Origin of the sequence: Paraburkholderia sp. RAU6.4a (assembly GCF_050435625.1) — a bacterium.
Taxonomy (GTDB): Bacteria; Pseudomonadota; Gammaproteobacteria; order Burkholderiales; family Burkholderiaceae; genus Paraburkholderia; species Paraburkholderia tuberum.
In genome coordinates, this window is sequence record NZ_JBNDKQ010000003.1 from 2532447 (window position 1) to 2646378 (window position 113932).

Here is a 113932-nt window from a genome sequence, read left to right on the forward strand (position 1 = left end):
CGTGCGCAGCGAACCGATGGTGTGGGTGGGGGCGTCGGTCGACACGCCGGTGCTGAAGGCCTCGCCGTTGCCGGTGGGGTTGTACGAGCCGGGCTGCGTCGCGCGCCAGCACACGCTGGCTGCGCTGGATGGCGCGCGCATCCGTTATCGCGCGGCGTTCAGCAGCGCGAGCCTGATGGGGCTCGTCGCGACCGTGGATGCCGGTTTGTCGGTGATTGCGCTGACGCGGTGCAGCGTGCCGCCGCGGCTCGCGATACTCGGCGACGCGCAAGGGCTGCCGAGAATCGCGCCGCTCGAAATCGTGGTCGCGCGCAGCGCGAAATCGGATCGGCCGACCTGCGATTATCTGGCGCAGCAGATGGTGCAGGATCTGTCGCTGCGGTAGCCGAGCGTGCCAGCCTTAGCCGTTCAGGTGCGCGAATAGGCGGTCACTTCACCCTCGACCGCGAGCCGCACGCGCTCACCCGGACGCGGGCACAGATAACCGGGCACGCGCGCGCGCACCATCGCCCGCGTCGCGGACTGCAATTGCAGCGCGACGCTTGCGTCCTGCCCCTGGAAGATCACGTCAGTGACGAGCGCGTCGTGCGCGGCGCCTGTGCGCGCGGTTTCATCGGCGCGCAGCAGGCGAATCTGCTCGGGACGCACCATCACGTCGACCGCACCGTGGCCGACGGGCGCGACCAGTGGGAGTTCGCCGAGCTCGCAACTCGCGCGATCCTGTTGCGCGATGCCCGGCAACAAGACCGCCTCGCCAACGAACGACGCAAGCTCGCGCGTCACCGGCCGGCGGTATAGCACTTCGGGCGTCGCGGTCTGGATCAGCCTCCCATTCCATAGCACCGCGACCTCATGCCCGAGCGACAACGCCTCGGACTGATCGTGCGTGACCAGCACGGCAGTCGCGCCGGCCGCGGCCAGCGCACTTGCGACCGCCAGGCGCGTTTCGACGCGCAGCGCGGCGTCGAGCGAGGAGAACGGCTCGTCGAGCATGATCAGCGTCGGCGTGGGTGCGAGCGCACGGGCGAGCGCGACACGTTGCTGTTGACCGCCCGACAGTTGCTGCGGCGCGCGCTCGCCAAAATGCGCGGGCAGGCCGACCAGCTCCAGCAACTCAGCGACGCGATGGCGCGCGCGGCGCTGCGTGCGTGGCAGACCGAACACGATGTTGTCCGCGACCGACAGATGCGGAAACAGCGCGCCTTCCTGCGGCACGTAGCCGATGCGGCGTTGCTCCGACGGTACGTGCAGGTTGTCGCCGACGACGCGCCGGCCATCGATCTCGACGCTGCCGCCGTCCGCGCGCTCGAAGCCGCACAACAGGCGCAGCAGCGTGGTCTTGCCGCTGCCCGAGGGCCCAAGCAGCGCGAGCAGCGTGCCGCGCTCGACCGAGAGATCGAGGCCGTGCAGCACCGGGTGACCGTCGAACGATTTCTGCAGTCCGCGGATACGAAGTTCGCTCATGAAAATCCGAAGTAGTCGAACAAAAGCAGCGATGAAAAAGCCGGCGCGTGTCAGCCGCGCTCGCCGAGCAGCGCCGAGCGGCCGAGCAGCGCGAACAGCAGCCCCGACGCGCACAGCGAGATGCCGGTCAGCAGCGCCGCATACGGCGCGGCGGCGGCGAACGCCATCGTCGACGTGTCGGCCCACACCTGGGTCGCCAGCGTTTGCGTGTCGAGCGGCGACAGCAGCAGCGTCGCGTTCAGTTCGGTGACGACCGAGATGAACACCATCGCCGCGGCAGCGCCGAGCCCGGGGCCCGCGAGCGGCAGCACGACGCGCACGAGCGTCTGCGTCCAGTCAAGGCCGAGCGCGCGCGCGGTTTCCTCGAGGCGCGGCTGCGCCTGCATGAATGCCGCGCGCACGCTGACGAGCGCGACCGGCATGAACAGGATCGCGTAGGCGACGATCAGCAGCGTCGCGCTTTGATAGAGCGGCTGCAGCGCATGCACGGCGAGCGAGACGATCGCGAGCGCAATCACGAGCCCCGGCACGCCCTGCGCGAGAAACACGGTGCGCTCGAACAGCGTCGCGAAACGCGTCGGATAACGCACCAGCAGAAACGCGAGCGGCACCACGAGCAACGTGGTCAGCGCGGCGGCCGCCAGGCCGAAACCCAGCGACGAACACGTCGCGTTCCACAGCAGTTCGGGCGATACTTCGGCGGGTGTCACGGCGGCCGCGCCCGGCTGCGTGAGCCAGAAGCCGATCATGCCGAGCGGTACGCCGAGCGTCGCAAGCGTCAGCAGCGCAAAGCCCACGACGACGAGCCAGCGCCACCCGCCGAGCTCGTAGCGCAACACCGCGCGGCGCGTGCCGCGATCGACGCGCTCATAGCGCGCTGCACCGCGCACGCGAAACTCGAACGCAAGCACGACGAGGCAGATCACGATCAGCAGACACGCGAGCAGCGATGCACCGCCGCCGTCGAAGCTGGTGCGATATTCCGCGTAGATCTGCGTGGTGAACGTATGAAAGCGCAGCAGCGTGAACGCGCCGAATTCCGATAGCACGCCGAGCGCGACGAGCAGCATGCCGCCCAGCAGCGCCGGCCGCAGTTGCGGCAGCACGACGCGCGCGAAACTCGTCCAGCGGTTGCAGCCGAGCGCGCGCGCGCTTTCTTCGAGTGCCGGGTCCATGCCGCGCAGCGCGGCGGCGACCGGCAGATAGACGAGCGGAAAATACGCGCAGGTCAAGACGAGCAGCGCGCCGTTGAAGTCCTGCAAGTCCTCGCTCAACGACACCCACGCATAGCTCGAAATGAAGGCCGGCATCGCGAGCGGCGCGGCGCACAGCACGGCCCACGCGCGCCGTCCGGGAAGGTGCGTGCGCTCGACGAACCACGCGGCCGCGGTGCCGATCACCGCGCAAACGAGGGTAGTCGTGACGGTGATCAACGCCGTATTGACGAGCAGCTCGCCGACGAGCGGCCGCCAGATCAGATCGAGCGCGTCGCCGATGCCGAAGCTCGCCGCGCGCCAGAACGTAAACGCAATCGGCAGCAGCACCAGCAAAGCGCTGAGTGCTGCCGCCGCAAAAAGGCCGCGCGGCGCGCGCGTCCGCCCGCGCGCCGGGGCTGGGGGGACAGCCGGCGGACCGGCTGACAGTGCTTCGCTCATTTACAGCAGGCCTGCCTGACGTAGCAGCTTGCCGGCCTGGCTATCGTCGCCGAGCTGCTGGATCGTCAGCGTGGGCGGAGTCAGTTCGGCAAACGGCTTGAGGATCGGGTCCGGCGCGACACCCGCGTGCAGCGGATATTCGAACATCACGTGGCTGTTGGCCATCAGCTGCTGTGCGCGTTCGCTGACCAGATAGGCGAGAAACTTCTGCGCGCCGTCCGCGTTGTGCGCGGACTTCAGCACGCCCGCGCCCGATACGTTGACGAGCGCACCGGCGTCGCCGTGGCCGAAGTGATAGATCGCGCTGCGGGTTTTCGCATCGCCGATTTCCGCATGCAGACGCGACCAGTAGTAGTTGTTGATCAGACCGGTCGCGACCCCGCCGCGATTGACCGCGGCGACCACGCCTTCGTCATCGTCGAAGATCTGCGAGTTGGCTTTGAGACCCTTCAGCCACGCGAGCGTCTGCTCTTCACCCTTCAGGGCCAGCACCGCGCTCACGAGAGGCAGGAAGTCGGCGTCGCTCGGCGCGATGCCGACCTTGCCTTTCCATTCAGGCTTCGCGAGGTCGAACACCGATTGCGGCAGTTGGGACGGCTGCAGCTTCGTCGTGTTGTATGCGAGCACGCTCTCGCGCGCGGTCACGGCGACCCATACACCGCTCGGCGAATTGAAACGTGCCGGCACCGCGCGGAGCGTCGCTTCGTCGACCTTCGCGAGCAGCCCCTTTTCCTCGAGCAGCATCAGCTCCGGCGAGTTCTCCGTGAAGTACACGTCGGCGGGCGAGGCCGCGCCTTCCGCGACGATCTGCGCGGCGAGCGCCGGGCCTTCGCCGTTGCGCACTTTCACCGAGATGCCCGACTGCTTTTCGAAGTCCTTTGCGAGCAGATTGACGACCTGCTCGTGCTGCGCGTTGTACAGCGTGATCGACGCCGAGTGAGCCGCCGACGGCATCGTCGCGAGCGCGGTGAGCGACAGCGCGGCCATGCTGCCGAGCGCGCGCAGACGGGTGGCAAACCAGGAATGAGCCATGTTGCAGAAGTCCGTTTTGATTGTGTTGAGTGAGCCAGGCGCTGCACGCCCGGCGTGCTTCATTTGCTGCATCACGTCTCGAACAGCCCCGCGCCGACATACGAACCCGGCTTCGCGCCCGGCGGCACGACGAAAATCGCGCTGCCGACGTGGGTCGTGAACTGGTTCATCATGTCGAACTTCGCGAGCCGGTCGTTGATCGGGATGAAGCCGGTGCGCGGGTCGCTCTGGTGCGCGATGAAAATCAGCCCCGCGTCGTACTCGGTTTCCTGGCGCCACGGCGGCCAGCGCTCGATATAGAAGTTCGTGCCTTCGTTGTACGAATACGAGCGGCGCAGAATCTGCGCGCCGTTGTTGCTCGCCGGATTCGACAGACGCACGTGCGAGTTCTCGGGGATCAGCGGGTTACCGTCCTTGTCCTCGGCCTTCAGATCCACCGCGTCGAATTCATGCTTGCTGCCGATCGGCGCGCCGCTGTACTTGTGGCGGCCGAACACCTGTTCCTGGAAACCGAGCTCGGTGTTGTCCCAGTGTTCGAGCGTGATGCGGATGCGGCGCACGACCGTGTAGGTGCCGCCTTCCATCCACGGCGCGTCTTCGGTGGCGCGAGCCCACACGAACTGGTTCATCAGCTCAGGCTGCGCGGTCGCCGGATTGTTGGTGCCGTCCTTGAAGCCCATCAGGTTGCGCGGCGTCTGAGCGCGCGGACCGGACAGGAAACCGGCCTGGCCCCAGCGCATCGCCGCGACGCCGTAGGCACGGCGCGTCAGTTGGCGTACCGCGTGAAACGCAACCTGCGCGTCGTTCGCGCACGCCTGGATGAACAGGTCGCCGCCGGTCTTCTCCTTGATCAGTTGATCGCCGTTGAAGCGCGGCAAATCGACGAGCGCGGCGGGGCGGCGCGACGCGAGCCCGTAGCGGTCCTTGCCGTCCTTCGTGAAGAGGCCGGGGCCGAAGCCGAACGTGATGGTCAGACCGTTCGGGCCGAGGCCCAGCACGTCGCCGGAATCGGGGGCGGCCCGGTCGCCGCCGTCGTCGCCGGCGGGCAGCGCGAAGGCCGTGCCGCCTTGCGTCAGGCGCGCGGCTGCTTCGGTCCACGTGCGCAGCAGGGCGATCACTTCGTCGCGCTTGTCGGTGGTCAGCTCGAGCGCGGCGACGTAGGTGTGGCTCTGCTGCGGCGTGACGATGCCGCCTTGATGCGGACCGTAGAACGGCTCGGCCGCGAACTGCGGATCGGCGTTCTGGGCACTATGCGCGGGCGCCTTCGCGAGCGCGGGCGGCGAGGTCGCGAGGCCCGCGCCGAGACTCGCGCCGGCGGCGACCGCCGCGCCCCCCGCCTTCAGGAAGCCGCGTCGTGACGGCCGTGGGGGGTGATCGTTTGTCATGGTCAGTTCACCTTCCTGAAACCTGGGTGCCGCCTACTTCGCGAGCACCAGTGTGTTCACGTCGTCTTCGACGTAGTAGAAGCCGTCGCCTTCCGGCGTCATCGCGATACCGAACAGGTCGCCGTTGCCGGGGGGCGATTGCGCCTTGTCGGTATCGATCCAGCGTGCGTACAGCTGCTTGCCGGTCGCCGGATCGATCTCGACGACCTGGCCGTTCAACGCGTTGGTCACCAGCAGGTGGCCATTGGGCGCGGTGACCATCGCGAGCGGACGATGCAGCAGGCCGTCGGCGGTCAACTGGCGGCCGACACCCGCGCTGCTGTCGCGCGTGAGCGGATCGTCGATCTCGGTGATGCGGTTGCCGATCGCGTCGGACACGTACAGCAGTTTCTGATCGGCCGACAGCGCTAGGCCGGTCGGCCCGACGAGGAACACGCCCTTGTCGGCCTGCGCGCCGAAGCCGCTGCCGATCACGGTTTCCTGCTTCACGACGGGCGGCTTGCCTGCCGGCACGTCGAGGTCGAGGCGCAGCACGGTGGCTTGCTTGAACACGGGCGGATTGCCTTGCGCGTCGCCGACGCCGAAGCCCGCGTTGCTGACGAACAGCGTTGCGCTCGTGCCGGTGTCGACGACCGCCATGTTGCCCCACGGATCGTTGATGTTCGGCGTCGAGATCGTCGACGCGATCTTGCCTTGCGGGTCGATCACGATCAGGCAGCCAGCGCCCTTGGTGCCGGTCGTGCCGTCGTTGCTCGGCGTGCTGCCGACGATCACCCAGCCCGACTTCAGCATCGTCATCGCGGTCGACAGGCCGATGCCGCCCGGGCATTCCTTCAGATCGCGCGGCACGGTCGCGAACACCGTCATCTGTCTGGTGTCCGGGTGATAGTTGATGATCGTGCTGCCGGTGCCCTGCAGGTTCGTCGAGTTGTTGAAGTTGCCGACCAGCACGTCGCCTTTCTTCACGGTGCCCGCGCTGACCGGCGCGACCACGAGCGCGTACGGATTCTGGTCGCCGTTATCCGGCACGGGTGTTGATCAGCGTCGTGTGATGCTTGATCGTTTCAAGGAAGCCTTGCGGCTCGGCCTGCGCGCTGGCGGCCATCGTGAGAGCGGCGGCGCCGGCCATCGCGGCGAGCAGGGCTCGCGCGGCGCGCGCCGCAAGCTTGCGCGTGAGTTGATTCACGATTGGGCCTCCGTGCGGGTGCGCAAAGCGGGAGTGGCGGCGACGATAGAAAGCATGGGAAGCGCTGGTCCGGTTGCGTGGGGTGGCATGTGCTTGCGAGGATGAAAGCGCGCGGCGGGCGGCGTCAGAAGTTGATATTGGTCCGCATGCCGACGACGAAGGTGTTGCGCAGCGGCTGCGTCGGGTCGTTCGGGTTCTGGCCCGCACCGGCGTTGAACGTGTATTGCGCGTCGGCCTGCAACTGCCACCACGGATTGACCTGGTACTGGTAGGTCGCCTCGAGCGTGGTTTCGCTGGTGCGCACGCCGTAGGGGCTGCCGTTGAATGCCAGGAAGTCCTTGTCGAGTCCGTTCACGTGACTGCCGACCTTGATGTAGGTCAGCGCGAGACCGGCGCTGTCGTTGTCACGGCCCTTGAACGGCGCCTTCAGCACGACGCCGAGGTTGGCCGCGACTTGCACGAGGTTGCGGTCGCCCGGCGCGCCCATCACGCGCGCGAACACGCCGAGACTGCGTGGTTCGTCGGAGTCGGGGCGCCACACCATCTGATCGGCGACCGCATAGAAGCTGTAGTTGCCGCTGTGATTCACCGGAATGCCGGTCGACGCCGGATTCGCGAGCGACAGCCCCATGTTGTCGTAGCGCTGATCGGCGAACTTGTTGGTGTTGTACCAGACGCCGAGCTTGTAGGTGCCCGGCAGACCGCCGCCGCCCGAGCCGACCATTTCGCCTTCGGCCGGCTGGTTGATCGAGTACTGCAACTCGCCGATCCACAACGCGCCGTTATGCAGGTTGAAGTTCGTGCCGCTCATGTTGTCCGGGTCGTTGCCGAGCGGGTCGCCCGAATACACGCCGGCAAGCGCGGTCAACGAAGGGGTGATCTGGCCGCGCACGCGCACGCCGAGACCCGCGAGCGGATAGGCGGGACCGCCCGACGGCATGTCGTACGAGGGCAGCGCGGGCCAGCCGAACATCGTGTTGAGGAACAGGGCCGCATACGTGCTCGTGATGAATTCCTGGTCGAGACTCTGCTGACCGATCTTCACGTCCACGCGTTTGTTCAGGAACGACTGCTGATACCAGAGCTCCCACAGACGCGTCGCGTCGTCGGCCTCGATGCCGCTCGCGGTATTCAACGTGCCGAGCTTGTTCGCGCTCAGGTTCGCGCCGTGAATTTGCAGTGCGCTGACGTTGAAGAGGCCGCCCGGCAGGCCGAACGCCTTTTGCGTATCCATCTGCAAGGTCGCGGTGGTCAGGCCGTCGTAGTCGACGCCGCGCGCGAGACCGCCGCGCAGATTGGCCAGCACTTCGCTGGTTTCGGTCAGCGTGAAGGTCATGCCGTACTTGCCGAGCCACGGACGCAGGCCGCCCATGTCGCCGAGCAATTGCTGGCGGTTCCAGAGGCCCGTCCACTGGTCGGTTTGCGTCGCCTGAATGTTCAGGTCGGCCTCGGGCGCTTCCGGGTTCGCATCGGGATTGGCTTCGGCCAGCGCCGCGTGGCCGGTCAACGAGGCACACGCGAAGGCCGTGCACAGTGCGACGCGCCGCATCGAAGGCAAACGCGTACGATGAGTTGCGCCGGGACCTGCGCAAGCGTCGCAAACCGCACGCGATCCATTGAGTTGGGCGAACTTCATCGAAATCCTTATGAGTGTTGTTTCGATCGATGTGATCAATCTGCGACTGCCTGGCGCGACATCGCGTGTTGTCCCAGGCTGCCAAAGCGGCTGATGGCGTGATCGTACGCAGGCGTATTGCGGCAGTCAACACAAATGAGAACGATTCGCAACAATATTACTGGCATGTAATTCCCGGATTTACGGACTGCGTCTAAACTTTATGAGGACGTAAACAGATATTCATTAGCGCGTAATGAAAACGTATTGATGTAGTCAGGCCGAACGTGCGAAACGGCGAGGTGTCGAAGCGCACGAGTCACCCCGAAAGTCAAAGTAAGGAGGTAGAGATGGGCAAGCGCATTCTGCTGGTTTCGTTGCTGGTGAGTGGTGGTCTGTTGCTGGGCGGCGCAGCGCACGCGCAGTTGAATCTGAAGCAGTTCGGCATCGGCGGGGGCGGCGATAGCGCGGCGGGTGCCGGGGCGTCGTCGGGCGGCGTGTCGCAGTTGCTGCAGAGTTACGTGGGCGCGAACCAGCAGGTGCTGAGCGGACAGTCGAGCCTCGCGTCGGCGATGGGCATGACGAGTGCCGCCGGCCAGGCGCAGCAGGCGGCGGGGCTGCTCAGCGGCGGCACGCCGTCGGTCAGTCAGTTGACGCAGGTCGGCAGCACCCAGCAGTCGCTGTCGCAGAAGCTGACCGATGCGTTCGCGAATCATGCAAGTGGCGGCGCGTCCGCGACGCCGGTCAACAAGGAAGCGTTCACGCAGGGTCTGTCGTCGCTCGGCAAGGGTGTGAGCCAGTATTCGAGCTTGCAGTCGGGGCTCGGCAGCCTCGGTCAGATGAGTCCGTCGTCGCTGCTGCAATCGGGCCTCAATCCGCAGACCGCGCAAAGCGCTTCGTATATCGCGCAATCGGCGCCGGGGCAGTTGCAGTCGCTGATGTCGACGCTGGGCTCGGCCGTGCAGTTCGCATCGAGCCACGACATCACGGTGCCGTCGATCGCGACGTCGGCGTTGAAGGGGTTGTAGGCGCGTTTTCGCTTCGTCCCGCGCGCGGTCGAGTCAGCGCCGAAAGCCGCTATGACCGCGTCGAACCCGCAATCCAACCGGAATTCCGCCGATGTCCCACACCATCAATCTGGAAAACTACTTCGCCCGGATCGGCTATCAGGGCCCGCGCGCCGCCACGCTCGACGTGCTGCGGGCGATTCACCGGCTCCATCCCGCCGCGATCCCGTTCGAGAACCTGAACCCGTTGACGCGCCGGCCCGTCAGGCTCGAGCTCGAAGCCGTGGAACGCAAGCTCGTGACCGAAAAGCGCGGTGGCTACTGCTTCGAGCAGAACATTCTGTTCGCGAACGTGCTGATGCAACTCGGCTTCAGGGTCACGCCGCTGCTTGCGCGCGTCGTGTGGGGCCGCGAGCCCGGCACGATCTCGCCGCGCACGCATATGGTGCTGCGCGTCGATATCGACGGCGACGCATGGATCGCCGACGTCGGCTTCGGCGCCGTGACGCTGACCGCGCCGCTGCGGCTGACCGCCGGCCTCGCGCAGCCGATTCCGCTCGGCACGTTCCGTCTCGCCGACGCGGGGCGCGACACCGTCTATCTCGAGGTGCTGGCGCCGGACGAGAGCTGGACCCGCGTTTATCACGTCGATCTGCGCGCAGTCGAGTGGATCGACTATGAAACCTCGAACTGGTACACGTCGACGTCACCGGATTCGAAGTTCGTTCATAACCTGCTGGCGTGCCGCGTGTTGCCCGAACTGCGACTGGCGCTATTCAACGATCAGTTCGACGAGCGCGACGCACGAGGGCAGATCGTCAACGAACGGCGCCTCGCGAGCGCCGCCGAACTCGCCGACTGTCTGCGTGAGCGTTTCGGCTTGAATCTGGAGGACATCGATATCGCCGACGTGTTCGAGCGCGTGCGCACGCGCGATGAGGCCGCATGAGCCGACCGCTCGAGGGAGCCGCGATGGTCGCACGTCTGATCCTGCAATCGCTGGCGTGGCTGGTTTTCATGGGCGTGCTGCTGTTCGGCGCGGCCGGCACGCTCGCGTGGCCGGCAGCATGGTGGTATCTGTTCGAGCTGGCGGTATTGAGCCTGTGGCTCGGCTTGTGGCTCGCGCGTCATGATCCCGCGCTGCTCGCGGAGCGGCTCGCGCCGTTCGTGCAGGCGCAGCAGAGCCGCTGGGATCGTGTGTTCATGGCCGCGATCGGGGCCGCGTGGTGCGGCTGGCTGATCCTGATGGGTTTCGACGCGATGCGGTTTCGCTGGTCCGCGCCGCTGCCGTCGTGGCTCATGGGCCTCGGCGCGTTGTGCGTGTTCCTGTGCATCTTCACGTGCCGGTTCGTGTTTCGCGCGAACAGCTATGCCGCACCGGTGGTCAAGATTCAGTCGAGCCGCGGGCACAAGGTCGCCGACACCGGGCCCTACGCGTACGTCCGTCATCCGATGTACGCGGCCGCGCTGGTGTTCTTCGTCGGCACGCCGCTGATGCTCGGCTCGTGGTGGGGGCTCGTGGCGCTGCCCGTGATGGGGTACGGGATGGGCTGGCGCGCGGTGCGCGAGGAGCGGCTGCTCGCCGGGCAGCTCGACGGCTACACCCAATACATGGCTCGTGTGCGTTACCGTTTCGTGCCGTATATCTGGTAGCGCGTTCCAGCCGTCTCCCCACCGTCGAACCGGGTAAGATTGGGCCCGGCCGTCGGAGAACCGGCCACGGTGTACCTCATGTACCACCGGCGAACCACCGATGAGGTTTGGAGTGAAAACAACGACACAGGCGCGTATAGCGCCCGCCGCACAGGCCGGGCAGAAACAGCATTCCGCCGAACGCGAACGCGATCGCGACACGCCGGTCAAGGCGATGCCCGCCTACGAGCAGATCAAACGCTACGTGCTTCAGCGCATCAGCGAAGGCGCATGGAAGCCGGGCGGGCTGATCCCTTCCGAAACGGAACTGGTCAAGGAGTTCGGTGTCGCGCGCATGACGGTGTCGCGCGCGCTGCGCGAGCTGACCGCCGAGCGCGTGCTCACGCGCGTGCAAGGCTCGGGCACCTTCGTCGCGCCGCAGCGGTATGAATCGACGGTGCTGGAGATCCGCAATATCGCCGATGAAATCGGCGCGCGCGGTCATCGTCATTCGGCGCGCGTGCTGACGCTCGAACCGAGCGACGACGCCGACGCGCTCGAAGCGCTCGGTCTCGCGAACGGTCCCGCGTTTCATTCGTGCATCGTGCACAGCGAGGAGGGCGAGCCGATCCAGTACGAGGACCGCTTCGTCAATCCGAAGGTGTTCCCTGAATATCTGCAGCAGGACTTCTCGGTCGAAACGCCGAATCACTACATGGTGCGGCTCGCGCCCGTGCAGCGCGCCGAGTTTCGCATCTACGCGCAAAAGCCCGACGCCCATGTGCGGCGTCATCTGATGATGGATATCGGCGAGCCGTGTCTGCTGCTGTGGCGGCGCACGTGGGTCGGCGAGAACGTCGCGACGTCGGTGCGGCTATGGCATCCGGCGTCGCGTTTTCATCTGGCGGGGACCGTCTAGTACGGTTTCTGAAGCGCGCGTTATCCCTGGCGCTGCGAGGTATTCGGCGAAAAGCGGCAGCCGAGCCGGTAGCGCGAACCCGGATGCACGAAACGCGCGAACGTCACGGCGACGCCGCCCGTCCACGTGCGGCGCGTCAGCGTCAGGCACGGTTCTTCGGCGTGAATTTCGAGCAGCTCTGCTTCGGCAGGCGTCGGCAGCGCCGCGTCGACCACGTGTTCGAGATCGTGCATCGGCACGACCGTCAGCAGATACTCGGACGGCTTCAGCGCCGAGAAATCGTGCTGCAGAAAATCCGGCGCGACGGCCGGATTCACATAGCGATCTTCGAGCTGCACCGGCAGACCGTTCTCGCGATGCACGCAGATCACGTGAAACACCGAAGCGCCCGGCGCCAGCCCCAAGGCGTTCGACACCGTGACCGACGCGGTCTCGCGCTGCAACAGCACCATATCGCAGCGATAAGCGTGGCCGCGCGAGCGGATCTCGTCGCCGATATGGGCGATCATCAATAGCGTGGACTGCGGCTTGTTCGGCGCGACGAAAGTACCGACGCCCGATAGGCGCGTGACGAGCCCCGCGTCGGCGAGTTCGCGCAGCGCGCGGTTGACCGTCATGCGCGAGACGCCGAGCGTCGCGACGAGGTCGAGCTCCGAAGGCAGACGGTCGCCCGCCTGGCGTTCGCCCGAGCCGATGATCTGGCGAATGTGCTGTTTGACCTGCTCGTAGCGCGCGGCCGGCGCTTCGTCGCTGCCGCGCGCGATTTTGGCCGCGGCGCTGGCCGCGCTGGCGGACGATTTGCCATGAGGCTTGTTGCGAACGGTGGCGCTCATAGGGGCGGGGTGTCGTCGAGGCCGCGCGTCCAGAACGCATTGCGGTCGAAGTAGTTTTGCAGAAACTGCCGCAGACGCGGCTGCGCGGCATCGTGAAAGACGTCGCGCGGTTTGCCCTGCACGGCGATGCGGCCTTGATCGATGAACACGACCTTGTCGGCGACCTGCGCGGCAAAACCCATTTCGTGCGTGACCACGGCCATCGTCATGCCGTCGCGCGCGAGCTGCTTCATCACCTGCAGCACCTCGCCGACCAGCTCCGGATCGAGCGCCGAGGTCGGTTCGTCGAACAGCATGATGTGCGGCTCCATCGCGAGTGCGCGCGCAATCGCGACGCGTTGCTGTTGACCGCCCGACAGTTTCGCCGGATACGCGTCGCCCTTGTGCGAGAGGCCGACCGTCTCCAGCATCGCGCTCGCGCGGCGGCGCGCTTCGTCATGCGACAGGCGCCGCACGCGCAGCAGTGCTTCCATCACGTTGCCGAGCGCGGTCATGTGCGGCCACAGGTTGAACTGCTGGAACACCATGCCGACGTTGCGGCGCACGCGGTTGATCTCGCCCTGCGAGGCGCGCACGCGTTTGCCGTTGCGCTCGGTATAGCCGAGCAGCTCGCCTTCGATGCACACGTCGCCGTGATCGTAGGTTTCGAGCGCGGCGAGGCAGCGCAGCAGCGTGCTCTTGCCCGAGCCCGACGGCCCGATGACGCAGACCACTTCCGAGCGCGCGATCTCGAGATCGACGCCGCGCAGCACCTCGACATCGCCGAAGCGTTTGCGCAGATCGCGCACCTCGATCAGCGGCGCGACATTCGATGCGTTCGCCGTTGCGCTGGCGGACGGCGCGGAAGATTGCGCGGGGGAGGACATGTCGGCGATGGCGTTCATAGGTGTTCCGGAATCATGCCATGAAGCGTGCGAGGCGGGCTTCGGCCCACATGCCCGCGCGCGAGGTCAGCTCGACTAGAGCGAGATAGCACACGCACAGCACCAGCAGGGTTTCGACGAAAGCGAAGGTGGCCGAGCCGATGCCGGTCAGCACGAACGTCAGTTCGGGCACCGTGACGATCGACAGCACTGCCGTTTCCTTGCTCAACACGATGATCAGATTGGTCAGCGCGGGCACGATCAGCACCAGCATCTGCGGCGCCTGGATGCGCAGGATCGCCTGCCAGCGCGTGAGTCCGAGACACGCCGCCGCTTCGAGATGGCCTTTGGGCACCGACTGGAAGCCGGAGCGGAACGCCTCGGCGAAATACGCGCTGCCGTAGAGACCGAGGCCGACGATGCCGGCCGTCATCGGTTCGAGCGTGATGCCGATGGACGGGCCAGCGTAGTACAGCAGAAACAGCTGCACGAGAAACGGCGTGCCGCGCAGCAACTCGATGTAGACACGCAACGTGGCGCGCAGCCAGCGTCCGCAGAACAGTTGCAGCACCGCGATCAGGAAGCCGATCACGAGACCGATCGCGACGCCCGCGGCCCAGCTGGCGAGCGTCGTCGCGAGGCCGGCGGCGATCGGCTGCAGGTTGTGCGTGATGACGGTCGGGTCGAACGTTTGCATGGCGAGGTTCGCTTAAACGTGAGTCGATTCAGGCGTGCTGCAAACGGTGTTCGGCCGCATGCGCGACCAGCGCGAGCGAACCGCAGATCACGAAGTAGATGAGCCCGGCCGCGACATACGCTTCGAGCGGCCGGTAGGTGCTCGCGGCGATGTTCTGCGCGGTGCGCGTCAACTCGGCGACGCCGACCACCGAGATCAGCGAAGAAGCCTTGATCAGCAGCACCATTTCGTTGACGAGCGACGGCAGCGTCAAACGGAATGCTTGCGGCACCAGAATGCGCCGCAGCGTATCGAGCGGGGAAAGCCCGAGCATGCGCGCGGCTTCGAGATGTCCGGGCGGAATGCTCAGAAAACCGCCGCGCAGAATTTCGGCGATATACGACGCGGAGCACAGCGACACCGTGCTGATCGCGGCGACGATCGGCGACACGTTGATGCCGGCGAACGGCAGCAGGTAGTACACGAGCAGCAACTGCACGAGCATCGGCACGCCGCGAAAGAAGAACACGTAGGCGCCGCCCGCGAGGCGCGCGGCGCGATGCTGCGACAGCCGCGCGGTGCACACGCCGATGCCGACGAAGAATCCGATCACGAGCCCCGTCAGCGAAATGCCGACGGTGGCGAGCGCCGCATGCAGCAGCAGCGGCAGGCCCTGAACGAAGACGGTCGTGTTGAACATGGGTCGCGGCCGATGGAAGGGGAAGGGCGACGCGCGCCGCGCTACGGCGAAACGATTGCACGATGCGGGACGCCCACGTTGAAGACGCTCAGTAGTTCGGCGTGGGCATCGTGGACGGCATCTCCATCGCGACACCGAACCACTTTTTCTGCAGCGCGGCGAGGCGGCCATCCTTCTGCATCTTCACGAGCGCTGCGTTGAACGCGTCGGCGAGCGGTTTGCTGTCGGCGTCCTTACGCAATGCATACGCGAAGTACACCTTCGCGCCGAACGGCGGCTGCACGACCGCGAACATCTCGGGGCGCTGCTTCGCGACATACGCGATGTTGGTCATCGAGTTCGCTGCCGCGGCGATGCGGCCCGCCGCGAGGTCCGCATAAGCCTGATTGTTGTCGACGTACTCGCGGATTTCAGGCTGCTTCGGCAGCGTGGCCGCGTAGCTCTTCAACTGGTCCAGCTGCGCGGTGCCTTTGCCCGCGCCGACCGTCTTGCCCGCGATATCCGACGATTGCTTGATCGACGCATCGTTCGCGCGCTTGAGCAGCGCGTCGGTCGCATCGGCGACGGGCAGCGTGTACGTGTAGCGTTCCATGCGCGCCTTCGTGACCGTCAGCGGGCCGCCGACCATATCGAACTTGCCCGCTTCGAGACCGGGCAGCACACTCGGCCACGGCAGATCGATGAAGCGCACCTTCACGCCGATTTCCTTGCCGATTTCCGCGAACAGTTCCTTGTTGAAGCCGGCTTGCTGACCGTTCTCGAGAAAGTCGAATGGCGCGAACTGCATTTCGGTGCCGACCACCAGTTCGCCGGCTTTCTTCACTTTGGCGAGCTGGTCTTCGGCGTGCGCGGCGACGCTTGCCGCGCACAGCGCCAGCATGACCAGACGACATTTCCAGCCTGCAAGGATACGCATGGGGTTCTCCGGGGGCGAATTGGTGTTGGGTCGCCGGCGTGTCGAAGTGTTCGTTCCAGACCCGCCGCGCCGGCGGCGCGATGCGGGCCTCGCTGGGCAGTATATACCGCGTTTCCGGCGAAAAATAAATGCTCGCTTGAGTAGAGAAAAGCCCTGATATCGACGCGTGCGAAGCAACTTGCGGCGCTGCTTTTGGCGGTATATACCACTGCAATACCGATCCTCGAAGGAGCCGCGCGATGCCCGTGACCCGCATTCCGATCATCGATGTCGCCGGCGTGCGCGCGGGCGATCAGCAGGCGCTCCGACGCGTCGCGAAGGAAATTCATGAAGCCTGTACGACGATCGGTTTTTTCTACATCGTCAATCACGGCGTGCCGCAAGCGAAGATCGATGCCGCCGCGCAGGCCGCGCGCACTTTCTTCGCGTTTCCGGTCGACACGAAACGACGCGCGGCGGTCAATCATCGGCATCGCGGCTTCAATGCGCTTGGCGACGCGACGATGTATCAGGCGAAGCGGCCCGATTACAAGGAGTTCTTCAGCATCGGCCTCGAACTGCCGGAAGACGATCCCGACGTGCTGGCGGGCCAGGCACTACGCGGGCCGAACAATTGGCCGGACTTCATGCCCGGGTTGCGGCCGGTGCTGTATGACTATTACGAAGCGGTCGGCGCGTGCGGGGCCGATCTGCTGCGCGCGGTCGCGGTGAGTCTCGGCATCGAAGAAAATTTCTTCGCGCCGCGCTACACGAAGCGCATGCAGCGCACGCAAATGGTCTACTACCCGCCGCAGCCGCCGCAGTCGGGCGAAGATCAGTTCGGCGTCGCGCCGCACACCGACTACGGCTGCATCACATTGCTGTGGCAGGATCAGGTCGGCGGCCTGCAGGTGCGCGAAATCGCCAACGATACGTGGGTCGAGGCGCCGCCCGTCGAAGGCAGCTTCGTCGTGAACGTCGGCGATCTGCTCGCGCGCTGGACCAACGACCGCTTCCGCTCGACGCTGCATCGCGTGATCAATGCATCGGGGCGCGAGCGCTATTCGATCGCGACGTTCTACGATCCGACCTACGGCGCGCTCGTTGATCCGCGCGAGCTCGGCGCGAGCGACGCGCAAAGCAAATATCAGCCGGTCGCCGCGGGCGACTATATCCTCGGCCGCATCAACGATTCGATGGGCTACCGCAAGAAACTCGCCGCTACCGCACAGTAAGGACCACCTGCATGACAGAACCGAGCATCACCGACGACAAGACGACCCAGACCGCAACCGCAACCGCAACCGCAACCGCACCGCTCGCGACGACGCTCGAGGCCTTGCGCGCCGCGCTCGGCGTCGACGCGGTGCGCGTCGGCGAACAGATCGGCGAACGCGCGCTGACCGACTGGACGCGCCACGAGCCGACGCGTCCGGCGGCGCTGCTGATGCCGCGCACGACCGACGAAGTATCGCGTGCGCTCGCGATCTGCCACGCCGCGCATCAGCCGGTGGTACCGCAAGGCGGTATGACCGGACTCGCGGGCGGCGCGATCGCGCGCGCCGACGATATCGCGTTGTCGCTGGAACGCCTGAGCGGCGTCGAAGAGCTCGACGCGGCGTCGGCCACGCTGACCGTACGTGCCGGCACCACGTTACAGGCCGCGCAGGAAGCCGCCGAAGCCGCGGGCTTCGAACTCGCGCTCGACCTCGGCGCGCGCGGCTCATGCCAGATCGGCGGCAATCTCGCGACCAACGCGGGCGGCAATCGCGTGATCCAGTCCGGCACCGCGCGCGACCAGGTGCTGGGGCTCGAAGTGGTGCTCGCCAATGGCGACGTGCTCAGTTCGCTCGGCAAGATGGTCAAGAACAACACCGGCTATGACCTGAAGCACTGGTTCATCGGTTCGGAGGGCACGCTCGGCGTGATCACGCGCGCGGTGCTGCGGCTGCATCCGCGACGTGCGGCGCGCCATACGGCGCTCGTCGCGCTCGACGATTACGATGCCGCGGTGAGCCTGTTGCGCCGTCTCGCGACGCGCTTCGGCAACGACATCGGCGCGTTCGAGATCATGTGGCCGGACTTCTACGATTTCGGCGTGAAGCTGACCGGCGCGCGCTCGCCGTTCGACGCCGCGCATCCGCTCTATGCGCTGATCGAACACGCGGGCTTCGATGCCGACGACGCGGGCGAACGTTTCGCCCAGGCGCTGACCGATGCGCTGCAAGCGGGCGCGCTGCGCGACGCGGTGATCGCGCAATCGGTCGCCGATGCGCGCGCGCTATGGGCGATCCGCGAGTGCACCGCGGAGTTTCCGATCAAGCTCGATCCGATCAACTTCGACGTGAGTCTGCCGATCGGCGAGATCGGCACGTTCGTCGACCGTTGCCGCGCGGCGCTCGATCAGCGCTGGCCCGGCAACGAAGCGTATTTCTTCGGGCATATCGGTGATTCGAATCTGCATCTGACCGTGGATGGTCATTCGATTCCGGGCGTCGATCATCACGCGGTCTATACGTTCGTCTACGAGATGCTGAGGCCGTTGCGCGGGTCGGTGTCGGCGGAACATGGCATCGGTTCGCTGAAGCGCGAGTTCCTGCCGATTTCGCGCTCGCCGGCCGAGCTTGCCGCGATGGTCGCGATCAAGCGTGCGCTCGATCCGAACGGCATTTTGAATCCGGGCAAGCTGTTCTGAGTTTCGATGAGAAGCAAATCAACGACTTCTGTCTCGCGTGCAAGTCCGCCATATTTTCACGATCAGCACATAAAGAACGATCGCCATAATCAGATCTATGGCCGTCATTGCGGCGATGTAAAGCAGTTCATGATCGGCCACTTCGAGCTTATCGGAGATTTCGATCAATATTTGCTGCTGCTCCAGCGTCATGGGTGATGGGTACGTGTGGACATACCGCACCGATAACAAAAACAAAGCCAAAAAAAGAAACAGCTTGCAAAGTCTACGGGCAAGTGTCGCCAATTGTCGTTACCTCGATCCATCCGTAAGCGTGTAGCCCTGAACTTTGCGCCTCGGCTTTACGAGAGGGTCGATACTAACGTATTAATCGCGCCTCGTGATTTTGAGATAATGGTCGAACGAATCCACGCAATATTGCGACACGCCGGCTTCTATCAAAATCTCTTGTTTTATGCCTGGCTTTATTGTCCGAATGCGTGGCGCATCGGCAATGCAGCCGTGTCAATGCGCATTCAGATAGCCGACGATCAACGGATAAACATCGACCGCCGCGTTCTTGCCGAAGATGCAGTCGATATGCCCATACCCCGGGATCAGATGCCGCTCGTACGGCTGCTCGGGGAAGCGCTTGCGCAGCAGCTCGTAAGTGCGCGCGGTGCTGACCGGCAGATAGGTTTCGTTCTTCTCGCCGTGAATGAAGCCGATCGGCAAACGCATGCCCTCGAGTCCTTTCATGCCGTCCGCGCCGGTCAGATACACGTCGTCGCCGCGCGCATCGACGACCTGGCCCGCGCGCACCATCGTGGCCAGATGCTGGAACACGGCCATGTCGTGAATGCCGAACAGTTCCTGCAGGTTCGCATGCAGCGCCTCGTTCAGCTTGTCGTGCTCGTAGAGCAGGCCATACAGGAACGTCGCGCGATGACAGATCGGATTGCCGCAGCCCTCGCCGTGATCGAGCGGATAGAGACGCAGCGCTTCGTCGAACAGGTTCGCGGGCCACGAATCTTCCTGCGTATAGGCGGTGAGGTCGCGTATGCGCAGATGCTGCATCAGGTCGGGAATATGCAAGCCGGCCTTGATCCGTTGCAACGTGCCCGGCACCGGATGCGCGGACACCTGCGAAATCACCGCCGAGCGCACGCCGTCGAGTCCATGGAGAAGCGACATGCTGAGCGCGAGGCCGCCCAGGCAGTGGCCGAGTACCTGAATGTTCGGCGCGCCGGTCACTTCGCGAATCTTCGCGACGGCGGCGGGAATGTCCTCGCGCGCGACTTTGTCGACGTTGGTCGGCACGAGCACGCTCGGCAGTTCGATGCTGACGCGCAGATCGACGAGCCACACGTCGTAGCCCGACGCGTACAGATATTCGACGAGGTTGGTCGGTATCAGATCGGTCGAGAAGATGCGGCTCGATACGCCCGAGCCGTGGATCAGCAGGATCGGCTTCGCGGCTTTGCCCGCGGCCGGACCGCAGTAGCGCGTGAGCTTGAGCCGCGTGCGGTCGGGGTGTGTCGAAGTACGTGACCTGCGGCGCCGGCGCGCGCAGCGTGCGTTTCGCGCGCGGCGGTATGTACGGATCGTAGAACTGCAGCGGCGCGGCCACGCCGCCGTATTCGGTAAACAGCACGCCCGCGAAGAACTTGCCGAACTTCAGCGTCCATTCGAGGCGCGTCTTCAGGTCGGGCGCGTGTGTGACTTCGAGCGTGCGCTGCTGCTTCAGGAAGTTTTCGGGCGTGATGATCAGCGTCGCGGTGCCGACGATGGGCGCATCGTCCTGCGCCGCGGCGCGAATCTCCGCATACAGCGTGTTGGTCTGCTCCCACAGGTTGATCGGCGACGTGCGCGTGATGATCTTCTTGCCGGTCAGATACCAGGTGTTGCCTTCGACCGCGTCGAGCGTCATCCGGTAGTTCATGTTGCGTTCGTCGAGGTCGGATTCGTCGACGACGAACAGGTTGAACGTGCCGTCGCTGATCGTCAGCGGTTGGGCGGACAGGGCGGGGCAGGTCAGTGTGCCGGCGGTGCGCGCGAGGTGATTCGGGTTGCTCAGCATGTCGGCGAGATCGTCGGACTCGACCGTCAGCGTGAATTCGATCGCGCTCTTCGCGGCTTCGCCCGCCACGCTGGGCGTGTAGGTGCCGACCATCGTCTCGGTGAAGCGCAGGCCGATCTTCTGTGCGGGCGGCGCGGCGGCGGTGCCCTTCGACATGTAGTCGATCGACCAGTCGTGCGCTTTGGCCAGCAGCGCGCAATTGCGCTCTGCGAGCGCGGAGATGGTCAGGAGCGGATTGACGCCGAGCGACATCGGCATCACCGCGCCGTCCATCACGTAGAGGCCGTCGTGCACCGCGATGCCGACCGTGCCGCTGAACACGCGGCCCAGATGATCGACCACGCCATGCGCGGCGTCCTCGCCCATGCCGCAGCCGCCGAGCGGATGCACGGTGACGGTGTGCCGGCCGGCGATCTTCGTCGAAATCGGGTTGCGCAGATATTTGCCGCCGAGCGGTTTGGTCGCCTCGATCAGCACGTTCTCGATGCTCTGGAAAATCGGCTGGCGTCCCGCGTTTTTCCATTCGATGCGCGCACGGCCTTTGTCGCCGACTGTGATGCGGCCGCTTTCGTCGTCGTGCGCCATCACGAGGTAGCTTTGCGTGTGATTCAGCGCACCGTGGTACGGGCCGCGGATCAGGCTTTCGAGCGCACGCGCGTCATAACTCATGCGCTCGAGCAGCGACGGGGCCCCAGCCGCATCCACGCCTTCGAGCGGCGCGACCGCGCCGAGCATGCCGACGAGCGCCTCGCCGACCGCACCGGCCAGCGAGCCTTCCTCGATCACATAGCCATCCCTGACGTTTTTCTCGTCGGCGCGATTGTCGATCAGGCCGGTGATGGTCGGCCCGACCGGCGGAATCTGCCCCGGCTTGTGCTCGCCCCAGCCGACGCCGTTGATCGTGTCCCTGGTGTTGTACGCGAAGGCGAGCACGTCGCCGTTGCCGGTGAAATGCTGGCCGAGCATCTCCGACGTGCTCAAGCCCGCGTCGCGCGAGCGCAGCAGCAGCGCGGTCGAGCCGATCGTGCCCGCCGCGACGATGACGATATCGGCCAGCACGAACAGATCGGGCGCGTCGTAGCTTTCGCGGCCGAGCTTCACGAGCTGGAAGTTGACCTTCCATTGCTGCGTGTCGGGATCGCGCAGCACCGAATGCACGGCCGTGCCGGTGAAAATCTGCGCGCCGTGGGCGACCGCGTCGGGCAGATAGTTCATGTGGGTCGAATTCTTCGCGTCGTAGTTGCAACCGGAGTTGCAATCGCCGCAACCGACGCAGCGCTGCTGCTCGACGCCCGCCGCGTTCGGGCCGTCCTTGAACGTGACCGTGATCGGCGGACGGCTGAAGCGGTCGGCCATGCCGAGCGCCTGCGCCGATTTTTCGAGCGCCTGCAGCTTCGGCAGCGGCGGGAAGTCGTCGGGCACCGGCGACGGTGACAGCATTTTCCAGGCGAGCGCATAGCCGTCGTCGCGTCCGGCTTGGTCGGCGCGCAGCGCGGCCGGCCAGCGCGGGTCGTCCCACAGGCGCGGATCGGCCTCGAGCGCGACGTTCGCATTGATCAGCGACGTCCCGCCGAGCCCACAGCCCACCACCGCGTTGACGTCTTCGTTCACGTGCACTTCGATCAGCGCGACCGGCGAACCGATCTGCGCCTCGGCCGTGTTGTACTGGATCTGCTCGGCGCCCTGCACGGGCGTGCGCGGATACTCGCCGGCCATGAATTCGCGGCCGCGCTCGAGCACGCACACGCGACGGCCCGCGCGCGCCATGCGGCTCGCGGCGATCGCGCCGCCGTAGCCCGAGCCGATCACGACCACCTCGTAATGCCGTTGCAGCGCCGTCGGCGCGCTCGATAAGCGGTTCATCAGGACCACCTCGTCTGTAATCGAATGCGGGGAACGGAAGCTCGACTTCGGAACAAAGACGGCGTGCTGCGGGAGCTTTTTTATCGTAGGCGGAATATCGGCGCAAAAAAAGCGCGCCGTGGAGGGCGCGCCGAAGTCGTAGCGTGCGAGGTTCAGGGCGGCACGCCCGGCCGGCCGTTGCCGGGTGTACCCGGCCGTACGGGCATGCGCACTTATCGCGCTTCTTATGTGGCCTGTTGGTTATCCGAACTATTACGCGGCCACTTCATTGAATTCGCTATCGCTCGATTCCGCCGCGAGCAGATTCAGCGCAACCAGAATCGCCGCGCGATTGTCGACGTCGATCTCGATGCCGAGCGCGTCGGTGAGCCAGCGGCCGAGCTTGGTGTTGGAAAATTCCTCGGCGCCGGCCGTCTTTTTCATGGTGACGCCGAGTTTGACGGCGCGATAGTGATAAGAGGGCACCCGATGCCGAGCCGCGACCGCCGAAAGCCCGCCTTTGCCTTCGGAGCACCAGCCGAGGCTGCCGGCCAGCACGATCCGCTCGGGTTCGTCGAGCCCTTCGATGAACTCGCGCGCCGCGCGCCGCACGCGCTGTTCGTCGAGGCCGTATTGCAGCAGCACGCTTTCCACCGGGTCTTCGAGCGCGTGCGCGTGCAGATCGATTTCCTGCGCGACGCCCTCGGTCTCCATCGACACATTGCGCTGATGGCACGCGCTGCGCAGGCAGTCGATCAGATAGCGGCGGAAATACGCGCATACCGCGTAGCTGTTGGACGGTGCGCTGTCGGCGCGCGCGTTAGTTTCGGTGTGGCCGGGCGCGAGGCGCAACACCTTCGCGTAGATGAACTGAGCGACCAGTTCTTCCTTGTCCTCGCCGAGCGCCTGCAATTCGAGCGGGTGGTAGGTCCGCAACGCGCGCTTGACCAGGTCGACCATCGACACCATTTCGTCCGCTGAGAGCCGGGTGCGCCTGCGCCACAGATCGGGGAGGATCGCGTCGTCGAGTTGGCGGGCGAACTCGTAGCTCGGGACTGCGCCCATGGAAAACCTCCGTCGGTTGGCAGGGAGCGCGGCGAGCCGCGGCGCGTGGGCCGCGAGTCGAGGGAAGGTGGCTGAAATGCCGCGCTGAAACGTGAATGCAGTATGGTTCGCGGCAAGGCCGTCGCCTATATGGATTAAGTGTTAGCCGATGGGTAAACCGCCGGGTAAACCAGCCTGATTTTTAAGCGCGCGCAGAAAACCCTTGGACATCAGGCGCTTACGGCGATAGCTAGTCAGGCGAAGAACCTGAATTTCTCAGTAAATAGCGCTGGAACTGCTGCGCGCCATCGAGCCGCATCTCGACGCGGTTGTGTGTTACGCGAGCACGATGAACGAATACGAGCCAAACCGGATCGTGTACAGAATCCGGGGATTGCTTGCCATGCAACCGGAAACCTGTTCTCACGGCGAGGATTGGGATGACTGCCCTGACTGCCGTCACTGACAACTTAATTGTGATTTTTTGTTAAGTCGAACCGGTCTTGTAGACAAGTAACTTGTTGTAGGGTATTCGCATGAATGTTCGTTGTACGACTCAAATAACAAAAGGAAAGGCTGGCGAGCATGGCTAGACAGGGATGTGAAAACCCGAGATGTCCGATCTGTTACCCCAACTGGAAGGAGGAAGAGGCCGCCGCAAAAAAGCGAGCGGAAGATGACAAGCAGGACTGTATCGACTGCTGGCGCTTCTATCAGAAGCAGGCCGAAGCCATCGTCGCCGTAGACGATCCGATTGCACGCAACCGCCGTATCAACGCCGCCTATGCACAGTTGTGGCTTGATGATCATCGCATCCAGTGGGCCGGGCTTGCTGCGTTCGCGTCGAAGCAGGTAGGTTGCGGGTTGTTGAACGCTGCCGAGTTGATTCACAAGTCCAATCAGCAGCGCAACGCCTATCAACAATGGGAACGGCAAAGCTCGCCTCTGGAAAGGCTGTCGCCATATGGATCGCCGCGCATGCCTGTGCCGGATCAGGCAACCGGCGAAGGCGCGACCAAGGTGTATCAGATGCTCGCCAAGGGCAATACGGCCTTGTTCCTCGACATCTGGCCGCTGCACATGTTCTATAAACGATTTGGGCTCCAGCGGTTCAAGCGGTGTCTCAAGGAGCGCGCGGCGCTGCGTGGCTCGGTCGTATGGCCGATTGCGGATAAAGTGCCTTTCGGCGAGCCGCAACTTGAAACCGTTCAGGCTTTGAGGCAATTGATGCCGGTAACATCACGAAAGGTGTTGAACGGCTGGCATGGCATGAACAGGTCAATATCTTGCAGCCGGCTATGTACAACGATCCGATGTTTGCGATGCTGATGCGGGCTAATCAGTTCGCATGGGCGTTAAACATTCCGACTAGCTCGGCACGCGAGATTCAGTTGACGCTTGCGAACCAGTGCACTGTAACGGGAGCGAACGCCCAAATTGAAATTTTCAGTAAGCAGCCGCTCGCCAACCTTGCCGATCCTGGTCAGCGGATGGCGTTCGTAATGCGCGCAGCCCAGCGGTTTGACGACCTATTGCGCAACCCGACAGAGAAGCACATGGTCGAGAATTCCATCTTTCTAGTTGCGCATCCGAGATAGCTATGTCGCGTAAAAAAATCAGACGGCTCGTGTATCTGGGGTGCTTGGTGATTGGCTGCACTATCGTAGGGGGTATCTACGCGGTGACTAGACCTGCTGATGAAGTTCTACTGACGATCGGGGAGCCTTACGAACAGGTGCGCCAGCAATCGCGCTCGACCCTGCCGGCCGCCGAGCCGGGCGCGAATTGGGGCGGCGTAATCAACCGTCCGGCTAGGCTGCGTTTTACCGATCCTCAGTACGGGTTCTCGACCCCTGTTGCAAAGTTCATGGCTGTGAGCTACGACGAGCACGGTAAGGTCGATTCCGTTCGGATGTCACCACAGGTCACGATCTTGCCGCTCGACGAGACGATGGCGATTGTCTTGGACTTGGAGGAGCAGCTTCGTCGAGGCGGCTGGCGGCAGATTCTGGTTGAAGACTCCCCGCCCCTTGAGGACACGCCGACTGTGCGAGCTAAGGTACGCGGATGCGCGGCCCCTACTGGCTATTGGCAGGCGGGCGACAAATATCAGCTTGGCCTGAACGTCCGTTGTTTCCGGACAGATTCTCATCCGGACTTAGAGCGTTACCTGATTACCTTGGATGTCGCTTCGCCTTGGCTGGAAGCCAATCGGTAACCAGAAATCACAGGGTGTGATCGAGTAGCAGCGTTTCGACGTCGAAGCTATCAACAGGCGTTGACAGTAGTGTGCCGAGGTAGTGCCCCAGGCGTTGCCAGGCATCGCACATTTCGTTGGCGTAGCCGTACTGCTGGTAGACGCGCACCAGTTTCGGATTGACCTCCTGTCGATCCCGCTGTGGCGCGACGTGGTTTAGACACCGCTCGATCACGACAGGGGAGATGCCGAGCGATTGCATGAAAGTTGCGCCGGTGCGTCGCAGATCGTGAGGTGTCCAGCCACCCCCGGAGAGTACGAGCGAATCCCACAGTGGAGATGGTTTGCGATCCATGTTCCGCTTGCGCGTCGATAGATCCATATTGCAGCCTCAGTGTCCTCGCCCAGCGGAGTGTGCCGCACGCGACCCCACGTTTCCCGGTCGGGAGTCTCACGGGTTGCCGCGACCTTCAAATTGAGGTCACGCACTTCGTCTTCGGAGAGGGTCCGTGTCCGCAAGGAGACGTACCCCTTGCCGAACAGGCGGTCCAGATCGATCAGTTCGGTAGGCAGCACATCGATGAGGTCACGCCACGGCTTGCGGCGCTTGCCCCATTTGAACATGTGGTGCAGCTCGCCAAAGTGAGCGAGTGCGGTCGGCTTACGACCCGATGAGATGATCGCTTGCAGCACTTCAAGGAGGATCGAATCACTTACATCGTGTACACGTTTCTCCCCGAGTGACGGCAGGATGTTTTTCTCGAACGTGAGCTTGAGCCGCTTCTTGCATTTCCGGTTGACCCCGTGTTCCAGCCATGCGTCGCAGAGCTGGCGGAAGGTGGACCTCGTAATCTGTTCCTGTTCGACGCGGGCCGTATGCTCTGCAAGCAGCCGTTTTTCCAATGCCCGCTCGAGCGTGATCTGCTGGCGTACTGCTTGTTTTTGGCCGTTGGGATCAGCGCCAAGTGAGACACGAAGCTTGATGGCTTGATGTTTTTCGCGAATGGCGTTCAATGTGTCACGGGGCCAGGCACCCAGCGCCACTTCCTTCTGTTGCCCGTCGAACCGATAGCGATAGCGGAAGTGCACACTGATCGCGCCGGTTGCGGACACGTGAACCTTTCCTGCGACTCCATTGCCATCCCGGAGGACGCGTCCTTGGTCTATCGGCGTGAGTACGGCCAGTAGATTTTTCGGTCAATTCCCCCACAGCATTCCCCCACAGCGAACCGTTATGTCGGGGCAGTGTATAGAAGGCAGGAGTAAAACGGTAAACATGTTATTTGTTTTTAATCAACAGCTTAGTGTCTTTAAAATTGGTGCGACGCGACATAAAAACTCGCGATGGTAAACTGCCGGGTAAACCTTCCGGTGGATTGCTGACGATTCGTCTGAAGAGCGGGCATTCCGCCGTAGAATAGACCGCGCGGGCGGCGCATTCGGTCGCCCGATTCGACCCGCGGTTGCCACGAAGTGCCGGAGCGCCGCCGCTTCGTCAGTGTTTCGTCTCAACGAAGTTGCCATGCCCGCGCGATAAAGCTGCGTGGGATCGGCGTAAGCGCTAAAGCGCTCACGCCGATCGACAGAGGAGACCGCCCCATGCGGGCCGACCCGATCCAGCGTGCCATCGACGAAGACCTCGTGCGCGTGCTCTACGCGCAGGATCCGATCGCGTTCTTTTCGCACTGGTTTTCGATCGCGGTGCTGGTGGCGATCTACTGGCCGCATGTGCCGGCCCCGCCGCTGTTTATCGCGTGCTTCGTTTTTTATGCGCTCGCCAATTGCGCGGGCCTGGCGCTGTGGATTTGCAATCGCCGCTATCCGCAGCTCGTCTCGCCGCGCGACTGGATCTATCTGCACGCGCTGCGCGGCGTGCTCCTCTATAGCGGGCCGGGCTTCGCGGTGTGGTTCGCGTTCCAGAGTCCGCAAACCGATCTGCCGTTATTGCATACCGTACTGCTGGTGACGCTCGCGGCCGGCGTGTTCATGTCGAATGGGTTCGATCTCCTCAATTTTTCGACCTCGATTCCGTTTCTGCTGCTGCCGTCGATCGTGCTGCATTTCGGCTCGCATACGTTCGATCGCACGATTCTCGCGATCGTGCTCGCGTTCTTCTTCTGCGCGATCAACGTCTACGCGATGAGCTATCGCAAGCTGTTTCGCCAGGTCGTGCAGGCGCGTGTCGATCAGCAATACCTCGCGGAATCGCTGGCCGCGCAAAAGCGCGTCGCCGAAGAAGCGAGTCTCGCGAAGACGCGCTTTTTCGCGGCGGCAAGCCACGATCTGCGTCAGCCGCTGCATGCAATCGGCCTGCTTGCGGCATCTCTGAACGATCCGGCGGCGACGCCCGCGCAGCACGCGAAGACGGCCGGGCACATCGTCTATAACGTCGAGGCGCTCAATCAGCTGTTCAACCAGGTGCTCGATCTCGCGCGGCTCGAAAGCGGCGTGACCCAGGTGATCCGGTTGCACTTCCGGCTCTCCGAACTGTTCGAACGGGTCGGTAGCCAGTATCGTCCGCAGGCCGCGGCGAAGGGGCTCGCGCTGCGCATCGCGCCTACGACGATGGTCGTCTACGACGATCCGGTGCTGCTCGAACGCGTGTTGAGCAATCTGCTGTCGAACGCGGTGCGTTATACGGAGCAAGGCGCGATCTGGCTCGGCTTCCGGCGCGCGGGGCGACAGAAGGGCGGCTATATCGAGGTGCGCGATTCGGGCGTCGGCATGGCGCCGCAAGAGCACGAGCGCATTTTCGAGGAGTTTTACCAGGTCGAGAATCCGCAGCGCGACGCGCGTCAGGGGCATGGGCTCGGGCTGCCGACCGTCAGGCGACTCGTCGGCCTGCTCGGCGGCGAGTTGCAGCTGCGCTCGGCGCCGGGGCGCGGCTCGGTGTTCCGCTTTGCGGTGCAGGCGGGTGACGCGAGCGGCATCGTCGCGAGTCTGAACGATTCGGTCGCGGGCGGCCCGGCCGCGCAGGGGCGGCGCGTGCTGTGCATCGACGACGAGCCGTCGATACTCGAAGGCCTCGCGAGTCTGCTCGAGCGCTGGGGCTGCGACGTGCGCGGCGCGCGCGACGAAGCCGGCGCGCTCGCCGCGCTCGCGGACGGCTTCGTGCCCGACGCGGTGCTGTGCGACTACCAGCTCGCCAATCACCGCACCGGCGCGCAGGCGCTGAGCGCGATACGGGGCGTGCTTGCGCGGGAGGGGCACGGCAATGTGGTGACGCTGCTGATCACCGGCGATATGGCCTCCGCGGAGCTGACGGCGCTCGCGTTGCAGGGGATTCCGGTGCTGCACAAGCCGGTGACGCCGGCGCGCTTGCGGCGCACGCTGGAAATGCTGTGGCAGCAGGCGGAGCTCGATCAGGGGCGGCCGGCGGGTGCAGTGGTGTTGGGGGGCGGAGCGCCGGACGACCCACCGCCGTCGCCCGCCGCGGCCGGCTCGCCGCAAGCCGAAGCGGGCTCAGGCGCGCAAAGCGAAACGCAGCCTTAGAGGCTGGAAACCAAGACGGGTTGGGCTTGCGGCGCAGCACAAAGCGCTACAACGTCTTCCCGGCCTCCAGCCATCCATTGATTACGGCGATCGCCGTCGACCGGTTATGCACACCAAGCGCCCGAAAGATCACCGACAGATGCACCTTCACCGTGCCTTCGGCGACGCCGAGATCGCGCGCGATCATCTTGTTGGTCCAGCCGCGATGCACGAGCCGCATGATGTCCTGCTGACGTGGTGACAGGTTCTCCAGCAGATGCTGCTGATGCGGCTGCAGCGACGGTACCTGCGTGACCGGTTCGAGCTGCGGGACGGTGCCGGGGCCCGGCCCGCGGACGGCTTGCGCGGCGGCGCCCGGGGCCGGCACACGTGCCGATCCATCCGCATCGGCCCTCGCCTGCGTCTCGCGCGAGCCGAGCAGACTCAGCGCCTCCATCGGCACATAGGCACCGCCGGACAGCACCAGTTCGATCGCCTTCAGCATCACGCTGGCGGGCTGGCGCTTGGGGACGAAGCCGAGCGCCCCGGCCGCGAGCACCGCGCGCATCTCGTCGGGCGATTCCTCGGCGGACAGCACCACGACCGGCAGCGCCGGATTCGCCTTCAGCAGCGTTTCGAGCGACGTCGCGCCGCTCATGCCCGGCATATGCAGATCGACGATCGCGAGATCGTGATTCGCGTCGGGTCGCGCGGCGGTCGCAAGGGTTTCCCAGCTGTCGGCTTCGTCGAACTGGGCGTCGGGATCGAAGCCGCGCAGCATGCCTTTGACGCCTTGCCGGATCAGTTCATGGTCGTCGGCTACAAGAAACTTCATGATGTCTCCGCGAGTCGAGCCTGTCCGTTGAGGGCTGCCGCCGTTGCGCATGCCGCAGTTGCAGGCTGCGCAGCTGCGACGCGCGTGGCCGGCTGCCGGCATCGTTCGCTGCGCTTCGTGATGTTAAGGCAGGTCTCCCGCGCATAGGTTCCGGCTTGCTACGTAGACGAGCCGCGCGCCCCGTTTTTGAAGCGCTGACGCGCACGATCCGGAAGGTTATGCCCGCCGGATCGACACGGGTTCGCGCGCCGCTATCTGACCGCGAACAGCGTCGCATTCATCAGAAGCCTGAAGGCGAAGCCGAGCGACATCGCCGCGGTCACGCCGAAGCACCATAGCGCGATGAACCAGAGCCAGCCCGGCAGTTTGCGGCTGGGCGTTGCGGCAGTGGCGGTGGGAGCCGACGCACTGGCACCCCGCGTTTCAGTGATAGTGATGTTGGTCGCCATGACGCACCTTGCCTCGAAAGACCCAGTAACCCATCGTCGTATAGGCGACGATGATCGGCAGGATCACCGCCGCGCCGGCCAGCGTGAACGTCTGGCTCGAGCGTGGCGCGGCGGCTTCCCATAGCGTGATGCTCGACGGAATCGCATACGGCCACAGACTCACGAGCAGCCCGAGATAGCCGAGCAGCACGATCGCCAGCGCGAGCACGAACGGCGTGTTGTGATGGCGCGCGCGCACCGCGCGATGCATGAAGAACGCGCAGATCGCGACGAGGAACGGCACCGGCAGCAGACGGTAGAAGATCCCGTCATGGAACCAGCGTTGCGCGATGCCCGCATCCATCAGCGGCGTCCACAGGCTCACGAGCGCGACGAAGCCGAGCAGCACCAGCGTCAGCGGCCAGACCACGCGATGCAGCCGTCGCTGCAGATCGCCCTCGGTCTTCGCGATGAGCCAGCAGCAGCCGAGCAGCGCGTAGGTCGCGACGAGTCCGAGGCCCGTCAGCAGGCTGAACGGCGTGAGCCAGCCGAACGCGTCGCCGGCATAGGCGCCATCGGCGACCGGAATGCCTTGCAGGAACGCGCCGAGCACGATGCCCTGGAAGAACGCCGCGCCCGCCGAGCCGCCGATGAACGCGAGATCCCACAGATGCTTCGTGCGCCGCGACTTCGCGCGGATCTCGAACGACACGCCGCGAAAGATCAGGCACACGAGCATGAACACGAGCGGCAGATAGAGCGCCGACAGCACGGTCGAGTAGACGACCGGAAACACCGCGAACAGCGCGGCGCCGCCGAGCACGAGCCAGGTTTCGTTGCCGTCCCACACCGGCGCGACCGTGTTCATCATCAGGTCGCGTTCCTTTTCGTCGGGGAAGAACGGAAAGACGATGCCGATGCCGAGGTCGAAGCCGTCCAGCACCACGTACATGAAAAGACCCAGCGCGATGATCGCGGCCCATACGACGGTTACGTCCATTTTTTCTTTCTCTCGAAGCGTAGGTTAGACGGCGTCGATCATCCGATCGGCGGCGGACAGCGGGCGGCGCGCGGTCTGCGCGGGCGTCGGCTGCGGCAGGCCGTGGGACATGTCGTGCGACTCGCCGCCAGGCAGCGCGGGACCGGAGCGCATCAGCTTCAGCATGTAGTAGATGCCGGTGCCGAACACGAGGAAGTAGACGGCCACGAACGTCATCAGCGACAGACCGACCTGCTGCGTGGTCAGCGGCGACACCGCCTGCGACGTGCGCATCACGCCGTACACGACCCACGGTTGACGGCCCGCTTCGGTGGTGACCCAGCCGGCCAGCAGCGTGATGAAGCCGCTCGGTCCCATCGCGACGCACAGCCGCTGGAACCACTTCGCTTCGAACAGGCGCCCGCGCCGGCGCAGCACCCAGGCCGCGATCGACATCGCGATCATCAGCACGCCGAGGCCGGCCATGATGCGGAAGCTCCAGAACACGACGGTCGAATCCGGCCGGTCCTGCGGCGGAAATTCCTTCAGACCGCGGATTTCGCCGTCCCAGCTATGCGTGAGGATCAGGCTGCCGAGGTGCGGCACCGACACCGCGTAGCGCGTGGTCTCCGCCTTCATGTCGGGGATGCCGAACAGGTTCAGCGCGGTACCGCCTTTTTCGGTATCCCACAAGCCTTCGATCGCCGCGATCTTCGCCGGCTGATACTTGCGCGTATTGAGGCCGTGCTGATCGCCGACGAATGCCTGGATCGGCGTGAGGATCAACAGCAGCCACAGCGCCATCGAGAACATCTTCTTGACGGCGGGATCGCGCCGGCCGCGCAGCAGATGCCACGCGCCGACCGCCGCGACCACCAGCCCCGCGACGATGAACGCCGCGAGCGCCATATGCGCGAGCCGGTAGGGGAACGACGGATTGAAGATGATCTTGAACCAGTCGAGCGGCACGACATGACCGTCGACGACTTCGAAGCCCTGCGGCGTCTGCATCCAGCTATTGGACGCGAGAATCCAGAAGGTCGAGATCAGCGTGCCGATCGCGACCATCAGCGTTGCGCCGAAGTGCGCGCGCGGACTCACGCGCTGCCAGCCGAACAGCATGATGCCGAGGAAGCCCGCTTCGAGAAAGAATGCGGTCATCACCTCGTACATCAGCAGCGGACCGGTGATCGGCCCGGCGAAACTCGAGAAGCCCGACCAGTTGGTGCCGAACTGATAGCTCATCACGACACCGGAGACGACGCCCATGCCGAAGGCCACCGCGAAGATCTTCGACCAGAACAGACAAAGATCTTTGTAGTAGGCCTTGCCGGTTTTCAGCCAACGCCATTCGAGAACGGCGATGAAACTGGCGAGACCGATGCTGAGCGCGGGGAAAACGATGTGAAAAGAAACGGTGAACGCGAATTGAATGCGCGCGAGATCGAATGCCGATAGTGCGGAGTTCATGATCCTGTTGTGCGTGATGGCCCGCGTGAGCGGACTTACGCGCGTCGACCGATGTCGGTGCGCACTGCGCTGGGCAGATGGCGCAAGAGTAGGGGATCGAAACAAAAAGTGTTGCGATGCGATGTGCGTCAAAAAACCGCCTTGTTTTATGCGAAATACGCTTATCGATGAGGCAAGCCGTTGTTGAATATCAAGTTTCTTTTGGCGGCTGATACGTGGCCGTGTGTGCCTTGGCGCGTGAGCTGCGTCAATCGACCGCGCTGCAGCAATGCGTTTCGCGCAGCCTTGAGCTGCAAGGTCGCGGGCGGTGTCTGTCGCCAGCCGACAATCGATCCATCCAAACCGACTTCGTCGGTGGGCGTGCTGGTCAGGCGATTTTTTTACTTCTACGATGCACGCTGCCGCGTGGCCGTTTCAGCTTTTTCTCTTCAGTATTCGTTGCGCATTATCCGTTCGCCATTCGTTTGGTGTTGATGTTATTTCGCGGCGGAATTCCTCAATAGGTCATGACTCATTGCCGCATTCGCACGGCGTTCTGTCATGCGTCGCGCGCATACTTCGTGAGCAGCTTGCGCTTCATCCACCTGCCGGCGACGGCAGACTTCATCGACAAGGAGTCAGCAGATGAGCACGATCAGGACGAAAGACGGTACCTCGATTTTCTACAAGGACTGGGGCCATGGAGCGCCCGGTCGTGTTTTCGCACGGCTGGCCGCTGACCGCCGATGCGTGGGATGCGCAGATGCTGTTTCTCGGCAGCAAGGGCTTTCGCGTGATCGCGCACGACCGGCGCGGTCACGGCCGCTCGGAGCAGCCGTGGGACGGCAACGAGATGGACACCTACGCCGACGATCTCGCCGCGCTGATCGAACATCTCGATCTGCAGGACGCGACGCTGGTCGGCCATTCGACAGGCGGTGGCGAAGTTGCGCATTACATCGGCCGGCATGGCACGGGGCGCGTCGCGAAGGCTGTGCTGATCGGCGCGGTGCCGCCGCTGATGCTGAAGACCGCCGATAATCCGCTCGGCCTGCCGATCGACGTGTTCGACGGCATCCGCAAGGGCGTCGCGGACGATCGCTCGCAATTCTTCAAGGATCTGGCCGTGCCGTTCTACGGCTACAACCGGGAGGGCGCGAAGGTGTCGCAGGGCGTGATCGATTCATTCTGGCGCCAGGGCATGGCCGGTTCGATCAAGGGGCTATATGACTGCATCGAGCAGTTCTCCGAAGTCGACTACACCGAAGATCTGAAGAAGATCGACGTGCCGACCCTGGTGCTGCACGGTGACGACGACCAGATCGTGCCGATCGACGCAGCCGGCCGACGCACTGCGGAAATCGTCAAGAACGCCACGCTGAAGGTTTATCCGGGCGGCCAGCACGGCATGTGCACGGTGGAGGCCGACAAGGTCAATGCCGATCTGCTCGAATTCATCGGCGCCTGAGCGAAGGTAACGATGTGATCTGTTGAGGGCGCGGGCGGCATACGGACGCCGCTCGCGTCGGACGCCACGCGCCCGCTGGCGTCGGGTAAATCCACTCCTGGAACAAAAAACCACTTTGAGTTATACGATGTCGCACGAACGCGACGTTCCTATGCCTTTGTTTTTTAAAGAGGTACGAAACCGCCGCGCAGTAATTTAGGGTAAATGCGGAGTTGAAATCCGCTTGTCCATCGTCGATAGTACGTTATCGTACAACTTGAGTGTGTTATGCGACGCGCGCAGCGCGATTCGCCGGCCGCTCAGATCCTCTGTCTGTTCTCTGAAGACCTCGCGCGCGGCGCAGTAAAAGGAACCCCTATGAAGAAGATTGCCCTGAGTGGTGCCGGCGGCCAGCTCGGCTCCGTGGTACGTGCTGAATTCGTCGCGCGTGGCGTGCCGTTGCGCTCGGCCGCGGGCTCCAAAGTACTGACGCCGCTCGTCGACGGCGAAGACGTGATGAACGGCGACCTGCGCGATCCGGCGGTGGTCGACCGTCTGCTGAACGGCGTGGACGTGCTGATCCATTTCGCCGGCACGAGCGTCGAGCGTCCGCTGCCCGAGATCATCGAGAACAACCTGCGCGGCCTCGTCGAAGTCTACGAAGGCGCGCGCCGCAACGGCGTGAAGCGCATCGTGTTCGCGAGCTCGAACCACGCGATCGGCATGTATCCGGTCACCGAGCATCTGAGCCTCGACTGCGAACTGCGCCCGGACGGCTTCTACGGCCTGTCGAAGGTGTGGGGCGAAGCGCTCGCGCGCATGTACTGGGACAAGCACGGCATCGAAAGCGTGTGCGTGCGGATCGGCAGCTGCCTCGAGCGTCCGACCGAGCAGCGCCATCTGAGCACCTGGTTCGGCCACAAGGACCTGATGCATTTCCTCGAGCGCTGCATCGAAGCGGAAGACGTCGGCTTCCTGACCATCTGGGGCGTGTCGGCCAATACGCGCAGCTGGTGGGACAACAGCGGCGCCGCGCGCCTTGGCTACGAGCCGAAGCAGAACGCCGAGGACTACGCGCAAGACATCCTGTCGCGCCCGAATCCGCTCGATGAGCTATGCCAGCGCTACCAGGGCGGTAGCTTCGTCGGCATCGACTATTCGCGCAAGGCTTAAGTCCCGTTCGGTTTGACGGGCATTGCAACACGAGGAGTAGCAGCAATGAAGATCAAGGGTATTCGCTGGTGGATGGTCGCGCTGGTCGCGGCCGGCCTGATCATCAATTACCTGGCGCGTAACACGTTGTCGGTTGCGGCTCCGACGATGATGAAGGAGCTGAACATCACGACCGAGCAGTATTCGCACGTGGTCGTGGCGTGGCAGCTCTGCTATGCGTTCATGCAGCCGGTCGCCGGTTTCGTGCTCGACACGATCGGCACCAAGGTCGGCTTCGCGGTGTTCGCGCTGGCGTGGTCGGTGGCGTGCGCGGCGGCGGCATGGGCGACGGGCTGGCGCAGCCTCGCAGTGTTCCGCGGGATCCTGGGTCTCGCCGAATCGGCCGGGATTCCGGCTGGCGTGAAGGCAACCAGCGAGTGGTTCCCGGCGAAAGAGCGGTCGGTTGCGATCGGCTGGTTCAACATTGGCTCGTCGATTGGCGCGGTGCTTGCGCCGCCGCTCGTCGTGTGGGCACTGTTTCACGGCCGCTGGCAACTCGCGTTCGTGATCGTCGGCGCGGCGGGTATCGTATGGAGCGTGCTGTGGATGATCATCTACAAGCATCCGCGCAACCAGAAGCTGCTGGGCAACGCGGAGCGCGACTACATTCTGAGCGGCCAGGAAGCGAAGCATCACGATGACATCAACGCGCCGAAGCGCAACTGGCGCGCGATGCTGGCGAGCCGCGATTTCTGGGCGATCGGTATTCCGCGAATTCTGTCCGAGCCGGCCTGGCAAACGTTCAACGCGTGGATTCCGTTGTACATGATGACCGAGCGTCACATGAACCTGAAGGAAATCGCGATGTTCGCGTGGATGCCGTTCCTCGCCGCCGACATCGGCTGCGTGCTCGGCGGTTATCTGAGCCCGCTGTTCCACAAGTACGCGAAGGTGTCGCTGTTCACGTCGCGCAAGATGGTGTTCGTGGTCGGTGCGTTGTTGATGATCGGGCCGGCGTGCGTCGGTCTCGTCGAGAGCCCGTACATGGCGGTGGCGCTGCTGTGCGTCGGCGGCTTCGCGCACCAGACGTTGTCGGGCGCACTGTACGCGATCACGTCGGACATGTTCGGCAGGCACGAGGTCGCGACCGCGACGGGCATGGGCGGCATGGCTGGATATCTGGGCGCCGCGGCGTTCACCGCGCTGTTCGGTGTGCTCGTCACGCAGATCGGCTATAGCCCGCTGTTCGTCGTGCTGGCGGTGTTCGATCTGATTGCCGCGGTCGTGGTCTGCCTGATGGCCAGGAGTTCGGAAAAGATGCCGGAGCCGAAGTGGGCGTCGGCCGGTGCGGTGACGGCGAAGTAAGGCGAAGTGCGCTCGGCTTTGGTGGGCCGATGTGGTGAAAGAAGCGGCGCCCATGAGTGGGCGCCGTTTTTTTGTCGGTTTTGCGGCCGTTTGCAGGATGGCGCCGTTGCGCCGTGAGCGTTGCAGCCGGCAAGCAGATTAGTCGCCCAGCAGACGTTTTAATTCGTCAAAGAAGGATGCGGTAGTGTATCCCCACAATTTCGGATGGAAATTAAATCCATAATCTTCGTAAAACTTTTGGTCAAGATTTTCGCCTGCTTCTTTTTTATATTTATCTATTTCGCGCAGCGTCTCTGCAATTTCTTCTGTAGAACTGTCTCCCTTGAAGCACGATACAACCTGCTCCAGAGTGTCACCCCAGAGATCGCTGTCTTGGTTGAGATATCCCCCGAACAGGACATAGAACTGGGGATATGATTCTTCGTTCATCATTTCAGTAGATAAGACGTCAAAATGTAATATGGCATTCCATTGTATTTCTCATATTTCAACACAACCTGAACCATACTCATACCCTTTACTTGCCCGGTTTCTCGGTTAATTCCATAACCTACAGTTTTTCCAACGTTATGGAATAGAGTTAACGCATGTCTCGGATTTGATTGAGCCCAACTCCTGATTTTCAGTGTGTTGGATTCCATAACCTTGGAGATCGCCCATTCCGCCGTCGGTAAATCCCGAAACGACGATACTACGTCTCTTTTTGGTTCCAGGCGCAGCCTCTCGCGCAGTTGCGCCTCAGTCCGCCCGACATGCTTTTCGATTGTATGCCCGCCGATCCGGCTACCGTCCTTCGCTTCGTGCTCCATCAGTCTGATCCGGCCCATCACGATCTGCGAAGTCCGTACAGCCTTGATCGAACCAGCAAAGCCAAACGGCACGACCATATCGAGCCACAGACCGATATTGTTCGCCATATCGGGACTGGCATTCATCGCTTCGGCGAGTTTCGTCGTGCCCTGCTGGGTTAGCGTCGCCGTATCTCGCGCCGTCCAGATCTGACGCAAGCCAGCGGCCGCTGTGTCCGAGCCGTGAACGCCGAACACAACGCATCCGGCCTTGCTTGCCATGGTCGGTTCTGGCATCACACACAGCGCGCCGGCCCCGACCATTTCCAGCAGACCGCCGACAAGTTGCAATCCGCCCCATAGCCGGTTGGAAAGCATTTCGCTGTGGCTGATCGATTGGCGGGTCAGCACCGCCGCCAGTTGTGGCGCACTGAGTACGACGCGCACGCCATCCGAATCCTGGTTATATGACACTCCGGACTCCTCTGTCGTTGTTGGGGCCATCAAGCTAACAGCCGGGTACAGAGCGAGGGAATGGGCGAAGGATGATTCTTGTGCCAGCCCGTGCGTCCCGATGGTTCGCTCGATCGGACGTTAGTTGGATTGGATGGCGCAAGGGCATGGGGCGAATGCCATGGCAGCCCGGCCACTACCCACGCCGTACGCTTTGACAGCCGCAAGAGGGGCGCGTAGCTCGCAATAAAATTGCGAAAGCATCGGCCGTTAATGAGGAGACGAAAGGTCGCGAGCCATGCTCACGCGTTGATGGTCATACGCTGGTTAGAAGCGCTGGATCAGGCGGCAATTCAGAGCGATGCCGCGGCGGAAGCCGTTATGGTCGACCGTGAGAAGAGCGTCGCTCTTGATCAGACGACGAATTGCGATCGAGCCGGCCATCGGTCACATGCGGACAGACGGAAAACCCGATCGCAACTGTGAAGTGGCGCCGTGCAACAGCGCGCTTACGCGCTCTTCTGACCGATCTCGTGATTCGCGAGCACTTCGAGCGCGCGCACCATCGCCGAGTGGTCCCACGCCTTGCCGCCGTGCGCGACGCACGCGTTGAACAGCGCCTGGCAGGTGGCGGTGTTCGGCAGCGACACGCCGAGCGCCTGCGCGGTCGACAGCGCGAGGTTCAGGTCCTTCTGGTGCAGTTCGATGCGGAAGCCCGGATCGAACGTGCGCCTGGTCATGCGCTCGCCGTGCACTTCGAGAATGCGCGACGATGCGAAGCCGCCCATCAGCGCCTCACGCACGCGCGCCGCATCGACACCCGCCTTCGACGCGAGCAGCAGCGCTTCGCCGACCGCCTCGATGGTCGCCGCGACGATCACCTGGTTGGCGACCTTGCACACCTGGCCCGCGCCGACCGCGCCGATCAGCGTGACGTTCTTGCCCATCATGTCGAACAGGGGCTTCACGCTGTCGAACGTGGCCTGTTCGCCCCCGACCATGATGGTCAGCGAGCCGGCCTTCGCGCCGACTTCGCCACCGGACACCGGCGCGTCGAGATAATCGGCACCGGATTCGCGCACGCGCGCCGCGAAATCGCGGGTCGCCATCGGCGAGATCGAGCTCATGTCGACGACCGTCTGGCCGGCGCGCAGCGCGCTCGCGAGGCCGTTCTCGCCGAACAGCACGCGTTCGACGTCCGGCGTGTCAGGCACCATGATGAAGATCACGTCCGCGTTGGCGGCGACCGCGGCGGGGTTCTCGCATGCGACGGCGCCGGCCTGCGTGAGCTCGGCGGGCACGCCGCTACGCGTAAAGGCGGCGAGCGACACGCCGTTTTTCAGAAGGTTGGCGGCCATGGGCTTGCCCATGATGCCGAGTCCGATAAAGCCTGCTGTTTGCATGGAATGCTCCGAAGATGTCGTGGCGGCCGCGTTCAAGCCTCGCCCGCCGGTTTCTGCATGAAGTGTTTCTGTGCCGCCTGCGCGGCGCCCTTGAGCAACCCGAGATCCGCGCAGACCGCGACGACGCGCGCGCCCATCGACAGATATCGTTCCGCGTCGGCCTGCAGCGGCGCGAGAATGCCGCTCGACTTGCCGGCCGCCTGCGCGCGGGCGACCACATGCGCGATCGCCTGCTGCACGTCCGGATGGCTCGCATTGCCGAGGTGGCCATACGACGCCGCGAGGTCGGACGGACCGATGAAGACCGCGTCGATGCCGTCCACCGCGAGGATGCTGTCGATATTCTCGACCGCCTTGCGGCTTTCGATCTGCGCGATCACGCAGACGTTGTCGTCGGCGATCGCGAAGTAGTCGGACACGGTGCCGTAGCGATTGCCGCGATGGCCGACCGACACGCCGCGAATGCCCTGCGGCGGATAGCGTGTCGACGCGACCGCGCGGGCGGCGTCGTCGGCGCTGTCGACGAAGGGCACGAGGAAGTTCGAGAAGCCGCTGTCGAGAAAACGTTTGATCACGACGCTGTCGTTGGCCGGTGGTCGGACGACCGGTGCGCTGCCGCTGTCCTTGAGCGCCATCAACTGCGGGATCAGCGTGAGCACGTCGTTGGGCGCGTGTTCGGCGTCCAGCAGCATCCAGTCGAAGCCGACCGTGCCCAGCAGTTCAGTGGCGATCGGGCTGGCGAGCGACGCCCAGCAGCCGATCTGGGTTTTTCCCTCGCGCACCGCGCGCCGGAAGCGGTTGGGCAAGGATTCGTAAGGCGTGACGGCGGGCATGCGGTGTCTCCTCGAACTGCGATGGATCGGGAAAAGCTGCGACAATGCTAAACCGCGAAATGCGAGTTATAAGTCGTCGTACGACCAGCTGTAGATTAGCACCGCACGGCCCGGTTGTAATGGCCGAGTATACCCGTATGCGCCTGTCAGACAAGCGTTTCGGGTTGCATAGGGCCCCCGCGATGTTGTAGGATGACATATATCTTCAGCCTTCATTAAAGGAAAGTCAAAAATGCCTATTACCGGCGAAATGCTGATCGGTCGCAAAGCCGTGCGCGGCGAAGAAAAACCGCTGCGCGCGTTCAATCCTGCCACGGGTTCCGAGATTGCCGAGCCGGTGTTCGGCAGCGGCACCGTCGAGAACGTCGCGCAGGCCTGCGCGCTCGCGCAACAGGCGTTCGACGCCTACCGTCAACTGCCGCTCGCAGTGCGCGCCGAGTTCCTGGACCGTATCGCTGACGGCATCACCGCGCTCGGCGACGAGCTGATCGAGCGTGCGCAGGCTGAATCGGGACTGCCGAAGGCGCGTCTGGAAGGCGAGCGCGGCCGCACCACCGGCCAGTTGAAGCTGTTCGCGCAGACCGTGCGCGCGGGCCAGTGGCTCAACGCTACGCTCGATTCGCCGCTGCCGGAGCGCAAGCCGCTGCCGCGCTCGGATCTGCGCATGCAGAAGATCGCGCTCGGTCCGGTCGCGGTGTTCGGCGCGAGCAACTTCCCGCTCGCGTTCTCGGTAGCGGGTGGCGACACCGCCGCGGCGCTGGCTGCTGGCTGCCCGGTCGTCGTGAAGGCGCATCGCGCTCACCTCGGCACGTCGGAGCTGGTCGGTCGCGTGATCCAGCGCGTCGCGCAGGAAATGGATCTGCCCGAAGGCGTGTTCTCGATGATCGTCGGCGCGGGTAACTCGGTCGGCGAGGCACTGGTTGCGCACCCGGCCATCAAGGCGGTCGGCTTCACCGGTTCGCGCGCGGGCGGCACTTCGCTGATGCGCGTCGCGGCGGCGCGTCCGGAGCCGATCCCGGTGTACGCGGAAATGAGCAGCATCAACCCGGTGTTCCTGCTGCCCAACGCTCTTGCGGCACGCGGCGACAGCATCGCGCGCGGTTTCGTCGACTCGCTCGTGCTCGGCGCGGGCCAGTTCTGCACCAACCCGGGCCTCGCCATCGCGATCGACAGCGACGCGCTGAAGGGCTTCGTCGCGACGGCATCGGAAGCGCTCGCGGCGAAGCCGGCGCAGACCATGCTGACCTCGGGCATTCACGCCGCGTATGAAGACGGCGAAGGCAAGCTGGCCGCGACGAAGGGCGTCGAAGTCGTGGCACGCGGCGTCGCCGCGACCGGCCCGACCCAGGCTTGCGCGGCGCTGTTCGTGACCGACGCGCAGACGTTCCTCGCGAACCCGGCGCTCGAAGACGAAGTATTCGGCCCGGTGTCGACGATCATCCGCTGCAAGGACGAGCAGGAAATGCTGAAGGTCGCCGAACACTTCGCCGGCCAGCTGACCGCGACGCTGCAGATGGACAGCGCCGACGTGGCGGCTGCGAAGAAGCTGGTGCCGATTCTCGAGCGCAAGGCCGGCCGGATTCTGGTCAACGGCTTCCCGACCGGCGTCGAAGTGTGCCACGCGATGGTCCACGGCGGCCCGTTCCCGGCAACGTCGGATAGCCGAGCGACCTCGGTCGGTACCACGTCGATCGACCGCTTCCTGCGCCCGGTCTGCTACCAGGACTTCCCGGCCGAGCTGCTGCCGGAAACGCTGGCTGACGGCAATCCGCTGGAACTGTGGCGTCGTCGCGATGGCGAACTCACGCGCGGTTAATCGCGTGACGCCGTCCTGCACGGATGCGTGCCCGGGCCGGTCGGCCGGGCGCGGACCGAAGGGAAGGGCGGACGCAATCGCAAGATAAAAAAATGGCCGGGAGATTCCCGGCCATTTTTTTCGCCCGCGAGCTTCGTGAGAATCAGCTGTTCGCTTCGCTCACTTCATTCGCGCGACGCAGCCGCTCGCGGCTATTCGACAGATGCATGCGCATCGCCGCGCGTGCGCCTTCGGCGTCGTGCCGGCTGATCGCCTCGAGGATGCTTTCATGCTCGAGGTTCACGAGCGACAGATACGCATCAGGATCGGCGCGCGCGATGCCGGCCGAGTCGAGCCGGTTGCGCGGAATCAGCGCGCTGCCCATTTGCGACAGTATGTCGACGAAATAGCGGTTGCCGGTTGCGCGTGCGACCGAGATGTGGAACTGCAGGTCGGCCTGCACGCTGTCGAGCCCGTTGTGGCGCGTGGCCTCGATCGCGTCGAGCGCGGTGCGCATGCGCGCGAGGTCGTCCGGTTTCGCGCGTTGCGCGGCGAGACCGGCGCATTCGGTTTCGAGGCTGATGCGCAGCTCCAGAATGCACAGCACGTCGCGCAGCGTGGTGGCGGGCACCATGTCGATGCCGAGCTTTTCGCGCTGCGGCTCGAGCACGAAGCTGCCGATGCCGTGCCGCGTCTCAATGACCTTGCCTGCCTGCAGGCGCGAGATCGCCTCGCGAATCACCGTGCGGCTCACGCTGAGTGTGCTCATCAGCTGCGATTCGGTGGGGAGTTTGTCGCCCGGCTTCAGCAAGTTGGCCGCGATCTGCTCGGTGACGTAGTTGACGACGAACTCGGCAAGATTGCGAGCGCGTCGTGGCGGTGCCGCGGATGCTAGTGGTGTAGCCATCGAAAACGCTCCTTGTTTGAAAGATCGCTGGGAATCGTGCATTTTTATTATATCGTCGTCTGACGACTGATTATAGAAGGCCGGATCGTTTCCGGCGCAAATGTCACGTATATCGGCGCAGGCCCGAAGTTTGGCGCCTCGGCGCGGATAGATCGCGCGAGGCGCCGGGTCGGTCGGCCGGAAGTACGATAACCGCGACGATAACCAAGCCTATAACGGGCTCACGCCGGGCGCAACTCGACCCGCCGGATGTCCTTGACGATCACCAGATAGCTGATCACGGTCAGCAGCGCGTTCGCGCCGACGAACACCAGCGCGCCATTGAACGAGCCCGTGCGCGCGACGAGATAACCGATCACGATCGGCGTCACGATGCCGGCGATGTTGCCGAACATGTTGAAGATCCCGCCGGACAAGCCGAGCGCTTCCTTCGGCGACGTATCGGCGACGACCGCCCAGCCGAGCGCGCCGATGCCCTTGCCGAAGAACGCGAGCGACATCAGCGCGACGACGACCCAGTCGGTCGACACGTAGTTGCAGCCGATGATGCAGGTCGACAGCAGCATGCCGCCGACGATCGGCACCTTGCGCGCGACGGTCAGCGAACAGCCACGGCGGATCATTCCGTCCGACAGCACGCCGCCGAGCACCCCGCCGAGAAAGCCGCAGATCGCCGGCAGCGAGGCCACGAGGCCCGCATGCAGGATCGTCATGCCGCGCGCCTGCACGAGGTAGATCGGAAACCACGTCAGGAAGAAGTAGGTCAGCACGTTGATGCAGTACTGCGCGAGATAGACGCCGAGCAGCATGCGGTTGCTGAGCAACTGACGCACGAGCGTCCAGCCGCCGGCCTTCGAAACATCGTCCGGGTGCGTCTTGCGCGCACCGCTGACGAGGCCGCCGCCTTGCTCGATGTACTCGAGCTCGGCGCGCGACACGCGCGGATGGTCGGCGGGATTCTTCATGACCTTCAGCCACGTCAGCGCGAGCAGCAGCCCGGCCACGCCCAGTACGACGTAGACCATTTCCCACCCGAACGCGTGCGTGAGCCACGCCATCAGCGGCGTGAACACGACCGCGGCGAAGTATTGCGCGGCGTTGAAGATCGCCGACGCGGTGCCGCGCTCGTTGGTCGGGAACCAGCTCGCGACGACCTTCGCGTTCGCCGGGAACGCCGGCGACTCGGCCGCGCCCATCACGAAGCGCAGCGCGAACAGGCCGGTAATCGCCGCACCGGCGCTGCCGAGCAGGCCGACCGAGCTCTGCAGCAGCGTGAATAGCGACCACGAGAAGATGCTCGCCGCGTACACGCGGCGCGCGCCGAAACGGTCGAGCAGCCAGCCGGCCGGCAGTTGCGACAGCACGTAAGCCCAGCTGAATGCGGAAAAGATATAGCCCATGCGGATCGCGTCGAGGCTGAACGCGGTGCGCATTGCGGAACCGGTGACGGACAGCGTCGCGCGGTCGGCGTAGTTGAGGGTGGTGATCACAAAGATCAGCAGCAGGATCCCGTAGCGGACCTTGGTGCGTGCCGCGCTAGCAGCGGCGTCGGTGGAACTGGCCGAGCGGCTCAAGTCCATGGTCATCTCCTGTATTGTCGGGCGAGGTGTAGTCTGCACACCGGGCGGCCCGCAGACCACCTGCCTGTCGGGCAAACACACGAACGCCCGGCAACGTTGCTGTGCCGGGCGTTCGCCACGCGGCCGTCTAGGCGGCCCTCATCGATGAGGCTCGCGAGCTACTTCGCTCGAAGCCCTGACGCCGGTGCCTTACTGCGGTCCGAGCTTCTTGATCAGCGCGTCGAGCTGCTCCATTTCTTCCGGCGTCAGATCGGTCAGCGGTGCGCGCACCGGACCTGCGTCGTGGCCGACCAGCTTCGCGCCAGCCTTGACGATGCTGACCGCGTAGCCGGCACGGCGGTTGCGGATCTTCAGGTACGGCAGGAAGAATTCGTCGATCAGCTTGCCGACCGTCGCGTGGTCGTCAGCGGCGATCGCGCGGTAGAAGTCCATCGCGGTCTTCGGAATGAAGTTGAACACCGCCGACGAGTACACCGGCACGCCCAGCGCCTTGTAGGCGGCAGCGTAGACTTCCGCGGTCGGCAGGCCGCCGAGGTACGAGAAGCGCTCGCCGAGGCGGCGGCGGATCGTCACCATGTTTTCGATCTCGCCCACGCCGTCCTTGAAGCCGATCAGGTTCGGGCAACGGTCTGCCAGACGTTCGAGCATGTCGGCGTTGAGCTTCGAGTTCGCGCGGTTGTAGATGATCATGCCCATGCCCGGAACAGCCTTGCAGACCTCTTCGGCGTGCTCGGCGATACCGTCCTGGCTTGCTTCGGTCAGGTAGTGCGGCATCAGCAGGATGCCGTGCGCGCCGAGGCGCTGCGCTTCCTTCGCGTAGGCGATCGCCACGCGGGTCGGGCCGCCGGCGCCGGCGAGGATCGGTACCTTGCCCTTGCAGACCTCGACCGCGGTCTTGACTACTTGCGTGTAGTCGTCTTGCGTCAGCGAGAAGAATTCGCCCGTGCCGCCGGCGACGAACAGCGCCGATGCGCCGTACGGAGCGAGCCATTCGAGACGCTCTGCGTAGGTGTCGGCGCGGAAGTCGCCTTTAGCGTCGAAGTCGGTGACGGGGAAGGACAGGAGGCCTTCCGAAACGATCTGCTTGAGTTCCTGCGGTGTCGTCATGATCAAAGTATCCAGGCGTCGGATTGGGTCGTTGTTGGTTCCAACCAGTACAACGGACGTCGTACTAGTAGAAAATCTTTGGAAATCAGATTTCTTATACGTCATCGTACAACAACAAATCCGGTAACTCAACGGGGTTTTCACGGCATAATTCACGCTATAGGGTAAATACGGAACATCCGGGCGAAACTTCACGTTGTAGGATGACGTATGATTAATGGCGAAGCAGGTCTATAACGCCTCAAGGATCGATCAATGGAACAAACTCCGCTCTACATCCGCGTTCATCCCAATGACAATGTCGCGATCGTCGTCAACGACGGCGGTCTGGGCGAGGGCGCGGTATTTGCCGATGGCCTCAGGCTGCGCGAGCGTGTGCCGCAGGGCCACAAGGTCGCGGTGGCCGATCTCGCCGAGGGCGACGAGGTCATCCGCTATAACGTCGTGATCGGTTATGCGCTGAAGCCGCTGCCGAAGGGCAGCTGGATCAACGAACACGTGATCCGCATGCCGAGCCCGCCGGGACTCGAAGACCTGCCGATCGCCACCACCAAAGCGCCGGACATGCCGCCGCTCGAAGGCTATACGTTCGAGGGCTACCGTAACTCGGACGGCTCGGTGGGCACGCGCAACATCCTCGCGATCACGACCACCGTGCAGTGCGTCGCCGACGTCGTGCAACACGCGGTCACGCGCATCAAGGCCGAGCTGCTGCCGAAATATCCGAATGTCGACGATGTCGTCAGCCTCGGTCACACCTACGGCTGCGGCGTCGCGATCGACGCGCCCGACGCGATGGTGCCGATCCGCACCGTGCGCAACATCGCGCTGAACCCGAACTTCGGCGGCGAAGTGATGATGGTGAGCCTCGGCTGCGAGAAGCTGCAGCCCGAGCGTCTGATGCCGCCGGGAACGATTCCGATCGCGGCGGCGGCGGTCGTCGACGACGTCGCGGACATCGGTGATGTCGCGCTGGAGCAGAACGGCGACGTCGTGGTGTTGCAGGACGAATCGCACGTCGGCTTCCAGTCGATGATCACGTCGATCATGAGGATGGCCGAAGGGCATCTGAAGCGCCTGAACAACCGCCGTCGCGAAACCTGTCCGGCGTCGGATCTGGTGATCGGCGTGCAGTGCGGCGGTAGCGACGCGTTCTCGGGCCTGACCGCGAACCCGGCCGTCGGATTCGCAACCGACCTGCTGGTGCGCGCCGGCGCGACCGTGATGTTCTCGGAAGTCACCGAAGTGCGCGACGGCGTCGATCAACTGACCGCGCGCGCGGCCAATGCGGACGTCGCACAGGCGATCATCCGCGAGATGCAGTGGTACGACGATTACCTGAAGCGCGGCGGCGCGGACCGCAGCGCGAACACGACGCCCGGCAACAAAAAGGGCGGCCTGTCGAACATCGTCGAAAAGGCGATGGGCTCGATCATCAAGTCGGGCAACTCGGCGATCTCCGGCGTGCTGTCGCCGGGTGAGAAGGTCAACCAGAAGGGCCTGATCTACGCGGCCACGCCGGCCAGCGACTTCATCTGCGGCACGCTGCAGGTCGCCTCGGGCATCACGCTGCACGTGTTCACGACCGGCCGCGGCACGCCGTACAGCCTCGCCGAAGTACCGGTCATCAAGGTCGCGACGCGTTCGGACCTCGCGCGTCGCTGGCACGATCTGATGGACATCAACGCCGGCACGATCGCGACCGGCCAGTCCAGCATCGAGGAGGTGGGCTGGGAACTGTTCCGCCTGATGCTCGAAGTCGCGAGCGGCCGCAAGGAAACCTGCGCGGAGAAGCTGGGACTGCACAATGCGTTGACGCTGTTCAACCCGGCGCCGGTGACCTGAGCAGGCACCGTGCCCCGTCAATACTCAGGCGAGCGCCGGTCCAGCCGGCGCTCGCTTTTCCATTCAGAAGACCCGCTCGCAATCACAACATCCAAGAGACATGACCGATTTGAACGTTGACCGCTCCGCGGCAAAGAAACCCTTCCGCCGTCTGCTGCTCACCGGCGCCGCGGGCAACCTCGGCAAGCAACTGCGTCCCGCGCTCGCGCAATGGGCCGACATCGTGCGCGTGTCCGATATCGCTGCGCTCGGCGAAGTCGCCGCGCACGAGGAAGCGGCCGTCGTCAATCTCGCCGATGAAGCAGCCGTGCACGCGCTGCTCGAAGGCGTGGACGCGGTGGTGCATCTCGGCGGCATCTCCGTCGAAGCGCCGTTCGAAGACCTGCTCGAAGCGAACATCCGCGGCCTCTACAACGTGTACTCGTCGGCGCAAAAGCATGGCGCGAAGCGCATCATCTACGCGAGCTCGAATCACGCGGTGGGTTTCCATCCGGTCACGTCGGTTCTCGATACCGAAGTGCCGCTGCGTCCGGACGGCATGTACGGCGTGACGAAGTGTTTCGGCGAATCGCTGTCGCGCTACTACTTCGACCGCTTCGGTCTCGAGACCGTGTGTTTGCGGATCGGCTCGTCGTTCGAGCAGCCGAAGACCGCGCGCATGCTCATCACGTATCTGAGCTACCGCGATTTCATCGAGCTCGTGCGCTGCTCGCTGTTCACGAACCGCGTCGGTCACGCGATCGTCTACGGCGTGTCGAACAACCGCATCTCGTGGGTCGACAACACGAACGCCGCGTTTCTCGGCTACCGTCCGCAAGACAGCTCGGCGCAGTTCGAACACCTGTTCCCGCCGAGCGCCCCCGACACGCGCTTCGACGACCCGACCCAGCTGTACCAGGGCGGCCCGTTCGTGCTAGCCGGTCCGATGGAGCCGAAGCGGGAGCCTAAGCAATGAGCGCGAATCCGCAAGTGGAGCGCTTCGAAGCGGCCGGTCCGTTGCCCGCGGCCACTGGTGAAAGCCCGGTCTGGCGCGCGGCCGAGCAGGCGCTGTACTGGGTCGACATTCCGGCGAAAAAGATCGTGCGCGGTTCGCTCGCGACGGGCCAGCGCACCGAATGGCTGCTGCCGGAGCAGGTTGCCTGCATCGCGTTCGATCACGCCGGCACCGTGCTCGCCGGCTGCGAGACCGGGTTGTTCGCGGTCTCGCTCGCGGACGCGTCGAAAGCGGCGAGCGGCGAGCCGCTGACAGCGTCGCTGCGCAAGCTCGCGGCGCCTGAATTCCCGCACGGCGGAATGCGTTTCAACGACGGCCGCTGCGACCGGCAAGGGCGTTTCTGGGCCGGCACGATGGTGATGGACATGGCCGCGGCGATCCCGGGCGGCGCGCTGTACCGCTTCGACGAGAAGGGCGTGCTGTCAGCGCCGGTCGTCGATTCGCTGATCACGCAGAACGGCCTCGGCTGGTCGCCGGACGGCACGACGATGTATCTGTCCGACTCGCATCCGCTGCGCCGGCTGATCTGGGCGTTCGACTACGACGTCGACAGCGGTGAGCCGCGCAACCGCCGCGTGTTCGCCGACCTGCATCACTATTCGGGCCGTCCGGACGGCGCGGCGGTCGATGCCGACGGCTGCTACTGGATCTGCGCGAACGACGCCGGTCTGCTGCTGCGTTTTACGCCGCAGGGTAAGCTCGACCGGCAGGTTCCGGTGCCGGCCATCAAGCCTGCCATGTGCGCGTTCGGCGGCCGCGATCTCGATACGCTGTTCGTCACCTCGATTCGTCCCGCCAACGGCGCGAGCGAGCACGACGGCCACGTGTTCGCGCTGCGGCCCGGCGTGAGCGGGCTGCCTGAGCCCGAATTCGCAGGGCAACTGTAACGTTGCTTGCATGAAGCATGCGCCGGGACGAAGTTTTTCTCCCGGCGTTTTCATTTTTCAGGACCATTCGTATGGCCCTTTATTTGTCACTCGTCGTACAACGTGTTGTGTGAAGACCACGCCGGCACGTATTTCTTAAGCAAAAATACCACAGCTCCGCAGACTGTACCGATTCCGTCCCCATCCAATGCCGGACGGCGCGGGACCCTGTGGCATGCCACGCCGGTCATCCGTGCCGGCGCTTTTCTTGATGCGGGTAAATACCGTCTGTACAAGATAAAGCCCCTTTTATAGACTTCGTATGTTGTCGTACAACATATAAGTCCAAACAAATGGCTTTCTGTGTTCGTGTGACAGTGCAATTCGGTGGGTTTTCAAGGCATTCGTGCCGCCGCGGTCGATGCGGCATGCATGTCCGAAGCCGGCCGGCGTGATTGAAGTAAGTAGTCGAGTTGTCGACTGGAGTGCTGGGTCAACTGTGCCGGGGAAGTCGCACAGCCAGTACGGCCAACGCCCGCACCTGCGAAGGCAGTGAGCGTGAAGCCGGAGACGCGTCAAAACCATGTCACATCCGCTGTTGCTGGGATGGTCTATTTTTCAAGGAATGTCACGATGAACAAGAAGTTTGCCTCTTCCCATATTTCGATGATCGTCGCGGCCGCGGCGTTGGCGTTCAGCACGATGTCGGCTGAAGCGCGCGTGTTCCGCGTCGCCGATGTGCACGGCGACACCTTCCCGACCAACATGGCCGTGAAGTACATGGGCGAGGAGATCAGCAAGGCGACCGGCGGCAAGGACTCCGTGAAGGTGTTCGGCAACAGCGCGCTCGGTTCGGAAAACGACACGATCGACCAGGTCCGTATCGGCGCGCTCGACATGGCCCGTGCCAACGGTGCTGCGTTCAACGAAATCGTGCCGGAATCGATGATCCCGTCGCTGCCGTTCCTGTTCCGCGACGTCGACCATTTCCGCAAGGTCATGTACGGCCCGGAAGGCCAGAAGATCCTCGACGCCTTCACCGCGAAGGGCATGATCGCACTGACGTTCTACGAGAGCGGCGCACGCTCGATGTACGCGAAGAAGGCGATCAAGTCGCCGGCTGACATGAAGGGGCTGAAGGTCCGCGTGCAGCCGTCCGACCTGATGGTCGACGAAATCAAGGCAATGGGCGGCACGCCGACCCCGATGCCGTTCTCGGAAGTCTATACGGGCCTGAAGACCGGCCTCGTCGACGGCGCCGAAAACAACCTGCCGTCGTACGAAGAAACCAAGCACTTCGAAGTCGCTCAGATCTACTCGGAGACCCAGCATTCGATGACGCCGGAAGTGCTGGTGTTCTCGAAGAAGGTTTGGGACACGCTGTCGCCGCAAGAGCAGCAGATCATCAAGAAGGCCGCGGCTGACTCGGTGCCTTACTACGAGAAGCTGTGGACCGCGCGCGAAGCCGACGCACAGAAGGCCGTCACGAAGGGTGGCGCAACGGTCATCGCGGCTTCGCAGATCGACCGCGCGGCTTTCGTGAAGGTGATGCAGCCTGTGTGGGCGAAGTACGAAAAGACCCCGCAAATGAAGCAGATCGTCGACGAGATCGAAGCAATCAAGTAAGTCACGCGTCCCGGACGCAATCAGCAATAGCAACGCTTGTCGCAACAGCGGCGTGAATGGTCCCGCGAGGAAACTCGCGAGACCTTCCGCCGCGCGATTTCGCGCGCGCGTGCGGATCGTGTCGCATCGGGACGGCTGAATCTCAAGCATAGGTCGGTCGTAAGCAAGGACAGGGTCATGAGTTTCCTGAAACGCCCAAATGATTTTCTTTTTCGCGTGCTGCTGGTCGTGGCGTCGCTTAGCCTCGCCGTGCTTTGCCTGCTCGTGATTTATAGCGTGGTGATGCGCTACGTGTTTAGCGACGCGCCCGATTTCGTTGAGCCCATCGCATTGCTGCTGGTGATCCTGATCGCGATGTTCGGCGCCGCGCTGAAGGTTCGCGAGGGCGGTCACATCGGACTCGACTCGCTCGTCAAGAAATTGCCCGAGAAAGGCCAGGTGATCGCGAAAGGGATTCAGCACCTGTGTCTGGTCGCTTTCGCGGTGGCGGTCTTCGTCGGTTGCCTCGAGATGGCGGAAACCACGATGGGCGACCGCATTCCGATCATCGGCGTGCCGGAAGGCGTGCGCTACTGCATCCCGATCTTCGCGAGTGTGTGCATCGCGTTGTTCTCGATCGAGCATCTGCTCGAGCTCTTCGCGGGGAAACGGGAAGAGCCGGTGCTCGAACTCTCCGCCACGGAATAAAAGTAGAACCATCATGGAACTTGCCCTTCTTACCGCCAGTTTTCTAATCTTCCTCTTCCTCGGGGTTCCGGTTTCATTCGCGTTGGGCCTGTCCTGCGTTCTGACGTACCTGTTCGAAGGCTTGCCGACCGCGACCGCGATGCAGTCGATGATCTCGGGCATGAACGGTTTCTCGTTCCTCGCGGTCCCGTTCTTCATCTTCTCCGGCGAGCTGATGCTCCACGGCGGCATCGCTGACCGCATCCTGCGTTTCGCGCAGGCCTCGGTCGGCCATTTCCGCGGTGGCCTCGGCATGGCCAACGTGGTCGCCTGTACGCTGTTCGGCGGCGTGTCGGGTTCGCCGACCGCGGATACGTCGGCCATGGGCGGCGTCGTGATCCCGCTGATGAAGCGCGAAGGTTATAGCGCCGCATACGCGGTCAACGTGACCACGCACTCGTCGCTCGCCGGCGCGCTGATGCCGACGTCGACCAACATGATCATCTACGCGTTCGCCGCGCAAGGCGTGAGCGGCGTGCTGAACGGCAAGCAGATGAGCGGCGTGTCGATCGGCGATCTGCTGTTCTCGGGTCTGTTGCCGGTGCTGTGGGTGATGGGCCTCGTGCTGATCGCCGCTTACTGGCAGGCTGTCAAGTTCGGCTATCCGCGCCGTCCCGACGGTTCGACCGAACTGCAGCGTTTCCCGGGCTGGATGGCGGTGCTGCGCACGTTCGTCGGCGCGGTGCCGGGTCTGATGGTCATCGCGATCATTCTGTTCTGCGTGGCGCGCGGTATCGCCACCGCGACGGAGGCGGCCGCAATCGCCGTGGGTTATTCGCTGATATTGACCATCGTCGTGTATCGCTCGCTGTCGATGAAGAAGCTCGGCCATGCGCTCGGCAAGGCCGCGAAAACGACCGGCGTGGTGCTGCTGCTGATCGGTGTGTCGAACATGCTGCGCTACCAGATGGCCTATCTGGAGATCCCGGAGGCGATCGAGCGCATGCTCGACGGCGCGACCTCGCTGCCGTGGCTGATGTTGTTGTACATCAACGTGATTCAGGTGTTCCTCGGTACGTTCGTCGACATGGCGGCGCACATCCTGATCACAACCCCGCTGTTCCTGCCGATGGCCATGCACAACGGGGTGGGCCCGGTTCAGTTCGGCATCATGATTCTGCTGAACTGCGCATTGGGTCTCGTGCATCCGCCGATTGGCTCGGTGCAGTTCATTGGTTGCGCAATTGGCAATGTGTCGATAGGGGAAACTACTAAGGTGGCTTGGCCGTATTACCTCGCTATCTTCTCGGCCATCAATATTGTCACCTATGTCCCGTGGTTCTCGACCTGGTTGCCGAGCATCATCAACGGTCACCCGGTGTTCTGATCCAAATAAAACGTCTTACCCACACTCAGCGGCGCTCGCATAGGCCGCATTAGAAAGTTTTTAACAGAGGAGTAACAATGAAAAAGACTCTCTTAGCTTCTGCCTTGGGGTTGGTCGCCCTGGGCGCACATGCGCAAAGCAGCGTGACGCTTTACGGTATCGTCGATACGGGCCTGGGTTGGCAGAACAGTTCGGCGTCGCTGACCACGGCGGCGAAACCGCAGACCGTCGCTGGCAACTCGCAGGTCAAGATGATCAACGGCATCTGGGCAGGCAGCCGTTTCGGTTTGAAGGGCTCGGAAGATCTGGGTGGCGGCACGAAGACGATTTTCCAGTTGGAAGAAGGCTTTAACAGCGCAACTGGCGCGCAAAGTGTGTCGGGTCTGGCATTCAACCGCCAGGCATGGGTCGGTCTGACGAACGCTCAGTTCGGTACGGTGACGGCAGGCCGCGGGTACACCTCGTACTACACGCTGCTCTCGCCGTATAGCCCGACCACGTGGCTGACCGGTGCATACGGTGCGCATCCGGGTGATATCGACTCGCTGGATACGACGTTCCGGGTGAACAACCAACTGGTTTATACGTCGCCGAGCTTTGCCGGTCTGACGGTTAGCGGTTCGTACGCACTGGGCGGCAACGCGGGCAGCTTCGCAGCCGGCCAAACCTGGAGCGTTGCGGCACAGTACCTGAACGGCCCGATCGGTCTCGCGGCAGGTATCCAGCGCATTGACAACGCGGCGACCGTTGGCACCCCCGCGTGGAATTCCACGGCGTCGAACAACGGCTCGCAGCCGTCCGTCTCGGCAATCAACAACGGCTTCCAGACCGCAGCGAAGCAGCAGCGCATTGCCGTGACGGGTGGTTACGCGTTCAACTCGCAGTGGGACGTTTCGTTCGCATACTCGAACGTTCAATACGCTGCGGGCCAGGCTTCGCTGTTCCACGACACGCAGATCTGGAATACCGGTGGCGCAGTGCTGCACTGGAAGCCGATCTCGGTGCTGGACCTGGCCGCTGGCTATAGCTACACCCGTGCAACGTCGTCGAACGGCATTCAGAGCACGGCTAGCTACAGCCAGTTCAACCTGTCGCAGTACTACTCGCTGTCCAAGCGCACCGGCCTGTACGCACTCGAAGCGTATCAGCGCGCTAGCGGCCAGACGCTGTCGGGCAACGGCAAGTCCATCATCAACGCAGTGGCAAGCATCGGTGACGGCCAGAACGGTTCGCCGTCCTCGTCGCGCAGCCAGACCGCGGTTGGCGTGGGTATCATCCACAAGTTCTAAACAGTTACTGAATACGTGGCGGCGCGTTGTTTTGCCGCCACATCGACGTGTTTTTTTCGCGTCGTCAGTCTCGCAAAGCTGCGCACATTACGTGCGCAGCTTTTTTTTCGATGCTTCATTTTGATGCATCGCAGGCGCTGGTCTCGCCAGCGGTGCCAGATCTGGGTTGGGAGTGCCTCGCGCGCGGGCTTTCGCGTTACGATGAGAGCCCGGCGCGCTTTCCTGCGCCGTTTCGCGAGGAGACGCCGATGCGTGAATTACGATGGGCTTCGGAAGAGGGCGATGGCATCGAACATCTGGTATTCGATGCGCGCGACGATGGCTTCGCCGTTGAAAGCGTCGTGGTCGGGCAGCGCTACGGCAAGGCGTACGGGCTGCATTACGCGGTGCGCTGCGACGCGCGCTGGCGCACGCGCTATGCGCGGCTGAAGATCGTCGGCGGTGGCGAGCTGGAGCTGCATGGCGATGGCGACGGCCACTGGCACGACGGGCACGGCCTCGCGCTCAGCGCGATCGAAGGCTGTATCGACATCGATATCGCGGCGACGCCGTACACCAATACGTTGCCGATCCGTCGGCTGCAACTGGCGCAAGGCGAACGTCAGCCGATCGAAGTCGCGTATATCTCGACGCCGGACTTGCAGGTCACGCGCGCCGAGCAGGCCTACACGTGCATCGAGTTGAATGGCGAGTACCGCTACGAAGGCATTTTTCGCGAGTTCACCGCCAATTTGCGCGTGGATAGCGATGGTCTCGTGATCGACTATCCGACCTTGTTCACGCGTTTGCCGCGCGCGCGTTAGGTTGTGCGTTCGGCGTCGCCTGCTGCGTTCGAGTCGTCGTCGGGCCCAGTCGATGCGCCGCGGCCGAGCGGGCGTTGCATCAGCGTCGTGTCGAGCCAGCGGCCGTGCTTGTAGCCGACAGCCTTCAACGTGCCGGTCAGCTCGAAGCCGAGTTGCGCGTGCAACGACAGTGAGCCGCCGCTGCCGCCATCGGCGATCACCGCGATCATCTGACGCCACGGTCCGGTCTCGCAACGTTCGATCAGCGCCTGCAGCAGCACGCGTCCGATGCCGCGTCCGCGATACGCGTCGTTGACGTAGATCGAGTCTTCGATCGTGTTGCGATAGGCGGCGCGCGGGCGATACGGCGTCGCATAGCAATAGCCGGCCACGTCGCCGTCGATCTCCGCGACCATATATGGCAGTCCGTGGCTGCGCACGCTTGCGAGCCGCGCGCGCAGATCGTCGACGGACGGCGGGGTTTCTTCGAACGACGCGACACCGGTCAGCACGTGATGCGCGTAGATCGCCTGGATCGCGGGGAGGTCGGCTTCGCTGGCGTCGCGGATCAGCGGGGCGTCGAGCGCAGGGCGGGGTGAACTCATGCGGGGTCCTGTCGTGGCGGGCGCAGTTTGGCGGAAGTCTTCACTATGCCTGTCGCCGGGGCGGATTTGAAGCGGGTCAAAGATCGAATTGATCGAACTCGCTCTGCAGCTCGCGATTACGCGCCACGCGTTCGTCGATAGCCGGTCCACGCCGTTCGACGACCGCCGAGTTCAGCGAATCGACGTAGGAACCCGACATGCCGTCCGAATAGAACACGCGCGGGCGGATGTATTCGAGATAGCTGTAGAACGCGTTGCTGATGCCACGCGTCGATTGGATGCCGAGGATGTAGACCGCATCGGCGTTCGCCATGCGCTCGGCGACGCGCGCAAAGGCCGGCGAGCGCGCGAGTTCATACACGTGCCGGATCGCGCCGATCTCGAGTTCGAGCGATTGGGCGAGCGCGGCGTCGCGCGGCGAGGAGCCGTCAGCGACGCTCGGTTCATGAAGCTCACCGGTTTGCGCGCAGTCGCTCGGGGCACGACGGAACGCGGCGCGGGGCGCTGGTTGTGCCAATCTGCGAAATGATGACAGATCGATCCACGGTTCGCGCAATTCGATCCTGAAAAAGTCTGTTCGCCGTGCGACGGTCGAGCCGCGTCAGACCGGCCGCCGCACCGGCGCGGCGCGCGAAAAATGCCGTGCGCCAGCCACGCAGGCGACCACGATCACGGTGACGATGATCATCGATGGCGGTACCTGCTCGTGCAGCAGCACGCCGGCGAGCAGCAGCCCGAAAAACGGCTGCAGCAGCTGCAGTTGGCCGACCGCCGCGATGCCGCCGAGCGCGAGCCCGCGATACCAGAACACGAAGCCGATCAGCATGCTGAACAGCGACACGTACGCGAGTCCCCACAGCGCGGCGGCGCCGACACCGTCGAACGACACGGGCCGCGTCCACCATGCGAGCGGCAGCATCAACGGCAACGACAGCACGAGCGCCCACGAAATTACCTGCCAGCCGCCGAGATGACGCGACAACCGCGCGCCTTCCGCGTAGCCCAGCCCGCACACGACGATCGCCGCGAGCATCAGCGCGTCGCCGAGCGGCGAGGCGTCGATGCCGTGACGCAGCGCGAACGCGGCCACCGCCGCGCTGCCGAGCGCCGAGAACAGCCAGAACGCCGGCTGCGGCCGCTCGCCGCCGCGCAACACGCCGAAGATCGCGGTGGCGAGCGGCAGCAGGCCGATGAACACGACCGCATGCGCGGCGCTCACATGACGCAGCGCGAGCGCGGTCAGCAAAGGAAAGCCGACCACGACGCCGAGCGCGACCACGACGAGCGGCAGCAGATCGCGCCGCTCCGGGCGGGTCTCGCGGAACACCAGCAACAGCAGCAGACCAAGGATGCCCGCGATCGTCGCGCGCGCCACGGTCAGAAACACCGGATCGAGGCCCTGCACGGCAAGCCGCGTGGCCGGCAGCGAGCCGCTGAAAATCAGCACGCCCGCGAAACCGCTGAGCCAGCCGTTGGTGGTTTTGTCCATGGCAAACATCCCTGCGCTGAAAGAGTCTCATGGTGCGCGCCGCGGCCGTAAACGTTAAGCTACAGATCAGTACAGTTCGTACAAACTGTACCGAACATGGGAGCAGTACAGATGGCGGAAAACGAGAACAACGAGACGGTGCCGGGCACGCGTGTCGGCCTCGTGATGAACAATCTGCGGGAGCGTATCGCGAGCCGCTCGCTGATGCCGGGCGCCCGCGTGCCGTCGATTCGCGCGATGACCGACACGCTCGGCGTGTCCAAGTCGACCGTGGTGGAAGGCTACGACCGTCTCGTTGCGGAAGGGGTGATCATCGCGCGGCGCGGCTCGGGCTTCTTCGTGTCGGGCCATGCGCCGCCGCTCGCGCTCGCCGATCTCGGGCCGCGGCTCGATCGCGAGGTCGATCCGCTGTGGCTCACGCGGCAGTCGCTGGAGACCGGCTCGAAAGCGCTGAAGCCCGGCTGCGGCTGGATGCCGGCTTCGTGGTTGCCGGAAGATGGCGTGCGGCGCGCGCTGCGCGCGGTTGCCCGTGATCCGCAATCGCTGCTCGCGGATTACGCGAGCCCGGCGGGCTTGCCCGCGCTGCGTCAGCAGCTTGCGTGGCGGCTTTCCGCGCACGGGGTCGATGCGCCGCCCGAGCAGATCCTGCTGACCGACGGCGGCACCCATGCGCTCGATCTCGTGTGCCGCTTCCTGCTCGAACCCGGCGACACGGTGCTGATCGACGATCCTTGCTATTTCAATTTTCAGGCGTTGTTGCGCGCGCATCGCGTGCGGATCGCGAGCGTGCCGTACACGCCGCAGGGACCGGATCTCGCGGCGTTCGAGCGCGTTCTGGTCGAGCAGCGTCCGCGGCTCTACGTGACGAACTCGGCGATCCACAATCCGACCGGCGCGACGCTCGCGCCGGCCGTCGCGCACCGGCTGCTGAAGCTCGCCGGCGAGCACGATCTGCTGATCGTCGAGGACGACATCTTCGCGGACTTCGAAGACGAAGCCGCGCCGCGCCTTGCCGCATTCGACGGCCTCGCGCGCGTCGTGTCGATCGGCAGCTTTTCGAAGACGCTGTCGGCGGCGGTGCGCTGCGGCTATATTGCGGCACGCGCCGAATGGGTCGAGCCGTTGATCGATCTGAAGCTCGCGACATCGTTCGGCAATGGTCAGCTCGCGGCGAGCGTCGTGCATCGGATGCTCGTCGACGGTACCTATCGGCGTCATCTAGAGGCGATGCGCGCGAAGCTGGCCGATGCGATGGGAGAGACCATCAGGCGTCTCGGCTATGCGGGCCTCGATATCTGGACACGGCCGCGCGCGGGCCTGTTCGTGTGGGCGCGCTTGCCCGGGGCGCTCGATGCCGCCGACATCGCCCGTCATGCGCTGACGGCGGGCGTCGTGTTCGCGCCGGGCAACGTGTTCAGCGCGTCGCAAGCGGCGGCGGGCTTTCTGCGTTTCAACGTGTCGCAATGCAATCGCCCGAAGGTGTACGAGGCATTGCAACGGGCGATGCAAGCGTGCACGGTGTCGGCCGGCGCGGGGCGCGAGCGGGTCTGAGACGAACTCAGGCGAAGCAGGCGTTCGCGGTCCCCCGCTACAGCGTTATTTGCACAGCAGAAGCATCCGTTCTTCTTCCGAGCAAGGCGTGTGCGGTTTCGGCGCGGGTTGCGCGGCCGCCGCGCTCATCGCCGCGCTGCGGTTCGCGAGACACGCGCGCAGATGCTTCTCGACCGGACCGTAGTACTTCCACCCACGAACGAGCGTCGGCAATTCGAGCTTCACCTGTTTCCATTTCGGATGGCCATGCTCCTGCAGATTGTCGAAGTTCGCGCACAACGAGTCGGCGAAATGATTCAGATTGCTGACTGTGTCGCGCAAGCCGTAATCGTAGGTGACCAGAAATGCTTTGACGGTCAGACCCGGCACGTCTTCCTTCAACCAGCCTGGGTAGCTGCTTTGGTGGATCGTAGTCGGAAAGTAGGTCTGCTTCGCGCGGTTCGTCTCCGGCGCGTTGGGATCGACGGGCAACAGACGCAACTGTGACAGCAGGTCGGGTTTCATGTCGTTGAACAGCTTTGCCGGCTGCCCGACCACGATGATCGCGACGTCGATCTTCTTCACGATCAGCGCGGCGAGCGCGTCCTCGTTGCTCAGATGCACGACGTTCTGCTCCGGAATCGGCTGGCCGAACATCAGGCGATAGAGCGTCGTCGCCGACTGCGCGGTGCCGCTGCCTAGCAGGCCGACGCTGATGGTCTTATCCTTGATGTCGGCGAGCGTTTTCAGCGGCGAATCCGCCCGTACGACGACGTTAATTTCCTCGTCGTAGAGCGGCATGATTAGTCGCAGCGGCCGGATCGTCGTGCCCGCATCGGGGTTGCCCGAGTTGGCCATGTCGATGAACGCCTGGTACACGTCGGACTGCACGAGCGCGAGCTTCACGCCGGGCTCGAAACGCATGCGCTGCACGTTTTCGGCCGAGCCTTTCGACGCCACCACTTCGAGGTCGATGCCAACCGGCTGGGCCACCCATTTCGACAGGTCATTGCCGATCTGGATATATGTGCCGCGCTCCGGCCCGGTGACGATCTTGTAGTGCGCCGGTTCCGCGCCGGCCAGCGAACATACGACCAGTACCACCAGGCCCAGCCAGCCCGCGAGAAGTCTCTTCAGCATGATCTTTCTACCTATCGGTCAGGTTGATCCCGCTTCACGCGTGGCGCGTGGAAGCACCAGTGATCCGGTTGCCCTGTCATGTTCAAACTGCTGCCAGGGTCGCTCTGTCTGTTTCCGCTCAGAGGACGCACGATAATGTGCGAATCGACACAGACGGCGGCCATTTGATCTGGTATGCGAAGCAATGTTTTTGCGCGACGGCGCAGCAGTTTGCGTCTCCGGGACCAGGTTCGGACCGTCGCGTCGCGCGTGAGCGCTAGTTGCTCCGCGGCGTCGCGGTTCTCACGACGCCGACGTTCGTTGCAGTCACGACCCGTTCGCCGTGCGCTTGCATGCCGACGGGCAGCGGTGCCTGCCCTTGCGCCTGCGCGAGCGGCGCGCCCGGCGCGGCATCCGTCGTCGCCGCATGCGGCGGAGTCAGCGGCGCCCAGCCGGTCTCGCGAATGACGCGCTCGAGGATCACTTTCGCCGCGTCGTTGCCGCTGTCGATCGCGAGCGCCTCGTTCGCGTGCTGGCGCGCGCACGGCCACGACTGCTGCGCGACGCAGGCCTGCGCGGCCTGTAGCGCAGTATCGCGACGCTGGACGAGCGGCCGCATCTGATCGGCCAGACCCTGCGCGTCGCTGTTTCCGGGTTGTAACGTTTGCGCGGCGGCGAGAGCGGCCTGGGCGGCGGACAGATCGTTCGCGCGGAACGCTGTCTTCGCGACCTGCAATGCTTGTCCGGCGTCGTGGAATTGCGGCGCGGGCCGCATGGGCGTCGCGGCCATCGGCGGCGCGGCAGGCGGCGCGGCTGGTGTCGCTGGAATGACAGGAGCCGCGGGCACGACGGGCGCGGGCTTCGCCGCCAGTGCGGTCACGGGCGGTGGCGCAGGCTTGGCCGCGGCCGGCGCGTGCATGGTCTGTGCTTGAGCAATCACCGGGGCGGACACAAGCGGCGCGATCATGCCGGTCGTTGTTCTGGCATCCGGCGTAATCTGCTCCACGCCTTGATCCTCCGATTCGCCGCCGTCGCTGAATAGCGTATAAGCGACATACGTCAGGCCGATTGCGACAACCGCGCCGATCACGTACAGCACGCGCCAGATCGTCTGCGCAGTGTTGGGCGGCGCATACATCGGATCTTCGTAAGGTGGGATAGTGGTGTTGGTCGACACGAGCGCCGTGTGCATGACCGGCTCGGTCTGCAACAGGGGTTCGGACGCCATCGCGGCAGCGGCGATGGCGGGCTCGTCCCGTCTGCCGAGTTCGTCGTCGAAACGGGGCAGGGGCTTGTGCGTGGCGCTCGCACGGCTGCCTGGAATACCGGTGCGGATGTGCGGATCGTCCTGGTCGAACGGATGCGCAGCGCCACAGTAGGGGCAGGCGTCGACTTGTCGGTACAGTGCGCCACCGCAGCGTTTGCAGGGCGTGGGGAAAGTTTGGCCGGTTGCTGTCTGGGTGGACATGCCGTGGACCCACCTTTGGAAAACGATGCCGTAAAGGCATGCTTCGGATCGTGTAGAGGCAGGAGCCTTGTCCGCGGAATCACGATCCACATGCGCCGGAAGTCGTGGAGACGTAGGCAGCGGCTGCGTTTCCACGGGTTCCAATATGTGGCGTTTCACGGGGGACGTCAACGCGGTTGGCCCCTGGATTGTGTGCGCTACCGCTCATTCGGAGGTATGAAGAAATCTTGGCCATACATTCGAAACGAGTGTATGTGTCTGTTGTTTCACGACAAATGGAAGGTACCCGGAAGCATCGCGCTGCATGAAGCGAGCGCGACAAAAAAACAACGAGGCCGACGCGTCGTGCGTGCGGCCTCGTGATCAACCTGCTATCTGGCGCTTGCCGGTACGCGTTTACATCAGCTTCCCGATCAGGCGTCGAAGTACGCTCAGTGCTTGCGCAACGGATGATCCTTCAGCAGCCATGCGAGCACGAAGGCGAGCACCACGACGCATGCGGCCGACAGATACACGGTGTGCAACGCACCCGCGAACGCATGCAGATAGTCGTTGCGCAATGCTTCGGGCAGCTGATGAATCGCTGCGGGACCCAATGCCTGCGGAAGTTCGGTGTCGGGCGGGATCAGCTTTTGGAGGCGTCCGGCGAGGCCGTTCGAGAACACCGCGCCGAAGCCGGCCACGCCGATCGAGCCGCCGATCGAGCGAAACAGCGTGACGCCCGATGTCGCCACACCCATATGCTTGAACTCTACGGTGTTCTGGACCGCGAGGACCAGCACCTGCATCACCATGCCGAGGCCGCAGCCGAGCAGACCCATGTACAGATACATCACATGAATCGGCGTATCGATCTGCAGGCGCGCGAGCAGCAGCATCGCCACGGAGACGAGGAACGTGCCCATGATCGGGAACAGCCGGTACTTGCCGATCTTGCTGATCACGCGGCCCGTCACCATCGACAGGATGAACAGGCCGCCCATCATCGGCAGCATCTGCATGCCGGCTTGCGTCGGCGTGGAGCCCTTCACGACCTGCAGATAGAGCGGAATGAACGTCACGGAGCCGAACAGCGATACGCCGATGATGAAGCTCACGAGGCTGCTGATCAGAAACGTGCGCTGTTTGAACAGTCCGAGCGGCATGATCGGTTCGACCGCGCTGCGTTCTTCGTGAATGAATCCCCAGATCGCTGCGAGGCCCATGCCGAGCGTGAACCACAGTTGCGGCGACGACCACGGCAGGATCGTGCCGCCCTGACTCGTGAACAGGATGATGCAGGTCAGCGCGCCGGCGAGAAACGCGGCACCCATGTAATCGATCGTGTGCTTCACGTGGCGCACGTGCGGCTTGAACACCGCGCCGATCACGATGAGCGACAGGATGCCGAGCGGCAGGTTGATGTAGAAGATCCAGCGCCACGTCAGATGCTCGACCAGAAAGCCGCCGAGCAGCGGACCGATGACGGTGGCAAGACCGAAGATGCCGCCGAATACGCCCTGGTAGCGGCCACGCTCAGCGGGCGGAATCACGTCCGCGATCGCGGCCATCGTCACGACGAGCAGGCCGCCGCCGCCGAGCCCTTGCAGCGCGCGCAGCACGATCAGCTGGCTCATGTTCTGCGCGACGCCACACAGCGCCGAGCCGACGAGAAAGATGACGATCGCCGTCTGCAGCACGATCTTGCGGCCGAACAGGTCGCCGAACTTGCCGTACAGCGGCACGACGATGGTCGAACTGAGCAGGTAGGCGGTCACGACCCACGACAGGTTATTGAGCCCGCCCAGTTCGCCGACGATGGTCGGCAGCGCGGTCGAGACAATCGTCTGGTCCAGGGCGGCGAGCAGCATGACCAGCAGCAGCGCCGGAAACAGCAGCCGGATCGGCGGATGGTCGGCCGCGGGCGCGGGCGCGGGCGCGGGGTTGACTGACAGGGTCGTAGCGGGTTGTTCCATGGCGGCAACGCGTTGAAATTAATTAACTGAGAGATTAATATATGTGACATCGCCTCTCACGTCAAATTCAATGCAATGACAAGGATCTCGCCTGACGACGCCGCGGCGCACAATGCCGTGGCAGATACGGGGCCGCCCGCGCGAATTGCCGCGAAAGAGCGCGACGCGTCGAAGCCCAAACTCACGGCAGCGCCAACGGATATTCATGCCGCGAATATCGGCAGCAGCGCGCCGGCTGGATCGGCCGCCCGCCGCCCCGGCCGGCCGTCGGGCGCCGCGCGCGGTCCCGCGCAGCGTGCGCGCTTGCTCGACGCCGCGCTGACGCTGTTCGCGAGGCAGGGCATCGTCGAGACATCGCTGGGTGAGATCGCCCGCGAGGCCGGCGTCACGCCCGCGATGGTGCACTACTACTTCAAGACGCGCGATCAACTGCTCGATGTGCTGATCGACGAGTGTTTCGTACCGTTGCGCGCGAGCCTCGGGCTGCCGTTTCAGGAGAATCCCGACGATCCGGTCGCGGCAATCACGCAACTCACGGAGCGGCTCGTGCAGATCGCGAGCGACAACCCGTGGTTCGCGTCGCTGTGGGTGCGCGAAGTGATCAGCGACGGCGGGCTGCTGCGCCAGCGCATGCATGAGCGCTTTGGTTTCGCGCATCAGAAGGCGTCGCTGCTGGCGATCGCGCGCTGGCAGAAGGAGGGGCGCCTGAATGCATCGCTCGAACCCGCGCTCGTGTTCGTCACGCTGCTCGGCATGACGATTCTGCCGCTTGCCACCTCGATACTGTGGCGCAACGATCCGTTGCGCCACAGTATCGGCGGTGCGGAGATTGCGCGGCACGCGGTGGCGTTGCTGTTGCAGGGTATCGGGCCCGGCAAGGGCGATTGAACTGGCGCCCGTGTGGCGCACCGGTCGCCGCGTCGTTTGAAAGGGCCCTAGATTTTGCGATTTTTCTTCCACTCGTCGAACGCCGCCTTCGTCTCGTCGTTCGGCGGATAGGTGCCGGGCAGCGCGGCGCCGGCGCGAATCCTTTCGGTGAGAAACGCCTCGAGCTGTTCTTGTCCGGCGGCGGCTTGCGCGACGTCGCTGGCCATCTTCAGCGGAATTACCACAACTCCATCCACATCGCCGACGATCACGTCGCCCGGAAACACCGCGACTCCACCACAGCCGATCGGCACGTTGATATCGACCGCGTGATGGCGGATCAGATTGGGCGGCGCGCTCGCGCCGGCGCAAAACACCGGCATGTCGAGCGCGGCGATCGTCGCGCTGTCGCGCACCGGGCCGTCGGACACCATCCCGGCAACACCGCGCACCTGCAAACGAAGCGACAGAATCGAACCGAACGACGCGCTGCCGCGCTCGCCGCGGCAATCCTGCACGAGCACGTGGCCCGGCGCAATGGTCTCGACGCATTTGCGTTGCGCGTACTCAGGGTCCGCGAATAGCTCCAGTACGTCGATGTCTTCGCGCGATGGGATGTTGCGCAGCGTGAACGCCGGCCCGACCAGATTCGCGCTGCGCCGCGGACCGAGCGGCGCGACGCCCTGCATGAAGGTGTTGCGCAGACCGCGCTTGAATAGCTGCGTGGTCAGCGTGGCGGTGCTGACGTGACGAAGGATGTCGAGCGTCGCGGCGGAAAGCGCGGGCGATGTGGCGGACATGGTGTCGGTTGACCTCGGGTTGAGATGAGGGGGCATCGGTAGGTGCGCGTGCGCGCCCACGATGATAGCGCCGCGACACCACCGGTTAGCAGGCCAGCGCCATTCATCGCGCGACATCGGCAACCGCGACCGAGCCCTTCTTTACGTGACGCGAACCGCTGCAACGAGGCATGCGACGTGCTTGCAGTGTCGTCGGATGCGAGCGACGCAAAACGAACGGCAGCGCCGCGTTGTGCAAACAATACGAAGGGCAGAATCGATACCGGGCGGGGAAGGCCGTACGAACGGGGTTCGTACGAACCGCGCCGGAACATCGGGTGCCGGTGATCGGCGAGCCGCGGAAAAACTGCGGACACTGAGCAGCTAAATCGCGGTGCGCGTCGAGCGCCGTTTTTTCATCGACGTGCAATTTTGGCGCGTTACCGTGCGCAAGCGTTGTACTCGGGAAGATGTTGCGCAATGTTTTACAAGCGCGGACCAGTCTGCAACTCGGCGTGCGAAATCGGGTCGGAATCATGGACAGCAACACCCTGGCCGCGCGAATCGGCGGCAATCAGCAAAGTGAAATACAAAGTGAAACCTCCGCCCCCTCGGACGGCCTAACCGGTTTTTCAGAGCAACAACATACGATGAACGCAGCAATGAGGCTCGATCAGGCCACGATCGTGCTGGTGGAGGACGACCCGGACAGCCGGGAATCGTTGACCTTGTTACTCGAGGCGGAAGGCGCGAAGGTTTGCGCGGTCGCCGATGCGGAAGAGGGCGTCGTGGCGGCGATGCGGCTGCTTCCCGACGCGGTCGTCTGCGACCTCGACTTGCCGGCCATGGATGGCTTCTATCTGATCCAGCGGCTGCGCGACCACGAGATTTGCGGCGGTCATGCCCCTTCGGTGGCGGTGGCCCTCACCGGCCATACCGACGACGCATACCGCCTGCGCAGCATCGGCGAAGGCTTCCAGCATTTCATGACCAAACCTGCGTTACCCGAAGCGCTCGTGACGCTGCTGCACGAGGCGATCGACGCCCGCGCGGCGGGTTGATCGACGCTTCGCAGCGGCTCTCGTGGGAGCTGGTTCTAGACAGGGCAGGCCGGCGCGCGGCGGGGAGATGTCGTTTCTCGAAGCAGCGCACGGCCATCGACGCTTTGCAGCGCGTCACACAGCGTTGCGCACCCAATGTGGCGCGCCGCTATTTCGCCGCGGCCACCTGCGCGGCCGCGCTGGCCGCTTTGGCCGCCTGACAGGCCGCACACAATCCCTTCAATTCGATTTCGTCGCTCGCGAGCCGATAGCCCGCGTCCTCGATCTGCGCGACGAGGGCCTGACGCAGCTTCGGTTGATGCAATTCGGTGACGCTGCCACATTGCTGGCATACGACGAGAATGCCGTGCTGGCATTGCGTCAGATCATGGCAGACAGTGAACGCATTGATCGATTCGATCCGATGCACGAGCCCCACCGACAGTAAAAAATCCAACGCGCGATAGACGGTCGGCGGCGCGGAGCCTGCGTGGATCTGGCGCATTTCGTCGAGCAGCGAATAGGCCTTGGTCGCGCGTCCCGAGTTCAGCAGCAGTTCGAGCACCTTGCGCCGGATCGGCGTGAGTTTTTCGCCGCGTTCGCGGCAATATTCCTCGGCGAGTGCGAGAGCCGCTTCCTGCGACGGGCCATGTGCGTGCGACGACTCGTGCACGTCGTGATGCGCTCGATGATCGTGTGCATCGGCGGCGGGGGCGGCAGGTGTGGGAGCGACCGGACGGCCGGTCGCGGCGGGCTTGGCGGTTTTCATGCGTCGATTATAGAGGCAGGGGGATGCAAGTGCCGCGCCGGTCGAAGCGTCGAGAGAATCGGGATTGCCCAGATTTGGCTTACAACTGACAACAAACGAAAAATAGGGTCTTTACTGGCAAAAAATGCCTATTCTTTGTCAGTCAGTCGCTGAATATGTTTGATGGGATCTCGATGAGACAACTGCTTCACCCATCGCGGGCAGTAGCCTTAGCCTTTCTCTTTGCGATTGCCGCAGGGACGCTCCTTTTGAGGTTGCCCTTGTCGCAGGCCAAAGGTGAGGCAGTGCCGTGGCTGAGCGCTTTTTTTACCGCTACCTCCGCGGTCTGCGTGACCGGACTCGTCGTTGTCGATACGGGCACCTACTGGTCAAGCTTTGGACAGTGGGTCATCCTCGGCCTGTTTCAGATTGGCGGTTTCGGCATGATGACCGCAGCCACCTTGCTGGGACTCATGGTCAACCGGTCCTTGCCGCTGCGAGCGAAGCTGATCACCCAGGTCGAGACGCACACGCTCCGTCTCGGGGACATCGGCAGCGTGGCGCGCCTCGTGCTCGTCGTGACGCTCGTCACTGAACTGACCACGGCACTCTGGCTGACGGTCAGGCTTCATCTCGGGTACAACATCCAATGGGGCGAGGCCGCATGGAGTGGATGGTTCCATGCGGTCTCCGCGTTCAACAACGCGGGCTTTTCAATTCACCCGGACAGTCTGATGCGCTATGCCGCCGACGCGTCGATGCTGGTACCGGTGATGGTCGCGATTGTCGTCGGCGGAATCGGGTTTCCGGTTCTGTACGATCTGCGGGAAAAACTTCGGGGTGCCCGTCGGCTTTCATTGCACACCAGGCTCACTTTAGTGGTCACGGGGGTGCTGCTGCTCGGCGGATTTCTTGCGTTGCTGCTGTTCGAATGGACCAATCCGAAAACCCTGGGTCCGATGCCGTTCGGAGAGAAGCTCCTATCGGCAGCGTTCGCCTCGGTATCCGCGCGCACGGCGGGTTTCAACTCGCTCGACATCGGCGCAATGCGTCATGAAAGCTGGGCCCTGCATTTCTTCCTGATGTTCGTTGGCGGGGGCAGCGCGGGAACGGCAGGGGGTGTCAAGATCGGCACCATCGCCATTCTGGCCTTGCTGGTGATCGCAGAGATCCGCGGGCGTGGCGATATCGAAGCGTTTGGGCGCCGTGTCAGCGCGTCGGCGCAGCGGCAAGCGATTACCGTGGTGGCGCTGGGTGCCGTGATGATCACGGTTGGCACAGTGATCATTTTGCACATCACCGATTTCCCCACCGATCAGGTCATCTTCGAAGTTATTTCGGCGTTCAGTACGGTCGGTCTGTCAACGGGTATCACCGGTGATTTGCCTGCGCCGGCACAGCTCGTGATCATCGCGCTGATGTACGTCGGCCGGGTTGGAACCATTACCTTTGCGACGTCGTTAATGCTGGTCGAGCGGCGTGCGCAATATAGCTACCCCGAGGAGCATCCAATTGTTGGCTGACCTGTTCAAGATTTCGCTCTCTTTTTCGAAAGGCGACAGTGTGGTCGTCATCGGTTTGGGGCGGTTCGGCTGTGCCGTGGCCCAGTCGCTGCTTCGGCTTGGCCATGACGTGATGGGAATCGACCGGGACGAGCAGCAGGTGCAGTTATGGGCGGACCGGTTGACGCATGCCGTCCAGGCCGATTCGACCAACGTGAATACCCTGCGTCAATTGGGCGTTGCCGATTTCCCTCATGCGATCGTGGGCATTGGAAGCGACCTTTCGGCGAGCCTGATGACCCTGATGGCCCTAACGGAACTTCAGATCAAGGACATCTGGCTGAAGGCGGTGACCGCGGAACACGGCCAGATTGCCCAGCGCATCGGCGCGCATCACGTGGTTTATCCGGAAGCGGAAATGGGTGAACGGATCGCTCACCTGATCGCAGGCCGAATCGTGGACTACATTGAATTCGGCGAAGGATTTGCCGTCGCCGCGATTCATGCCCCGGCGCCGACACACAACCGTCCGCTCGCAGATTGCGGCGTTCTGGAGGCGTTCGGTGTGATGGTCATGGCCGTCAGGCGCGCTGGCGAAGAGTTCCAGCACGCGGGGCCTGACACGGTTGTTGTGCCGGGGGATCTGCTGATCGTGTCGGGCCCCGCGAGCAAGGTCGAAGAGTTTGCGGGTCGCGCGAATACCTGAACCGTTTCCGCCGACCCGCGCCATGCTCAGGTCAACGGGAAATCCACATACTTCTTGAACCCGGAACGCGTCGTGAGACGCGAATACCAGCGCTCCAGATTCGGCAGCGGCGGCCGCTGCAAACCGTCGAGGCCGAACCAGCGCTTCGCGTACGCGCCGATCACGATATCGGCGAGCGTAAACTTGTCGCCTTCGAGAAAGAAGCGGCCCTGCAGATGCGTGTCGAGCAGGCGCCACAGGACGGTGACCGCCTTCGCGTCGGCGGCGAGTTTGGCGGCGTCGCGCTCGGCCTCGGGCGTGCGCACGAGGGTCCAGAACACGGGACGTTCCACAGGCTGCAGCGTCGACAGCGACCAGTCCAGCCAGCGGTCGATGCTCGCGCGCAGTTTCGGGCCGGCCGGATACAGCAGGCTCGATTCGCCGTATTGCATCGCCAGATAGCGCAGGATCGAGTTGGATTCCCACAGCACGAAGTCGTCGTCGACCAGCGTCGGGATCTTGCCGGTCGGGTTCATCGCGAGATAGTCGGGTTCGTTGTTGCGGCCGAATTGCAGGCCCGCGTCGATGCGATCGAACGGCAGCACGAGTTCGTCGCAGCACCACAAGACCTTCTGGACGTTGACCGAATTGGCGCGTCCCCAGATCGTAATCATCCGGTAAATCCTTTTCTCTTACGGTTGGCAAGCCGCGCGGCGTGCGCGGCGTTCAGCCTGTAACGATACACGATGCGCGCGCCTTTGCGCGACGGGCCGCCCGGCCGACATTGCGTTGCGTACAATGACCGCACTCCGGATTGCCCGCTGAAAACACGCATCCCAACTCATTGAGGCACCGCATGGCCCGCATTGTTCCCGACGACTGGAAGAGCCTCGAAGCGACCGGCGCGGCGGCGCGCGAACGTGAAACGCTCGCGCTGCTCGAAAAGGCACTGCCCGCCGACTACACCGTCTACCACGGCGTGCATTGGACGCGCCTGAACCAGAACTTCTCCGTGTTCGGCGAGGCCGATTTCGTGATCGTGAGTCCCGCCGGGCGCCTGCTGATCATCGAGCAGAAGACCGGCTTTCTGCGCGAAACGCCGAAGGGGCTCGTCAAGGTGTATCTGCAAACCGAGCGAAACGTCGCGATCGCGCTCGCCCATACGATCGAGAGTCTGCACCGGCGTTTTACCGCGGCGTTCGGCGCGGGCGCCTATTTCATCGAGGAACTGCTGTACTGTCCCGATCACATCGTCAAGGATGCGGCGATCGCCGGCGTGAATCCCGCGCGCATCGTCGACGCTACGCGGCGCGAGCGTCTCGCGGCGATCGTCCGCGAAGCGCTGCCGGCCGATGAACCGCGGCTTCCCTGCGCGGCGAAAATCCACCACTTTCTCGCCGACGAACTCGCGTTGACGCCCGACACGAGCGCGCTCGTCGGGCAGGCGGGCACGCTCGTCACGCGCCTTTCGGGCGGACTTGCGACATGGGCCCGGCGGCTCGAATTCGCGCCGTTCCGTTTGCGCGTGATCGGCACGGCGGGCTCCGGCAAGACGCAACTCGCGGTGCAGGTGATGAAGGACGCGGTCGCGCGCGGCGAGCGGCCGTTGTACGTGTGCTTCAACCGGCCGCTCGCCGATCACATCGCGCGGGTCGCGCCGCCGGAGGCGAAAGTCGCGAACTATCACCAGCTTTGCGACTGGATCGCGCGCGACGCGGGCCGCGCGCCCGATTTCCGGTCGGCGCAGGTGTTCGATCAACTGGAGGCCATATTCGCCGACACGCCGATCGAACCGCGCTGGCAATTCGACGTACTGATCGTCGACGAAGGGCAGGATTTCCAGCAGCCATGGTTTGCCGCGCTCGAGCGGCTGCTGCGGCCGGGCGCCGCGTGGTGGTGGCTCGAAGACCCACTGCAGAATCTGTACATGCGTGAGCCGGTCTCGTTGCCCGGCTGGACCACGCTGAGAGAAACCACCAATTACCGCAGTCCTCGCGACATCCTCGATTATCTGCGCGACGTGCTGGGCGCGTCGGTGCCGCTGGCCGCGGCACTTACGTCGGGCAGTCCGTTCGACGGCTCCGAGGTTTCGGTGTCGGTCTACGACGAAGCGCAGGGCGCCGAAAGCAGTATCGACGCAACCAAGCGCGCCATCACGCAGGCGCTATCGCTCGGTTTTCGCAAGCAGGACATCGCGGTGCTGTCGTTTCGCGGTCGCGAGGGCTCGGCGATGAGCGCGCTCGATCAGCTCGGACCGCATCGGCTGCGCAGTTTCACCGGCAAATACGATCTGTTCGGCAACCCGGAGTATCGTGAAGGTGACGTGCTGTTCGAGTCGATCTACCGCTTCAAGGGGCAGGCGGCGCCGTGCGTGATCTTCACCGAGATCGACTTCGACGCGTTCGACGAACGCAGCGCGCGCAAGCTGTTCGTCGGCGCGACGCGCGCGACGATGAAGCTGATCGTCGTCGCGTCGCAGCGGGCCGCGCGGCATTTGCAGTTGCGCGAGGCGAAGGACGGGTAGCGGCGGCGTTCGGGCGCTGCGCCCACAAGGAACGTTGCGCTCAACTCCACGCCCTTGCGCTCACCAAAATCCCCGTGCGCGTCAGCGCATCCCACCAGATCACGCGCAGCAGCGGCGCTTGCTGCGCGATCAGCAGCGCCTGCACCGGATCGCTTTCGACGAAGTGCGTGACACCCGCGCGCAGCGCCGCGCTCGCCTTGTGCGCGGCCGCGCCGGCGGGGCTGTCGTCGTGCAGGCCGGGCGTGCGCATCGCCAACTGCATGTGAGCGAAGCCGTGTCGCGCGAGCCACGCTTCGGTGCGCGCGCGATCCATCTCCGGGCGGCCCGTGATGATCGTGCGCACCTGCTGCAGGTCGAGGCCGGGCAGCACCTCGAACGGCAGCAGCGCGTCGCGCTCGGCGAGCGCGGCGGCGAGGTCCTCGTCGTAGCGCGCGAGCGGTACGTCGGGCAGCAGGATGCCGTCGAGGTCGATCGCGTAGGCCGCGTACTCGTGGTCGTTGGCCATCGCGGGCGCGGCGCCGGCTTCGACGCGCGCCCAGTCGTCGCGGTAGCGCTCGGTGTATGCCTGGCGCTCCCATGGAAAGAGGGCGAAGTAGCCGCGCGCATCGATCGCGTAGTCGGGCTGCGCGCGGCTCAGATCATCGACCGCGGCGGTCAGGGTTTTGACTTCGAGCGCGTGCGCCTGCAGAAACGCGATGCAATCGACGAGCGTAAAACCGCGTCCCGCGATGTCCTCGCACAACAGCACTTTCGATCCCGCGGGCGGGATCGGCAGCGTCGAATCCCATGCGACCGCGCGCGTCTGGCGGTCGTAGCGCAGGAACGCGACCGGCGCGCCAACCGCGTGCGACACCATCAGCGCGAGCGGCGCGCCGCCGCGCAGAATCCCGAGCGCCATCGAGAAACGCTCGGCGAGCAACACGGGTTGCAGCGATTCGATCCAGTGATCGAGCTGTTCGTACGTCAGAGGCAGGACCGGCTTGTTCATGACTATCGAGGCGCCGCGTGGCGCGATGGAAGGCAATGGTCCGCGGGGATGCGCGCGCGGCGCGCGCTGACGCACTGGCGCGACATCGCGGGTCCCCGTTTTTGAGTCAGCGCATTTTGGCGATATTATGCATGCGGGTCAAAGGTCGCGTGTCGGGGTGGCACGCGTTTGACGGCACGGTACGGCGCAACACCTCGCGTGGCATGAGATCGGCTGACCGTGGCGCCGCCCGCGGTCCGGCGAATCAACGAAATCGGATAAAAAAAGCAAATGGCCAATCTGATTGCAACGCTGCGCAACGCAGCCAGCGGAACCGGTGTGCCCTGGCGGATGCGCTGGCTGACGGGGCTGGCGGGACTGATCGTCGGGCTTTCCGTCTGTTGCGCGCATGCGCAGCCGGGCGCGCGGCAGTCGCCGGCGCTGGCGCTCGACGTGCAGGGCAAGATCGCCAATACCAACGACGCCGCGCATCGCACCTATCACTTCAACGAGGCTCAACTGCTCGCGCTGCCCGTGCATACGATCACGACCTCGACCACATGGACGCCGCGCTCGACGTTCACCGGGCCCAGGCTCGCCGACATCCTGAAGGTCGTCGGCGCGCACGGCACCCAGATCGAACTCCACACGTTCGACGACTACACCTACACCGTGCCGGTGTCGGACTGCGAACGCTACGGCGTGATCGTCGCGTACAGCATGAACGGCCGGCGCCTGAAACTCAGCGACTTCGGGCCGCTGTTTCTGATCTATCCGCGCGACGCTTTTCCAGATGAACTGACTGGCGCGGTCGGCGACTCGAAATTCGTATGGCAGATCAAGGCCCTCATCGTCAAATAGCGCGCCGTCCGTGGCGGCGCGTGTTGAACGTGCTGATCTGGCTGATGGCGCTCGCGGCGCCCGCCGGCGCGATCGGCTATCTGCTCTATGCGAACCTGTTGAACCCGCGCGCGACCGAGCAGCTGACCGGTACCTACGACGGTTTCTACTGGGACGCCGCGCAACTGCAGATCGCGTACGCGCGCTTCGAGAACCAGCTGCTGCTGTATCAGTCCGGTGCCGACGACGATTATCAGCAGTTGCAACTGCGCTTCCAGCTGCTGCAATCGAAGCTGCGCGTGATGGCCGGCTCGACGCAGCGGCTCTCCGCGCAGCTCGCTCTGTTGCAACGGCAGCTCGACGAAATCAAGACGCTCGAGACTGTGCTCGACGACATCCAGCCCGAGATCGACGTACTGCAGCGCGACCGTGCGCGTGCCGCGCGGATCGACGCGCAGCTGCGCCAGCACTGGAGCGAGGTCAACGATCTCGCGCTGTCGCGCCGTTTCGCCGATGTCGCCGACCGCGAGGCGATGAACCGCGATTTCATCGACAAGCGCCGCTTTCTGTTCGCGGGCGGTCTGGTGCTGCTATTGCTGTCGGCGGCGGCGACGCTGCTGCTCGTGCTCAACGGCCGGCGCCGCACGCGGCTCATGCGCCAGCAGCGCGCGGCGCTGGAAGCCGAGCATCAGGCGAGCCGCGCGGCGCGCGAGGCGAGCCTCGCGAAGGATGCGTTTCTCGGCATGATCGGCCATGAACTGCGCACGCCGCTGCATGCGATCGTCTCGTCGGTGGAACTGCTCGGCTTCACCTATCACTCGGAGGCCGACCGCAAGGTGATCCAGCGGCTCGAAACCGCGGCGCGCCATCTCGAGGCGCAGATGAAGGACCTGACCGACTACGCGCGCCTTGGCGCCGGCAAGCTCGAACTGCGGCACCAGCATTTCGAGCCGCGCGAGCTGCTGGCGTCGATCGTCGATGAACACACGATGTCCGCCAGGACGCGCGGGCTCGAGCTCGAAAGCGAGGCGAGCGGCGCGAGCGGGCTCGTCGAGTCGGACCCGCACCGCATCCGGCAGATCGTCAACAACCTCGTCACCAACGCGATCCGCTACACCGAGACCGGCACGGTGCGCGTCGAACTGCGGCAAGAGCCGGCGCTGCTGGTTTTCGTCGTCAGCGATACGGGGCCGGGCGTGCCGTCCGAACAGATCCCGCTGATCTTCGAGGAGTTCACGCAGCTCGACGCGTCGCGCACGCGCCGCTTCGAAGGCGCGGGGATGGGGCTCACGATCGTGCAAGGGCTCGTGAAGCTGTTCGGCGGCACGGTGGATGTCGCGAGCACGGTCGGCGAGGGCACCAGCTTCACGGTGACGATCCCGGTCGTGCCGGTCGCAACCGTCGAGCCGGCCGAGGTCGCGGAGCAAGCCGAGCCGGACGGCGCGCAGCCGTGCGTGCTGATCATCGACGATAACCGGCTGATCCGCGAGTCGCTCAGCGAAATGGTCGCGCACATGGGCTACGACTCGCTCGCATTCGGCAATGCCAACGACGCGCTCGCGTGGCTCGACACCCACCGCTGCGAAGTGGTGCTGCTCGATCTGCACATGCCGGAGCGCGATGGCTACACGTTTCTCGAAGACTTCGCGACGCGCGACGGACCGTCGGCGGGCGTGCCGGTGATCGTGGTCAGCGCGTACGCGCCGGAGGTCGTGCGGAATGGCGAAAGTGGCGCGAGTGGTGTGCCGTCGGTGTTCGAGGCGCTGTTAAAGCCAGTCCATTACGAGGATCTGAAGCACGCCCTGCAGCGGGCGCTGGCGGCGCGGCATCAGGCGTGAGCGCGTGAAGGCGGCGCTGCCGCGAACGGGGCGCGCATCGGCGCCCGCGCTTCAGGGGCGGTTCAGCCGCTTCGACAGATCGGCGACGAGGATCGCCATGCGCGCGGGCTTCTCGTAGCACGCGACGTCGAAATCGCGGATCACCTCGCTGATCTCCGATTCGCTGGCCTTGCCGGTCAGCAGTTCGCCGGTCAGCACGAAGATCGGCGCGTCCGGGTTCTCCGACGCGCGCACCGCGCGAATCGCGGCCGCCGAGGTCTGCGAGCCGAACAGCCAGTCGATGATCACGCCGTCGAACACCTGCGTCTGCAACTGCTCGCTGAAGGCCGCGAGCCCATAGATCGCGACCGCCGTGAAGCCGCTGCGCTCCAGATAATCGCGCAGGTTATCGGCGCTTGCACGATCGTCGTCGACCACCGCGATGGCCGGCTTGTCGGTCTCGGCGCGGCGCGGATAGATCTCGATCTTGTGGACTTCGTACGCGCTCTGATACAGCGCGCCATCATGACGCGAGACGCGCCATTGACCGAGCCGCGAATAGGCGACGAATTCCGGGCGGCTACCCGGTTCGAGCGCCGCGCCGACCCACGCGGTGCAGGCGATTTCGGTCGCGCCGATGCAGAACATCGCCTCCTGGGCGATCGCGCCGACGACGCCCGGATCGAGCGACTGCGCGCCGAACAGCTGCGCCGCGGGTTCGTCGAATACCTCGGCGACTTTCTTGATCTGCGACAGCGTCCACGGACTATTGCCGCGCAGTTTGCGGTGCCCCTGAGAAAAACTCAGATCGAGGATGCGGCATAGCTCCGTGGTTTGCTGTCGCTTGCCGATTCCATGCCTGCTCATCAACTCGCGCACGCGCTCGGCAACCGCGATGGAGTCGGGTGAGTGTGTTTCGTTGGCCATGCTGGGTGAAAATCCGCCGGGTTAAAAGGTACATCTGGAGCGCGGTCGGCAGGCGCAAGCCGACCCTGCGCATGCTATGCGCATGAATCGGTCACGCGGGGACAGCAAATGTACCGTAAAAAAAATCACCATTTATGATTTTGTCAGACCGGCCGCCGAATCCGCTGATGCAAGCGACGCCATGGCCGTGCCGGCGACTTTTGATGCATTGAGCATCAAAAGGCATTCTACCGGTGAAACGATGACGAAACCGTAGGGAATCCACGAATGAGTAGTGCGCAAGGCGACGGATCCGGCCGCTTGCCGCAAAGCCCGGCAGGTCCGCCCTTGCGGAAAAGCCAGGCGAGAGGCGCAATGAAAAGTGTGTCCGGAGGGATCGGGTTTGCGCCGGCACGCGCGGTCCGCGTTCAGCTTGCCGGCATCGTGTCGAGCCGGGCCGCCGAATTTTGAAGTCCTTTGAAAATCCGCTCGGCGACCTTGCCCGGAAAGCGCTCGGGCAACTCCGCCGAGACCCGCTCGATCACGCCAGGTGTCTGCTCGATCAGACGCTGGAGCAGCGGCTCGGCGTCGGCGCCGTACGAGCACTTCAACGCCATCGCGTTGAAGTGTCGCCGCTGCACGTCGCGAAACGCATCGTGCTTGCTGCGCGACCATAGACCCATCGCAAGCCGCGCCTTGTACCACGACCACTGGTTCGGGCCGTTGCCCTCGACCGGCCAGATCGACATCACGTCGTAAAGCGGCGTCAGACGGTACTGGCCACCGGCGAGCAGGCGGATGCTGAAGTTCTTCGCGTGGCCGTCCGGCGCGGCCAGCATCCAGAACAGGATCTGGCTCGCGAGCAGGGTCTCGATGTCCTGCCGCGCCTCGACCGATTGCTGCAGAATCCGCGCGAGGTCGAGCACGCCGGGGCCGCCCTCGTTTTCGTACTTGCGATGCGACGGCACGCCGTAGACCTGGCAGAAATCTTCCTGCGGCAGACGCAGCAGCCAGCGGCCGCTCGAATGCATCTGCCGGTCGAAGCGTTCGACGGCGAGCACGCGCTGCTTGCCGAACCTGAGCACCTCGGTGTTCGCGACCGGCAGGCCGAACGCGCGCAGAATCCGCAGACACAGCCACTCGTTTTCGACCGACGTGCTGAGATCGGCGAGCCGGTTGCCGACCAGCCCGAGCGGCAGCTTGAAGATATGCGTGGTCGGCGTCGCGCCGTGCGGCCGTTGCCATTGGCCGTCGTGCCACAGCAGCGCGGTTTTCTCCTGCGCGCCGGCGAGCGAGATGCGGAAATCGTCAAATTCGTCGGGCGCGCCGAGCGTCGGTTTGCCGACCGTCTGCGCGAGCAGCGCCTCGATGTCGTCGTCGGAAAGCGGCGTGCCTTCGATGCGCTGGACCCCGGCCGGCGCGTCGTCTTCGGCGAGCAGCTGGACCGCGCCGACGCAGTCGCGGCCGATGGCCTGCAGCAGGTCGAACGCTTCCAGCGTTTCGGTCCGGTAGCGCTGCGCGATGCGTTTGCGGATGACGTCGCTGTCGGGCAGCAGGTTGTCGAAGTAGTTGAGCACCCGCGGCCCTTTGTGCGTCATGTTGCCGGGCGTGAACGGCAGCGACAGCGACAGCGGACGACCCGCGGGCGACGCGATCCAGGCGGCCTCGTAGGCGAACTCCATCGGGCCGCGCGCGGGCAGCCGCCAGAGCCCGACGCGCTCGCCGTTGGCCCACACCGACAATGCCTTCGAAACGGTTTGCCGGGCCATCTCACCACTCGACGTTCGGTGCCGGCTCGGAGCTCGGCTGATTTTTGTCGCGCAACTGCAGTTGCAGGCCGTAGGCGCCGCACAGCGCGAGCAGTTGGGAGAGCGTGAGCCCGCTCGCATCGGTTTCGAGCGCGGAAATGCGGCTTTGGCTCACGCCGACGCGCGCGGCGGCCTCGGTCTGCGTGAGGCCGGCCTGGCGGCGGCTGGCCGCCAGCAACTGCGCGAGCTGGTCCGACGTGGCGATCAGATGGAGCATGGCGGATTATCTGCGAGACGAATAAACGCAATTTATGCGTGACACGAATATTTGTCAAATATTTGCGTGACGCATAATCGACGAATATTCGTGTGACGGATAATCGGGCATTTCGGCAGGCGCCGGCTGCGACCAGCCGCGGTACCGACGTCGCTCGTCATTGCGGACAATGGCTCCCACTGCGAAGATGACGCCCACATCGCCAATCCGCCCACCCATGACCACGACTTACCCGCTGCACTCGACCTTCACGCCCGCCGACCAACCGTTTCCCAGCCACGCCGACGTCGTGATCGCCGGTGCCGGCATCATGGGCTGCGCGGCCGCTTATTACCTGGCGCGGCGCGGCCTGTCGGTGGCGGTGCTCGACAAGTCGCGGATCGCCGGGCAGCAGTCATCGCGCGCGTGGGGCTTCGTGCGTCAGCAGGGTCGCGAAGCCGCGGAGGTGCCGCTGATGATGGCCAGCATTCCATTGTGGAAAGAACTCGAACGTGAGCTGAATTTCGATCTCGAATGGCGCCAGGGCGGTTGCCTGTATGTCGCCACCCATGACGAAGACTGGACATCGTTTCAGCAATGGACCGAGGTCGCGCGTCAGTATGGCCTCGATACCCGCACGCTCGAGCGCAGGCAGATCGACGCCGTGGTGACCGGCATGCAGGGCCCCGCGCTCGGCGGCCTGTACACGGCAAGCGACGGTCAGGCCGAACCGCGCCGCGTCGCCGCGGCCTTCGCGGCACGGGCGGCCGAAGCCGGCGCGCTGTTTTTCGAGGGCTGCGGCGTGGTCGGCGTCGAACGCGCGGGCGGTGCGATCGCTGGTGTGGTCACCGAGCGCGGCACGATTCGTACCTCGCGTCTGATTTGCGTGGCCGGCGCGGGCAGCTGGCGGCTGCTCGGAACGCTCGGTCTCGAACTGCCGCAGCAGGCCGTGCGCGGTACCTGCATGCGCACCAATCCGTTGCCGCCGATCACGGCGTCGACCTTCTGGGGCCACGGTCTCGGCATCCGGCAGCGCGCGAACGGCGCGATCAATCTCGCCGACGACATGCAGGTCGACGTCGACATGACGCTCGGTCATTTCCGCGCGCTGAAATGGTTTTTGCCCGAACTGTGGACGCAGCGCCAGAAGTTCAGCTTCCATCTGAACGGCGCCTGTTTGCACGATCTGCGCGAACGTCTGCCGGGCGGCGTGCCCGACGCCGAACGCGTGCTCTATCCGCGCGACCCGCATCCGCAGCCGAACGCGCGCCACGCGCCGCGCGCGCTGAAAAAGCTGCGCGCACTGTTTCCGGCGTTGCGCGACGCCCAGGTGGTCGAGGCGTGGGCGGGGCTGATCGACGTGTTGCCCGACGGCATTCCGGTGATCGATGCTCCGCCGCAGGTCCCGGGCCTGACGATCGCGACCGGCTTCTGCGGTCACGGTTTCGCGATGGGGCCGATCGTCGGCAAGCTGCTGGCTGAACTCAACGATGGCGGCGAGGCGTCGCTCGATCTGTCGGCGTTCCGTTTGCAGCGTTTCTTCGACGGCACGATGAAGCGGCCGCGCAGCATGCTGTAACCCCGCGCGACCCGACCCGATACAACCCAACCCGACCGATACCACCGATGACCGAACCCGTTCTCCGCCACGCCGACGTCCCGTACTACACGCAATGGGGCAGCCCCGAGTGGGTGCGCGCCATCGTCGAACAGCAGCGCGACCCGTGCGACGATCCGCACTGGCAGCGCAGCGGTTTCGCCGACCCCGAGCGCTATCGCTTCTGGGCGCAACGCCTGTGCGGGTTGACGTGCCTCGAGTCGGCTCTCGACTACTGGAGCATCGATCACGCGCCGCGCGCCGCACTGCTCGACGACGCGCTGCGGCACGGCGTATACCGGTTGCGCGACGATGGTGGCGTCGACGGTCTGATCTACCGGCCGTTCGCCGACTGGGCGGGCCCGGCGTTCGGCCTCGATATCGAGGTGCTGCCGCAGGCGTCGCTCGAGGAGATCGCGGCGCGGCTCGACGACGATACGCTCGCGATCGTGTCGGTGAGTCCCGAGATCCGCTATCCGGAGCGGACGAACCAGCGGCGGGGCGGTCATCTGATCCTGCTGCACGGGCGGGATCGCGGCGGCGTGTGGTTTCACAACCCGTCGGGCGTCGCGCCGCATCAGTCCGACGTGTACCTGCCGTTCGCGACGATCTCGCGTTTCCATGCAGGGCGGGGGATGACGCTCAGCCGCGGCACGAGGTAGCCGGCGCGCTGGGCATGAAGCGTAGTTCGCGATTCGGCGGGCAGTAGACGTCCACACGACTGGTCAATTTTTTCGCGCTCGGTTACGGTGACGTCATGCCCACTCCATCCCCCATTGGATCGTTCCGCCCATGACCCGCCCGATCACGCAGATCTTCGACGCCGCCGCCACCGCGCGGCTGATGCCTTACGCAGCGCTTGTCGACGCGTTGAGGCGCGCTAGCATCGACTACGCGCAACGACGCATCGTGAGCCCCGAGCGGCTCGTCGTGCCGCTGAACGCCGGTGGCGTCATGCTGTCGATGCCCGCCACCGCGCCCGATCTCGCGATCCACAAGCTCGTCAATGTGTGCGCGAGCAACGGCGCGCGCCATCTGCCGACGATCCACGGTCAGGTCATGGCCTTCGATGCCGATACCGGCGAGACGCTGTTCATCCTCGATGGTCCGACAGTGACGGGGCGCCGGACCGCGGCGATGTCGATGCTCGGCATCGCGACGTTCGCCGCGCGCGCGCCGCGTGAATTCCTGCTGATCGGCACCGGCACGCAGGCGCTCAATCATCTGGAGGCGATCGGCGAACTGTTTGCCGACGCGCGCGTGTGGGTCAAGGGCAGCGCGCCCGCGCGCGCCGAAGCGTTCTGCGCGGCGCAGCGCGGCAAGGTGCGTGAGCTGCGGCCGCTCGCGGATGCGGGCGCGACGATTCCCGCTTCGGTTGACGTCGTGATCGCGTTGACCACGAGCAAACAGCCGGTCTACGACGAGACGGCACGCGCCGAGCGGCTCGTGATCGGCGTCGGCGCTTTCACGCCGCAGATGGTCGAGATCGGCGCGACTACGATCGCGGGCAGCGCGCTGTTCGTCGACGATCAGGCTGGCGCAATGCACGAGGCCGGCGATTTCATCCAGGCCGGTGTCGATTGGGCGCGGGTGGGCGGGATCGCCGCGGTGCTCGAGCAGACGCAGCCCTTGCCGGCGGGGCCGGTGGTGTTCAAGAGCGTCGGCTGCGCGGCGTGGGATCTGGCCGCATGCCGGGTCGCGCGTGACGCGCTGGCGCGCGGATGACCGTCAGCGGCCCAACCGGCAAATAATCGCGCAAAATATCCCGAAAAAATGACTGTCTGGCGCGCAAGGTTGGCAACTTGCGCTAACCTGCGGCAGATGCTGCCGTGCAAACTATCTCAAAACGTTGCACCATAGATGTTTGCCGGAAAAAGCGCCATAGCGGACGTGAGCCGTAGCCCGTCCGCCCGCCGCCGATTCCTGATCGACGCCTTCCCCCTAGACGCTGCGACCGTGCCATGACGACCCAACAAGCTCCTGCCACACCTGACCTGCCGCTCGACATGATCATCTTCGGCGGCACCGGCGACCTGTCGTTCCGCAAGCTGCTGCCCGCGCTTTACATGGCGCATCTGCACTGCAACCTGCCGCCCGACACCCGCATTCTGACGATCGGGCGCAAGCCCTGGTCGCGCGAGGAATACATCAGCGAATTCATGGAGCAGAAGGCCAAGCCCTTCATCGACGAAAAAGCGTTCGACGCGTCGGCGTGGGACAAATTCCTCGCGATTTTCGAATACGTGCGGATGGACGTCGATGCGGCCGAGGACTACCTGCGCCTGAAGGAAGCGTCGCGCGACGGCGTGAACCGCGTGTTCTATCTGGCGACGTCGCCGGATCTGTTCACCCATATCTGCGACAACCTGTCGTCGGCCGGGCTCGTCGATGGCAATTCGCGGGTGGTGCTCGAAAAGCCGCTCGGCCACGATCTCGCGTCCGCTCAGGAGATCAACAACGCGGTCGGCAAGCATTTCGAAGAAGCGCAGATCTACCGGATCGACCACTACCTCGGCAAGGAAACCGTGCAGAACCTGATGGTGCTGCGCTTCGGCAATCCGATTTTCGGGCCGCTGTGGCAGGCGCCGTACATCAAGAGCGTGCAGATCACAGTGGCCGAAACGGTCGGCGTGGGCAGCCGCGCGGGGTTCTACGACAAGACCGGCGCGCTGCGCGACATGGTGCAGAACCACCTGCTGCAACTGCTGTGCATCGTCGCGATGGAGCCGCCGGTGTCGCTCGATCCCGACGCGGTGCGCGACGAAAAGCTGAAGGTGCTGCGCTCGCTGCGGCCGATGACGCCCGAGGACATCGCGCGCGACACGGTGCGCGGCCAGTACACGGCGGGCGCGGTGGATGGCGAGGCGGTCAAGGGCTACCTCGAGGAAGACAACGTGCCGGCGGGCAGCCGCGCCGAAACCTTTGTCGCGTTGCGCGCGCGGATCAACAACTGGCGCTGGGCCAACGTGCCGTTCTTCCTGCGCACCGGCAAGCGGATGCAGAAGAAGCTGTCGGAGATCGTCATCGAATTCTCCGATCTGCCGTTCTCGATCATCCCGAGCGGTGGACGAACCTACGGCAATCGCCTGGTGATCCAGTTGCAACCCGAAGAGTCGATCCAGTTGCAGGTGCTCGCGAAAGAGCCGGGCAGCGGCATGCACATGCTGCCGGTGAGCCTGAACCTCGACCTGCAGCAGGCGTTCACCGAGCGTCGCGCGGAAGCCTATGAGCGGCTTCTGATCGACGTGATCCGCGGACGTCTGACGCACTTCATGCGCCGCGACGAACTCGAAGCGGCATGGGCGTGGGCCGAGCCGATTCTCGAAGGCTGGGCGAAGTCGGGCGAGCGGCCGCGCTCATACTCGGCGGGCACGTTCGGACCGGCGGCATCGACCGCGTTGATGACGCGGGAGAACGCCGTGTGGGCGGAGGAATCGCAGTAATGGGCTTTTGACAGCGCGCTATTCGAAGCGGCTCGCGACGTGGCAGTGGCGTCGCGAGCCGCTTTTGCGTGTGCTGTCGTTGCCGCGCTGATCATTCGTCATTCATGCGGCTTGCGCCTATGATGGTTTCCCTGTCCGCGTCACTCAGCGGCATTCCAAACGGGGCATCGATGGGGCGAATTCTCGTGGCATTGATCTGGGCGGCAAGCGTGGCAATCACACCCGATCTCACGGCTTGCGCCAGCAGCAGTCTCGATGCCCGGAGCGATCCGCCGAAGGTGATCATCGACAGCGACTACAACACGCTCGGCGACGACGGCCAGCTCGGGGTGATGGCCGCGCAATTGCAGGCGCAGGGCTCGCTGAAAGTGCTCGGCATTACCGTGGTGTCGGGCAATCAGTGGCTGAAGCAAGGTGTTGCCGATGCGCTGAAATCTGTCGAACGACTCGGCGTCGAACAACAGATCGGCGTCTATGCGGGCGCCAACTACGCACTGACGCACGACTTCAAAACGATCCAGCGGGAACTGAAGGAATTCCCCGGCGGCGATCGCTATGTTGGCGCATGGAGCAAGCCCGAGCCGAAATCGGCTAGCGACCTCGTCGCGCCGCCGGACGGCTTCGCGACGCACACGAAGGTGCAGAGCCAGAGCGCGATCGACTTCATCGCCGAATCGGTCAAGCGGTACCCGGGCGAGGTGACGATCCTCGCGATCGGCCCGCTGACCAACATCGCGTTGGCCACGCGCGAGCATCCCGAGATCGTGCCGCTGATCAAGCAGATCATTTACATGGGCGGCGCGATCGACGTGCGGGGCAATACCACGCCCACCGCCGAATTCAACTGGTGGTTCGATCCCGCAGCGGCGAAAGCGGTGCTGCGTCTGCCGATCAAACAGACGGTGATTCCGCTCGACGTGACGGATACCGTGAAAATGGACAAGGCACTGTACGATCGCGTCGCGCACGATCCGGCGAAGCAGACCATCATCACGCAACTGTTCAGGACGCTGAACGGCTACGGATACGACGGCAAGAACGGCTTCGAGACCAATCCGAACTACACGACGAACATCTGGGACACGCTGACGCTCGCTTATCTGATGCATCCGTCGTTCGCGACGCAGACCGTCGAGGAGTGGGTGGATGTGGATACGAGCTTCGGCGCCAACGATGGCAAGGCAAGGGGCTATACGAGTTCGCCGCCGCCGGGTTTGCAGAAGATGACGGTCGTCAAACGATTTGATAATCCGGCGTTTTTTAATTTCTATGTCGATCTGTTGACGCGGCCGGTGCCGGTGCGGCCGTTGGACTAGTCAACGCGCGAGCGCCGCGCGCCCGCACCCGCTTCACGCGGGATGCAGGCCGCGCAGCAACTGACGCACGCGCGACAGATCCTGCTCGACGTGCCCGGCTTTCTCGAACAGTTCCGCGAGCCAATCGACGAACGCGCGCACGCGCGGCGACACGCGGCGGTTCTTCACATACGCGACCGAGACCGGCATGGGCACGGGTTTCCATTGCGGCAGCACTTCATGCAGCAAGCCCGAATCGAGGTAAGGCTGTGCGGCGATGCGCGCGGGCTGGATCATGCCGAGGCCTTGCAGTCCGCAGGTCAGGTACGCCTGTTCGTCGCTGACTTGTACGAAGCCGTTGAGCTTGACCTTGCGCGCTTCGCCGCCCACTTCGAAATCGAAGTCGCATTCGCGGCCGCTATGCGGCGACACGCAGTTGACCGCGACGTGCGCGCGCAGATCATCGAGATCGGCGGGCGTGCCGTGGCGGGCCAGGTAGGCCGGACTCGCGCAGGTGACCTGATCGAGCGTGCCGAGTTGCCGCGCAACGAGATTGGAATCGGGCAATTCACCGAGCTGGATGCTGCAGTCGATTGCTTCGGAGACCAGATCGACGGTGCGGTTGCTGACGCCGATCGCGAGGTCGAGGTTCGGGTAACGGGTGTGGAAGTCGTCTAGCGACGGCAGCACGATTGCACTCGCTACCGCGCTGGGCATTTCGATGCGGAGGCGGCCGGTGAGGTTGTCGGTCGAATTACGGAGGCTGGCTTCCATTTCGTCGATGTCGGCCAGGATTTGCGCGCAGCGTTCGTAGTAGGCAGCGCCCTCCGGCGTGATGCTCAGGCGGCGCGTCGTACGGACTAACAGCGCTGTGCCCAGCAGGGCTTCCAGGTTCTGGACGATCGTCGTCGCCGTTGCACGCGGAATGTTTAATGACTCCGCTGCGCGGGTGAAGCTGTTGGTGTCCACAATTCGGATGAATGTGCGCATTGCAGTTATTCTGTCGATCACTGGGATGCTCCAAATGGTTTTCTGTTTTTTTGCCTGCGGCGGATTTGTCTTTGTTCTTGTGGTGTTGGCCTTTCCTTGCTGACTTATCGGTCTATTAGCGTTGCCCCTGTGCGGGGCGGCACCTACTTTCTTTGCTGCTGCAAAGAAAGTAGGCAAAGAAGACAGCTCAAACCGCTAATTCTTAAGCGGGCACCGTGCTTCACGAATGGCAGTGGTGCATCTGGAATCCGTGCCCCCGCACATTCCACGGCAGTGACAAAGCCGTCATCCATCCCACTCCGCACTACGTGCGTCGCGGACGGGTATGCAAGGAAAACCAGACTGTTTTTTTATATTAGTGGGGCCATCGGCTGCGCCTCGGCGATACGCCGAAACGACCAATGGTTTGAGACCGGCGCTTCGGCGCGCGCAGCGCCGCCGGAAGAATGACGGCCTTGTCACTAACGCGGAGTGTGCGGGAACACAGATTCCAGATGCACCACTACCCGCGGCATACAGAGGGACCCGCTTAAGAGTTAGCGGTTTAAAGCTGTCTTCTTTGCCTACTTTCTTTGCAGCAGCAAAGAAAGTAGGTGCCGCCCCGCACAGGGGCAACGCCAATAGACCGACAAGAAATCAAGGAAAGGCCAACGCCCTAAGAACACAGAAAAAAGTGCGAAGGCAAAAAAAACACAACAACAAAACAGAACCCCGCGCCGCAGGCGCAAAAAAACCACCCGCTGCGCGGCCAAAAAAGTTGCTATTACTTCCGCATCGAATCCATATCAACCACAAACCGATACTTCACATCGCTCTTGAGCATGCGCTCATAAGCTTCATTAATCTTCTGCATCGGAATCATTTCAATATCAGAAGTAATGCCATGCTCGCCACAGAAATCGAGCATCTCCTGCGTCTCGGCAATACCGCCAATCAGCGAACCAGCAAGGCGCCGCCGCTTGAAGATCAGATTGAACACCTGCGGCGACGGATGATCGTGCTCCGGCGCACCCACCAACGTCATCGTGGCGTCACGCTTGAGCAGATTCAAAAACGGATTCAGATCATGCTGCGCAGCCACCGTATTGAGAATGAAATCGAAGCTATTCACATGCGCTTCCATCTCCTGCGGATTCTTCGAAACCACGACTTCATGCGCGCCAAGCCGCTTCGCATCCTCGATCTTCGACGGCGAAGTCGTAAACAGCACGACATGCGCGCCCATCGCCCGAGCGAGCTTCACACCCATATGGCCGAGTCCACCGAGGCCGACAATCCCGACCTTCTTGCCCGGGCCCACGCCCCACGTGCGTAGCGGCGAATACGTGGTGATGCCCGCGCACAGCAGCGGCGCGACACCCGCGGCGTCGAGATTCCGCGGCACGCGCAGCGTGAAAGCCTCATCGACGACCAGTTGCGTCGAATAGCCACCGTAAGTGACCTGTCCGTCGACGCGATCGACACCGTTATACGTGCCCACCCAACCGTTCTCGCAATACTGCTCGAGACCTTCCGCGCAGCTCGAACAGGTGCGGCACGAATCGACCAGACAGCCGACCGCGACCAGTTCACCGACCTTGTACTTCGTCACGTTCGGACCAACCGCGGTCACACGGCCTACGATCTCGTGGCCCGGCACGACCGGGTAGATCGTGTTCTTCCATTCGTTGCGCGCCTGATGCAGGTCGGAATGGCACACGCCGCAGTACAGCACTTCCATCTGCACGTCATGGGCGCGGGGTGCGCGGCGCTGGATTTCAAATGGGGCGAGCGGCGCGGTGGCGTCGGTCGCTGCATAGGCATACGTCGTGCTCATGGATAGCTCCAGCAAAGAGGGTGATGGCGCAACATGCGACGCGCCGACGATGCGCAACACTGGGTTGCGGATGCGGCGGGCCGCAGCATGAACCGGGATCGGGGCGCGAGCGTTGGGGGCCGCCATTGGCAAGCAGTCGGCGCATGGCGGTCGATGACCGCGCACGCTGCGCGCGTCGAAAAAGGCGATCCGGCAGGGTTCCCATCTTAGGGACCCGGCGCCGCCCGGGGAATACCTGATCGTCTTGAAGGTTTGCCTAAAACTCTGGAGGGGCAGCGCGACAGGCTGTTTGATGCTAAATTTCAAGCATTATTCTCCTGGCCGTCGCCATATCGTCATGTCCACTCAAGCTGTCGGTTCCATTCCGGAAGACCCCGCGCAACGCCGCTTGCTCGAACTGTTCAACCTGCTCGCGCCGAATGCCGGCATGACGCGCTCGAGCCTCGAAGGCGTCAGCCTGCTGCGCGCGAATCGTCCGATGCCTCGCATGCCGGTCATGTACGAGCCGAGCATCGTGATCGTCTGTCAGGGGCGCAAGCGCGGCTATCTCGGCGATCAGGTGTTCCAGTACGACGCACAGCAGTACCTGGTGCTGTCGGTGCCGTTGCCGTTCGAATGCGAGACCGAGGCAAGCGAACAGGAGCCGTTTCTCGGCATGTCGGTGCGCGTCGATCTGACGATGGTCGCCGAACTGCTGATGGCGCTCAACGAAACCCAGGGCCTCGCGCAATACGAACCGGCCGGCATGTATTCGACGCCGCTCGATGCCGCACTGAGCAGCGCGGTGCAGCGTCTGCTGGAGGCGCTCGCGTCGCCGCTCGACGCGCAAATCCTGGCGCCTGGCATCGTCCGGGAAATCTGTTATCGCGTGTTGACCGGCGAGCAGGGCGGCGCGATTCGCGCGGCGCTCACGCATCAGAATCACTTTGGCCGCATCGCGAAGGCGCTGCGGCGCATTCATGCGGACTACCACGCGTCGCTCGATGTCGATACGCTCGCGGCCGAGGCCGGCATGAGCCTCGCGGTGTTTCATGCGCAATTCAAGGCGGTCACCGCGACCTCGCCGATGCAGTACGTGAAGACCACGCGTCTGCATCACGCGCGTCTGTTGATGGTGCAGGATGGCTTGAATGCGGGCGCGGCCGCCGTGCGGGTCGGTTACGAAAGCGCGTCGCAGTTCAGCCGCGAGTTCAAGCGGCTGTTCGGCCTGAGTCCCGTCGACGTCAAGCGCATGCGCGTCGCTCACGATGCGCCGCCGCCGCGCGCGCAAAAGCCGGTGCCGCGTTATGTGACCGCGGTCTAAAGCCCGCTGAACCAGTTGTAACCCTGATCTTCCCAGTACCCGCCCGGGTTCGTGTTGGTCACGAAGATCGCGGCGATGTGCTTCGGGTTCTTGAAGCCGAGCTTGGTCGGCACGCGCAGCTTCAGCGGATAGCCGTATCTGGCCGGCAGCGGCGCGTTGCGGAAATCGAGCGTCAATTGCGTTTGCGGATGCAGCGCGCTCGCCATGTCGAGGCTCGAGTAATAGCGGTCCGCGCATTTGAAACCGACGTAGCGCGCGCTCAGATCGGCACCGATCAGTTCGAGAAACGTGCGAAACGGCACGCCGCTCCATTGTCCGATCGCGCTCCATCCTTCGATGCACACGTGACGCGTGATCTGCGAGACCTGCGGCAACCTGCGCAGCTGCTCGAGACTCCAGCCGCGTTTATCCGCGACGAGCCCCGATACTTCGAGCCGATAGGTCGAGCCGTCGATATCGGGCGCGTCGAACTCGGGATAGAACGCGTTGAACGGAAACGGATCGGTGATATCGCGCGCCGAATAGGTCGGCGCGAGTTTGTTGCGATTGAACAGCCACGCCTGCACGCGGTCGTTCCAGCGCGACATCGCCCATAGCACCTTGTCGACGGAATCGTTGTCCTGCAGGTTGCAGCCGGACAGCATCGCGAGCGCGCCGATCGATAGCGAGGAGCGCAGAAACAAGCGGCGTTGCAACTGCTCGATCCGCGGCCGGTGCTCGGCAAGCACGATGCGTGAGCGGCGCGCGTCTTCTGTTTGGGCGTGGGTATCGTTCGCCGTGTCGGTTCGTTGCGGGGCGCTCATGCGCGAGTCCTCTGGGAGGCTTGATCGATGCGCTGCGCGCTGCGCCGGGCGCGTCCGGTGAACATCGGCGGCAACGTGCGCGGCACCAGCAGCACCAGCAGCAGATGCACGACGACAAAGCCGACCACGCCGGCCATCGCGACGAAATGCACGCGGCGCGCAAAATCGAAGCCGCCGAACAGCGCGGTTAGCCACGACAATTGCACCGGCTTCCAGATCGACAGTCCCGATGCGACCAGCAGCAAGCCGAGCAGCAGTACCAGCAGATACAACGCGCGCTGCACGGCGTTGTACTTGCCGGTTTCGTGCGGCAGTCTGAGGCGCAACGCCAGCGCCGCATCGCGCGCCAGCTCGCGGGCACGCACCGGCAGCAGCTTGCGACGCAAATGGCCGCTCGCGACGCCATGCGCGAGATACAGCAGGCCATTCGCGCACAGCAGCCACATCGCCGCGAAGTGCCATGCGATCGAGCCGCCGAGCCATCCGCCGACCGTCGCCCACACGGGGAACCGGAACGGAAAGATCGGCGACGCGTTATAAATCGCCCAGCCGCTCATCACCATGCAGACCATCGCGAACGCATTGATCCAGTGCGTCACGCGAACGACGAGGGGATGAACGACCAGAAACGCTTGCGAGTCGGGCATTGGCTTCAAAGACGAGAGGGATGAAGACGAACGACGGGCCGCTTTACATCGGCGGCGTCACGCCATGCTCGCCGGCCGAAATGAAATTCGCCGCCATCGCGCCGTCCGCTTCCTTGTGCGCGAACAGCACGACCTTCGTGCCGGGCGTGAGCAACGCGCGACTGCCCGGCTCCAGACTGACGATGGGCACGTCCTGCGGAATCACGATCTTCTTTTCGCCATCCTTGTACTTGATGGTAATCGTGCGGCCGTTGCTGACCACGAGCGAGCCGACCGTGCCGTTCGTCATCGTGCTGTTCGCGCCGAGATCCCACGGCCGATGACCTTCGCCCGAACCGCGCATGCTCGGCGGGAATACATGCACTTCGAGCGCCTTCAACGTGCCGTCGGGCTGCGGAATCGCGGCGGTGCCGACGTAGCTGTCCGGCTTGATGTCGCTGACGTTGGCGAGCGTGACGCCGCGAATCGGCGTGTCGGCGGCGAGCTTCACGTCGACGTCCTGACCATCGCGCGTGTGGACTTTGAGCAGATCGCCCGACAGCGACGTCACCGTGCCGCGCACGCCGGTCGGCGCGGCGGTCTGGGCCGAAGCCGCGAACGTCGTCGCGAGCAGCACGGCGGCGAGTGCGGGGACGGCGAGGGCGCGCAGCGTTCGTGCGCGGGCGATCTTGATTCGGGTCTTCATGAGGCAACTCCAGGAAGGGATGCAGCGTGGTGGACGGTGCGTTCAGACTAGCCGTCGCATCGGCTCATCAGAGTGACGGGAGGATGACAAAAACGTCATCAAGGGTCGATGGCGGCCACGTAGAATGGCCGCCGGGAGCGCTGCGGTTGTTCTCGAGCGCTGTCATCAGGCTTTTTTGCGCGTGCGAGCGCGGCCTTTACGGTCGCATCGCGCGAGAGGAGCAGCGAGCATCATGAGCATTCTGGTCATCGAAGACGATCCGAAAACCGGCGACTATCTGAAGAAGGGCCTGCGCGAGCATGGCTACGCGGTCGACCTCGCGCGCACCGGCACGGACGGCCTGCATCTGGCGCTCGAGCATGAATACGAACTGGTCGTTCTCGACGTGATGCTGCCCGGCATCGACGGTTGGGAAATCATGCGGGCGTTGCGTGCGCGGCGCGATCTGCGGGTGATTTTCCTGACCGCGCGCGATCAGGTCAGCGACCGCATTCGCGGTCTCGAACTCGGCGCCGATGACTATCTGGTCAAACCGTTTTCGTTTACCGAGCTGGTGCTGCGCGTTCGCACGCTGTTGCGCCGTGGCGTGATCCGCGAGAGCGACGTGTTCGAAGTCGCCGACCTCAAGCTCGACGTATTGCGCCGCCGGGTCACGCGCGAGGGCGTCGACATTGCGCTGACCAACAAGGAGTTCATGCTGCTGCATCTGCTGGTGCGCCGCGAGGGCGAAGCGCTGTCACGCTCGCAGATCGCATCTGAGGTGTGGGACATGAACTTCGATAGCGACACCAACGTGGTCGACGTGGCGATCAAGCGCTTGCGCGCGAAGGTCGATCACCCGTTCGAGCGGAAGCTGATTCACACGGTGCGCAGCATCGGCTACACGTTCGGCGACGGTGCATGAAACGCTGGACCGAACGCTCGCTGATCGCGCGCACCACGTTGCTGTTCGCGCTGATCGCCTGCGCGGTGATCGGCTCGCTCGGCGCGTATTTCTATCATTCCGCCGAAGTCTCGCTGCAACGCCGCGCCGACGTCGTGCTGAGCGGCCGTGTCGAGCATTTCAGCCGCATCGTGCACGACCTTTATTCGGTCAGCGAATTAAAAAAGCGCCCGCTGCTGTTCGAGACGATGCTCGGCGCGGAAGAGGACGTGCTGATCTTCCGGCGGCCGGGCGAAGCGCCGTTCGTCGACGTGAATCCGGGCAGGCTCGCGGTGCCTGATCTACCGGTCGGCCCGGTGGGCAATCCGCCGGGTGCCGCCGACATGCGTCAGACGCGCCTCTCCGACGGCGTGCCGGTGCATTGGGCGATTGCGACCGCGACAGCGCGCGAGGATGGCGCCGAAGTCGAGGTGATCGCAGGCCATCCGATGACGAACGAAATGCGCATGCTGGACGAATACCGCAACCGCATCGTGCTGGCGACGCTGAGCGGCATGCTGGCCGCGACGCTGCTCGCTTACGGCGTGCTGCGCCGCGCGCTGCGACCGGTTCGCGAGATCGCCACGCGGGCCGCGCAAATCAGTCCGACGAACCTGGCGGTCCGGCTCGACGACGAAGCGGCGCCGGTGGAACTGCGTCAACTCACGCACGCGTTCAACGCGATGCTCGATCGTCTCGCCGACGGCTATCAACGCCTGCAGCAGTTTTCCGCCGATCTCGCGCACGAGATTCGCACGCCGGTCGGCGCGCTGGTCGGCCAAACCCAGGTGGCGCTCGCCCAGCCGCGTGAAGCCGACGAATATCAGCAACTGCTCGAATCGAATCTCGAGGAGTTGAATCGCCTGAGCCATATCGCGGAGAACATCCTGTTTCTCGCGCATGCGGATCATGCGGCGTTGTCGATCGAGCGGCAGCCGGTCGATCTGCATGGCGAGCTCATCAGGATCGCCGACTATTTCGAAGGCCTGGCCGACGAACGCGGGATGCGTTTCGAAGTCGACGCGGCGGGCGTCGCGTCTGCCAATCCGATGCTGTGCCGCCGCGCCATCAACAATCTGGTCGTCAACGCGGTGCGTTACGGCGCGGGCGACACGATCGTGCGCCTGCGCGGCGCGCAGGACGAAGCAGGCGCGCTGGTGACGGTCGAAAACGAGGGCGAGCCGATTCCCGCCGTGCAACTCGACCGGCTGTTCGACCGCTTCTATCGCGGCGACGCGGCGCGCAGCGCGCTCACCGAATCGAACGGACTCGGGCTCGCGATCGTGAAGGCGATCATGCATCTGCATGGCGGCAGTGCGCGTGTGGTGTGTCCGCGACCGGGCGTCGTGCGCTTCGAGCTGCGCTTTCCGGGTGCGTGACTTGCTAGCGGGGTAGGTCCGGCGCAGCCTCAGCCGACGCCGCCTATACTTTTCAAAGCGCTTTGAAAGGACCGTTCGCTGCCGAACTCACCAGGAGTCGCATCATGGTCAAGCTCGCTTTGTATGTCCGTCTGGAAGCCAAGCCCGGCAAGGAAAAGGAAGTCGAGGCGTTTTTGCTCGGCGGCCTGCCGCTCGTCGAGCAGGAGCCGGCCACCGCCGCGTGGTTCGGTCTGAAGCTCGGTCCGTCGACGTACGCCATTTTCGACGCGTTCGAAGACGAAGCCGGCCGCGACGCGCATCTGAACGGCAAGGTCGCGGCCGCGTTGATGGAGAAGGCGGGCGAGCTGTTCGCGTCGCCACCGAGCATCGTCAAGCTGGATGTGCTCGCGGCCAAGCTGCCGGGCTGAAGTCGAGCGTTGCGTTGGCGTGAGAACGCCTGACGCCGGCGAGCGTTACTTCGCCGCCGCGTCCGCCCCCGGCTGCGCCCCGTAGTGCGCGCGCTTTTCCTCGTACATCAGCAGGTCGGCGCGCTGCACGCCCGCTTCCAGCCGATCGCCGCGCTGGCAGGTTGCCGCGCCCATCGAGAAGCTCAGCGGCGAGCCCGGATAGAACTGGTTGTTCATCTCGACGAGCTGGCGGATCGCGTCGATCATCGCCGCGCCGCCGCGCTCATCGGTATCGGGCATCAGGACCGCGAACTCGTCGCCGCCGATGCGGGCCGCGTGGAACGGTGATTCCATCGCCTTCGCGAGCACTTCGCCGGCACGCCGCAGCAGCGCGTCGCCGGCCGCGTGACCGAGCTGATCGTTCACGCGCTTCAGGCCGTTCAGGTCGGCCATGATGATCGTCACGGGCCACGGTCCCTTGCGTTCGAGCCGGTTCAGCTCGTCGACGTAGAACGAGCGGTTGCGCAGCTTGGTCAGCACGTCGTGCTTGCCGAGGAATTCGAGGTAGGCCTCGGCCTTCTTGCGCGCGGTGATGTCGGTCAGCGCGACGAGTACGAGGTCCCAGTCCTGTTCGTGGCCTGGCAGCACCGAGAATTGCAGGTGTACGTGCACCTCGTTGCCGTCGAGTGAATAGTTGAGCACCTCGCGCTGCTGGAACAGCTTGTTGTCCCACAGTTCGATCAACTGCTCGCGGAAATGCGGACGCATGTCGTCGCGGAACACGTCGGCGAGGCGCGCGAGCAGCGTTTTCCTTGTCCTTCGCGCCGAACATCCCGAGCGTGTGATGGTTGACGTCGAGCACATGGATTTCAGCCATGCAGCGTTCGACGAACTCAGGATGGACGTCGGTAAACACGCGGAAATCGTTGATGCCGGCCGCGCGCGCGCCGTCGAGCAGGCGTTTGACGGCGCTGAAATCCTCGACCCACAGCGATACCGGCGAATGCTCGAAGAGCCCGCGCGCGTATTCCTCCGCTTGCGCGACGCGGCGCCGCGCGCCTTCGAGCTCGGTGATGTCTTCGGTCGACACCAGCACGCGGTCCCAGCGTTCCTCGTGACCGGGCAGCACCGCGCCTTTCAGCAGTACGTCGAGGCGCCGTCCACCGAGCGTGTAGTTGACCGTGTGGCTCGTGAAGTTCGACTGTCCGGCCCACAGCTGGCACAGCTCTTCGAGGTGCGTTTTCAGCATGTCGTCGCGGAACACCGAGGCGAGATTGCTCGTCAGCGTGTCGAAATCGGCGGCCTCGAATTGCGTGAGCGTCTGGCGATTGACCTTGAGCACGTGGATGCGATGAGCGCATTCGGCGACGCGGCGCGGGTCTTCGGCGAAATGGGCGCGCAGATCGGTCACGCCGGCGGCTCGCCACGCGTCGAACAATGCGCGCACGCCGCTGAAATCTTCGAGCCACAGCGACACGGGCGCGAGTTCGAACATCCCGGAGTCGTCGTTGATGGGCGCGGAGCCGCTCGTGAGGGTATCCAGCATGAGGTTCTCGGGGGCGGAAGTGCGGCTATTTTAGACAGGTTGGCGCCGGCCGAAAATGAAAGACGATTGGCCTGTCGTTTTTGCGCAGATGTGATATGAAGCGCAGGCGGCGACCGAGGTCCGCTATTTCTGATCGTCGCGCGCCGCGCGCGTGCCGATGTACTCGTATTCCTCGGTATTGAGCCGCGAAATGCGCAGTTCGACCGCGCTGCGGCGATACGAGTACGCGATGCGCCGGATCTCGAGCAGCGGCGCGCCGACTTCGACGCCTAGTTGTGTGCTTTCGAGCTCATTGGCGAGCGCAACGCTCACATGCTCATCGGTCTCGACCACGTTGATGCCGAAACCGTCCTGATAGAAGTTGTACAGTGTGTTCGGCCGGTTGCGCAGCTTGCTTTCCGTCAAGCCGGGAAACAGCGCTTCGGGCACGGTGATATGTTCGATCAGCACGGTCTTGCCGTGCAGCGCGAGCCCGTTGACGAACTGCAGAACGCGCGCGCCGGTGTCGATGCCGAGCGCGGCGGCCGCCTCGCGCGAGGCACGCGCCTTCCTGAACCCGATCAGCGTGACGACCGGGTAGGCCTTGTCGCCGTCGCGCCGCACGATGCGAAAGAAGCGGAAGAAGTGCCGGTCGCGCTGATGCATCGCCACGAACGTGCCGAGCCCCTGATGACGGATCAGAATGTTCTCGGCGCACAGTTCGTCGATGGCTTTGCGCAGCGTGCCGATCGACACGCCGAAGCGTTCGGCGAGGCGCTTTTCCGAAGGAATGCATTCGCCGCCTTTCCATTCGCCGGCCGCGAGCGCCGCGAGAATCGCGCTCTTGACCTCCTTGTACCGTGTGCCTCCCACTGCGGGCGCATTGATCGCGAGCGTGCTCATGAAAACCTCTGGGATACGCGAGTCGTGCCGCTCGCCGGGGTTGAACCTGCCCTGATTCTAAACGACCAGGTCATCTAATCCATCTGGATGAATCGTATGTTGTCGGTGAATCGCGACAACAGCCCGGTTCTCGCCCAGTCGTCTAACACATATATATGACCTAGTTGACATTGGGTAAGTCGCCGCCTAATATCGATTCACCGCGGCGCACCTGGCTGCGCTGCCCCGGCGGCACCCTCACCGCATTCAAACTACGAATGGAGACGCTCATGAGCAATCCCACCGCAGACATCAACGACACCGCAGCGGGCGCGTCGGCGCCGCGCAGAACGATCCACATCGTGCTGCACGAGGCGAAAGACACGGTCGGCGTGACGGTGGTCGAGGGCATCAAGGCGGGTACGCTGCTCAACGCATGGATCATGGACGACGACGAAATCGTCACCGTGCCGGCGAAGCAGGACATTCCGATCGGTCACAAGATCGCGCTGAAGGACATGGCCGTTGGCGACACGGTGTTCAAGTACGGCGTCGACATCGGCAAGGTGGTCGCGCCGATCAAGGCCGGCGAGCACGCCCACGTGCACAACATCAAGACGAAGCGCTGGTAGGCCGAGCAGCGCCGCGCGCGCTGAGCGGCGCGAACTTCGGCTACGAAGCGGGCTCGTTCCTGACCGAGGAGGGCGAGCGCTCGCGCATCGGCTACCTGTTCTGGGTGATCGACCCGGGCGCGCTGGCCGGCGACGACGCGTATCTGTCGCGTGTCGAGGCGCTGATCGAGATGATGCTGATGGATGACGACGTGCACCTGCCCGGTTATCGCCGGGAGCAGCTTGCGCAGGCGGCATACGAGGAGGGCGTCGAAATTCCGGATGCGCTGATCGCGCAACTGGAGGGCCGCGCTTAAACGAGCGTCCCAGCGCACCCAACCGATCTCACCCGGCTGGACACGCCGTCGAAAAAAGCGCATAGCTGAAAGCGAAACCGAAACTATCGGTGCGCCAGATAGTTTTGCTCGCAAATCGCGATTTCCCTTGTGAGGCAGGTGCGAATACGATGGTCGGTATCGTATGAGCAGCGCGTATGACGCGCGCTTCGGCCCACCAGAAGCAACGACGGAGATGGCCATGGAGCACCACGCCCGCACGCAGAACGAACGGCTCGATGTCAAGACCACCACCTGCTACATGTGCGCGTGCCGCTGCGGCATCCGGGTGCATCTGCGCGACGGCGAGGTGCGCTATATCGACGGCAATCCGGAGCATCCGCTCAATCAGGGCGTCATCTGCGCGAAGGGTGCCTCCGGCATCATGAAGCAGTACTCGCCCGCGCGCCTTACGCAGCCTTTGATGCGCAAGGCCGGCGCGCAGCGCGGCAGCGCGCAGTTCGAGCCGGTCTCGTGGGACACCGCGTTCGACGTGCTCGAAAAGCGTCTCGCCGCGATTCGCTCGAGCGATCCGAAGAAGTTCGCGCTGTTCACGGGCCGCGACCAGATGCAGGCGCTGACCGGCCTGTTCGCCAAGCAGTTCGGTACGCCTAACTATGCGGCGCACGGCGGCTTTTGCTCGTCGAACATGGCGGCCGGCATGATCTATACGATCGGCGGTTCGTTCTGGGAATTCGGCGGACCGGATCTCGACAGCGCGAAGCTGTTCTTCATGATCGGCACCGCGGAAGATCATCATTCGAATCCGCTGAAGATCGCGATTGCGAAGTTCAAGCGCGCGGGTGGCCGCTTCATCGCGATCAATCCGATCCGCACCGGCTATGCGGCGATCGCCGACGAATGGGTGCCGATCAAGCCTGGCACCGACGGCGCGCTGTTCATGGCGTTCCTGCACGAACTGATCGCCGCCGACGCGTGGGATCACGAGTTCGTGCAGCGCTACACGAACGCGGCGGAGCTGATCGATCTCGACGAAGCGAGCGAAAACTTCGGTTTGTTCGTGCGCGATCTCGAACGGGCCGAAGGCAATCCGCTGTTTCCGCAGAATCATCTGTGGTGGGACCCGGCCACCCAGCGCGCGGTGCCGCATCATGCGAGCGGCGTGAGGCCCGCGCTCGACGGCCGTTACACGCTCGACAACGGCAAGCCGGTAACGCCGTCGTTTGCGTTGCTGCGCGAGCGCGTCGCCGAGTGCACGCCCGAATGGGCGGCGGCGATCACCGGCATCGCGGCCGAGACGATCCGCCGGCTCGCCGGCGAGATGATCGAGACGGGCCGCCGGCACCGCATCACGCTGCCGATCCGCTGGACCGACGCGTGGGGCGAAACGCACGAGACGGTCACGGGCAACCCGGTCGCTTTTCATGCGATGCGCGGGCTCGCCGCGCATTCGAACGGTTTTCAGTCGATCCGCGCGCTCGCCGTGCTGATGTCGCTCCTGGGCACGATCGACCGGCCCGGCGGCTTTCGTCACAAGTCGCCGTTTCCGCGCGCGGTGCCGCCATCGGCGAAACCACCGAACGACCCCGCCGCGGTGAAGCCCAATACACCGCTTGCGACGGGCCCGCTAGGCTGGCCCGCCGCGCCCGAGGATCTGTTCATCGACGAACACGGCGCTCCGGTGCGCATCGACCGGGCGTTCTCGTGGGAATATCCGCTCGCGGTGCACGGCGTCATGCACAGCGTGATCACCAACGCGTGGCGCGGCGATCCGTATCCCATCGACACGCTGATGATTTTCATGGCCAACATGGCGTGGAATTCGTCGATGAACACGATGAAGGTGCGCGAGATGCTCGCCGACAAACACGCGAACGGCGACTACAAGATTCCGTTTCTCGTCGTGTGCGACGCGTTCCAGTCGGAGATGACCGCGTTCGCCGATCTGATCCTGCCGGACACGACTTACCTCGAACGTTACGACGCGATGTCGATGCTCGACCGGCCGATCTCCGAGTTCGACGGCCCCGTCGATTCGGTGCGTGTACCGGTCGTGCCGCCGACCGGCGAATGCAAGCCGTTCCAGGAAGTGCTGATCGAACTGGCGTCGCGCCTGAGGTTTCCGGCGTTCACCAATGCGGATGGCGGCCGGCGCTTTCGCGACTATCCGGACTTCATCGTCAATCACACGACCTCGCCCGGTTCCGGGGTCGGCTTTCTGATCGGCTGGCGCGGCAAGGATGGCGACAAGGCGCTCGTCGGCGAGCCGAATCCGAATCAATGGGAGCAGTACGCGAAGAACAACTGCGTATTCCATTACCGCTTGCCCGAGACCTTGCAGTACATGCGCAACTGCAACGGACCATATCTCGACTGGGCGGTCAAAAATGGTTTCCGCAAATTCAGCGAACCGATTCTGATCCAGCTTTACTCGGACGTGATGCAGAAGTTCAGGCTCGCCGCGCAAGGACGCACGAGCGGCCGGCAGCCGCCCGACCATCTGCGCGCGCGCGTCGACAGGTACTTCGATCCGCTGCCGTTCTGGTACGCACCGCTCGAAAGCGCGGCGACGGATCTCGCGCGATTCCCGCTCGCCGCGGTCACCCAGCGGCCGATGGCGATGTATCACTCGTGGGATTCGCAGAACGCGTGGCTGCGGCAGATTCATGGGGAAAACTACCTTTATGTGAATCCGAAAACGGCGAGCGCGAACGGCATCGCCGACGGCAGCTGGATCTACGTCGAATCGCAATGGGGCCGCGTGCGCTGTATGGCGCGCTACAGCGAGACCGTCGAACCGGGCACCGTATGGACGTGGAACGCGATCGGCAAAGCGGCGGGCGCATGGAATCTCGGTCCGGACGCGAACGAATCGCAGCGCGGCTTCCTGCTCAATCACCTGATCACCGACGAACTGCCGGGCTGCGACGAGGCACCCGCGCGCATGTCGAACTCCGATCCGGTGACGGGCCAGGCCGCCTGGTACGACGTGCGCGTGCGCATCTATCCGGCCGAAGCCGACGCGCGGCACACGCTGCCGCAGTTCGAGGCGATGCCCGAATTGCCCGGCGCGGTTGCACAGAAGAGTGTGGTGTCGCGCATCGTCCAGACCTATTTCGCGGGACGCGGAGAATTCGCGGCTCGCCTGCGCGGGACGTTGCGCCGCGCCGAACATAACGGCGACGACCGCTAAAGCCACGGCAAGGAGCTTGCAATGACCCAGATGGCGCTGGTGATCGATCTGAACGTATGCGTGGGATGCCAGGCGTGCGTGACGAGCTGCAAGGAGTGGAACACGTCAGGCGAATCGGGCAGCCTCGCCGATTTCAATCCGTACGACGCGGACCCGTCCGGCACGTTCTTCAACCGCGTGCAGAGTTTCGAAGCGGGCAGTTTCCCCGATACGGAGATGATCCATTTCCCGAAGTCGTGCCTGCATTGCGAGGACCCGCCGTGCGTGCCGGTGTGTCCCACGGGCGCGAGCTACAAGCGCAAGGAAGACGGTCTCGTGCTGGTCGATTTCGATCGCTGCATCGGCTGCAAGTATTGCGCCTGGGCATGCCCGTACGGCGCGCGCGAACTCGACGAAGCGCGCAAGGAGATGACCAAGTGCACGCTGTGCGTCGATCGCATTCATGACGAGCATCTGTCCGAGCGCGATCGCAAGCCGGCCTGCGTGCTCGCCTGTCCGACATCCGCGCGGCTGTTCGGCGATATCCACGATCCGGAGTCGGTCGTGTCGCAAGCGATCCGCGAGCGCGGCGGCTATCAGTTGATGCCGGAGTGGGGCACGCGCCCCGCGAATCACTATTTGCCGCGCGTGCCGATCGCGTCCGCGAGTTGCGGCGGCGACGGGTGCTCGTGCAAATCGTCAGGAACGACCACCGGCGATGCCACGCACACGTCGGGCTCGCCCGACTCGCAGCTCGAGGGGCAGCTCGCGCATGGCGAAGTGCATCTCGCGTCGATCGCGAAGCGCATTTGAACGACAACGAGGCCACACGATGAATCCGGCTTTTTCCGTAGTCTTTCTGACCACGCTGAGCGGCGCGGCGCAGGGGCTGTTGATCGCGCTCGTCGGCGTCGAAAGTGCGGCGTGCCTGGGCGTCGTTGCGCAACCCGCCGCCACCGCGTTCTACGTGAGCGGCGCGGCGCTCGCGGTGCTGCTGGGCGGTCTTGGTCTGATCGCGTCGTTCTTCCATCTGGGCCATCCGGAACGCGCGTGGCGCGCGATCGCGATGTGGCGCACCTCGTGGCTGTCGCGCGAATGCCTGTGCCTGCCGGCGTTTCTGGCGTGCGCGTTCCTGTATGGCGTCGCGCACTGGCTCGGCTCGCCGTGGTCGCTCGCGCTCGGCTGGCTCGGTGTGCTCGCGAGCGCCGCGCTGTTCGTCTGCTCCGCGATGATCTATGCGTGCCTGCGCTTTCTGCAGGAGTGGGCGACGCCGCTGACGCTGGTGAACTTCGTGCTGCTCGGCTGCGCATCGGGCTTGACGCTCGCGACCGCACTGAGCGCATGGTTCGCGCCCGCGCTGACGGCGGGACTGGCGGTCTGCGCGTGCCTGCTGACGCTCGCCGGATGCGCGAGCCGCTACGCGTCGCTCATGCGCAATGCGCGCTTGCGGCCGAAATCGACGGTGCAGAGCGCGACGGGCATCCGCAATCCGAAGCTCGTGCAGGTGTCACGAGGCTTCACCGCCGGTGCGTTCAATTTGCGCGAGTTCTTTCACGGCAAATCGGCGCGGACGTTGCGTGGCGTCAAATGGGGCTTTCTCGTGGGTGCGTTCGTCGTGCCGGTCGTGTTGATCGTGCTGGGCGCGGGGCTGCGTTCGCCTGGCGGGTCGTTCGGCTTGCTGGCCGCGGCTTGTCTCGTGCAGTATGCGGGGCTCGTGGCGGAGCGCTGGTTTTTCTTCGCGGAGGCGAAGCATCCGCAGAATCTTTACTACGCGAGGGTGGGGTGAGGCATAGCCTTCAACGAGCGCGTTCGGCCTGGGTGCCAGCGCGCTCGTCGCCTCACACTACCCGCACGCCCCCACCTCCCCACACGCAGTACAAAAATCGCAGCCGTCCTTGCGAATCACCGCATTCGCGCCGCACGAAGCGCATTTGCGTCCGAGCATCGTGTGCAGTCCTTGCGTGCCGTTCGGCTGCAGCAAGGTGTCGCCGCTATCCGCTGGATTCGGACGGATGCCGAAATCGGCGGACAGCGCCATGTCGGTTTTCATGTGCCCGCGCGGCAAACGCGCGAGCATCCGCGACGCGACCTGATTGCCCTCGGCGTCGAGAAAGCCGCGTCGATACAGGATTTGCTGGATCGCGAACGCGAGCGCCGCCACTTCGGAATCGTGCCAGCGCGGTGCGCGATGACCGTCGAGACGCTGCACGTCGCCAAGCCGCACCTGTCCGCGATCCCATGACACCTTGCGCATATCCTGCAGATTGCGCGCGACGAAGCCGCCGCGCGCGGCCAGCGACAGCGAACGCATCGTCGCGGTGATCCACTGCTGCGACTCGTCGCGCTGACCGGTCGGAATGAAGAACTCGATCGGCCGCTCGATCGTCACGTCCTCGCCGCCGAGCCGCCCCGTCACCTCGATGAAGGACGCCGCGACGTACAGCGACTTCTTGCCCGCCTGGGTCAGATACTCGACCTTCTCGATGATCGCCGGCAACTCGCCTCTGGGCCGATGATCGATCGCGATACGCAGCGGGTCCTGGTCCATCTCGGCGAGCGTGTCGTCGGCCTGCGCGGGCGTCACGCTCAGCACCGCGCCGAGCGTGTCGTTCGGGCGATAGGTGGCAAGGCCCTTCAGCCCGCTTTTCCATGCATCGAAGTAGAGGCTTTCGAACGCGTCGAACGGATAGTCGGCTGGCACGTTGACGGTCTTCGAGATCGACGTGTCGACGTATGGCTGGACGGCCGCCATCATGTCGAGATGGTCGCGCGCCGACATCTGCAGCGCGCTGACGAAGTAGTCGGGTAGCCGGCTCACGTCGCCGCCGAGTTCGCGATAGAGCCGGTACGCGTAGTCCTCGACGTCGAACGATTCGCGGCCGCCGTCGGCCATCACTTTCACGCGCGTATAAGTCCACGAGAACGCCGGCTCGATGCCGTTCGACGCGTTGTCGGCGAACGCGAGGCTCACGGTGCCGGTCGGCGCGATCGACAGCAGGTGGCTGTTGCGAATGCCGTCGCGGCGGATCGCCTGCTGAATGTCATCGGGCAGGCGCGACGCGAACGTGCCGGCTTCCAGATAGCGCGCGGCGTCGAACAGCTCGAACGCGCCGCGCTCCTTCGCGAGTTCGACCGATGCGCGATACGCCTCGTCACGCATCAGCCGCGCGATGCGCACCGCGAAATCGCGGCCTTCCTGCGAGTTGTAGCGCAGGCCCATCATTACGAGCGTATCGCCGAGGCCGGTGAAGCCGACGCCGATGCGCCGCTTCGCGCGCGATTCGTCGTATTGCTGCGGCAGCGGCCACAGCGTGACGTCGAGCACGTCGTCGAGAAAACGCACCTGCGTGCGGGTGCGCCGCGCGAGGCCGTCCCAGTCGAACGACGGCTGGCGGCCCTGCAACTGCGCAAACGGATCGACGACGAAGCGCGTCAGATTGAGCGGCCCCAGATTGCAGCAGCCGTACGCGGGCAGCGGCTGCTCGCCGCACGGATTGGTGGCGCGGATCGTTTCGACGGCGCGCAGATTGTTGTCCTCGTTCATCCGCGAGATGAACACGATGCCGGGCTCGGCGACGTCGTACGTCGAGCGCATGATGCGGTCCCAGATCGCGCGCGCCGGGTGTTCGCTGTAGACCCACAGGCCGTCTTCGCGCTGCCGCACGTCGCCGGCCGCGCGCAGCGCCGGCGACGGCTCGGCGCGATGGACCAGTTGCCACGGCTCGTCGTTTTCGACCGCGCGCATGAACTCGTCGGTGACGCTGACCGACACGTTGAAGTTGTTCCAGCGTCCCTTCGAATGCTTGGCCTCGATGAATTCGAGCAGGTCAGGGTGGTCGCAGTCGAGCACCGCCATCTGCGCGCCGCGCCGCGAGCCCGCGCTTTCGACGGTACGGCACGACGCGTCGAACACGTCCATGTAGCTGCACGGACCCGAGGCGGCCGAACTCGTGGTGTGAACGCGCGCGCCCTTCGGCCGGATCGCGGAGAAGTTGTAGCCGACGCCGCCGCCGCGCCGCATCGTTTCGGCCGCCTGCAGCAGCGCCACGTAGATGCCGGGCAAGCCCTGTTCATCGACGCCCTGGATCGAATCGCCAACCGGCTGCACGAAGCAGTTGATCAGCGTCGCGGCGATGCCGCTGCCCGCCGCGCTCATGATGCGGCCCGCGCCGAGCGCGCCGTGGCGCATGTTGTCGACGAACTGTTCCTCGACCGACGCGCGCATCTCGGGCGGCTCGGCCTCGGCGACGCCGCGCGCGACGCGGCGATATACATCGTCGGCCGATTGCTCGTCGCCTTTCGCATACTTTTCGAGCAGCACGTCGAGAGAGAACTGCTGCGGCGGGATTAGCAAAGCGGGAGGAGCGGAGGAGGCGGGAGGCGTGGAAGCGGCGTTGGCCGCGCGGGTTTGCGGCGTGTCTTCTGCCATGATCGGCCCTCAAACGGCGTCGCGGCGGGCGCGGCGCGGTGGTGGAAGGCGCGCGGCCGGCACCGGATAGCGAGCCGGCGGTCGGGCGGGCGCAACGAGTCCACCTTAACGCACGAGGCGCGGGGCGGCAACCGGCAGCGGGGCCGGCGCGGCGCCGCATCGTGCGATGCCGCGGCCGCCGGGCACGCGCTCGCTAAGGGCACGTGGGCAGTAGGGAGATCGCCCCCGGAACAACGGGTTGAAAACCGCGCTTAGTGCGCGGGACTCGGGAACGTTCCGTGCGTCAGGCCGCTTCAAGCAGCGGTTCGAGGATTTCCGCGCAGATCATGGCGGACGCATTCGACGGCGCCGGGCGCTCGGCCGGCTTGAACACCGGGTCACCGCGACGGATCTTGCGGCGCGACACCGCGCAGGTGCCGGAAGAATGCGCCGAGCGACGGCGCCAGCGCTGCTCACCGTAGTGGCAGCGGCCCGGCTCGACCCAGCGGATCACCAGCGTCGTGTCGGAGCTCTCGAGAATTTCGATGCGTACGCCATTGCTACCGTCGAGGGGGATGGACTCCAGGGTCATCATCGGCTCCGTGTTGTGGAGTGCCGAATGTAGTCCCGCGCGCGCCGGATAGCTATTGTGTCACCGTTGAAACACCGTTCCGGAATTAGCAATAATCAGACTTGACATTAGCGATTTGCCGAAACCACAGGCGTTGCAAGCATTTTTTATGTGATTTTTTAATAAGGCATATTTTTGCAACGCTGTGTTGCCTGTGGCGCGACGGGGAGGGCGGCCGGGAAAGAGGCGGCAACGCTTCCTTTAAGATGTCGAATGTCGGGCGGCGAACTGAGCCGTCAGTGTAGCGGGTTTGAATTTTTCAGGTCGGCTCGCGCGCACACCGTTCAAAAACACAAGAGTTCACATGATTCCACGCCCTCCCGCCGTCCCCCCCAACTCTCCCGAAGCGTCGTCCGTCGCCGCCGAGCGCCTGAAAAAGCAGAAGGCCGCATCGATCGTGCTCTATATCGGTCTCGCGCTGCTCGCATTGTGGGTGGTGCGCGATTTCATCGTGGTGGTGGCGTGGGCCGGGGTCGTCGCGATCGCGCTGTGGCCGCTGCTGCACAAGGTGGCGGGCAGCCACTGGTTCAAGGGGCGCGCGACCTTGCTCGCGACGGTCTTCACGCTGGTGATCGCCGTGCTCGTGCTGCTGCCGGTCGGGCTCGGCATCGCCCAGGCGCTGCGCGAGGCGCACGATCTGAACGACTGGTTCCGCAGCGTGCAGGAGAACGGCATCGCGCTGCCGGACTTCATCAACCGTCTGCCGTTCGGCGTGCAGCAGATCACTTCCTGGTGGCAGGCCAATCTTGCTCAGCCGCTGCGCGACTCGGCCGCGATGAAAGGCTTGCACAGCAATACGGTGATGACGCTCGGCCGGCATTTCGGCGCGCGCGCCGCGCATGCGGCAATGGTGTTCGCGTTCATGCTGGTCACGCTGTTCGTGATTTTTCAGGCGGGGCCGCGGTTGTCCGGCTCGCTGCTGAAGGCCGCGCGACGCGGTTTCGGCGATAGCGGCGCGGACCTCGTCGCGCATATGGGTACCGCGGTGCGCGGCACTGTGTCGGGGTTGATCGTGGTCGGCGTCGGCGAAGGCCTGTTGCTTGGCGTCGCCTACTTCGTGACCGGGCTGCCGCATGCGGCGCTGCTCGGCTTCGTCACGGCGATCGCCGCGATGCTGCCGTTCTGCGCGCCGATCGTGTTCGGTCTTGCGGCGCTGTGGCTGCTCGTGCAGGGCTCGATGGTCGCGGCGGCCGGGCTGCTGGTATTCGGCGCGGTCGTCGTGTTCGTCGCCGAGCACTTCGTGCGGCCCGTGCTGATCGGCAACTCGACGCGCTTGCCGTTTCTGCTCGTGCTGTTCGGCATTCTCGGCGGCGCGGAGACGTTCGGGCTGCTGGGGATTTTCATCGGCCCCGCGTTGATGACGGTGCTGATGGTGCTGTGGACCGATCTCGTGGAGTAGCGCGGGCGTCGAGGGACGCGGGGCCGGGCGGCCGTGCGCCTCGCGTGCCGCGCCGGCTCAAGGGCGCTGATTCGACGGATGCTCCTGCGCCGGCGGCTTCACGCAGCCGAGCGTGTATTTGAGCGCGGCGGGCAACAGCGCGCTCCACACGTCCCACGTGTGGCCGCCGTCGATGATGCGCAGCGCCGCAGGATTGCCCGCGAGCCGCAGATGCGTGTACAGCAGCGACGCGTCGGCCTGGATGTCGAGGTCGTCGTCGCCGGATGCGATGAACATCGGCAGGCGATACGCCTGGCTCATGTAGCGGTCCCACTGCGCCGGATAGTTGAGCTCGTGCCACACGCGCGGATCGAACTGGCGCTCGCCGAACACGCCGACCCGCCGTGCCGCCGACGCGCGCGGCGGCTCGTTCGCGTAGATCGCCGGACTGAGCAGCAGCGCGCCGCAAAACATCTCGGGCTGCGTCAGCGCGTAGCGCAGCGCGCCGAAGCCGCCCATCGACACACCGCCGATCATCCGGCCTCCGCGCTGCGTCGCGACCGCGTAGTGCGTTTCGATCTCGGGCAGCAGATCGTCGAAGAACGCGCTCTCCATCTTTTCCTTGCGGTCGACGTACCAGTCCGTGCCGCCTTGGGGCATCACGATGACGACCGGGGCAATCTCCTTGCGCTCGATCAGCGTGTCCGCGGCGTTCTGCAAATGACCTTGCGTGAGCCAGTCGTTGGCGTCGCCGTTATTGCCGTGCAGCAGGTAGAGCACCGGCAGGCGCGGACCGTCCGCGCGATAGCCGCCCGGCAGGTAGATCGTGTAGTTCCAGTCGCGGCCGAGCGCATCGGAATGGAAGCTGCGGCTCGCGACCGTGCTCGCGAACGCGGGCGCGCCGACGGCGAAGGCAAGCAGTGCGAGGGCGAAACTGAGGAATCGACGCATGTCAGTAGGGAAGGACGGCGGGCGCGGGACTCGCGCGCGGCCGTCATGCTATCAGCATTGGCGCCAGATTTGAGATGGAAAGTGGCGCAGAGAAGGACGGCGCTTTATGCGCGCAAAGTTCTTCGGGCGCCAAGGGGACGTCAAGTGCCCCGAAAATCGCGACGCGTCAGGGACGCGCTCGAAGGGCGCTCGAAACGTTGCCGAAAAGTTCTTCAGCCCGACGTCCGCAGCCGCCCGTCCACGAGCCGCCCGACGACCCGCTTCAGCGGTTCCACGGCCAACGCGACGGCAAACAGCGCGCCGACCGCGGCCGCATCGGCGAGCAGTCCGAGCGGATAGTTCAGGTAACCATCGGTCGCCGCGTAGAGCACCGAGTCGATCACCAGCGAAATCACCGCGCCGGCAATGAAGCACAGCAAACCCTGACGCCCGATCGCGCCGACCCACGGCAGCCGCCGCGCGACCTTCTTCGCCCAGCCGAGCTCGACCAGATTGGCGACGAGCCACGCGATCGCGAGGAAGTTCCCAGCGCGCAGGTAGGACAGGTTCTGCTTGAGGCTCGCGGCAAGTGGCGCATGCAGCAGAACGAGCTTGTAGTACGCGGCGCCCACGACCACCACGAACGCCAGCACGCTGACGAGCCATCCGGATCGATGCGCGCTGGTGCGCTGATACACCGGCTGGCAGCGCGCGAGCACGCCGAGCACGAACATCAGTTGCCACGCGAACGGGTTGAAGTCCCAGTGCATGTCGGGCGCGGCGGGAAGGTACTGGCTGACCGCCGGTGCGCCGGCCCACAGCGCGACGCTGCCGGCGACCAGCAGCCAAGGCTTGCTGCGCGCGAGCGGCAGGATCGCGGGCACCAGCAGCGCGAAGAACGCGTACATCGGCAGCACGGACGCGAGGTACGGCTGGCGGCGTAGCAGCACGATGTCGCGCAGCGCGGCAAGCGGCGTGTCGATCAGGTCGTCGAGATCGGTCGTGGCGAGATTCGGCCCGTCGATGCTGAATGCGGTTAGCACCGCGCTGACCAGCAACATCAGCCCGGCGGTGACGAGAAACGCGCGATAGATCTCGAACGAGCGGCGCAGGAAGCGGCCGCGCGCGATCGTCTCATTGCGCCGCTCGGCGAGCGTCGCATAGGCGGTGGCGGTCGCGAAGCCGCCGAGGAACACGAATACTTCGGCGGCATCGCACAGCGCGTACGCGTGCAGCGTCACGCGCGACAGAATGCTGCCGCCGATGTGATCGACGACGATGATCAGCAGAACCAGTCCGCGGAAAAAGTCGAGCTCGATCAGGCGGGAAGATGACTTGGCCATTGTTTGCGTCAAAAGCAGCCCCGTGCGACGGCGCGCTGATCCAGCGCGGCGGGCGTCTCACAAGGCTTTTTAATATGGGATTGGGTGCTGCGGCGGTGAGGTGATCCGTGCTGGCGTCGCCTGCGGCCCATCTCGCCACGCTCGACCGGTATCGCAAGGCGGCCGTGTCAGCGGGCTGTGAAGATGACCTTCGCTGTGACGCCGAGTTCCGTTGCATCGCAGCAAGGCGCAGGATTATATTTCTTTTCATGACAATGACGCAGCGAGACGGGCAGCAGCGGCTGCTGTTTACCTGAAGCGACGTTACGAAAAAAGAGGCAGCAACACGCAGTGGAGAATTAGCAACATTCTCGATGCTTGGCGCATCCACTCATGGACGCCCGGACGATGTCATGTGAGGATTTCCGGAAAAGCGCAGCCATTGGAGCAGTCTTCAGAACTGCTGGAAAAGTGACGAGAATAAAGAGCAAAGAGAACAAAGCGGCCGGATCGAGTTGTCCTATCACTCGCGGTGCAGGGAGATCATCATGAACAAGCAAGTGTTCGCGCTGGCTGTCTCCATTGCTGCGTCTGCCGTTCTTGCCGCGCCTGCCGCCGCGCAGACTAGCGTCACGCTGTACGGCGTGATCGACGAAGGCATCAACTACACGAACAATGTCGGCCACGGCCATGTTTATGAACTCGCCAGCGGTCTTGCGCAGGGAAGCCGCTGGGGCCTGAAGGGCTCCGAAGATCTCGGCGGCGGCCTGAAGGCGATCTTCCAGCTCGAGAATGGTTTCGATCTGAATTCCGGGCGGCTCGGGCAGGGCGGCCGCCTGTTCGGCAGGCAGGCTTTCGTCGGACTCAGTTCAGAGGCGTACGGCACGCTGACGTTCGGCCGGCAATACGACTCGGTCGTCGATTATCTCGCGCAGACCACGGCCAACGGCAACTGGGGCGGCGAGCTGTTCTCGCATCCGTACGACAACGACAACACCGACAACACGTTCCGCCTCGACAACACCGTCAAGTACACGACCCCGTCGATCTCGGGCTTCCAGTTCGGCGGCACCTACAGCTTCAGCAACGACACGAACTTCGCCAACAATCGCGCCTACAGCTTCGGCGGCCAGTACACGTATGGTGGGCTGCTGGTCGCGGCCGCCTATCTGCAGGCCGACAATCCGGGCAACGGCTCGAACGGGGCGATCACCGCGAACGACGCCGGCTTCGTCGCGACGCGCCTGCGCGTGTTCGGCGGCGGCATCACCTATACGTTCGGACCGGCGACGGCGGGCTTCGTCTATAGCAACTCGAACTACCTGGAGCCGACCGCAAACGGCTATCTCGGCATCGAGCCGCTGGTGCCGCTCGTGCCCGTCACACCGCCGGGCGTGCTGCTGAATTCGCTCAAGTATCAGAACTTCGAGATCAACGGCAAATATCAGATTTCGCCGGTGCTGTTCGTCGGCGCGCAGTACGTGTACACGATGGAAACCTACGACGCATCGAACGGCGGCGTGAAGCCGCGCATCCATACGTTCGGCCTGATGGCCGACTACAACCTGTCCAAGCGCACCGACCTCTATCTGCAGGGCGCCTATCAACAGGTCACCGGCGATTCCACGCTATCGATCCTCGATTTCGCATTCATCCCCGGCACGCAGTCGCCGTCGTCGACGTCGAAGCAGGTCGTCGTGCGCGCGGCGATCCGGCATAAGTTCTAGTTCGCTGCCCTTCAAACACAGATCGGCCAGCCTCCGGATTTCGAAGGCTGGCCTTTTTTGCGCCCTCCGACGCGACGCATGGCTATTCAAGTTCCCCTCGCGCCTGCCGATAAGTCGAATGTCAACAAGTCTGAACGCGCCGCGGCGAAGCGGTGATGTGTGCGTCGTTGGCGTCCCAATACACGTGCGGTCGTAACGCGGAAATACGGCTCGTAACGTCTGTATCAGAGTGTGTGGGGCAGGGCGTTTTTGTTAAACGACACTTTAGAATTCCGCGAGAAATTTGATTGGCAGGCAGGCAGGAAATGAGCGCCATACGAGGCGGCTTCGCCGTGCCGTCGGGAAGGCCGCGCGGCCGAAGATCGCGCACCTCGTCCGCGGCATCGGGCTATCCGGCTTGCGCATTCATACAGCAGGAGTCGAACAGGATGAGAAAGCGTTTCGACAGAACGTTATTGGCCAGTCTCGCTGGCGCGTGGGTCGCGCTGGCCGTCAGCGGTTGTGCGAACGTCGGGCAGCCCAATGCGCAGAACGGTGCGGCAACCAGCGCCAACGCGGCGTCCGGCGTGCCGGCGGCGAATGCGACGGGAGCGTCCGGCGACCCGGCGGCAGCCGCGCCGCTGTCGATCGACGCCAGCGATAACGCGCCGCTGAAAAAATCGCCGCCGCTCGTGTATCGGGTCAGGCGCGGCGACACGCTCGCGCGGGTTGCGCAGCATCATCACATCAGCGTCAAGCAGTTGCAGGCATGGAACGGGTTGAAGGTGTCGGCGCGGCTGAAGCCGGGGCAGGTGCTGCACGTTGCGTCGCCGGAAACGGTGCGCGCGGTGAAGGCGGCCAATGCGGCGGCCGCCGCGAAGGCGGCGGCGCAATCCGCGGCGCAGCGTGCGTCACAAGCGACAGCGCAAACGTCGGCGCAAGCTTCGACACAGTCCGCCGCGCCGGCTGCGGATGCCACCGCAGTGCGCGAAGTCACGCAGGAAACCCGCCGGCACGCGAGCAGCGTGACGCTCGCATGGCCTGCCGCGGGCGGCGTCGTCGAAGCGTTCCAGCCCGGCGAAACACGCGGCATCGAAATCGGCGGCAACGCGGGCGATCCGGTGCGAGCCGCCGCCGACGGCAAGGTGATGTACGCGGGCACCGGACTGAACAGCTATGGCAGTCTGATCATCGTCCAGCACAACAAGGATTTTCTGACCGCGTATTCGCACAACCGCAAGCTGATGGTCAAGATGGGCGACATCGTCCGCAAGGGACAGCAGATCGCGGAGATGGGCGACGAGAACAACTCGCGTGTGTCGGTGGGGTTCGAAGTGCGGCGCGACGGCAAGCCGGTCGATCCGCTGCCTTATCTACCGCAGGGGCGCGGCTGAGCTTCCACGTTCCCGCAAAAGCTCACCTTGAATTTATTCAGCTAAACCAGGTAATTTGATCGACCGCGCATTCCGGCGGTCGACGAATCGTTGCAAAAGTACCTTCACGTCAGAGCATTCCGCTCGATCTGCGCAAGAATACCGACGATCAACCATGCGGCCTCGACCCGCAGCCGTTTATGAACGGTGAGGCAATGCAGGAGCCGGCAGGCAGCGCACGCGCCGCCGCCGTGCCTGGTGCGAATCGCCGTTACGTCGTTTGCCCTCCGCGCAGCAGTCGCGATACCTCACCGTGGTAATGCAGGATCGCGGGATCGGCCTGCAAGAGCGGCAGATAACGCGGCAGGAAGTGATTGTGCGGTTGATCGGGCGAAAACAGGCCGACCACGGCCTCGGCGGTCGCGAGACGGTCGCCGGCCTCGGCTTCCGCGTCGTCGAGAACTTCGTCGACGCTCGCGATCACCGTCGACAGCGGCGTCAGCCAACGAAACCCCGAGCCGTTGATCAGCACCTGCAGGAATGCCGCCGGCGTTACCGGGCCGAACTCCTTTTCGTACGCGGCGCGTTCGTGATCGAGAATCGCCTTGTGCAGCGCAAGCAATGGTCGGCGAATGTCCGTGAGGAATTGAGTGCATTGCGGGTCGTTCATCGGCGGCTCCAGCGGCTGAGGTGATTCGACGGAATCGTGCGTCGCAACACCACGCAGTGCGATGCAGCGGGTCGCGCGATCACGCTAACGGATCGATCCGTCGATGGTAACGCATCGCTCCAGCCCACACATGCGATCCACCGCGCACAGCATGCGATGTGCCGCCTGACACCGCCAAAGCGAACTTCTTTCGACACGACTACAATCGGCCGGTTTTCTTGCGACACCCGCTCGCTCACAGGCCGCATTTCATGGCTTATTAGCGCGACACGCCGAACAAAACCGGTGCATGTCGGCGATCTGGTGCGGTGTAGCGATCTAAACCGCGTGACCACAACAACATCCCCACCCGGAGCCGCTCATGACAACGCTCAATATCAACGGCGAAACCCATACCGTCGATGCCCCGTCCGACATGCCCCTGCTGTGGGTGCTGCGTGATCTCGTCGGGCTGACCGGCACCAAGTTCGGCTGCGGCATCGCGCAATGCGGCGCATGCACCGTGCATCTCGATGGCGTCGCGGTGCGCTCGTGCGTGTTCCCGGCGGCGGCGGTCGGCGACCGCAAGATCGTCACGATCGAAGCGCTCGGCGCCACGCCCACGGGCCAGAAAGTGCAGCAGGCGTGGCGTGAGCTCGACGTCGTGCAATGCGGCTACTGTCAGTCGGGGCAGGTGATGTCGGCGGCGTCGCTGCTCGCGCGCAATCCCAATCCGAGCGACGCCGACATCGACGCCGCGATGGCGGGCAACATCTGCCGCTGCGGAACCTATCACCGCGTGCGCGCGGCGATCAAGCACGCCGCGAAGGGGGCCTGACATGTCCCAGGGATTGCTCGATGCACAGAACGGCGCGCAGCCGGCTGACACCGACACGCGGCATGCGCGCGGCATCTCGCGGCGCGGCTTCCTCAAATTCGGCGTGACGGTCGGCGCCGCGGCCGGCGGCGGTCTGCTGCTCGGCTTCAGCATGCCGGCCGCGAGCCAGGATCAGAAGGCGGGCAAGAGCGTGATCGGCGGCGATGCGAACGAGGCGCCGCAAAACGGCGTGTTCGCGCCGAACGCGTTCATCCAGATCGACAACGCTGGCAAGGTCACGCTCGTGATACCGAAGGTCGAGATGGGTCAGGGCGTCTATACGTCGATTCCGATGCTGATCGCCGAGGAACTCGAAGTGCCGCTCGGCACGGTCACGCTCGATCATGCGCCGCCCAACGAAAAGCTCTTCATGGACCCGCTGCTCGGCGGCCAGTTGACCGGCGGCTCGACGTCGATCCGCTTCGCGTGGGAGCCGATGCGTCGCGCGGGCGCGACTGCGCGCGTGATGTTGATCAACGCGGCCGCGCAGCAGTGGCAGGTCGATCCGGCGAGTTGTCATGCGCAGGCCGGTCAGGTGATCCACGCGGCCAGTAATCGCAGCGCGAGCTATGGTCAGCTCGCGCAGGCCGCCTCCGCGCTGCCCGCGCCGCAGAACGTGCCGTTGAAAGACCCGAAGGACTTCAAGCTGATCGGCACGCCGGCGAAGCGTCTCGATTCGCCGGAGAAAGTCGACGGTACCGCGCAGTTCGGCCTCGACGTGCGCTTGCCTGAGATGGTTTACGCGGCGATCGCGAACTGTCCGGTGTTCGGCGGCACGCTCGCGAGCGTCGACGATACGCATGCGAAGACGATCCCCGGCGTGCGCGAGGTCATCAAGCTCGACAACGCGGTCGCGGTGATCGGCGCTCACACGTGGGCCGCGAAGCGCGGCCTGCAGGCGCTCGACATCAAGTG

98 protein-coding genes and 6 pseudogenes (2 of these 104 only partly in view) are annotated in these 113932 nt (G+C 64.3%); 52 read left to right on the forward strand and 52 right to left on the reverse strand.

Annotated elements, in window-relative coordinates:
* Window positions 1-385 carry the 3' end of a LysR family transcriptional regulator gene (locus OKW40_RS36265; protein WP_090806141.1) on the forward strand. It extends 473 nt beyond the left edge of the window, so 385 of the gene's 858 nt are visible here — the last part of the coding sequence; the start codon falls outside the window, past its left edge; its stop codon occupies window positions 383-385.
* A gap of 23 nt (window positions 386-408) precedes the next feature.
* On the opposite strand, the gene OKW40_RS36270 is transcribed toward OKW40_RS36265, so the two are convergent.
* From OKW40_RS36270 to OKW40_RS36295, 6 genes and pseudogenes are all read right to left on the reverse strand, one after another.
* Window positions 409-1464 carry an ABC transporter ATP-binding protein gene (locus tag OKW40_RS36270; protein ID WP_429493760.1) on the reverse strand — a complete coding sequence of 352 codons (1056 nt, stop codon included), beginning with the start codon at window positions 1462-1464 and terminating at the stop codon, window positions 409-411.
* A gap of 50 nt (window positions 1465-1514) precedes the next feature.
* Window positions 1515-3119: an ABC transporter permease gene (locus OKW40_RS36275; protein ID WP_429493761.1), complete on the reverse strand. Its 1605-nt coding sequence runs from the start codon at window positions 3117-3119 to the stop codon at window positions 1515-1517.
* Window positions 3120-4151, reverse strand: a complete 1032-nt coding sequence (locus OKW40_RS36280; RefSeq protein ID WP_429493762.1) for an iron ABC transporter substrate-binding protein — start codon at window positions 4149-4151, stop codon at window positions 3120-3122.
* A 71-nt stretch (window positions 4152-4222) separates the two neighbouring features.
* A complete protein-coding gene (gene efeB / locus OKW40_RS36285) occupies window positions 4223-5536 on the reverse strand; it encodes an iron uptake transporter deferrochelatase/peroxidase subunit (RefSeq protein WP_429493763.1) in 1314 nt (437 codons plus the stop codon).
* Between the two features lie 33 nt (window positions 5537-5569).
* Window positions 5570-6665, reverse strand: a pseudogene (locus tag OKW40_RS36290) (hypothetical protein).
* A 181-nt stretch (window positions 6666-6846) separates the two neighbouring features.
* Window positions 6847-8358 carry a carbohydrate porin gene (locus tag OKW40_RS36295; RefSeq protein ID WP_429493764.1) on the reverse strand — a complete coding sequence of 504 codons (1512 nt, stop codon included), beginning with the start codon at window positions 8356-8358 and terminating at the stop codon, window positions 6847-6849.
* 329 nt (window positions 8359-8687) lie between these two features.
* Between OKW40_RS36295 and OKW40_RS36300 the strand changes: the two genes are divergently transcribed.
* The 4 genes from OKW40_RS36300 (at window position 8688) to hutC (OKW40_RS36315) (ending at window position 11895) form a co-directional block, all read left to right on the forward strand.
* Complete coding sequence (locus OKW40_RS36300) at window positions 8688-9365, forward strand: hypothetical protein (RefSeq protein WP_429493765.1); 678 nt, start codon at window positions 8688-8690, stop codon at window positions 9363-9365.
* Between the two features lie 91 nt (window positions 9366-9456).
* Window positions 9457-10293, forward strand: coding sequence for an arylamine N-acetyltransferase family protein (locus OKW40_RS36305; protein WP_429493766.1), 837 nt, complete (start codon window positions 9457-9459; stop codon window positions 10291-10293).
* Between the two features lie 23 nt (window positions 10294-10316).
* Entirely contained in the window at window positions 10317-10997 is a 681-nt protein-coding gene (locus OKW40_RS36310) for a methyltransferase family protein (RefSeq protein WP_429354237.1), read from the forward strand.
* A 112-nt stretch (window positions 10998-11109) separates the two neighbouring features.
* Window positions 11110-11895: a histidine utilization repressor gene (hutC, locus tag OKW40_RS36315; protein WP_429493767.1), complete on the forward strand. Its 786-nt coding sequence runs from the start codon at window positions 11110-11112 to the stop codon at window positions 11893-11895.
* A gap of 20 nt (window positions 11896-11915) precedes the next feature.
* Here hutC (OKW40_RS36315) and hutC (OKW40_RS36320) read toward each other — a convergent pair whose 3' ends face one another.
* From hutC (OKW40_RS36320) to OKW40_RS36340, 5 genes are all read right to left on the reverse strand, one after another.
* Window positions 11916-12728, reverse strand: coding sequence for a histidine utilization repressor (hutC, locus tag OKW40_RS36320; protein ID WP_184038599.1), 813 nt, complete (start codon window positions 12726-12728; stop codon window positions 11916-11918).
* Window positions 12725-13612: an amino acid ABC transporter ATP-binding protein gene (locus OKW40_RS36325; RefSeq protein WP_429493768.1), complete on the reverse strand. Its 888-nt coding sequence runs from the start codon at window positions 13610-13612 to the stop codon at window positions 12725-12727. Before OKW40_RS36325 ends, hutC (OKW40_RS36320) begins: the two co-directional genes overlap by 4 nt.
* Window positions 13613-13625: 13 nt before the next feature.
* Entirely contained in the window at window positions 13626-14288 is a 663-nt protein-coding gene (locus tag OKW40_RS36330; protein WP_429403261.1) for an amino acid ABC transporter permease, read from the reverse strand.
* Between the two features lie 28 nt (window positions 14289-14316).
* A complete protein-coding gene (locus OKW40_RS36335) occupies window positions 14317-14967 on the reverse strand; it encodes an amino acid ABC transporter permease (RefSeq protein WP_018420800.1) in 651 nt (216 codons plus the stop codon).
* 88 nt (window positions 14968-15055) lie between these two features.
* Window positions 15056-15883, reverse strand: a complete 828-nt coding sequence (locus OKW40_RS36340) for a transporter substrate-binding domain-containing protein (protein ID WP_026225860.1) — start codon at window positions 15881-15883, stop codon at window positions 15056-15058.
* Between the two features lie 239 nt (window positions 15884-16122).
* Between OKW40_RS36340 and OKW40_RS36345 the strand changes: the two genes are divergently transcribed.
* Window positions 16123-17097 carry an isopenicillin N synthase family dioxygenase gene (locus OKW40_RS36345; protein WP_429353901.1) on the forward strand — a complete coding sequence of 325 codons (975 nt, stop codon included), beginning with the start codon at window positions 16123-16125 and terminating at the stop codon, window positions 17095-17097.
* 11 nt (window positions 17098-17108) lie between these two features.
* Window positions 17109-18557: an FAD-binding oxidoreductase gene (locus tag OKW40_RS36350; protein WP_429493769.1), complete on the forward strand. Its 1449-nt coding sequence runs from the start codon at window positions 17109-17111 to the stop codon at window positions 18555-18557.
* An 18-nt stretch (window positions 18558-18575) separates the two neighbouring features.
* Here the strand turns inward: OKW40_RS36350 and OKW40_RS36355 are convergent, their stop codons facing one another.
* The 3 genes and pseudogenes from OKW40_RS36355 to OKW40_RS36365 form a co-directional block, all read right to left on the reverse strand.
* The gene (locus tag OKW40_RS36355) at window positions 18576-18749 is read right to left on the reverse strand and encodes a hypothetical protein (protein WP_429493770.1); all 174 of its coding nucleotides are present in this window, start codon (window positions 18747-18749) and stop codon (window positions 18576-18578) included.
* A 312-nt stretch (window positions 18750-19061) separates the two neighbouring features.
* Window positions 19062-22479, reverse strand: a pseudogene (locus OKW40_RS36360) (alpha/beta fold hydrolase).
* A 252-nt stretch (window positions 22480-22731) separates the two neighbouring features.
* Entirely contained in the window at window positions 22732-23523 is a 792-nt protein-coding gene (locus OKW40_RS36365; RefSeq protein ID WP_429403257.1) for a hypothetical protein, read from the reverse strand.
* 564 nt (window positions 23524-24087) lie between these two features.
* Here OKW40_RS36365 and OKW40_RS36370 point away from each other — a divergent pair.
* Genes OKW40_RS36370 through OKW40_RS36380 form a run of 3 tightly spaced genes read left to right on the forward strand, consistent with a single transcriptional unit; the run spans window position 24088 to window position 25720 of the window.
* Complete coding sequence (locus OKW40_RS36370; protein WP_429493771.1) at window positions 24088-24831, forward strand: DUF2515 family protein; 744 nt, start codon at window positions 24088-24090, stop codon at window positions 24829-24831.
* A complete protein-coding gene (locus tag OKW40_RS36375; RefSeq protein ID WP_429494001.1) occupies window positions 24762-25100 on the forward strand; it encodes a DUF2515 family protein in 339 nt (112 codons plus the stop codon). The genes OKW40_RS36370 and OKW40_RS36375 overlap by 70 nt, the downstream gene beginning before the upstream one ends.
* Window positions 25101-25102: 2 nt before the next feature.
* Window positions 25103-25720, forward strand: a complete 618-nt coding sequence (locus tag OKW40_RS36380) for a flagellar biosynthesis sigma factor (RefSeq protein WP_429493772.1) — start codon at window positions 25103-25105, stop codon at window positions 25718-25720.
* 7 nt (window positions 25721-25727) lie between these two features.
* On the opposite strand, the gene OKW40_RS36385 is transcribed toward OKW40_RS36380, so the two are convergent.
* Window positions 25728-25961 carry a hypothetical protein gene (locus tag OKW40_RS36385; protein WP_184066977.1) on the reverse strand — a complete coding sequence of 78 codons (234 nt, stop codon included), beginning with the start codon at window positions 25959-25961 and terminating at the stop codon, window positions 25728-25730.
* On the reverse strand, window positions 25931-26884 hold the full coding sequence (locus tag OKW40_RS36390) for an integrase arm-type DNA-binding domain-containing protein (RefSeq protein WP_429494002.1): 954 nt from the start codon (window positions 26882-26884) through the stop codon (window positions 25931-25933). Before OKW40_RS36390 ends, OKW40_RS36385 begins: the two co-directional genes overlap by 31 nt.
* 414 nt (window positions 26885-27298) lie before the next feature.
* Between OKW40_RS36390 and OKW40_RS36395 the strand changes: the two genes are divergently transcribed.
* Window positions 27299-29191: a hybrid sensor histidine kinase/response regulator gene (locus tag OKW40_RS36395; RefSeq protein WP_429493773.1), complete on the forward strand. Its 1893-nt coding sequence runs from the start codon at window positions 27299-27301 to the stop codon at window positions 29189-29191.
* Window positions 29192-29237: 46 nt separating this feature from the next.
* Here OKW40_RS36395 and OKW40_RS36400 read toward each other — a convergent pair whose 3' ends face one another.
* From OKW40_RS36400 to OKW40_RS36415, 4 genes are all read right to left on the reverse strand, one after another.
* Complete coding sequence (locus OKW40_RS36400; RefSeq protein ID WP_429365324.1) at window positions 29238-30005, reverse strand: response regulator; 768 nt, start codon at window positions 30003-30005, stop codon at window positions 29238-29240.
* A 251-nt stretch (window positions 30006-30256) separates the two neighbouring features.
* Window positions 30257-30454 carry a hypothetical protein gene (locus OKW40_RS36405; protein ID WP_090806107.1) on the reverse strand — a complete coding sequence of 66 codons (198 nt, stop codon included), beginning with the start codon at window positions 30452-30454 and terminating at the stop codon, window positions 30257-30259.
* On the reverse strand, window positions 30429-31433 hold the full coding sequence (cydB, locus tag OKW40_RS36410) for a cytochrome d ubiquinol oxidase subunit II (RefSeq protein WP_429493774.1): 1005 nt from the start codon (window positions 31431-31433) through the stop codon (window positions 30429-30431). The genes OKW40_RS36405 and cydB overlap by 26 nt, the downstream gene beginning before the upstream one ends.
* Before the next feature lie 24 nt (window positions 31434-31457).
* Complete coding sequence (locus OKW40_RS36415) at window positions 31458-32882, reverse strand: cytochrome ubiquinol oxidase subunit I (protein WP_184067000.1); 1425 nt, start codon at window positions 32880-32882, stop codon at window positions 31458-31460.
* A 624-nt stretch (window positions 32883-33506) separates the two neighbouring features.
* Between OKW40_RS36415 and OKW40_RS36420 the strand changes: the two are divergent.
* From OKW40_RS36420 to OKW40_RS36430, 3 genes and pseudogenes are all read left to right on the forward strand, one after another.
* A pseudogene (locus OKW40_RS36420) lies at window positions 33507-34329 on the forward strand (alpha/beta fold hydrolase).
* 357 nt (window positions 34330-34686) lie between these two features.
* Window positions 34687-35481 (forward strand): NAD-dependent epimerase/dehydratase family protein, encoded by a 795-nt coding sequence (locus OKW40_RS36425; protein WP_184067005.1) that lies wholly within the window; start codon window positions 34687-34689, stop codon window positions 35479-35481.
* Window positions 35482-35526: 45 nt separating this feature from the next.
* Window positions 35527-36825, forward strand: coding sequence for an MFS transporter (locus OKW40_RS36430; RefSeq protein ID WP_429493775.1), 1299 nt, complete (start codon window positions 35527-35529; stop codon window positions 36823-36825).
* A 138-nt stretch (window positions 36826-36963) separates the two neighbouring features.
* On the opposite strand, the gene OKW40_RS36435 is transcribed toward OKW40_RS36430, so the two are convergent.
* Together OKW40_RS36435 and OKW40_RS36440 are read right to left on the reverse strand one after the other, a co-directional pair.
* Window positions 36964-37254 (reverse strand): contact-dependent growth inhibition system immunity protein, encoded by a 291-nt coding sequence (locus tag OKW40_RS36435; RefSeq protein WP_260321424.1) that lies wholly within the window; start codon window positions 37252-37254, stop codon window positions 36964-36966.
* Window positions 37254-38087, reverse strand: coding sequence for an RNase A-like domain-containing protein (locus tag OKW40_RS36440; protein WP_184067047.1), 834 nt, complete (start codon window positions 38085-38087; stop codon window positions 37254-37256). The genes OKW40_RS36435 and OKW40_RS36440 overlap by 1 nt, the downstream gene beginning before the upstream one ends.
* A gap of 275 nt (window positions 38088-38362) precedes the next feature.
* On the opposite strand from OKW40_RS36440, the pseudogene OKW40_RS36445 reads away from it, so the two are divergent.
* Window positions 38363-38547 (forward strand): annotated as a pseudogene (locus OKW40_RS36445) (IS5/IS1182 family transposase); the annotation flags it as partial.
* 28 nt (window positions 38548-38575) lie between these two features.
* Here the strand turns inward: OKW40_RS36445 and OKW40_RS36450 are convergent.
* The gene (locus OKW40_RS36450) at window positions 38576-39505 is read right to left on the reverse strand and encodes a 2-hydroxy-3-oxopropionate reductase (protein WP_260321425.1); all 930 of its coding nucleotides are present in this window, start codon (window positions 39503-39505) and stop codon (window positions 38576-38578) included.
* Entirely contained in the window at window positions 39502-40302 is an 801-nt protein-coding gene (gene garL / locus OKW40_RS36455; protein WP_429493776.1) for a 2-dehydro-3-deoxyglucarate aldolase, read from the reverse strand. The genes OKW40_RS36450 and garL overlap by 4 nt, the downstream gene beginning before the upstream one ends.
* 232 nt (window positions 40303-40534) lie before the next feature.
* On the opposite strand from garL, the gene OKW40_RS36460 reads away from it, so the two are divergent.
* Window positions 40535-42118, forward strand: a complete 1584-nt coding sequence (locus OKW40_RS36460; RefSeq protein ID WP_184067056.1) for an aldehyde dehydrogenase (NADP(+)) — start codon at window positions 40535-40537, stop codon at window positions 42116-42118.
* A gap of 142 nt (window positions 42119-42260) precedes the next feature.
* On the opposite strand, the gene OKW40_RS36465 is transcribed toward OKW40_RS36460, so the two are convergent.
* The 3 genes from OKW40_RS36465 to kdgD form a co-directional block, all read right to left on the reverse strand.
* Entirely contained in the window at window positions 42261-43004 is a 744-nt protein-coding gene (locus OKW40_RS36465; protein WP_090806091.1) for a FadR/GntR family transcriptional regulator, read from the reverse strand.
* 221 nt (window positions 43005-43225) lie between these two features.
* Window positions 43226-44584, reverse strand: a complete 1359-nt coding sequence (locus tag OKW40_RS36470; RefSeq protein ID WP_090806089.1) for an MFS transporter — start codon at window positions 44582-44584, stop codon at window positions 43226-43228.
* A gap of 189 nt (window positions 44585-44773) precedes the next feature.
* Window positions 44774-45691: a 5-dehydro-4-deoxyglucarate dehydratase gene (gene kdgD / locus OKW40_RS36475; protein ID WP_090806087.1), complete on the reverse strand. Its 918-nt coding sequence runs from the start codon at window positions 45689-45691 to the stop codon at window positions 44774-44776.
* A 255-nt stretch (window positions 45692-45946) separates the two neighbouring features.
* On the opposite strand from kdgD, the gene garD reads away from it, so the two are divergent.
* The 8 genes from garD (at window position 45947) to OKW40_RS36515 (ending at window position 55167) form a co-directional block, all read left to right on the forward strand.
* Window positions 45947-47536, forward strand: a complete 1590-nt coding sequence (gene garD / locus OKW40_RS36480) for a galactarate dehydratase (protein ID WP_184067062.1) — start codon at window positions 45947-45949, stop codon at window positions 47534-47536.
* Window positions 47537-47636: 100 nt separating this feature from the next.
* Window positions 47637-48491 (forward strand): NAD-dependent epimerase/dehydratase family protein, encoded by an 855-nt coding sequence (locus OKW40_RS36485; RefSeq protein WP_429493777.1) that lies wholly within the window; start codon window positions 47637-47639, stop codon window positions 48489-48491.
* Window positions 48488-49417: an SMP-30/gluconolactonase/LRE family protein gene (locus OKW40_RS36490; RefSeq protein WP_429493778.1), complete on the forward strand. Its 930-nt coding sequence runs from the start codon at window positions 48488-48490 to the stop codon at window positions 49415-49417. The genes OKW40_RS36485 and OKW40_RS36490 overlap by 4 nt, the downstream gene beginning before the upstream one ends.
* 612 nt (window positions 49418-50029) lie before the next feature.
* Window positions 50030-51022, forward strand: coding sequence for a TRAP transporter substrate-binding protein (locus tag OKW40_RS36495; RefSeq protein WP_184067071.1), 993 nt, complete (start codon window positions 50030-50032; stop codon window positions 51020-51022).
* 177 nt (window positions 51023-51199) lie between these two features.
* On the forward strand, window positions 51200-51709 hold the full coding sequence (locus OKW40_RS36500) for a TRAP transporter small permease (RefSeq protein ID WP_429403244.1): 510 nt from the start codon (window positions 51200-51202) through the stop codon (window positions 51707-51709).
* 13 nt (window positions 51710-51722) lie between these two features.
* On the forward strand, window positions 51723-53075 hold the full coding sequence (locus tag OKW40_RS36505) for a TRAP transporter large permease (RefSeq protein ID WP_429403243.1): 1353 nt from the start codon (window positions 51723-51725) through the stop codon (window positions 53073-53075).
* A 77-nt stretch (window positions 53076-53152) separates the two neighbouring features.
* Complete coding sequence (locus OKW40_RS36510; protein WP_184067077.1) at window positions 53153-54364, forward strand: porin; 1212 nt, start codon at window positions 53153-53155, stop codon at window positions 54362-54364.
* A gap of 248 nt (window positions 54365-54612) precedes the next feature.
* Window positions 54613-55167 carry a putative glycolipid-binding domain-containing protein gene (locus tag OKW40_RS36515; protein WP_026225863.1) on the forward strand — a complete coding sequence of 185 codons (555 nt, stop codon included), beginning with the start codon at window positions 54613-54615 and terminating at the stop codon, window positions 55165-55167.
* Here OKW40_RS36515 and OKW40_RS36520 read toward each other — a convergent pair.
* The 3 genes and pseudogenes from OKW40_RS36520 to OKW40_RS36530 form a co-directional block, all read right to left on the reverse strand.
* Window positions 55164-55751, reverse strand: coding sequence for an N-acetyltransferase family protein (locus OKW40_RS36520; RefSeq protein WP_429493779.1), 588 nt, complete (start codon window positions 55749-55751; stop codon window positions 55164-55166). The two genes, OKW40_RS36515 and OKW40_RS36520, sit on opposite strands and share 4 nt — an antisense overlap.
* 76 nt (window positions 55752-55827) lie before the next feature.
* Window positions 55828-56196: pseudogene (locus OKW40_RS36525) on the reverse strand (hypothetical protein); the annotation flags it as partial.
* A 156-nt stretch (window positions 56197-56352) separates the two neighbouring features.
* Window positions 56353-57240, reverse strand: coding sequence for a DMT family transporter (locus OKW40_RS36530; protein ID WP_184008450.1), 888 nt, complete (start codon window positions 57238-57240; stop codon window positions 56353-56355).
* Window positions 57241-57351: 111 nt separating this feature from the next.
* Between OKW40_RS36530 and OKW40_RS36535 the strand changes: the two genes are divergently transcribed.
* Window positions 57352-58791: a PLP-dependent aminotransferase family protein gene (locus tag OKW40_RS36535; RefSeq protein WP_429403241.1), complete on the forward strand. Its 1440-nt coding sequence runs from the start codon at window positions 57352-57354 to the stop codon at window positions 58789-58791.
* 45 nt (window positions 58792-58836) lie between these two features.
* Here OKW40_RS36535 and OKW40_RS36540 read toward each other — a convergent pair whose 3' ends face one another.
* The 3 genes from OKW40_RS36540 to OKW40_RS36550 form a co-directional block, all read right to left on the reverse strand.
* Window positions 58837-59910, reverse strand: coding sequence for a TAXI family TRAP transporter solute-binding subunit (locus OKW40_RS36540; RefSeq protein WP_187629790.1), 1074 nt, complete (start codon window positions 59908-59910; stop codon window positions 58837-58839).
* 256 nt (window positions 59911-60166) lie between these two features.
* Window positions 60167-61357: a hypothetical protein gene (locus tag OKW40_RS36545; protein WP_429493780.1), complete on the reverse strand. Its 1191-nt coding sequence runs from the start codon at window positions 61355-61357 to the stop codon at window positions 60167-60169.
* A 431-nt stretch (window positions 61358-61788) separates the two neighbouring features.
* Window positions 61789-63312 carry an MDR family MFS transporter gene (locus OKW40_RS36550; RefSeq protein WP_429493781.1) on the reverse strand — a complete coding sequence of 508 codons (1524 nt, stop codon included), beginning with the start codon at window positions 63310-63312 and terminating at the stop codon, window positions 61789-61791.
* Between the two features lie 117 nt (window positions 63313-63429).
* Here OKW40_RS36550 and OKW40_RS36555 point away from each other — a divergent pair, with 117 nt between their 5' ends.
* Window positions 63430-64200 (forward strand): TetR/AcrR family transcriptional regulator, encoded by a 771-nt coding sequence (locus tag OKW40_RS36555; protein ID WP_429493782.1) that lies wholly within the window; start codon window positions 63430-63432, stop codon window positions 64198-64200.
* A 47-nt stretch (window positions 64201-64247) separates the two neighbouring features.
* Here OKW40_RS36555 and OKW40_RS36560 read toward each other — a convergent pair whose 3' ends face one another.
* Window positions 64248-64979: a ribonuclease activity regulator RraA gene (locus tag OKW40_RS36560; RefSeq protein ID WP_429493783.1), complete on the reverse strand. Its 732-nt coding sequence runs from the start codon at window positions 64977-64979 to the stop codon at window positions 64248-64250.
* 515 nt (window positions 64980-65494) lie between these two features.
* Between OKW40_RS36560 and OKW40_RS36565 the strand changes: the two genes are divergently transcribed.
* Window positions 65495-66019, forward strand: coding sequence for a response regulator (locus OKW40_RS36565; RefSeq protein ID WP_429493784.1), 525 nt, complete (start codon window positions 65495-65497; stop codon window positions 66017-66019).
* A gap of 148 nt (window positions 66020-66167) precedes the next feature.
* Here OKW40_RS36565 and OKW40_RS36570 read toward each other — a convergent pair whose 3' ends face one another.
* Window positions 66168-66767: a Fur family transcriptional regulator gene (locus OKW40_RS36570; protein ID WP_429493785.1), complete on the reverse strand. Its 600-nt coding sequence runs from the start codon at window positions 66765-66767 to the stop codon at window positions 66168-66170.
* A 260-nt stretch (window positions 66768-67027) separates the two neighbouring features.
* Between OKW40_RS36570 and OKW40_RS36575 the strand changes: the two genes are divergently transcribed.
* Together OKW40_RS36575 and OKW40_RS36580 are read left to right on the forward strand one after the other, a co-directional pair.
* The gene (locus tag OKW40_RS36575) at window positions 67028-68269 is read left to right on the forward strand and encodes a TrkH family potassium uptake protein (RefSeq protein WP_429493786.1); all 1242 of its coding nucleotides are present in this window, start codon (window positions 67028-67030) and stop codon (window positions 68267-68269) included.
* Window positions 68262-68954, forward strand: a complete 693-nt coding sequence (locus OKW40_RS36580) for a potassium channel family protein (protein ID WP_429493787.1) — start codon at window positions 68262-68264, stop codon at window positions 68952-68954. The genes OKW40_RS36575 and OKW40_RS36580 overlap by 8 nt, the downstream gene beginning before the upstream one ends.
* A 26-nt stretch (window positions 68955-68980) precedes the next feature.
* Here OKW40_RS36580 and OKW40_RS36585 read toward each other — a convergent pair whose 3' ends face one another.
* Complete coding sequence (locus tag OKW40_RS36585) at window positions 68981-69607, reverse strand: glutathione S-transferase family protein (RefSeq protein WP_429403233.1); 627 nt, start codon at window positions 69605-69607, stop codon at window positions 68981-68983.
* 182 nt (window positions 69608-69789) lie between these two features.
* Between OKW40_RS36585 and OKW40_RS36590 the strand changes: the two genes are divergently transcribed.
* Window positions 69790-71457, forward strand: coding sequence for an ATP-binding domain-containing protein (locus OKW40_RS36590; RefSeq protein WP_429493788.1), 1668 nt, complete (start codon window positions 69790-69792; stop codon window positions 71455-71457).
* 40 nt (window positions 71458-71497) lie between these two features.
* Here the strand turns inward: OKW40_RS36590 and OKW40_RS36595 are convergent, their stop codons facing one another.
* Window positions 71498-72445, reverse strand: a complete 948-nt coding sequence (locus OKW40_RS36595; RefSeq protein ID WP_429493789.1) for a phosphoribosyltransferase — start codon at window positions 72443-72445, stop codon at window positions 71498-71500.
* A 270-nt stretch (window positions 72446-72715) separates the two neighbouring features.
* Between OKW40_RS36595 and OKW40_RS36600 the strand changes: the two genes are divergently transcribed.
* Both OKW40_RS36600 and OKW40_RS36605 read left to right on the forward strand, forming a co-directional pair.
* A complete protein-coding gene (locus tag OKW40_RS36600; RefSeq protein ID WP_187610233.1) occupies window positions 72716-73285 on the forward strand; it encodes a molybdopterin-dependent oxidoreductase in 570 nt (189 codons plus the stop codon).
* Window positions 73255-75102: an ATP-binding response regulator gene (locus OKW40_RS36605; RefSeq protein ID WP_429403231.1), complete on the forward strand. Its 1848-nt coding sequence runs from the start codon at window positions 73255-73257 to the stop codon at window positions 75100-75102. Before OKW40_RS36600 ends, OKW40_RS36605 begins: the two co-directional genes overlap by 31 nt.
* Before the next feature lie 51 nt (window positions 75103-75153).
* Here OKW40_RS36605 and OKW40_RS36610 read toward each other — a convergent pair whose 3' ends face one another.
* The 3 genes from OKW40_RS36610 to OKW40_RS36620 form a co-directional block, all read right to left on the reverse strand.
* Window positions 75154-76008 (reverse strand): helix-turn-helix domain-containing protein, encoded by an 855-nt coding sequence (locus OKW40_RS36610; RefSeq protein WP_429493790.1) that lies wholly within the window; start codon window positions 76006-76008, stop codon window positions 75154-75156.
* Between the two features lie 407 nt (window positions 76009-76415).
* Window positions 76416-77756 carry a type II toxin-antitoxin system HipA family toxin gene (locus OKW40_RS36615; RefSeq protein WP_429493791.1) on the reverse strand — a complete coding sequence of 447 codons (1341 nt, stop codon included), beginning with the start codon at window positions 77754-77756 and terminating at the stop codon, window positions 76416-76418.
* 1 nt (window position 77757) lies between these two features.
* Window positions 77758-78012: a helix-turn-helix domain-containing protein gene (locus OKW40_RS36620; RefSeq protein ID WP_184067129.1), complete on the reverse strand. Its 255-nt coding sequence runs from the start codon at window positions 78010-78012 to the stop codon at window positions 77758-77760.
* 217 nt (window positions 78013-78229) lie between these two features.
* Between OKW40_RS36620 and OKW40_RS36625 the strand changes: the two genes are divergently transcribed.
* The 5 genes from OKW40_RS36625 to OKW40_RS36645 all read left to right on the forward strand — a co-directional run bounded on the left by OKW40_RS36625 (window position 78230) and on the right by OKW40_RS36645 (window position 84347).
* Window positions 78230-79570 carry an NAD(P)/FAD-dependent oxidoreductase gene (locus tag OKW40_RS36625; RefSeq protein ID WP_429493792.1) on the forward strand — a complete coding sequence of 447 codons (1341 nt, stop codon included), beginning with the start codon at window positions 78230-78232 and terminating at the stop codon, window positions 79568-79570.
* Between the two features lie 47 nt (window positions 79571-79617).
* Window positions 79618-80250, forward strand: a complete 633-nt coding sequence (locus tag OKW40_RS36630; protein ID WP_429403228.1) for a C39 family peptidase — start codon at window positions 79618-79620, stop codon at window positions 80248-80250.
* Window positions 80251-80380: 130 nt separating this feature from the next.
* The gene (gene lhpI, locus OKW40_RS36635; RefSeq protein WP_429493793.1) at window positions 80381-81313 is read left to right on the forward strand and encodes a bifunctional Delta(1)-pyrroline-2-carboxylate/Delta(1)-piperideine-2-carboxylate reductase; all 933 of its coding nucleotides are present in this window, start codon (window positions 80381-80383) and stop codon (window positions 81311-81313) included.
* Window positions 81314-81549: 236 nt separating this feature from the next.
* Window positions 81550-83031 (forward strand): glucose-6-phosphate dehydrogenase, encoded by a 1482-nt coding sequence (zwf, locus tag OKW40_RS36640; RefSeq protein WP_090806032.1) that lies wholly within the window; start codon window positions 81550-81552, stop codon window positions 83029-83031.
* 170 nt (window positions 83032-83201) lie between these two features.
* A complete protein-coding gene (locus OKW40_RS36645; RefSeq protein WP_429493794.1) occupies window positions 83202-84347 on the forward strand; it encodes a nucleoside hydrolase in 1146 nt (381 codons plus the stop codon).
* Between the two features lie 33 nt (window positions 84348-84380).
* On the opposite strand, the gene OKW40_RS36650 is transcribed toward OKW40_RS36645, so the two are convergent.
* Together OKW40_RS36650 and OKW40_RS36655 are read right to left on the reverse strand one after the other, a co-directional pair.
* On the reverse strand, window positions 84381-85337 hold the full coding sequence (locus OKW40_RS36650; RefSeq protein WP_184034115.1) for a LysR family transcriptional regulator: 957 nt from the start codon (window positions 85335-85337) through the stop codon (window positions 84381-84383).
* Window positions 85338-86079: 742 nt separating this feature from the next.
* The gene (locus tag OKW40_RS36655; protein WP_187610240.1) at window positions 86080-87132 is read right to left on the reverse strand and encodes an NAD(P)-dependent alcohol dehydrogenase; all 1053 of its coding nucleotides are present in this window, start codon (window positions 87130-87132) and stop codon (window positions 86080-86082) included.
* A 337-nt stretch (window positions 87133-87469) separates the two neighbouring features.
* On the opposite strand from OKW40_RS36655, the gene OKW40_RS36660 reads away from it, so the two are divergent.
* The gene (locus OKW40_RS36660) at window positions 87470-88435 is read left to right on the forward strand and encodes an AraC family transcriptional regulator (RefSeq protein ID WP_429493795.1); all 966 of its coding nucleotides are present in this window, start codon (window positions 87470-87472) and stop codon (window positions 88433-88435) included.
* On the opposite strand, the gene OKW40_RS36665 is transcribed toward OKW40_RS36660, so the two are convergent.
* From OKW40_RS36665 to OKW40_RS36675, 3 genes are read right to left on the reverse strand one after another with little or no spacing between them, the layout of a single operon-like run.
* Window positions 88432-89238, reverse strand: coding sequence for a molybdopterin-dependent oxidoreductase (locus tag OKW40_RS36665; RefSeq protein ID WP_429493796.1), 807 nt, complete (start codon window positions 89236-89238; stop codon window positions 88432-88434). The two genes, OKW40_RS36660 and OKW40_RS36665, sit on opposite strands and share 4 nt — an antisense overlap.
* The gene (locus OKW40_RS36670; protein ID WP_429493797.1) at window positions 89235-89885 is read right to left on the reverse strand and encodes a cytochrome b/b6 domain-containing protein; all 651 of its coding nucleotides are present in this window, start codon (window positions 89883-89885) and stop codon (window positions 89235-89237) included. Before OKW40_RS36670 ends, OKW40_RS36665 begins: the two co-directional genes overlap by 4 nt.
* A gap of 43 nt (window positions 89886-89928) precedes the next feature.
* Window positions 89929-90570, reverse strand: coding sequence for a hypothetical protein (locus OKW40_RS36675; RefSeq protein WP_429493798.1), 642 nt, complete (start codon window positions 90568-90570; stop codon window positions 89929-89931).
* 232 nt (window positions 90571-90802) lie between these two features.
* Here OKW40_RS36675 and OKW40_RS36680 point away from each other — a divergent pair, with 232 nt between their 5' ends.
* The 3 genes from OKW40_RS36680 (at window position 90803) to OKW40_RS36690 (ending at window position 93278) form a co-directional block, all read left to right on the forward strand.
* Window positions 90803-91474: a heavy metal response regulator transcription factor gene (locus OKW40_RS36680; RefSeq protein WP_429403219.1), complete on the forward strand. Its 672-nt coding sequence runs from the start codon at window positions 90803-90805 to the stop codon at window positions 91472-91474.
* The gene (locus OKW40_RS36685; protein ID WP_429493799.1) at window positions 91471-92871 is read left to right on the forward strand and encodes a heavy metal sensor histidine kinase; all 1401 of its coding nucleotides are present in this window, start codon (window positions 91471-91473) and stop codon (window positions 92869-92871) included. Before OKW40_RS36680 ends, OKW40_RS36685 begins: the two co-directional genes overlap by 4 nt.
* 104 nt (window positions 92872-92975) lie before the next feature.
* Complete coding sequence (locus tag OKW40_RS36690; RefSeq protein WP_090806017.1) at window positions 92976-93278, forward strand: putative quinol monooxygenase; 303 nt, start codon at window positions 92976-92978, stop codon at window positions 93276-93278.
* A 45-nt stretch (window positions 93279-93323) separates the two neighbouring features.
* Here the strand turns inward: OKW40_RS36690 and OKW40_RS36695 are convergent.
* Together OKW40_RS36695 and OKW40_RS36700 are read right to left on the reverse strand one after the other, a co-directional pair.
* A pseudogene (locus OKW40_RS36695) lies at window positions 93324-94803 on the reverse strand (diguanylate cyclase domain-containing protein).
* A gap of 123 nt (window positions 94804-94926) precedes the next feature.
* Window positions 94927-95685, reverse strand: coding sequence for a GntR family transcriptional regulator (locus OKW40_RS36700; protein WP_429403215.1), 759 nt, complete (start codon window positions 95683-95685; stop codon window positions 94927-94929).
* A 269-nt stretch (window positions 95686-95954) separates the two neighbouring features.
* On the opposite strand from OKW40_RS36700, the gene OKW40_RS36705 reads away from it, so the two are divergent.
* The 5 genes from OKW40_RS36705 to OKW40_RS36725 all read left to right on the forward strand — a co-directional run bounded on the left by OKW40_RS36705 (window position 95955) and on the right by OKW40_RS36725 (window position 101529).
* Entirely contained in the window at window positions 95955-96296 is a 342-nt protein-coding gene (locus tag OKW40_RS36705; RefSeq protein WP_429493800.1) for a UxaA family hydrolase, read from the forward strand.
* Window positions 96297-96400: 104 nt separating this feature from the next.
* Window positions 96401-96592 (forward strand): hypothetical protein, encoded by a 192-nt coding sequence (locus OKW40_RS36710; RefSeq protein ID WP_429493801.1) that lies wholly within the window; start codon window positions 96401-96403, stop codon window positions 96590-96592.
* A 220-nt stretch (window positions 96593-96812) separates the two neighbouring features.
* Entirely contained in the window at window positions 96813-99764 is a 2952-nt protein-coding gene (locus OKW40_RS36715; protein WP_429493802.1) for a molybdopterin-dependent oxidoreductase, read from the forward strand.
* A gap of 21 nt (window positions 99765-99785) precedes the next feature.
* A complete protein-coding gene (locus tag OKW40_RS36720) occupies window positions 99786-100556 on the forward strand; it encodes a 4Fe-4S dicluster domain-containing protein (protein WP_184049921.1) in 771 nt (256 codons plus the stop codon).
* A gap of 19 nt (window positions 100557-100575) precedes the next feature.
* Window positions 100576-101529: a dimethyl sulfoxide reductase anchor subunit family protein gene (locus OKW40_RS36725; RefSeq protein ID WP_184067176.1), complete on the forward strand. Its 954-nt coding sequence runs from the start codon at window positions 100576-100578 to the stop codon at window positions 101527-101529.
* A gap of 57 nt (window positions 101530-101586) precedes the next feature.
* Here the strand turns inward: OKW40_RS36725 and OKW40_RS36730 are convergent, their stop codons facing one another.
* On the reverse strand, window positions 101587-104172 hold the full coding sequence (locus OKW40_RS36730; protein WP_429493803.1) for an adenosylcobalamin-dependent ribonucleoside-diphosphate reductase: 2586 nt from the start codon (window positions 104170-104172) through the stop codon (window positions 101587-101589).
* Between the two features lie 283 nt (window positions 104173-104455).
* Entirely contained in the window at window positions 104456-104743 is a 288-nt protein-coding gene (locus tag OKW40_RS36735; protein WP_013091570.1) for a DUF3331 domain-containing protein, read from the reverse strand.
* A 343-nt stretch (window positions 104744-105086) separates the two neighbouring features.
* Here OKW40_RS36735 and OKW40_RS36740 point away from each other — a divergent pair, with 343 nt between their 5' ends.
* Window positions 105087-106181, forward strand: coding sequence for an AI-2E family transporter (locus OKW40_RS36740; RefSeq protein WP_184067182.1), 1095 nt, complete (start codon window positions 105087-105089; stop codon window positions 106179-106181).
* A gap of 57 nt (window positions 106182-106238) precedes the next feature.
* On the opposite strand, the gene OKW40_RS36745 is transcribed toward OKW40_RS36740, so the two are convergent.
* Entirely contained in the window at window positions 106239-107111 is an 873-nt protein-coding gene (locus OKW40_RS36745; RefSeq protein WP_429493804.1) for an alpha/beta hydrolase, read from the reverse strand.
* Window positions 107112-107323: 212 nt separating this feature from the next.
* Entirely contained in the window at window positions 107324-108433 is a 1110-nt protein-coding gene (locus OKW40_RS36750) for an OpgC domain-containing protein (protein WP_429353843.1), read from the reverse strand.
* 211 nt (window positions 108434-108644) lie between these two features.
* On the opposite strand from OKW40_RS36750, the gene OKW40_RS36755 reads away from it, so the two are divergent.
* The 3 genes from OKW40_RS36755 (at window position 108645) to OKW40_RS36765 (ending at window position 111512) form a co-directional block, all read left to right on the forward strand.
* The gene (locus OKW40_RS36755) at window positions 108645-108887 is read left to right on the forward strand and encodes a hypothetical protein (RefSeq protein WP_143037192.1); all 243 of its coding nucleotides are present in this window, start codon (window positions 108645-108647) and stop codon (window positions 108885-108887) included.
* A 73-nt stretch (window positions 108888-108960) separates the two neighbouring features.
* The gene (locus OKW40_RS36760; RefSeq protein ID WP_184067193.1) at window positions 108961-110139 is read left to right on the forward strand and encodes a porin; all 1179 of its coding nucleotides are present in this window, start codon (window positions 108961-108963) and stop codon (window positions 110137-110139) included.
* A 428-nt stretch (window positions 110140-110567) separates the two neighbouring features.
* Window positions 110568-111512, forward strand: coding sequence for a peptidoglycan DD-metalloendopeptidase family protein (locus OKW40_RS36765; RefSeq protein WP_429493805.1), 945 nt, complete (start codon window positions 110568-110570; stop codon window positions 111510-111512).
* Window positions 111513-111762: 250 nt separating this feature from the next.
* Here OKW40_RS36765 and OKW40_RS36770 read toward each other — a convergent pair whose 3' ends face one another.
* Window positions 111763-112161, reverse strand: coding sequence for a hypothetical protein (locus OKW40_RS36770; RefSeq protein ID WP_184034018.1), 399 nt, complete (start codon window positions 112159-112161; stop codon window positions 111763-111765).
* Window positions 112162-112522: 361 nt separating this feature from the next.
* Here OKW40_RS36770 and OKW40_RS36775 point away from each other — a divergent pair, with 361 nt between their 5' ends.
* Window positions 112523-112978 (forward strand): (2Fe-2S)-binding protein, encoded by a 456-nt coding sequence (locus OKW40_RS36775; RefSeq protein WP_429493806.1) that lies wholly within the window; start codon window positions 112523-112525, stop codon window positions 112976-112978.
* A gap of 1 nt (window position 112979) precedes the next feature.
* On the forward strand, window positions 112980-113932 hold the beginning of the coding sequence (locus OKW40_RS36780) for a molybdopterin cofactor-binding domain-containing protein (protein WP_429493807.1). Its footprint extends 1300 nt past the window's final position; the window shows 953 of its 2253 coding nt (coding positions 1-953); the start codon lies at window positions 112980-112982; its stop codon lies beyond the right edge, outside the window.

What these genes read in the sequence shown, in the direction of transcription:
- OKW40_RS36270 (WP_429493760.1), bottom strand. Translation starts at nt 1,464, where the DNA reads ATGAGCGAACTTCGTATCCGCGGACTGCAGAAATCGTTCGACGGTCAC.
- OKW40_RS36275 (WP_429493761.1), bottom strand. Translation starts at nt 3,119, where the DNA reads ATGAGCGAAGCACTGTCAGCCGGTCCGCCGGCTGTCCCCCCAGCCCCG.
- OKW40_RS36280 (WP_429493762.1), bottom strand. Translation starts at nt 4,151, where the DNA reads ATGGCTCATTCCTGGTTTGCCACCCGTCTGCGCGCGCTCGGCAGCATG.
- efeB (WP_429493763.1), bottom strand. Translation starts at nt 5,536, where the DNA reads ATGACAAACGATCACCCCCCACGGCCGTCACGACGCGGCTTCCTGAAG.
- OKW40_RS36295 (WP_429493764.1), bottom strand. Translation starts at nt 8,358, where the DNA reads ATGAAGTTCGCCCAACTCAATGGATCGCGTGCGGTTTGCGACGCTTGC.
- OKW40_RS36300 (WP_429493765.1), top strand. Translation starts at nt 8,688, where the DNA reads ATGGGCAAGCGCATTCTGCTGGTTTCGTTGCTGGTGAGTGGTGGTCTG.
- OKW40_RS36305 (WP_429493766.1), top strand. Translation starts at nt 9,457, where the DNA reads ATGTCCCACACCATCAATCTGGAAAACTACTTCGCCCGGATCGGCTAT.
- OKW40_RS36310 (WP_429354237.1), top strand. Translation starts at nt 10,317, where the DNA reads ATGGTCGCACGTCTGATCCTGCAATCGCTGGCGTGGCTGGTTTTCATG.
- hutC (WP_184038599.1), bottom strand. Translation starts at nt 12,728, where the DNA reads ATGAGCGCCACCGTTCGCAACAAGCCTCATGGCAAATCGTCCGCCAGC.
- OKW40_RS36325 (WP_429493768.1), bottom strand. Translation starts at nt 13,612, where the DNA reads ATGAACGCCATCGCCGACATGTCCTCCCCCGCGCAATCTTCCGCGCCG.
- OKW40_RS36330 (WP_429403261.1), bottom strand. Translation starts at nt 14,288, where the DNA reads ATGCAAACGTTCGACCCGACCGTCATCACGCACAACCTGCAGCCGATC.
- OKW40_RS36335 (WP_018420800.1), bottom strand. Translation starts at nt 14,967, where the DNA reads ATGTTCAACACGACCGTCTTCGTTCAGGGCCTGCCGCTGCTGCTGCAT.
- OKW40_RS36340 (WP_026225860.1), bottom strand. Translation starts at nt 15,883, where the DNA reads ATGCGTATCCTTGCAGGCTGGAAATGTCGTCTGGTCATGCTGGCGCTG.
- OKW40_RS36345 (WP_429353901.1), top strand. Translation starts at nt 16,123, where the DNA reads ATGCCCGTGACCCGCATTCCGATCATCGATGTCGCCGGCGTGCGCGCG.
- OKW40_RS36350 (WP_429493769.1), top strand. Translation starts at nt 17,109, where the DNA reads ATGACAGAACCGAGCATCACCGACGACAAGACGACCCAGACCGCAACC.
- OKW40_RS36355 (WP_429493770.1), bottom strand. Translation starts at nt 18,749, where the DNA reads ATGACGCTGGAGCAGCAGCAAATATTGATCGAAATCTCCGATAAGCTC.
- OKW40_RS36365 (WP_429403257.1), bottom strand. Translation starts at nt 23,523, where the DNA reads ATGGGCGCAGTCCCGAGCTACGAGTTCGCCCGCCAACTCGACGACGCG.
- OKW40_RS36370 (WP_429493771.1), top strand. Translation starts at nt 24,088, where the DNA reads ATGGCTAGACAGGGATGTGAAAACCCGAGATGTCCGATCTGTTACCCC.
- OKW40_RS36380 (WP_429493772.1), top strand. Translation starts at nt 25,103, where the DNA reads ATGTCGCGTAAAAAAATCAGACGGCTCGTGTATCTGGGGTGCTTGGTG.
- OKW40_RS36385 (WP_184066977.1), bottom strand. Translation starts at nt 25,961, where the DNA reads ATGCAATCGCTCGGCATCTCCCCTGTCGTGATCGAGCGGTGTCTAAAC.
- OKW40_RS36395 (WP_429493773.1), top strand. Translation starts at nt 27,299, where the DNA reads ATGCGGGCCGACCCGATCCAGCGTGCCATCGACGAAGACCTCGTGCGC.
- OKW40_RS36400 (WP_429365324.1), bottom strand. Translation starts at nt 30,005, where the DNA reads ATGAAGTTTCTTGTAGCCGACGACCATGAACTGATCCGGCAAGGCGTC.
- OKW40_RS36405 (WP_090806107.1), bottom strand. Translation starts at nt 30,454, where the DNA reads ATGGCGACCAACATCACTATCACTGAAACGCGGGGTGCCAGTGCGTCG.
- cydB (WP_429493774.1), bottom strand. Translation starts at nt 31,433, where the DNA reads ATGGACGTAACCGTCGTATGGGCCGCGATCATCGCGCTGGGTCTTTTC.
- OKW40_RS36415 (WP_184067000.1), bottom strand. Translation starts at nt 32,882, where the DNA reads ATGAACTCCGCACTATCGGCATTCGATCTCGCGCGCATTCAATTCGCG.
- OKW40_RS36425 (WP_184067005.1), top strand. Translation starts at nt 34,687, where the DNA reads ATGAAGAAGATTGCCCTGAGTGGTGCCGGCGGCCAGCTCGGCTCCGTG.
- OKW40_RS36430 (WP_429493775.1), top strand. Translation starts at nt 35,527, where the DNA reads ATGAAGATCAAGGGTATTCGCTGGTGGATGGTCGCGCTGGTCGCGGCC.
- OKW40_RS36435 (WP_260321424.1), bottom strand. Translation starts at nt 37,254, where the DNA reads ATGAACGAAGAATCATATCCCCAGTTCTATGTCCTGTTCGGGGGATAT.
- garL (WP_429493776.1), bottom strand. Translation starts at nt 40,302, where the DNA reads ATGCCCGCCGTCACGCCTTACGAATCCTTGCCCAACCGCTTCCGGCGC.
- OKW40_RS36460 (WP_184067056.1), top strand. Translation starts at nt 40,535, where the DNA reads ATGCCTATTACCGGCGAAATGCTGATCGGTCGCAAAGCCGTGCGCGGC.
- OKW40_RS36465 (WP_090806091.1), bottom strand. Translation starts at nt 43,004, where the DNA reads ATGGCTACACCACTAGCATCCGCGGCACCGCCACGACGCGCTCGCAAT.
- OKW40_RS36470 (WP_090806089.1), bottom strand. Translation starts at nt 44,584, where the DNA reads ATGGACTTGAGCCGCTCGGCCAGTTCCACCGACGCCGCTGCTAGCGCG.
- kdgD (WP_090806087.1), bottom strand. Translation starts at nt 45,691, where the DNA reads ATGACGACACCGCAGGAACTCAAGCAGATCGTTTCGGAAGGCCTCCTG.
- garD (WP_184067062.1), top strand. Translation starts at nt 45,947, where the DNA reads ATGGAACAAACTCCGCTCTACATCCGCGTTCATCCCAATGACAATGTC.
- OKW40_RS36485 (WP_429493777.1), top strand. Translation starts at nt 47,637, where the DNA reads ATGACCGATTTGAACGTTGACCGCTCCGCGGCAAAGAAACCCTTCCGC.
- OKW40_RS36490 (WP_429493778.1), top strand. Translation starts at nt 48,488, where the DNA reads ATGAGCGCGAATCCGCAAGTGGAGCGCTTCGAAGCGGCCGGTCCGTTG.
- OKW40_RS36495 (WP_184067071.1), top strand. Translation starts at nt 50,030, where the DNA reads ATGAACAAGAAGTTTGCCTCTTCCCATATTTCGATGATCGTCGCGGCC.
- OKW40_RS36500 (WP_429403244.1), top strand. Translation starts at nt 51,200, where the DNA reads ATGAGTTTCCTGAAACGCCCAAATGATTTTCTTTTTCGCGTGCTGCTG.
- OKW40_RS36505 (WP_429403243.1), top strand. Translation starts at nt 51,723, where the DNA reads ATGGAACTTGCCCTTCTTACCGCCAGTTTTCTAATCTTCCTCTTCCTC.
- OKW40_RS36510 (WP_184067077.1), top strand. Translation starts at nt 53,153, where the DNA reads ATGAAAAAGACTCTCTTAGCTTCTGCCTTGGGGTTGGTCGCCCTGGGC.
- OKW40_RS36515 (WP_026225863.1), top strand. Translation starts at nt 54,613, where the DNA reads ATGCGTGAATTACGATGGGCTTCGGAAGAGGGCGATGGCATCGAACAT.
- OKW40_RS36520 (WP_429493779.1), bottom strand. Translation starts at nt 55,751, where the DNA reads ATGAGTTCACCCCGCCCTGCGCTCGACGCCCCGCTGATCCGCGACGCC.
- OKW40_RS36530 (WP_184008450.1), bottom strand. Translation starts at nt 57,240, where the DNA reads ATGGACAAAACCACCAACGGCTGGCTCAGCGGTTTCGCGGGCGTGCTG.
- OKW40_RS36535 (WP_429403241.1), top strand. Translation starts at nt 57,352, where the DNA reads ATGGCGGAAAACGAGAACAACGAGACGGTGCCGGGCACGCGTGTCGGC.
- OKW40_RS36540 (WP_187629790.1), bottom strand. Translation starts at nt 59,910, where the DNA reads ATGCTGAAGAGACTTCTCGCGGGCTGGCTGGGCCTGGTGGTACTGGTC.
- OKW40_RS36545 (WP_429493780.1), bottom strand. Translation starts at nt 61,357, where the DNA reads ATGTCCACCCAGACAGCAACCGGCCAAACTTTCCCCACGCCCTGCAAA.
- OKW40_RS36550 (WP_429493781.1), bottom strand. Translation starts at nt 63,312, where the DNA reads ATGGAACAACCCGCTACGACCCTGTCAGTCAACCCCGCGCCCGCGCCC.
- OKW40_RS36560 (WP_429493783.1), bottom strand. Translation starts at nt 64,979, where the DNA reads ATGTCCGCCACATCGCCCGCGCTTTCCGCCGCGACGCTCGACATCCTT.
- OKW40_RS36565 (WP_429493784.1), top strand. Translation starts at nt 65,495, where the DNA reads ATGGACAGCAACACCCTGGCCGCGCGAATCGGCGGCAATCAGCAAAGT.
- OKW40_RS36570 (WP_429493785.1), bottom strand. Translation starts at nt 66,767, where the DNA reads ATGAAAACCGCCAAGCCCGCCGCGACCGGCCGTCCGGTCGCTCCCACA.
- OKW40_RS36585 (WP_429403233.1), bottom strand. Translation starts at nt 69,607, where the DNA reads ATGATTACGATCTGGGGACGCGCCAATTCGGTCAACGTCCAGAAGGTC.
- OKW40_RS36590 (WP_429493788.1), top strand. Translation starts at nt 69,790, where the DNA reads ATGGCCCGCATTGTTCCCGACGACTGGAAGAGCCTCGAAGCGACCGGC.
- OKW40_RS36595 (WP_429493789.1), bottom strand. Translation starts at nt 72,445, where the DNA reads ATGAACAAGCCGGTCCTGCCTCTGACGTACGAACAGCTCGATCACTGG.
- OKW40_RS36600 (WP_187610233.1), top strand. Translation starts at nt 72,716, where the DNA reads ATGGCCAATCTGATTGCAACGCTGCGCAACGCAGCCAGCGGAACCGGT.
- OKW40_RS36605 (WP_429403231.1), top strand. Translation starts at nt 73,255, where the DNA reads ATGGCAGATCAAGGCCCTCATCGTCAAATAGCGCGCCGTCCGTGGCGG.
- OKW40_RS36610 (WP_429493790.1), bottom strand. Translation starts at nt 76,008, where the DNA reads ATGGCCAACGAAACACACTCACCCGACTCCATCGCGGTTGCCGAGCGC.
- OKW40_RS36615 (WP_429493791.1), bottom strand. Translation starts at nt 77,756, where the DNA reads ATGGCCCGGCAAACCGTTTCGAAGGCATTGTCGGTGTGGGCCAACGGC.
- OKW40_RS36620 (WP_184067129.1), bottom strand. Translation starts at nt 78,012, where the DNA reads ATGCTCCATCTGATCGCCACGTCGGACCAGCTCGCGCAGTTGCTGGCG.
- OKW40_RS36625 (WP_429493792.1), top strand. Translation starts at nt 78,230, where the DNA reads ATGACCACGACTTACCCGCTGCACTCGACCTTCACGCCCGCCGACCAA.
- OKW40_RS36630 (WP_429403228.1), top strand. Translation starts at nt 79,618, where the DNA reads ATGACCGAACCCGTTCTCCGCCACGCCGACGTCCCGTACTACACGCAA.
- lhpI (WP_429493793.1), top strand. Translation starts at nt 80,381, where the DNA reads ATGACCCGCCCGATCACGCAGATCTTCGACGCCGCCGCCACCGCGCGG.
- zwf (WP_090806032.1), top strand. Translation starts at nt 81,550, where the DNA reads ATGACGACCCAACAAGCTCCTGCCACACCTGACCTGCCGCTCGACATG.
- OKW40_RS36645 (WP_429493794.1), top strand. Translation starts at nt 83,202, where the DNA reads ATGGGGCGAATTCTCGTGGCATTGATCTGGGCGGCAAGCGTGGCAATC.
- OKW40_RS36655 (WP_187610240.1), bottom strand. Translation starts at nt 87,132, where the DNA reads ATGAGCACGACGTATGCCTATGCAGCGACCGACGCCACCGCGCCGCTC.
- OKW40_RS36660 (WP_429493795.1), top strand. Translation starts at nt 87,470, where the DNA reads ATGTCCACTCAAGCTGTCGGTTCCATTCCGGAAGACCCCGCGCAACGC.
- OKW40_RS36665 (WP_429493796.1), bottom strand. Translation starts at nt 89,238, where the DNA reads ATGAGCGCCCCGCAACGAACCGACACGGCGAACGATACCCACGCCCAA.
- OKW40_RS36670 (WP_429493797.1), bottom strand. Translation starts at nt 89,885, where the DNA reads ATGCCCGACTCGCAAGCGTTTCTGGTCGTTCATCCCCTCGTCGTTCGC.
- OKW40_RS36675 (WP_429493798.1), bottom strand. Translation starts at nt 90,570, where the DNA reads ATGAAGACCCGAATCAAGATCGCCCGCGCACGAACGCTGCGCGCCCTC.
- OKW40_RS36680 (WP_429403219.1), top strand. Translation starts at nt 90,803, where the DNA reads ATGAGCATTCTGGTCATCGAAGACGATCCGAAAACCGGCGACTATCTG.
- OKW40_RS36685 (WP_429493799.1), top strand. Translation starts at nt 91,471, where the DNA reads ATGAAACGCTGGACCGAACGCTCGCTGATCGCGCGCACCACGTTGCTG.
- OKW40_RS36690 (WP_090806017.1), top strand. Translation starts at nt 92,976, where the DNA reads ATGGTCAAGCTCGCTTTGTATGTCCGTCTGGAAGCCAAGCCCGGCAAG.
- OKW40_RS36700 (WP_429403215.1), bottom strand. Translation starts at nt 95,685, where the DNA reads ATGAGCACGCTCGCGATCAATGCGCCCGCAGTGGGAGGCACACGGTAC.
- OKW40_RS36705 (WP_429493800.1), top strand. Translation starts at nt 95,955, where the DNA reads ATGAGCAATCCCACCGCAGACATCAACGACACCGCAGCGGGCGCGTCG.
- OKW40_RS36715 (WP_429493802.1), top strand. Translation starts at nt 96,813, where the DNA reads ATGGAGCACCACGCCCGCACGCAGAACGAACGGCTCGATGTCAAGACC.
- OKW40_RS36720 (WP_184049921.1), top strand. Translation starts at nt 99,786, where the DNA reads ATGACCCAGATGGCGCTGGTGATCGATCTGAACGTATGCGTGGGATGC.
- OKW40_RS36725 (WP_184067176.1), top strand. Translation starts at nt 100,576, where the DNA reads ATGAATCCGGCTTTTTCCGTAGTCTTTCTGACCACGCTGAGCGGCGCG.
- OKW40_RS36730 (WP_429493803.1), bottom strand. Translation starts at nt 104,172, where the DNA reads ATGGCAGAAGACACGCCGCAAACCCGCGCGGCCAACGCCGCTTCCACG.
- OKW40_RS36735 (WP_013091570.1), bottom strand. Translation starts at nt 104,743, where the DNA reads ATGACCCTGGAGTCCATCCCCCTCGACGGTAGCAATGGCGTACGCATC.
- OKW40_RS36740 (WP_184067182.1), top strand. Translation starts at nt 105,087, where the DNA reads ATGATTCCACGCCCTCCCGCCGTCCCCCCCAACTCTCCCGAAGCGTCG.
- OKW40_RS36745 (WP_429493804.1), bottom strand. Translation starts at nt 107,111, where the DNA reads ATGCGTCGATTCCTCAGTTTCGCCCTCGCACTGCTTGCCTTCGCCGTC.
- OKW40_RS36750 (WP_429353843.1), bottom strand. Translation starts at nt 108,433, where the DNA reads ATGGCCAAGTCATCTTCCCGCCTGATCGAGCTCGACTTTTTCCGCGGA.
- OKW40_RS36760 (WP_184067193.1), top strand. Translation starts at nt 108,961, where the DNA reads ATGAACAAGCAAGTGTTCGCGCTGGCTGTCTCCATTGCTGCGTCTGCC.
- OKW40_RS36765 (WP_429493805.1), top strand. Translation starts at nt 110,568, where the DNA reads ATGAGAAAGCGTTTCGACAGAACGTTATTGGCCAGTCTCGCTGGCGCG.
- OKW40_RS36770 (WP_184034018.1), bottom strand. Translation starts at nt 112,161, where the DNA reads ATGAACGACCCGCAATGCACTCAATTCCTCACGGACATTCGCCGACCA.
- OKW40_RS36775 (WP_429493806.1), top strand. Translation starts at nt 112,523, where the DNA reads ATGACAACGCTCAATATCAACGGCGAAACCCATACCGTCGATGCCCCG.